Raw genomic sequence first — 113459 nt, forward strand, 5'->3', positions numbered from 1 at the left:
CGCCCTGGAGGTCGGACACGTCGCCGTCGCAGCCCGGCAGGATCGTCACCGACGGCACGTCCGCGACCGGATTCTGGCCGAAGATCGTCGGTCCGATGAGCACGGTGCCGCGTACCTTCCAGCGCACCGGGCCCCGGTAGCCGTCCTGGGCTGCGGGCGGCGGGTAGAGGCTGTCCATGGCGGCCCGGTTCACGCCCTCGCCGCCCCGCGAGTGGCCGACGAGCAGGACGCGGGAGAGGTCCGCCTTCGGGGCCTCGCGTACGACGGCCGGGGCGGTGGACCGGTGGGCGGCCCAGCCGGCCCAGCGGGCGAGGTGTCGGCGCACCAGCGACGAACGTGCCTGCGCGCCGCCGTCGTCGGCGGCCCAGTCCTGGGCGTTGATGCCGTTGGCCGAGATCGACACCGTCACATAGCCCTGGGAGGCCAGGAGCTTCTGGTCACGCAGGTAGCCCTTGTGGCTGGGGATCGGCTTCGTGCCGGCCGGGCAGGGCCATTCACCGGTCACGTCGTCGCCGCCCGGCTTGTAGCAGGTGGAGTGACGGCCGTGCAGGAACAGTGCGAGCGGGCGACTGCCCGTGGCGCCCTTCGGGGCCACCACCTCGGCGCGCATCTCGACGGGGGAGGGGAATCCGGGCAGCTTCACCGGGTCGAGGTCGTACGCACCGGTGACCGTGCGGTACGAGCCGGGCTTGCCGGGATCGACACCGCCGGCCGGCGGCGCGGCCGGCGGCTGCGTGGCGGCCCGGGAATCCCGCTCGCGGGGCGTGTCGGTCGTCGTCGCGTCCAACCGGCGCCCGCTCGCCAGCACCTGGAGGTCGGTCAGTCGCTCCGAGCCGGCCTCGCCGAGGTCCAGCCGGAACGTCCGGCCGTCCTTCCCGGCCTTCGGCACCCCGAGCAGCCGGCCCTCGGCATGGAACTCGACACGCGCGTCGCCCATCGGCACGGGCTTCGGTGCCCGCCAGACCAGCTCGCGCGCGGCACCCTCCCCGCCGAGCCGCCAGCCCGGCGGCAGCCCGCCGTCGGCGTTCGCGCTCGACGGCCCCGTCTCCGGTGGCTGTTGAGCCTGTGCCGGTCCGGGCGATCCCGCCAGGGCCGCCAGCACCGCCACGGCGGTCACACATATTCGCCGGGCACGGATCAATGGTTCCCCTCCTCAAAACCCAAGCGCGGGCACCCCGTTGGTCCCGGGGGCCTCTCGCGTCACACAGGACGGGAGGAATGGGGCTGTGGGTTGTCTGTGCAGAGGAAATGACCGCGGCCGAGCGATGTGATCAAGCCAGGGGGAGGGCGGGCGGAGGGCCGGTCGGGGAGGGGTGGAGGACTGGTCGGGAACGGCGGAGGACTAGTCGGGGACGCGGTGGGGGAAGCGCTTTCCATGAGCCGACCCACCCACCACCGCGCAGCGATCGTCGGTACCGGTCACCGCGCCCAGATGTTCACCCGGGCCCTCGCCGAACGTCCCGGCCACCACGTCGCCGCCCTGTGCGACCCCAGCCCGACCCGGATGGCCTTCCACAACCGGCTGCTCACCGAGGCCGGCGAACCCGCCGCCACCCAGTGGGACCCCGACCGCTTCGCCGACCTGCTCGCCCAGGAGGACATCGACGAGGTCGTCGTCACCACCGTCGACGCCGAACACGACCGCTATATCGTGCCGGCCCTGAAAGCCGGCTGCCGGGTGGTCACCGAGAAACCCATGACCGTCGACGCCGAGCGCTGCGCCCGCATCCTCGACACGGTCCGCGACACCGGCAACACCCTGACCGTCGCCTTCAACTACCGCTTCAACCCCGCCCACGAGAAGGTCCGGTCCCTGCTCGCCGACGGCGCGATCGGCGACATCCTGTCCGTCCACTTCGAGTGGCTGCTCGACGTACGCCACGGCGCCGACTACTTCCGCCGCTGGCACCGCGAGAAGCGGCACAGCGGCGGCCTCATGGTGCACAAGTCCAGCCACCACTTCGACCTGGTCAACTGGTGGCTCGCCGACCGGCCGCGGGAGGTCTTCGGCTACGGGCGGCTCGCCTTCTACGGCCGTGAGGCCGGCGAACGCCACGGCCTGCGCCGCGACTACGACCGCGCCCACGGCGCCGCCCCGGCCGCCGAGGACCCCTTCGCCCTGGATCTCACGGCCGACGACACCCTGCGCGCCCTCTACCTCGACGCCGAGCAGGACGACGGCTACGTCCGCGACCGCAACGTCTTCGACGGCCCCGTCACCATCGAGGACGACATGGCGGTCCTCGTCCGCTACGCCCGCGGCGCGACGATGACGTACCACCTGACGGCCTACTCCCCGTGGGAGGGCTACCGGGTCATGTTCAACGGCAGCGCGGGCCGGCTCGAGCTCGAGGTGGAGGAGAGCCGCTGGCAGCCGCCTCGCATCCGGATCACCTCCGGCAGCGGCGCGCTGCACGGCGACACGGCCGCCGAGCACGCGGGCGGGGCACGGCTCACCCTGCGTCCGCTGTGGCGGCCCCCGGTCGACGTCCCGCTCGCCACCGCTCACGAATCCCACGGCGGAGGCGATCCGCGCATGCTCGACGCGCTCTTCGGGGCCGGGGCCGCAGGGGCGCCCACCGGCCTCGGGGCCCAGGGGCACCCGACGGCCACCGAACGCGACGGCGCTCTCGCGCTGGCCGTCGGACTGGCCGCCAACCGGTGCTTCGAGACGGGACGGCCGGTGAGGGTGGGGGAGGTGGTGCCCGGAGTGTGAGTGCGGTGAGGCGCCGCGTCGGAGAGATCCGGCGGCTCGTGCGGCGGGAGCACCGCGGCGTTGCTTCAGCCGCCGCTTCGCGCCCGGCGGGCGGTTCCCGACGGGGACCGACGCGTGTCAGCTCCAGGCGCGGTAGGGCTCGTCGAGCAGTTGGAAGACCGGCTCGCCCCGGACCGGGTCCTTCGCGGTGGACAGCCGGACCCGGTCACCGCTGTGGATGCCGATGGGCGGGCCCATGACCCGGCCGCGCAGGACGAAGCCCTCGGCCATCTCGATCAGGGACACGTTGCGGGCGGCGGGGGTGTTGCGGTGCACCACCGAGGAGTGGCGGACCGTCCCGGTGCCCTCGCTGCGCTCCGTCCGCAGGTCGCTGCCCTGACACACCGGGCACAGCAGCCGGTGGTACATGGCGGTGCCGCACCAGGTGCAGCGCTGGAAGAGGATGGTGTCCGTGTCCGCGCTCCTGCGATCCGGGGTCTTCGGATCCAGTAGGCCCGTCGCGAAGCCGGCTGACTGACGGACAACGCTTCCTGAGGGGTGGTACACGTTGGTCAACTCCCTGCGCTCGGCCGGAATCCCACGTGCGCGGATCACCGTGCACGCACGTGCCCGGTCGCCGTGCCACCGTGCACGCCCTCAGGGTATGGCACTCAGTGCCACTCGTAAAGGCACTCCGTACCCCTGATCTGAGAAGGTGCGGGCGAGGTACCTGTCCTGGGGGCGACGTCAGTCGCGCGCGAGCGCCGTCTCGATCTCCTGGACGACCCGCCACAGCGGCGCCCCGCGCCGGGAGACGACGACCACCACGTCCTCCGGCTGCTCGCCGGCGAGAGACGCGGCAGGGCTGCCGAAGGCGGACTGCACATAGCCGAGCGCGTGGTCGACCGTCGTGCTCGCGTCACCCTGCCCGTCCGAACGCAGCCAGGAGCGCAGCGCGTTGTTGTGTGCCGCGACCACGGCGGCGGCGATCACGTCGGCCTGCAGGGTCCCGTCGCGGCGGCCGGCGAACCGGCCCCGCAGATACTCGGCCAGGGCCCGCTCGTAGCGCCACACCACGGACAGCTCGTACGCGCGCAGGCCCGGGACCTTCTTGGTCAGGCGGTAGCGCTGCACGGAGAACGTCGGGTTCTCGGCGTACATCCGCAGCACCAGCCGGGCCGCGTCACAGACCCGCCCCACCGGTTCGTCCGCGTCGTCGCCGGCGGCCAGGAACCGCGTCATGTCGGCCAGGCACCGCTCGTGGTCCGGGAAGACCACGTCCTCCTTGGAGGGGAAGTAGCGGAAGAAGGACCGGCGTCCGACCCCGGCCAGCGCCACGATGTCGTCGACCGTGGTCTGCTCGTACCCCCGCTCCAGGAACAGCCGGAAGGCCGCCGCGACCAGCGCGTCCCGCATGGGCGGTTTCGCGGCCGCCGCCTGCGCCTTGTCTCCGCGTCGGGGCGTCGCGCTGCTGGAGCTCATGGACGGGAAAGTAGCACCTGACCGAACGGGATGGCACTCAGTGCAACACCACGAGGGAACTGAGTGCTCTGTGTGCTCACGGTGTTCGCCTTCGCATACGATCGGCTCTCCGCGCTGCCGAGGAGCCCCATATGCCGCCCGCCCGCCCCCGCCTTCTGTACGTCACCGACCTGGCCTACCAGGCAAGCGGGCGGCGCTACTGCGACGAGGACATCTTCCTCACCGCCCGTCTGCGCGAGGACTTCGACCTGGCGCTGTGCGACCCGCGGGACGCGGCCGCTGTGATGGACGCCTTCGACGCCGTCGTCGTCCGCAACAGCGGTCCGGTGCTGACCCACCAGGAGGCGTACGACGGGTTCCGCGAGCGGGCGCTCGCCCGTGGCGCCCGCGTCTACAACCAGCTCTCCGGCCGGGCCGACATGGTCGGCAAGCAGTACCTGCTCGACCTGAGCGCCGCCGGACACCCGGTCATCCCCACCGTCGACCGCCCGGAGGACCTGCACCGGCTGCCCGAGACGCAGCGGTACGTCGTCAAGCCCAAGCTCGGCGCGGACTCCGTGGGTCTGCGGATCGTCCCCGCCGACGGCCTGCGTGACCTGGTGGACGGGCACGTCCTGGTGCAGCCGTGCATCGACTTCGCCTACGAGGTGTCCTTCTACTTCGTCGACCACGACTTCCAGTACGCCCTGTACGCGCCGCACCCGGACCGGCGCTGGCAGCTGGAACCGTACGAACCCACCGCGGACGACCTGGAGTTCGCCCGGCGGTTCATCGACTGGAACACCATCGACCACGGCATCCAGCGGGTCGACGCCTGCCGTGCCCCGGGCGGCGAACTGCTGCTCGTCGAGCTGGAGGACCTCAACCCCTACCTGTCCCTGGACGCCCTGAGCGACAAGGACAGGGACGCGTTCGTCAGCGCGATGAAGGCGTCCCTGCACCGCTTCCTCTCCGCGGAACCGCGCGCGGGCGGCCCGGGCCGACGCTGATCCTCCGCGGGCACTGAACTCCCCGACCGGCGGGCGCGTATCACTCCCCGGGGGATGCCGGAGATCCCTTGCGAAAGGGACGGAGGGAGAGCCGTATGCCGACACCGACCGATCGCGGGCAGCCGCCTGAGCGACCCGGCGGGGAGCCGCTCGAACCGGTCCGCGTGCTGCGTCCTCGCAACACCGACGCCCTCGCGGAGCTCATCAGGGAGTTCCGCGAGCAGACCGGGCAGTACCAGGAACGCGGCGACGGCTATGAGGTCGTCACGCTGCCCCGCCCCGAGGCGGAGACGCAGGAGATGGCCCCGGTCACCGGAAACGGGCCGGTGACCGGGCCCGGCGGCCGTGCGGTGGGGTTCGCCGACCCTCCGGTGCGGGCCGGTGGCCACCCGGTGCGGGCCGGTGGCCACCCGGTGCGGGCCGGTGGCCACCCGGTACGGGGCGGCGGCCCCGTCGGACGCGTGCCCGGCCTGCGTCGCACCACCGTCGTGGCCGCCGTGGTCGCTGCGGCACTGGTCGGCTTCGGCTGCGCGTTCCTGCTGCCCGACCGGAGCGGTGCCGACGCGGCACAGCCCTCACCGCCGACGCCGACCGCGTCCGCTCCCGCCGCGCCCCCGCCCGCCGCCTCGGGCGCGACCGACCCCGACGGCCCGGGCACCCTCCGCGAAGGAGCCGCCGGGCCTGAGGTGACCGACCTCCAGCAACGCCTTCTGCGCATCCCGGACGTCTACGACCAGGGCTCCACCAGCGGCAGTTACGACGCCGACCTGACCGAGGCGGTGGCCCGCTTCCAGGTCTGGTACGGCATCCGCGGCGACGAGACCGGCGTGTACGGCGACGACACCCGGCTCGCACTGGAGTCCCGTACGGGCGGTTGACGCGAGGCCGTCCGCACGGTTCGTCCACGGGTCCGGACGGCATGGGCGGGCCGTGCCGTGCTCACCTGAAACCGGGGTACCCCTCGCACGACACCCACCCGACGGGAGTGATGCGAGCATGGCGGGTATGGACAGGTTCACCGGCCGGCTGGACCCGGACATGTGCGTGGTGACCGCCACGGCCGGCGGGGACCGGTCGGGCTGTCTGGTCGGGTTCGCCTCACAGTGCTCCATCCGGCCGGTGCGGTTCGTGGTGTGGCTGTCCACGGTGAACCGCACCTACCGCGTCGCTCGAAACGCGCCGTTCCTCGCCGTGCATCTGCTCACCCGCGAACAGCGCGCGCTGGCCGAGCTGCTCGGCGGGCGGACCGGCGACTCGACGGACAAGTTCCAGCACGTCGGCTGGCGGGAGGAGCACGGCGGAGCGGCCGTCCTGGACGACGCGGCGGCCTGGTTCGTCGGCGCGGTCGTGCGGGACGTCGACGGAGGCGACCACGTCGGTTTCGTGCTCGACCCAGTGGCCTGGGGCGAGCGCGAGGGGAGCGACGACCGGCCGCTGCTGCGCCTCGGCGACGCCGTCACCATCGCACCCGGTCACCCGGTGGACTGACGTTCCGCCCCGCTGCTCGAACACCGGGCAACGCGTCGGGAAAGTGACGGCGATCACGGAGCGGCTGCCGCCACGATGGGCAGCTCCCTGTGCGAGGGACCTCGCGTCACCCGAACCGAAGGCCACGCCGATGAGCGGCTCCCGTATCCCGGGCCTGGTACTGCCCGCCGTGTTCCTGCTGGCCTTCGTCGTGGGGGCGTTCTGGTACTGGCGGCATCGCGGGGACGAGTGAACGACGCGGCGGACCGCCCCGGCCGCCCCTCACTCCGGCTCGTCGGGCACCCGGATGTCGACCACGCAGACGTCGTCGCGCCGCTCACCCTCCAGCACCGCGGCGAGCAGAGGGCTCAGGGAACCGGGCTCGTCCGTGTGGTGGGTGACGACCGCCTCGGCGAGCCGCGTCAGACCCAGGTCGATGCCCTCCGCGGGCCGCTCGACCAGACCGTCGGTGTACAGGATGAGCCGGTCCCCGGGCTCCAGGAGGCACTCCGCCTCCTCGTAGACCGGCGTGGAGCTCGCCCCGATCAGCATCCCGCGCGGGCGGCCCAGATAGCGCACCTCGCCGTCGCGCAGCAGCAACGGCGGCGGATGGCCCGCCTGCGCCCACACCAGCCGGCGCTCGCCGGGGGTGTAACGGGCCAGGACCATGGTCGCGGTGCCGTGCGAGTCACGGGAGTGCAGCAGCAGCGTGTTGAGGCGGGCGAGCGCACCGGTCAGCGACGATCCGGTGATGACCATGCCCTTCGCGGTGAAGCGCAGCTGCGCCATCGTGGCGACGGCACCGATGCCGTGCCCCGCGACGTCGCCGACCACGAACAGGGCGTCGCCGTCGGGCAGTTCGATGGCGCTGAACCAGTCGCCGCCGACATGGATGCCCGACTGGGCGGGCAGATAGGCCACTTCGACGCGCAGGTCGGCCAGCCGCACCGGCCGGGTGGGCAGCGGCAGCAACGCGTGCTGCAGCCGGGCGGCCAGCGTCCGCTCGGCGCGCAGTACGCCGTGCTGGGTCAGGATCTCCTGCTCGCTCTCCAGCAGGGCGAGTTCGGCGCTGCGCTGCGCCGTGAGGTCCTGCACGAAGCCGTGCACCTCGACGGGTGTGCCGTCGGCGGCAGCCACCGCCTCGGCGACGGCCCGCAGATGCCGGACCCCGTCGGCCGTCCTGATCCGGAACGGGACGTCGAACTGGTACCCGTCGCGCACGATGTCCCGGATGGCACGGATCAGTGCCGGCACGTCCTCGGGCAGCGCAAGGCCCGGGAGGTCGGCGAGCTGGACCGGGCCGCGCGCGGGGTCCCGGTCGAGGATGTCGAAGACCTGGGACGACCAGTTGACCTCGTGCGTGACCAGATTCCAGGTCGCCCAGCCCAGGTTGCCCAGCCGCTGCACGTCGGCCAGCCGCTGCTCCTGCCGGTCCGAGGAGTCCTGCCGGACCCAGGCCAGGACCAGTCCGTCACCGAGCCGGGCGGCCCGCACCGAGTACGTCGACAGCTCGGCGCTGCCGGCCACGACCTGATGATGGGCGAACGGCGGGCCCTCGAACGGCTCCCCGGTCTCCCGTGTGCGCAGACATCCCTCCCACAGCTCTGCGCCCGCCATGCTGGGGAAGCACTCCAGGATCCGATGGCCCACCAGCTCGTGCCCGGTACGGCCGACGATGTCGGCCGCGTCCGGCGTCGCCGCGTCGATGCGGTAGTCCTCCACCTCCCCCGAGGAGGCGGTCAGCGGTGACAGCAGCATCGCCGCACCCGGCAGTGCGTCGAACACCGCCTGGACGGCGCTGTTCGCGGCATGCTCCGGCCGGGCTCCGAAGGCTCGAAGCCGGCCCGCGCACAGCCGGGCGACCGCCCGCAGGAGCCGGCGGGCCGGCGGGGTGAACGGCCCGCCGCGCTCGCGCAGGACGCCGATGCAGACCTCGGCGGTGTCCCCGGCCGGCACCGGCAGCCAGGCGCGGGAGCGCCAGCGCTCCGGCGGGTCCCCTATGAGCAGGTACCGCTCCCGGTCCGTGTCGAAGTCCTCCAGCCAGCGCGGCTCCCGCGCGCGGAGCGCGTCCAGGGCGGCGACCCCGGTCAGCGGGGGCACCTGCCGCCACTGCGTGGCCAGGAGGTCGCCGATCCCGCAGTGCCCGACCAGTTCCAGTCCCCCGGTGGGCAGGTGCTGAAAGATCATGACCGCGTCGGCGTCCAGCTCGGGCCTCAGGTGGTCCAGCAGACACCGGGCGAGGTCCTGCGGGGTGCCGACGCGGGCCAGGGCCTCACCGAGCCGGCCGAGGGCGACGAAAGCGTCGTCCGTATCGTCGGCGTCCTCCGCTTCGAGGGTGTCCCGGGTGGCCGGCACACCGGGCCGGGGGTCGTCGAGGGAAGGAGCCGAGGCGCCGGAGCCGGCGGCGTCCGGCTGCGTTGCGGCGTGCTGTAGAGGAGGCACCAGTTCGCCGAGAGTGATCCAGCACTCCTCCAGCAGCGAGCGGTTCGCGGCCTTGGCACGCTGCTGCAGTTCCTCGCCGGCGGCGTTCGGCGTGCAGCCGGTCAGCGCCATCAGCACACCCTTGGCCCGTTCGAGAACGGCCGACATCGCCGCCTGGTCGCGCAGCCGGTCCAGTTCGGCGCGCTGACGGGCGACAACCTTCGCCAGCGCTGCCATGTCGGGCGCGGCGCCGGGCTCGGGGCTGGCGGGCTCGCTGGTCACGTGTTGAGCATCGCACATCGGAGGTGTGCCGATCACTGACTTGCGCCCGCTGATCGCACGCACCGGTGAAGCCGGCGAGACGGGCCGGGCAACGCGCCCGCCGTCCGCCGCACGGGAGGTGTCTCAGCGATCCGGCGGCGGGTAGAGCCACAGCCGCAGCAGGCGGCTCAGCAGTGGCATGACCAGATACGTCAGTACCGGCAGGAGCACGATCGGGAACACCGCGGCGCGTAACGGCAGGGGCCAGGTCAGGGTGTGCGGAGCCACCAGCCACTGGATCAGGAACGTGAACGGGTAGGCGCCGAGGAAGGTGGTGAGCACCATCTTCCAGCGGCGCGGGGCCTGCACGGTGGTGCCTGGAAGAGCGAACCAGGTCTCCATCCCGGTCGTCGACTGGCGCTCACTGCCGATCTCCGTCGCGACGCCCTCGATCCGTCCGTGCCACGTGGCCCGCTCCTCCGACTCCAGCCAGGCGGCGAGCCGGTGCGGATCGGACCAGCGCAGCACCGCGTGGAAGCGGTGACCGTCCTCGGGCCGCAGCCAGGAGACGCCCTCGTTGCCGGGGAAGCGTCTGGCGCAGCGGGTGATCCCGTGCGTCCACTGCTCGAACTCCTGCTCGTGGCCGGGGCGCACCTGCCAGGTGAGGACCGTGGTGACCGGATCGCCCTGCCGTACGTCGGTGGTGCTCATGCTCACCACGGGTGCCACGCGAGACGCGGCTCATGCCCCCGGGCAGCGGTCACGCACCGGGGCGTGGGCCGGGCGGCCGAGGATCGCGCCGGGTCAGCGTCCGTGTCCGTGCTCGATGAGCGCCTGCGTGACCGCCCGCACGCTGCGGGCGATGTGCTGCAGCTGCAGGACCTCCGCCGCGTACAGCTTGATCGTGTGCTCGATGACCGACTCCGGAAGACCGAGTCCGGGCAGGTCGGCGCGTGCGGTCTGCAGGGCGGTGCGGGCGACCCGCACCTCCTGCTGGACCTGGATCTGGGCATGCCGGGCGAGCAGTACCGGGTGACGGATCAGGGCCGGGTAGCTGGCGTAGCGGGCCGGCACCAGTTCGCGCAGCCACTTGGCGGCCGAGCGCTCCCAGTCGTAGCTGCCGGGGTTCTTTACCTGACACGGCCAGTCCGGGCTGATCCGCTTGGTCGTTCGTGTGGTCGTCAGGGTCATGGTCATCGCTTCCGGGGGTGCGTCGTCGTGCGGGGTGATCCGACGGGGTGGCGCGGCCCCGGTCCAGGGGATGACCGGGGCCGCCACGGGCGCTCGCGCAAGCGATGCCCGACCGAACACCCTGGGCGCCGGCGCGGGTAGGAGCCGGCGGCATCAGATGTCCGTGCAGGAGCCCGCGACGTCGGACGGTGCCCGCGCGGGGTGCGGTGCGGCATGCGCATGGGCGGACCGTCGTCTCTGTGCGGGCGGATGCGGACGGAACGTGTGTCCCGGAATGACCGGGAGTGCGATCCGTGAGCAGTATTTATATATGCCGTCCGCTTTGCAAGAAGCATGAAAACATTCATGCGCGGTATGTGACGGATGTTCCCCGTGTGTCCGATGTAGGGGTGGGTCGTCAGTCCCGCAGGAAGAACTGGTGCTGGTCGGAGATGTGCTCGTAGTCCTCGAGCCGGGCCTGCGTGCGTTCCGGGTCCGCGTCGGTCATGGCCTGGAGCAGCGCGGCGGCCATCACGCCCGGCGCGGCGTACGAGTCGAAGACCAGCCGGGACCCGGTCCCGGTGGCGAAGACGGCGTCCGCCTCGTCGGCCACCGGTCCGAGCGCCAGGTCGGTGATCAGCGCCACCTTGAGTCCGGCGCTGCGCGCGACCCGTACCGCGGTCAGGGTCTCCTGGGCGTGCCGGGGCATCGAGAACGCCAGCACCCAGGTACCGCCCGCCTCGCGCGACTGGAGCAGCGCGTCGTAGGCGACGCTGCCGCCCCGGGTGACCAGCCGCACGTCGGGATGGACCCGGCGGGCCGCGTAGGCGAAGTACTCGGCCAGGGACGCCGAGATGCGCAGGCCCAGGAGGGTCAGCGGGGTCGACCGGGACAGCTCGCGGCCGACGTCGATCACCTGGTCGGGGTCGGCGAAGTCGCGCCGCAGGTTCTCCAGGTTGTCGATCTCGGCGTCGACCGCCGCCTGGAGTTCGTTGCTGCCGTTCTCCTCCGCCGCGGGGGGACCGCCGGCGAGGGTGGCGAGCGCGATCGACTGGAGCCGCTCCCGTAGCGCGGGGTAACCGCTGAAGCCCACCGCCGCGGCGAAACGCGTCACCGACGGCTGGCTCACGCCGACACGCTCCGCGAGATCGGTGATCGAGAGGAAGGCCGCCTCGGTGATGTGCTCGATCAGGTACTGGGCGATGCGGCGCTGCCCAGGGGACAGCCGGGGCCGGTCGAACAGGCCCCTGAGCTGCGAAGTCGGGGAGACCTCCGCCTCCGGTGCGGTCTTCCCCGAGGTGATCGCGGATGCCTGGGCGCGTGCCTGCTGCGGCGATGGCACGGCGCCTCCTTTGTCTCCCACAGTGCCTCAACATAGCTCACGCACCGTGGCGGCCGGCGGCTCGAGCGGCGGCCACGGACGGCCGGCCCGAGAACGAAGGATCGAGCCGCCGAAAGGGCGGATACGGTCGCGCCGGCCGGGCACCCGCCCCGGCGAAGGCCCTTCGACGACGACTTTCGAAGCCGGCATACGCATCAACTCTTCGGCAGGTGAGAGGCGAATGAGCGCACTCAGCGCAGTGGAACAGGCCCTGGAGAACCGGTGGGAGGCGCTGTGGGCGCGGGTCATCGACAAGGAACCCGTCGAGCTCCTGGACGCGTTGCGACGCGAGTGCGACAGCAACGCGGTCGTGTGCAGCGAGACCCGTGTCGTGGTCCCCAACGCCTACGACATCGAACTCGCCGACTCCGTCCACGACGAGCTTTCACGCCGGGGCACCAACGTCGGCCAGGCACTCACCGACTGTCTGATGCGGCACGCCGAACACAAGGGCTACGAGTGGGCCGGCCCGCTCGCCGTGCACATCACCAGGTCGGCGCAGGTGCCCAACGGCCGCTACCGGCTGGCCAGCAGCGTGATGTCGCACGTGAGCGCCGACGGTTTCCAGTACGCGGCTCACTAGGAGGAGCGGACGTCAGCGGCGGTAGATCGTGATCGAGTGACCGACCTGGTCGACCGCACGACTGCTGTCGAGCAATCCGGCCAGCCGACCCTTCGCTTTGGCAACCGAGGAGTCCGACACGGCCAGCAGTCCGCGTACTTCGCGCCGGGGCGCCGTGAGCGGATCGGCTGCGTCGATGCCGTAGTACGACGGCACACCGCTGCCCTTGTACACGAGCCAGACCCGCTCGCCCCGGTACCGCTCCCGCAGCCGGTCGGCGAGCCGGCCGAGGTCCTGGCCCCAGTCGACGTTGGAGTCGTGCAGTCTGAGCCGGGTCTTGGCCGGGCCGCCGAACGCCTCGTTGGAGTACGGCAGATAGCAGGGAAACGTCCGCAGGGAGCTGACCGCGACGAACAGCACCAGCGCCCCCGTCGCCACCGGCGTCCACCGCCACCGCGGGACCAGGACACAGCCGGCCGCCACCGCCAGGAACATCGGCAGGAAGACGGCGTACCGGGTGCCGAGGTCCCTCGCCCCCTCCATGGCCGCCGCCAGCAGCACCGCGGCCGGCAGCAGCAGATAAGGCGCCACGGGCCGCAGCCTGCGTACCGCCACCACCACGACGGCACCGGCCGCCCACAGCGCGAGCATGCCGAGCGGCGTCTTCACCAGCAGTGCCACCGGCAGGTAGTACCACAGGGACCCCTCGTAGACCCGCCCGAACAGGAAGCCCTGCCACGGCCGGTTCTCCAGAGCGAACTGGATCCGCATCCCGTCCCGGAACGCCTCCGGGAACGGCAGCAGTTCCACCAGCAGCCCCCGCCGCCCGTGCACGACGGGCACGTACTGCTGCGGCGACCAGCGCAGCCGTGGATCGACGGCCAGATACGACGCCCAGACGACGGCCACGGCGACCAGCGCCACCACGGCGGCGCCCCCGGCCGCCCGCAGCAGCTTCCCGCGCCGGTCCGCCGAAACCGTGTCCGCGCACCAGACCGACACCGCGGCCAGTACCAGCAGCACCGGGAAGGCCGCCAGCGCGCTCATCTTCGTGGCCAGGGCCGCGCCGAGCGCCGCTCCGGCGAGCGGCAGACACAGCCGGGGCCGCCCGCGCGCCCGCCACAGCAGCCACACCGACGTCAGCAGGAACCCGGCCGTCGGCACGTCGAGCGTGGCCAGCGAGCCGTGGGCGATGACGTCGGGGGAGAAGGAGTACAGGGTGAGGGCCGCCAAGGCGCCCACCGGCCCGGCCAGTTCACGGGCGAAGGCGAAGACGACGAGCCCGAACAGCAGCGTCAGCGCGATCACCGGAAGCCGGGCCCACAGCATCAGCCGCCAGGGGTTGTTGCCCGACTCGTACAACAGGTGCCGCCCGAGGGCGCCCTGGCCGCCGGTGAAGGACGGATCGACGTGCGGGTCGGCCAGGGCCACGCCGACGGCGACGACCAGCTTCCCCAGCGGCGGATGCTCGGGGTTGAAGCGCACGCGGTGCTCGTGCAGGTAGTCGGCGGCCGTCCCCACGTACACCGGCTCGTCGATGGTCGGGGTCTGCTGGACGGCGGTGGTCACCATCGCCGCGGCCATCTGGGCGAGCAGCACGACCACGAGGAGCGGCACCAGCCGGCGTCCGCGGGACCGCGAACGCCCCGGCGGCCGGACGCCGGGCGCCCCGGGGGCCGGGTCGAGGACCGAGGGCCGTTCGCGCGTCATCATCCGCCCCGCGGTGACACCGGGCGGGCGGTGGCGGGAGCGATGTGACGGCGTCTCATGCGCCTACTCTGCATCAGCTCCCGCCACCGGGGGCGCTACCGCTTCAGGAGTCGTACCGACAGACCTTCCGCCGTGTGGACGGGTACGGCCCGCAGCGTGTCGGAGTCCAGCTCGACGCGGTCGAACTGGCCGCGCAGCACCGGGGCGCCGAGCACGCGGACCGTGCTGCCCGCGGCCGGCGGCCGCTTCGCGTCGAGGCGCAGCGACAGCGTGCTGCCCCGGCCGAGCACCGCCCGGCGCGTCACCTCCAGGACCGGCTCCTGACCCGACCGCAGCGTCACCTCCAGGCTGCCGGACTCCTGCGCGTACGTGCCGTGGACCTGCAGCGACTTGCCGAGCTTCAGCGTCCCGCCGGTCACCCGCACACCACCGTGGCCCAGCGCGTGGGCCGAACCGGCGACCAGCACACCCTCCTCCAGCACGGTGCCGCCGGTGTACCGGTTGTGGCCGGTCAGGGCCAGCGTGCCGCTGCCGCGCTTGGTGAGGCCGCCGTCGCCGTCGATGTCGTTGCGCCAGCTGTCGGCAGCCCGGAAGCCGCCGGCCGCCGCGTCGAGCGTGACGGTCACGTCGGAGTCGAAGGCGCCGTATCCGTCCGCCGCGGCGAAAAGGTTCAGCCGGCCCCACTGTTCGAACCCGTCCAGCAGGACGTAACCCGAGGGCAGTGCGGTCGTCCGCAGCACGTCGCGGCGCTGCGCCGCGTCCAGGTACGGCAGTCGCGTCTCCAGCAGCACCTCCGCGCCCTTGGGCACGGTCAGCGGCTCGTTGCGGCCGCGCCGGGTCAGCACGTAGGTCAGCCGGGGTTCCACGGCACGCTCGTTGGCGTCCCGGTCGGCGTACGGGTCGGAGCCGTCCGAGTGGGCGTACGTGTACAGCGTGTCCGCCGTGGTGCCGGTCTTGTCCTGGAAGTACGCCAGGGCCTGGGCGCGCGCCGCGGCCTTGAGACCGGCGTTCGCCGGGTCGGCCAGTGCGGCGGCGGCCAGGGCGGTGGCCATGATCCGGCCGCCGATGACGTCGACCGTGGAGTGCATGCCCGACATGATCCGGGTGTGGCTCAGCTCGAAGGCACGGGTCACCAGTTCCTGGAACCGCTCGGGCACCGCGTAGGCGAAGGCCAGGGCCGCCAGGTGGAAGGCGTTGGTGTGACCGCTGGGGAAGCCGCCGTCATCCGCCGCGTTGGTGCTGCGCTGCCGCAGCAGCTGCGTGACGACGACCACCTTCGAGTCGTAGACCGGGTAGCCGAGCGCGTCCTTCGCGCCGGTGTCGACGACCTCGCTGTCCTCGTTCATGCGCCACGGGCGCGGGTACTGGAACGTGAACTTGGCGGGGTTGCCCGAGGCGAACGGGCCGCGCACGGTGTCGACCAGCTTGGCGACCTGGCCGAGCGCCGAGTCGTAGGAGCCGGCGCCGAGCGCGGATCCCGCGGGGGCGCCGGCCGGGACGGCGTCGCTGATCGTGGTGGCCGGTGTCCCCTCGGGAGCGCTGGTGATCGAGGTGACCGCCTTGGCGCCCGCCTTGTACAGGTCGGCCAGCGGACCGAGGCCCCCGATCATGGCGTAACTCTGGTGCTGGCGGTCGTGGACGAACGCCTCCTTGGCCTGCTCCTCCGTCCGTGCGGACGTGACCCGGGCGCAGTAGCGCATGTTGGCGCGCAGCACCTCGGGCATCAGCGGTGTGCCGGTGTTCCAGGCGTCGCCCGTCTTCCACACCTTGGCGAAGCCGCCGAGGATCCGGACCACGGCGTTGGTCTCGGGCGTCTGGTTCGCGACGACGTTGGTCTTGTAGTCGTCGACGAACGCGGCGAATGCCGTGGCCGCCTTCGCGTCCGTGGCGGCCAGCCAGGTGGCGAGCGTGGGAGCGGCCAGGACCCCGGCCGAGGCGCCCAGGGAGGTCTTGAGGAACCCCCTGCGGTTCACGGCGCGTTCACGGACCGACGAGGGGGAGCTGTGCCCGGCTGCTGACGGCATGCGTCTGCCTCTCTTGAGTTCATCGGCCCTGCGGCCGTGGGTAAGGAGGTGGTGCGATCGACGGCGGCTCGCGGGGCGACGGCCGACCTGAGAGTCGAACGCGCTTTCCCGAGCCGTACGAGCGAAGATCTACGGGCGGGTTGTGTCGGACCGGGGAGGATCCGGCGTCCGCCGCGTGTCATACGAGTGAACGGGCCATCGCCACCGCCCCGTCGACCGGCGCCACCCCGAGGGGCCTCGGCCGGGCCCCCGGCACGCGCTCGGCCAGGGACGACACGAAGGCGTCGTACAGGGCGGGTTGGGCCAGGACGGTGCTGCCGGCGATCACGACGTCGTCGACCGGGACCCCGCGGGCGGCGAGCCGTTCGACGAGCGCGGCCAGCGCGCGGCCGCCCTCGGTGATGACCGTACGGGCGAGCGGCGAGCCCGCCTCGGCGGCGGCGAACACCACGGGTGCGTGCCGGCCCCACTCGGCGGAGACGTCCTCGGCGCTCTCCAGCGCCGCCCCGAGCGCGGGTACCTCGGCGACCCCGAACGCGGCGACCAGGGACTTGGCCAGTGCGTCGGGTTCCTCACCGCGGTCGTGCGCCCCCCACGCGGCCCGCACGGCCTCACGGACGAGTCCGGCCGAGCCGCCCTCGTCGCCGAGCACCGCACCCCAGCCGCCGACCTGGACGGGGCTGCCGTCGTCGAGCCGGCCGACGGCGACCGAACCCGTGCCGGCGACCAGGCCGACACCCCGGTCCAGTCCCGCCGCGGGGACGAGGAGTTCGGCGTCGCCCATGACCAGGGCGGGCGCGTCGAAGTGGAGTTGCAGAGCGGTGCGGATCTGGGCGCACTGCCGGGGTGTCTCGCAGGCGTGCCCGCCCACCGCGACGGCTGACGGGCGTGCGCCCGCCGGCAGCGCCTCGGCGACCAGCGCGGCCAGCCGGCCGGCCGCGGCCACCGGGTCGTGCGGCCGCCAGCCGCTGCTCGGCCGGACGTGATCGGCGACGGACCGCTCGCCCGTGAAGGCGCGCAGGTGCGTCTTGGTGCCGCCCACGTCGATGCCGACCACGAGAGGGCACGAGGGAGAGTCCTGCACGGAACCTCTTTCGTCGTTGCGCTGGGCTGCGACGGTGGGCGAACCGTGCCTGGAACATGGGGAGTCGAAGAACTCGGGAAGCCCCGGGACGGGCCTCTGACGGACCACGGCAGGCGAGTACCGTGACGTTCGTTAGGAAGTTAACTAACGAAGTACAGTGCGTGTCAAGAGGCATCGCGCACTCCACCGGAACGGCCCGTCCGGGCCGCCGAGAGGCGGGGAATCCGCGACGCCAGGGCATCCCATCGCCGCATCCCACCGACCCGTTCGAGCGGGAGCGCGGCCCGTGACCTGTGTGGGAGAACTGTGGAACACGACGTGGCGAAAGCCCCCCGCCTGACCGAGAGCGCGAGCGCGGTGTTCGCCGTGCTGGCCGGGGCGGGCAGGGCCACCCGCCCGCAGCTCGCGAGCCTGGCGGGCCTGTCCAAGCCGACGGTGTCCTCCGCCGTGGCGGAACTGGAGAACGCCCGGCTCGCCGCCTGCTCCGGCACCGCCTCCGGCAGCACGGGCCGCAGCGCCGCCGTATACGGTCTCGGCCCGGCGGCCGGGGCCGTGCTCGCCGTCGACCTCGGCCCCGCCCTCACCCGGGTGCGCGGCTGCGCCCTGGACGGCACCCTGCTCGCCCAGGCCACCGGTTCCCGGCAGGAAGCCGCCGACGTCGTGCGCGAGGCCCTGTTCGCCCTGCCCGCCGCGGCCCCGCTGCGCAGCATCGTCGTCGCCGTCGGTGACGTCACCGCGCCGGAGGAGTCAGGCGCCGGTATGCGACCCGCCACCGCCAAGGCCGGCCCCGTCTTCGACGCCATGGCCGTCGCCCTGCCGGCCGGTGTTCCCGTCCACCTCGAGAACAACGTCAACTGCGCCGCGCTCGCGGAGCTGCACGAGGGCGCCGCCCGAGGCCACCACACCTTCGGCTACCTGCGGATCGGCGTGGGCATCGGCCTCGGCATCGTGGTCGGCGGCCAGGTGCTGCGCGGAGCCAACGGCGCCGCCGGAGAGATGGCCCGGCTGCCCTACCCCTGGGACGACGACCGCGAGCCGCGCAAGGAGGCCCTGGAGGAGTACATCGGCGCACGCTCGCTGCTGCGGCGGGCCGCCGCGGCCTGGCAGGACACCGACGGGCCGCGCCCGCGTACCGCCGAGCGGCTGTTCGCCGCCGCCGGGGAGGGGCTGGCCACGGCTCGCGCCGTCGTGGGCCGTCATGCCGCGGACGTGGGCCGCCTGGCCGCCGCCGTGACCGCCGTACTGGACCCCGGACTGATCGTCCTGGGCGGCAGCACCGGAGCGTACCCGCAGCTCCTGCCCGGTGTGCGGGCCGAACTGGCACGGCTGAGCTGGCCCACCGAGGTGGTCAGCAGCACGGTCGGGGACCTCGGCACGGTCGTGGGTGCCTCCCGGCTCGCCGTCGCCCGGGGAGTCCAAACCGTGACCGAGGCCGTGGGGGAGAAGGATTGACGGCTTCCGACTCGGTCTGCCAATGTCCGGACAAGCGCTTTCTAAGTCGGCCGGGACGCCGGCTTGGGGTGAGCGTCCCGCCCGTACCCGAGGTACGGCAGCCACGCGATGGCGTGCTCGCGTGACGACGGCCATGGCGGCCGGGGATCCCACCCGTCAGGATGGCGCGGCCGGGCGAGGCCGTGCTCCGGAAAGCGATATTCCCAGCAAGATGCACCCGTGCCGCCTCGGCTGGCGCCGTGCTCCGTCCCCTACCGAAAAAAAGGGATCGATGATGACCACTGTGGGTGTGCGGCGCTCTCGCCGACTCGGCCGCGGCGGTATGCGCCGCCTGGCTCCCCTCGCTGCCGTTGCCACGGCAGGTGCCCTGCTGCTTACCGCCTGCGGAGGGGGATCCGACTCGGGCGGGACCTCCAAGTCGCTGACGTTCTGGATCTCCACGGTCCCGGGGCAGGACGCGGGCTGGAAGAAGATGGTGGCGCAGTACGAGAAGGAAACCGGCGTCAAGGTCAAGCTCGTCAACATCCCCTACGACGGCTACGCGGCGAAGCTGCGCAACTCCGCGCAGGCGAACTCGCTGCCCGACGTGGCGGCCGTGCCGGCGCTCGACCCGATCTGGTCGAACAAGCTGATCGACCTCAGCGACATCGCCAACAACAAGACCAACAAGATCAACGCCAACTTCGTGGCCAAGGACTCGTCCGGGAAGGTGCTGTCCATCCCCTCGGACGTCACCGCGTCCGGCATGTTCATCAACAAGTCGCTCTTCGAGAAGGCCGGTGTCGACTACCCGACCTCGCCCGACAAGACCTGGACCTGGGACGAGTTCATCAAGGCGGCGAACGAGGTCCGGGAGAAGACCAAGGCCAAGTACTCCCTGACCTTCGACCAGTCGCCGTCCCGGCTGCGCGCCATGGTGTACGAAATGGGCGGGAAGTACGTCCACGCGGACGACTCCGGCAAGTTCTCGGTGGACGCGGCTACCAAGAAGGCCGTGAACACCTTCGTCGGATGGAACGACGACAAGACCATGCCGAAGTCGGTGTGGACCAGCGGCGCCGACCCGTCGGCCATGTTCCAGAGCGGTGACGTCGTCGCCTACTGGTCCGGTGTGTGGCAGGTCGCCGCCTACGCGGAGAGCATCACGAAGTTCGAGTGGGCGAGCGTCCCGACTCCCGCCCAGCCGGTGCAGGCCAGTGACGTCAACAGCGGCGGCATGACGGTGGGCTTCAACAACAACGCCGACGCGGCCGCCGCCGCGAAGAAGTTCCTGTCCTGGCTTTACGAGCCCGACCACTACAAGGCGCTGTGCGAGGCCTCCGGCTTCCTGCCGGTCGAGACCGGTCTCGACCCGAAGTACCCCTTCAAGTCCGAGGCGGCGCAGGCGGCGTTCAAGCTCTACAACGAGTCCATCCCGCTCTACGACCCGATCTCCGGCTACTTCAACAGCGCGCAGACGAACTGGGTGCTGAAGGGCAAGAGCCTCGCCGACGACCCGACCAAGGCGGAGCTCGGCAAGGCGATCAACGGTGAGCAGTCGGCCGACAAGGCCCTGCAGAACATCGTGGACGGCTACAACCAGCAGGTCGGCGGCTGAGCGTAGGCCGGCGGGCCCGGGCGGCGGGGTCGAGAGACCACCGCCCGGGCCCGCCGGACCCGCATGATGCCCGGGCTCATGGCCTGAGCCCACAGGAACCCATTCCACCAGCACGGAGTCAGGAAGATGACAAAACGCGCCTCGGACGCTTCGGACGTGTCCGTGAGCCCGCCCAGGAGACGCAGCAAGTACACCCTCGCGCCGCTCGTCCTCATCGCGGGCAATGTCGTGCTCTTCTCGCTGTTCTTCGTCTGGCCGGCGGTGATCGGGCTCGTCTACTCCTTCACGAACTACACGGGCGTGGGTGCGTTCCAGTTCGTCGGACTGGACAACTACGAGAAGCTGCTCGGGGACTCGACCTTCTACGCCGCGACAACCCGCACGCTGCTGTACACCGTGCTCTTCGTTCCGCTGAACTTCGTGTTGTCGCTGCTCATCGCCAACGTGCTGGTGAGCAAGAACGCCAAGGGCGCGTCGGTCGCCCGCGTCTTCTTCTTCATCCCGTGGCTGCTGTCGCCCATCATCGTGGGTGTCCTGTGGCGGTGGCTGTTCGGTGAGAACTTCGGACTGGTCAACTACTTCATAGAGAAGGTCGGCGGAAGCGCGGTTCCCTGGCAGTCGAACGCGGACCTGTCACTGCTCGTGGTCGTGGTGGCGGCGGCCTGGAGCTGGACGGGCTTCTCCATGCTGCTGTTCATCGCGGCGATCAAGAACGTCCCGACGTCGTACTACGAGGCGGCCGCGCTCGACGGCGCCGGTCCGTGGCGCCAGTTCTTCAGTATCACCCTGCCGAGCATCGCCCCCACGTCCTTCATCGTCATCCTGCTCAACACGATCCACGCGATGAAGGAATACGCGGTGTTCGCCTCCCTCAACAACGGTGGACCCGGAACGTCGAACAACCTGCTGGTCCAGTACATCTTCCAGACGGGGTTCAGGTCGGGCCAGATCGGCTACGCGAGCGCCGCGTCGTTCGTGCTCATGCTCATCCTGATGGCCGTCGCGATCATTCAGATGATGGTCAACCGGCGGGTGGAGAACCGATGACAACCACAGACACACTGCGCAAGGCCGACGCCGATGCCGTGCCGGCCGTCTCCAGGAAGCGGTCCCGCGGCGCGGCGAGCGGCGGGCTTCGGCGCGCGATTGCCCCGACGACCCTGCTGTGGGTCCTGGCGGCCCTCTACGGGCTGCCGGTGCTGTGGTTCGTCCTCAGCTCCTTCAAACCGGCGGGAGACCTGTTCTCCCTTCCGCTGACGCTGTTCCCGGACGACCCCACCGTGTCGGGTTACAAGGAAGCGTGGGCCAGCGCCAACTTCTCCGGGTACTTCATCAACACGATCATCGTGTGCGTGATCGCGACGATCCTCACGGTGGGAGTCAGCTGCTGCACCGGGTACGCGCTGGCCAAGTACGACAACAAGTGGCTCAAGGCGTTCTTCCTCTGCGTCCTGGCCACCACGATGCTGCCGGCCGAGGTCATGCTCGCCCCGCTGTTCCTGGTGGTCCGCGACCTCGGCCTCTACAACTCGCTCTCCGGCATCATCCTCCCGGCCCTGCTCACCGCGACCGGCTGCTTCATGTTCCGCCAGTTCTTCCTGACGGTCCCCGACGAGCTCATCGAGGCCGCCCGCATCGACGGTGCGCCCGAGCTGAAGATCTTCCTGAGGATCATGGTGCCGATCTCCCGGCCCATCATGCTGACGCTCGCCATCCTGTCGTTCCAGTGGCGGTGGAACGACTACATCTGGCCGCTGCTGATGCTCAACGACCCCGAGAAGTTCACCGTGCAGATCGGCATCCAGAGCCTCGTCGGCGCGCAGAACATCAACTGGTCGGTGCTGCTCGGCGGATCGGTCATCTCCATGGTGCCGCTGATCGTCGTCTTCCTGGTGTTCCAGAAGTACGTCATGAACGCCGACATCAACGCCGGACTGAAGGACTGACCTTGCCCACCCCGCTCGACCACGAGTTCGTCCGGTCGGCGGCCCGCGCCGCCGACCGGACGGCCGCCCCGCTGGCGGCCCGCCCCGACGAGGAACCCGCCGGTGTGCCGCACCGCGGCCTGGCGCGGCGGGTGAAGACCCTCGTCGCGGCATACCGTTCCCCGGACTCGGCACTGCACGGCAGCGGGCGGGCCGTCGCCGCCGCGACGGCCCACCTCCGTGCCCTGCGGGCCGCGCAGACCACCACCGGCCTCTTCGCCGGCGGCGACAACGTGCAGTCACCGCCGGACTCCGCGTTCACCGTCAACGACGTGTGCGACGCGCACGTCCTCGCCGCCGGCGGGGGGCCGGAGCTGCGCGACGTCACGGCCGCGCTCGCCGAGATCGCCGGCGCCGTCTCGGGCAGCCTCCTGACGGGTGGGGTGCACACCCCGAACCACCGCTGGGAGCTGTGCGCGGCGCTGGCCCGGCTGCACCGGTCGTTCCCGGACGACCGGCTGCTCGACCGCGTCGAGGAGTGGCTCGCCGAGGGCGTCGACATCGACGCGGAGGGCCTGTACTCGGAACGGAGCGCCAACTACGCGGCCCACGTGTCCAACCCGTCGCTGCTGCTGCTGGCCGAAGTGCTCGGCCGCGCCGACCTGCTGTACGCCGTCGAACGCAATCTCGCCACGACCCTGGACCTGATCAGGCCGGACGGCACGGTGGAGACCGTCCACTCGCGACGCCAGGACCAGAACGGCCCGTTCCCGCTGGCGCCCTACCTGCCGCACTACCGGCTGCTCGCGATCCGCACCGGCCGGGGCGACTTCGCCCGGGTGGCGCGGCTGGCGGCCGCCGGCGGTATCGACGACCCAGACCTGCTCGCCGAGACCCTCCTCACCCCGGACCTGTGCCGCGCCCTGCCGGCCCCGACCGCGCAGACCCTTCCGCGCGACCGGTACCTCACGACCGCACGCCTCGCCGCCCGCGCCTCGGCCACGGCGCACACGGTGGTGTACGGCGGCTCCGACGTGCCCGAGCACCGGCGCGTCCGCTCGGGCCTCGCCTGCAACCCCACCTTCCTGCGCCTGTTCGCCGGCGACGCCGTCCTCGACGCGGTCCGCCTGACGCGGGGGTTCTTCGACCTGGGCCCGTTCCGCGCCGCCGGCATGGAGCAGCTCGCCGACAACCGGTACCGGCTCACCGAAACCCTCACGGCCGCCTACTACCAGCCGCTCCCGAAGGACGAGAGGCGGGACGACGGCGTCTACCGACTGGTGGACGACGGACGTTTCTCGGCCTCGATGGCCTTCCCGGACCGGCCTCGGGACGAGGTCTCCCAGACGACCCGCGTCGAAGTGGACCTCCGGGAAGACGGTGCCGACCTGCGGATCGACATCAGCGGACCACGGGTCCCCTGGGCCCTCGAACTGACCTTCCGGCCGGGCGGCGTGCCGGAGGGCGCCGTACCGATCGGCGACGGACGCTGGTGCCTGACGACCGGGTCCATGACCTACCGGGTCGGGGACGACGAGATCCTGGTCGAGGCCGACGTCGAGGCGGGCGAACCGCTCGCCGGGCCGGACCGGAGCGACGTACTGCGCTACGACCCGGGTCAGGACTACACCGTGGTGGGCGGCACCGACGCGACGACCGGGAACCGCGTCTACATCGGTGGACTCGGCCCGCACACACTGACCGTCGCCCTGCACGCCCGTCGGCCCGCACCTGTCGTGTGACCCCTACAGCCATGGCCACTCAGGCATGGAGAGTTGACAGGAGTGCCGCCGCGGTCCGCCCATTCGGATGTACGTGCCAAGTATGGTGCCGGCCCTGAACCTGGCCGCATGACGAAGAAGGAGCCCCGCAAAGGGGACAAGGTCACCTGGAAGAGTCACGGGCAGGAGGTCTCCGGGAAGGTCACCAGGAAGATCACGGAGCGCACCGAGGCGGCCGGCCGGACCGTGGACGCCTCGGCCGACGAACCGCAGTACGAGGTGGAGAGCGACAAGACGGGCCGCTCCGCGGTCCACAAGCCCGACGCCCTGCGCAGGAAGGGCGACGACTCCTGATGGCCGGTCAGGGCGACGACCAGGACCGGGACGCGACGCTCGACGCCTTCGCCGAGGCCGTCAACATGACGCCGAGCCGGCTGGAGACGGACGAGTCCAAGAGCGTCGGCCAGAGCAAGGGCGGCGGGGACGGGGAGAGCGTCGGGCACGCCTCCGGGCGGCGGATCGTCGAACTGCTCCGCACCAAGAAGGCCGACCTCGGCGACGACGACGTCGCCCACATGCGCAAAGTGGTCGGGTACGTCCACCGGCACGTCAAGCAGCGCCCGTCAGGCGACGTCACGGACACCCCGTGGCGCCACTCCCTCATGAACCGGGGGCACGACCCGCTCGCTTAGAGCCACTCGGCAGACCGGACCGCTCGCGGTCCGCCGCGCCACGCTGACGGACCGACCCCTGCGGCTGCCGCACCTGCGGCTGCCCCAGGAGGTCCCGCACCACCAGATCCGCCCGCTCCCGCGTCGCGGCGACCAGCTCGGCGTTGTGCTCGTCGGAGCCCAGCACCCAGGCCACCGCCTCCTCGTGCCCCTTGCCGAACTCCTCGTGCCGGGCGACCAGCCGCCGTACCCGCTCCTCCTCGTCGGTCTCGCAGAACCACACCTCGTCCAGCTCGGCCCGGACCCGCGCCCACGCGCCCGTGTCCAGCAGCAGGTAGTTGCCCTCGGTCACGACCAGCCGGGCGGCCGGCGCGACCGGGATCGTGCCCGCGACCGGCTGCTCCAGCACCCGTTCGAAGCCGGGCGCGTACACGGTCTCGCCGTCCGGCTCCTGGACGCGCAGCCGCCGCAGCAGTGCCGCGTACCCCGCCGCGTCGAAGGTGTCGGGCGCGCCCTTGCGGTCGCGTCGGCCGAGGCGGTCGAGTTCGACGTCGGCTAGGTGGAAGCCGTCCATGGGGACGTGCGCCACCCACGGGTCGCCGCCGGCGTTGAGCGCCCGCACCAGGTTCTCGGCGAGCGTCGTCTTGCCGGCGCCCGGACTGCCGGCGATGCCGAGGAGCGCACGGCGGCCGTGGGCGGTGAGGGCGCGGGCGCGGGTGAGGAGGTCGTCGAAGGTCAGGGGCACGCGTCCGAGTCTGTCACCCGGCGTCGAGCCGATGACTTCAGGTGGGCAGGGCACTCTGGTCCGGGGGAGAGGAGGGAGTCACGCCATGTCCGACGACCAGGCGCAGATCCGCACGCTGATCACCGACTGGGCCGAGGCCGTCCACCGGGGCGACCTCGACGGCGTCCTCGCCGGCCACGCCGAGGACCTCGTGATGTTCAACGTGGCGCCGCCCCACGAGGGCATCCACGGCCTGGCCGCCTACGGGGCGGCCTGGCCGCCGTTCTTCGCGTGGCAGGCCCAGGGCGCCTGCTTCGACATCGAGACCCTCGACGTCACGGCCGGCACCGACGTCGCCTACGCCCACGCGCTGCTGCGCTGCGCCTCACCGGAAGAACTCGCCGAGCACCCCGGCGTGCGCCTGAGGCTGACCTTCGGTCTGCGCAAGGAACGGGGCCGCTGGCTGGTCGCCCACGAGCACCACTCGTTCCCGCACGACTGACCCGGCGCACCAAGAGGGGCGTAAGAGTGTGTCGTGAAATGCGCCCTGTGTGGCGTGCGCCACTCACTGGACCCGCCCTCGTGGGGAACCGTGTCTGTATGACGGAGCTCGGTCTTCCCGAAGACATCCTGGCCTGCCTCTTCGACCTCGACGGTGTGGTCACCAAGACGGCCGTCGTGCACGCGGCCGCCTGGAAGGAGATGTTCGACGCGTTCCTGCGCGAACGAGAGGGCGAGCAGTTCCGGCCGTTCGGCGACGCCGACTACGACGAGTACGTCGACGGCCGCCCCCGGGCCGACGGCGTCCGCACCTTCCTCGCCTCCCGCGGCATCGAACTGCCCGAAGGCGCCCCTGACGACCCACCGGACGCCCCGACGGTGCACGGCCTGGGCAACCGCAAGAACGACCTGGTGCTGGAGAAGATCCGCACCGACGGCGTCGAGGCCTACGACGGCACCCTGCGCTATCTCGAAGCGGTCCGCGCGCGCGGCCTGCGCACCGCGATCGTCTCCTCCAGCGCCAACTGCCGCGACGTGCTGCGCGCCATCGACGCCGAGGGCTACTTCGACGTACGCGTCGACGGTGTGGTGGCCGCCGAACGGAAACTGCCGGGCAAGCCGCGCCCCGACACCTTCCTGGCCGCCGCCCGGGACCTGGGCGTCGACCCCTCGCGCTGCGCCGTCTTCGAGGACGCCCTGGCCGGCATGGACGCGGGCCGCTCCGGCCACTTCGGACACGTCGTCGGCGTCGACCGGGTCGGCCAGGCCGACGCCCTGTACGCGCACGGCGCGAACGTCGTCGTGAAGGACCTGGCCGAGCTGGGAGGCAAGGCGTGATCACCGAAAGGGCGTACACCGTCGAACCCTGGGCCGTGCGCGAGAGGGACCTCGACCTCGACGTCCTCGCGCAGAGCGAGTCCGTGTTCGCGCTGTCCAACGGACACGTCGGCTGGCGCGGCAACCTCGACGAGGGCGAACCCCACGGCCTGCCCGGCTCCTACCTCAACGGCGTGTACGAGCTGCACCCGCTGCCCTACGCCGAGGCGGGCTACGGCTACCCGGAGTCCGGCCAGACGGTCATCAACGTCACCAACGGCAAGGTGCTGCGGCTGCTGGTCGACGACGAGCCCTTCGACCTGCGCTACGGCCGGCTCGTGGCCCACGAACGCACCCTGGACCTGCGCAGGGGAGTGCTGGAGCGGACCTGCGAGTGGATCTCCCCGGCCGGCTCCCGCATCCGGGTGCGCTCGACCCGGCTGGTCTCGCTCACGCAGCGGGCGATCGCGGCCGTGGCGTACGAGGTGGAACCCGTCGACAGCCGGACCCGGGTGGTGATGCAGTCGGAACTCGTCGCCAACGAGAGCCTGCCCGAGCCGAACGGCGACCCGCGCGCCGCCCAGGCTTTGAAGTCGCCCCTGGAGCCCGAGGAGGACTTCGCCTCCGGGTCGCGGCTGCGCCTGGTGCACCGCACCCGCCGCAGCGGATTCCGGGTCGCCGTGGCCGCCGACCACGTCATCGACGGGCCCGAGCGGACCACGACCGACAGCGAGAGCAACGTGGACGTGTCCCGGCTGACGGTCACCTCCGTCCTGGAACCGGGGCAACGCCTGCGGGTCGAGAAGCTCGTCGCCCACGGCTGGTCCGGTGCCCGCTCCCGGCCCGCGATGAGCGACCAGGTCGAGGCGGCGCTGGCGGCGGCCGCACACAGCGGCTGGCAGGGCCTCCTCGACGAACAGCGGGCCTTCCTGGACGACTTCTGGGCGCGTGCCGACGTCGAGGTGGACGGCGACGAGGAGATCCAGCAGGCCGTCCGCTTCGCCCTCTTCCACGTGTTGCAAGCCGGTGCCCGCGCCGAACAGCGGGCCATCCCCGCCAAGGGACTGACCGGCTCCGGCTACGACGGGCACGCCTTCTGGGACACCGAGACCTTCGTCCTGCCCCTGCTCACCTACACCGCACCCGACTCCGTCGCCGAGGCGCTGCGCTGGCGGCAGAACACCCTGCCGGCCGCCCGCGAGCGAGCCCAGCAACTCGGCCTCGGGGGCGCCGCGTTCCCCTGGCGGACCATCGAGGGCTCGGAAGGGTCCGCGTACTGGCCCGCCGGCACGGCCGCCTTCCATGTGAACGCCGCCATAGCCGACGCCGTGGTGCGCTACACGGCGGCCACCGGCGACACCCACTTCGAACGGGACACCGGCGTCGAACTCCTGGTGGAGACCGCCCGCCTGTGGCGCTCGCTCGGCCATCACGACCACCACGGCGTCTTCCACATCGACGGCGTCACCGGCCCCGACGAGTACAGCGCGGTCGCCGACGACAACCTGTACACGAACCTCATGGCCAGGGCGAACCTCCTGTCCGCCGCCGACGCCTGCGAACGCCACCCGGAGCAGGCGGCCCGGCTCGGCGTCGACGAGGAGGAGAGCGCCGGCTGGCGGGACGCCGCCGAGGCCGTCCACATCCCCTACAACGACGAACTCGGCGTCCACGAACAGCACGCCGGCTTCACCCGCTACCAGCGCTGGGACTTCGCCGGTACGAGCGCCGACCAGTACCCGCTGCTGCTGCACTTCCCCTACTTCGACCTCTACCGCAAGCAGGTCGTCAAGCAGGCCGACCTGGTCCTGGCGATGTACACGTGCAGCGGCTGGTTCGAGGAGTTCCACGACGAGGAGCAGATCGCCCGCAACTTCGCCTACTACGAGCCCCTGACGGTACGGGACTCCTCACTCTCGGCGTGCTGCCAGGCGGTCGTCGCCGCCCAGGCCGGCCACCTCGGCCTCGCCTACGACTACACCGCCGAGGCGGCCCTGATGGACCTCGCCGACCTGGAGCAGAACACCCGCGACGGACTCCACATCGCCTCGCTGGCCGGCACCTGGACCGCTCTGGTCGCCGGCTTCGGCGGCCTGCGCCGCGACGGCGACTCGCTCCGCTTCGCCCCGCGCCTGCCCGACAGGTTCAGCCGGCTCGCCTTCACCCTCCAGCTCCTCGGCCGTCGCCTGCGCGTGGAGATCGGCCCGGACAAGGCCACGTACACGCTGGTCGCGGGCGACCCGCTGACCATCCGCCACCACGGCACCCCGCTGACCGTGAACGGCGACGGCCCCGTCGTCCGAGGGATCCCGGCGCAGGAGTCCCGCCCGGCCCCGGAACAACCGCCGCACCGCATCCCCAACCCGCGCTGACTGCACGAAGTCCAGTCGCGACCAGGTCCTGCAGGCCCGAGAACCGGGCCTGCAGGACCTGGTCGCGTACGTGGCCGTCCGCCGAGGGCTTCAGGCACCTGGCCGATTCCGACCCTGCACACCAGTCCGAAGCGAGTTAGTTTGTCCATGTTTTTCTGCATTCCTGCATTCCTGCATTCTCTGCACTCACCTGCCAGGGGGAGGGGTGGACGATGGCCCACGGTACGCACGCCATGCTCGTCGGTCTGCGACGCGGCGAACCGGCGCCCGGGCCCGGCACGTCCTGGCGCACGCGGGACGAGTGGCTGCTCGCGGCCGTGGCCGGCGCCTTCACGCTCGCCCAACTGCTCCTCGTGCGCCCCGGTATCGGTCTCGGCTGGGACGAGACGGTGTACGTCAGCCAGGTCGGCACCCAGGCTCCGGCGGCCTTCTTCAGCGCCCCGCGCGCCCGGGGCGTCTCCCTGCTGGTGGCGCCGATCGTGTCCTGGTCGACCTCCACCGAACTGCTGCGCGTCTACCTCGCCGTCCTCTCGGGCCTCGGCCTCTACCTGGCCCTGCGGGTATGGCGCGCCCTGTTCCCCGCCCGGGTCCTGGCCCTGGGCGGCGCGCTCTACGCCACCTTGTGGATCACGCTCTTCTACGGCCCGCAGGCCATGCCCAACCACTGGGTCGCGATCGGTGCCCTGGCGTGCGTCGGCTGCTTCCTGCGCGCCCGCGCCGACCGCCCGGACCGGGCCGCCCTGTGGGGTGTGGCGGCGGGCGCCGCGCTCATGGCGTGGATGCGGCCCACCGACGCCGTGTGGGTCGCGCTGCCCCTGCTCGTTCTGGTGGTGGCGGCGCCGGCCCGCAGGTGGCGGCTCGCCGCCGCCCTCGTGGGCGGGCTCGTCGCGGGTGCGGCGCAGTGGGTGGTCGAGGCGTACGCCGGCTACGGCGGCCTGGGCCGGCGACTGTCCGAGGCCTCCGACATCCAGGGCGGACTCGGGTGGCACCTCGCCGTCGACGACCAACTGCGCAGTCTGGTCGGACGGACCCTGTGCCGCCCGTGCACCGGACCGATGCCCAACCCGGCGGTGACGGCCTGGTGGTTCGTCCTGCCGCTGCTCGCCGTCGTCGCCCTGGTGGTCGCGGTGCGGACCCGGCGCACCGCGCCCACGCTGCTGCCGATCGCCTGCGCCACGACGGCCGCCGTGCCGTACCTGTTCATGATCGGGTACGCGGCCCCCCGCTTCCTACAGCCCGCCTACGCGCTGCTCGCGATCCCGGTAGCGGCCGCTCTGCTCCATCTGGTCACCACGCCGGCCGGCCGGTGGCGGCCGGTGGCGGCGGCCCTGGTCGGGATCGGGCTCGCCGGGCACCTGGCGGTGCAGTACGCCGTCCTGGACCGCACCGTGGACCGCACCACGGCCGACCGCCGCGACTGGGCCCGCACCGCCGACCACCTGCACCGCCTCGGCGTCCGCCCGCCGTGTCTGCTCACCGGCCACGAGGCCATCCCCGTCGCCTACTACACCGGCTGCTCCTCGGCGGCGACCGGCGGCCCGAACGCCAACAGCACCCGGGCGGACATCCTGCGCACCACCCGCCGCATGCCGACCGCCGCCCTCACCCGGCCCGGCGCCGCGCCCCCCTCGTACGCCCCCGACTGGCAGATCCACCGGTCCGCGGGACGGGACCTGCACATCGCGCCTGCGCCGGCCCGCCGGGACGGGCCCGGATGACCTCCGGGCAGATCACCGTCGCGCCCACCCGCAGACGTGCCTGCTGGCACACCGTCCTCGCCGTCGCCCTACTGGTGGCCGCCGGCTGTCTGGCCCGGCGGCACTGGCCCGTGCTGGAGACCGGCGCCCTCCGCCTGGCCGTGGCCGACCAGGGCTGGCTGCTGGCCGGTGCCGCGGCGACAGGCGCGACCTGGCTGTGCCCGGCGCTCGCCCAACAGGGCGCCGTGCCCCGGCCGCTGCCGCCGGGTCGGCTCGTGGCCACCCAGTTCGCCGCCTCCGCCGCCAACCACGTCCTGCCCGCCGGGCTCGGCGCGAGCGCCGTGAACCTGCGCTTCCTCATGCGCTGCGGGATGCCGGCCGGCCGCTCGGCGACCGCGGTCGCGGTGAAGGCCGCGGCCGGCGCGGTCGCGCGGGGCGCCCTGATCGCCGTACTCGCCACCGCCTGCCCGGGCGTCCTGCGGCTGCCGCCCGGCTGGGGCGGATGGGCGGCCCTCACCGGAGCGGCTCTCGGCGGTGCCGTCCTGCTGGGCGTCCGGCTGTGGCCGCGCTGCCGACGCGCCCTCGGCGCGGTGCTGGCCGACGTCCGGGCCGTCCACGCGCGACCGCGCCGGGCGGCGGCGCTGTGGGGCGGCTCGCTGGCGTTCGCCCTGCTGCACGCCCTCGTCCTGATCGCCGTCACCCGGGCCGTCGCGCTGCCGCTGGCCCCGGCCCGCGTGGCCCTGCTCTACCTCGCCGCGAGCTGCGCCGCCGCCCTGCTGCCCACCCCGGGCGGCCTCGGCTCCCTCGACGCCACGCTCGGCCTCGCACTCGCCGCCGCCGGAGCGCCCCCGGCCGCAGCCGCCTCCGCCGTGCTCGGCTACCGCCTCCTGACCGTCTGGATCCCGTTGCTGCCGGGCCTGTTGGTGCTCGGGATCCTCGTCCGGCGCAGAGCGCTGTGACCGCGCCCGAGCGTTTCCCGGCCGCCCGCTTCTGGTAGGAGTCCGGTTGTCGGTCCACGGACGAGGGGGGAATGCCATGACAGGGAACGATCACGGCGGGCGCTTGGGGGAGGAGTTCTTCACCCCGGGATCGTCGTCCTTCACCGAGTTCCTGGCCGCGCACCGCCCCGAACTGCTCAGCACCCGCCGGGTCCTGCCGGACGGCGCGGTCGCCGCCCCCGACCAGGTACCGCACGGCACCACCGTCCTCGCCCTCACCTTCCGCGACGGGGTGCTGATCGCCGGCGACCGCAGAGCCACCATGGGCAACCTCATCGCCCAGCGCGACCTGGAGAAGGTGCACCCCGCGGACGACTACTCGGCGGTCGCCTTCGCCGGCACCGTCGGACTCGCGGTCGACATGGTGAAGCTGTACCAGGTCGAGCTGACGCACTTCGAGAAGATCGAGGGCACGGCGATGACCCTCAACGCGAAGGCGCGCCGCCTGGCCGGCATGATCCGGCAGAACCTCGGCCAGGCCATGCAGGGTCTCGCCGTCGTACCGCTCCTGACCGGCTACGACCCCTTGGCTCCCGAGGGTGAGCGGGGCCGCATCTTCAGCTTCGACGTCGTCGGCGGGCTGTACGAGAAGACCGACTTCCACGCCGAGGGGTCCGGATCGCCGTACGCCCGGGGCGCGTTGAAGAAGCTGTTCCACAAGGGCATGGACCGGCGCGAGGCCTCCCTGGCCGCGCTCCACGCGCTGTACGACGCGGCCGACGACGACTCCGCGACCGGCGGCCCCGACATTCATCGCCGGATCTTCCCCATCGTCTCGGTCATCACCGAGGACGGCTTCGAGCGGTTGTCCGAACCGGAGACGGAACAGCTGAGCCGCGAGATGGTCGAGCAGCGCCGCGACAGGCCGGACGGACCGAACGCGACAGCGTGACCGGTGACTTCCTGACCGGGCACTTTTCCCACCCGTGGTGAAGACCTGTCACGGGCTTTACTGCACATGACTTGCAGCTGCCGGAGGATGGCACAAGGCTGCTCGACGCGGCCGTACGCACAACAGGAAGATCCTCCCCCCGATGACGGCCGGCCCTGATTCCGCTCCGCCCCTCCTCCCCGCCACCGCCCCCGAGAGGGGCTCGGCCCGGCACCGCGTCCTCGGCTCCATGACGCGTCAGGAGTGGATCAGGGTCGGGGGGATGGCCGCCGTGGTCGTGGCCCTGCACGTGATCGGCTGGTTCACGCTGGTCGTGCTCGTCGCGCCGCACCACTACGGCATCGGCGAGAAGTCCTACGGCATCGGGATCGGCGTCACCGCGTACACGCTCGGCATGCGGCACGCCTTCGACGCCGACCACATCGCGGCGATCGACAACACCACCCGCAAGCTGATGGGCGAGGGCCGGCGACCGCTGTCGGTCGGCTTCTGGTTCTCGCTCGGCCACTCCAGTGTCGTCTTCGTCCTGGCACTGCTGCTCTCGTTCGGCGTAAAGGCCCTCGCCGGGCCCGTCCGGGACGACGACTCACGGCTGCACGACGTCACCGACCTGATCGGCACGACCGTCTCCGGGGCCTTCCTCTACGTCATCGCGGCCGTCAACCTGGTCGTCCTGGCCGGAATCTGGAAGGTGTTCCGGCAGATGCGCTCGGGGCACTACGACGAGGCCGCCCTGGAGGAGCAGCTGAACAACCGCGGCTTCATGAACCGCCTCCTCGGCCGCGTCATGAAGTCGGTCACCAGCCCCTGGCAGATGTACCCGCTCGGCGTGCTCTTCGGCCTCGGCTTCGACACCGCCACCGAGATCGCGCTGCTCGTCCTGGCCGGCTCGGGCGCCGCCTCCGGCCTGCCCTGGTACGCCATCCTGTGCCTGCCCGTCCTGTTCGCCGCCGGCATGTCCCTCCTCGACACCATCGACGGCACGTTCATGAACTTCGCCTACGGCTGGGCCTTCTCCAAGCCGGTCCGCAAGGTCTACTACAACCTCACCATCACCGGCCTGTCCGTCGCCGTCGCCCTGCTCATCGGCACCGCCGAACTCCTCGGCCTGCTCGCGCGGAAGCTCGGCCTGCACGGCACCTTCTGGAACTGGGTGACCGGCCTCGACCTGAACGTCCTCGGCTTCGTCATCGTCGGCCTGTTCTTCGCCACGTGGGTCGTCGCCCTGGTGGTGTGGAAGACCGCCCGCATCGAGGAGAAGTGGACAGCGGGCCTGGCGGCAGCCGCGGAGCGCGGAGCCGAGTGAGCAAGGAGGGCCTTCGCGCTTGCCGAGAACCGGCCGGGATCACTCCAGTGGCGTAGCGACAGAACGATTCGCCAGGTGAACGGCCACGGCAAATGATCATTCGCCGGGGCGCACCGGCCATCCTGGGTTGGCAGTTGTACCCCCCACCGACCAGGGAGATTCCCTTGCGTGTTCGTCGTATCGTGACCGGCGCCCTCGGTTCCGCCGCCCTCGTACTCACCTCCATGGGCGCGGTTACCACCACCGCGAGCCCCGCGGCGGCCGACCCGTGCGGGTTCTACGAAACCGGCTCGGACGCCTTCTACAACCACTGCACCTCCGACGGTTCACGGGTCGTCATCAAGGTGGAGGTCCCCCTGGCACCCGACTACGAGCGATGTGTCGGCCCGGGCAAGTCCTGGCTGGGCTCCGCGAGCAAGATCAGCGGCGCCTACTACGTCGGCCGCACCTGCTGACGAGCAGTCTCCCTCGGCAGTGCTCCGTACCGCCCTCGGCCGGGTGGTACGGAGCACTCCGTGTTTTCCCGCCCGTTCAGGTACGCAGCCTGAACTCCTTGCGCCCCTTGGCGAGCTGCCTCTCCGGGTCGCCGGTGTACGACCACGGGGTGCGCGTGGCACGCGGCCCCAGCATCCGCAGCAGCGACCCGGCGACGTCCTGGAGGCCCGCACAACAGGCCGCGTGCGCAAGGTAGTTGACGTCACGCAGCTCGCCCGGCGGCACCGCGTCCTCCGTCCGGCCCATGATCCAGCGCTGCCAGGTGCGCCGTACGTCGCTGATCGCGCCGTCGTTGTTCCAGTGCTGACCGAGGCCCACGGAGGCCCGGCTGTCCTGCGCGGCGTCCAGCGAGTGCCGGTACTCCTCGACTCGGGCGTACTGCACCAGCACCGGCAGCGCGCAGCCCGGCGGTGCCACGCCGGCCGCGTCCCGGGCGAAGTCGTACATCAGGCCGTGCGAGCCGTGCCAGCGGGACGAGTAGTAGTGCAGCACCTGGAGGTGGCCCTCCACGTTGTACTGGTCCCGCCCCTGCAGTTCGTCCCACCAGCGGGCCAGTTCCTGCCGGCGCACCCCCGCCGGGTACAGCCGCGCCACGGAGATCAGCGAGATCCACGGCGTGGGATCGTCCGGGTACGCCTCGGCGGCGTGCAGGCACGCCAGCACCGCGCTGTCGACGCGGTGCCGGCCGATCGGCACGCCCCGGCCCGCGGCGATGGCCAGGTTGAACGCCCGGGCCGTCTCGGTCGCCGCGTAGAGCACCAGGGCGTCGGCGCCGCGCGGTTCGGCCGCGAGCCACGTCTCCGCCGTCGAACTGCTCGCACAGGCCTGGGCGAGCAGCCGGACCCGGTGGCCCCGGGCGAGCCAGTCGGGGCCGGTGGCGTGCAGGAGTTCGCGCAGCCCCTGCCAGCGGCCGATGACGATGTCGTGCCGGGCCGAGCTGAGGGCGGTGTCCCCGCAGTCGGGGTGGAAGTCGGGAGCGAAACGGTCTCGCGCCATCGGAGTCTCCCTCAGAAGTCGGTGGGCAGACCCTCGTGGACGGGGGCGTGCGCGTCCGTATGGTCGTCGGGGACGTAGTCCGTCGCGACGGTCCGGGTGGCGTCGAGCTTCGCCGGCCGGTAGTAGTCGCTGCCCTGCCGCCAGTACCAGAGCATCGGGATCAGGCCGACGGCCAGGCCGCCGACGCCGATCGTGACCGAGGCGGTGCTCAGCTCGCTCAGTGACTCGACGAACACCCAGAACATGAACAGGGCGCCGAACAGCGGCCACAGCCCGCCGAACACGAAGTTCGCCACCGACTTCAGCAGCATCCTGCGGTAGGCGACGACCACCGCGACCCCGGCCAGCCCGTAGTAGACGGCGATCTGCAGACCGATCGCCGAGATCGCGTCGGAGAGGATGTCACCGACCGTGCCCAGGGCGTTGGAGGCGATCAGCATCACCAGTGCCACCGTGCCGACGACGACGATCGCGACCCACGGGGTGTTCCAGCGGGGGTGGACCCGGCCGAGCGCGGACGGCATCGTACGGTCGCGGCCCATCGCGAACAGCGAGCGCGTGACCTGGATGAGCGTGGTCTCCAGGGTGGCGATGGTGGACAGCATCACCGCGACGATCAGCAGCTTGCCGCCCCAGCCCGGCCAGACCTCCTCACCGAGCACGGCCAGCACGTTGGCGTTGTTCTCCTCGATCTGCCGGGAGGAGAGGATCACGTTCACCGCGATGGTGAACGCCTCGAACAGCAGGAAGACGATGCCGATGCCGATGAGGCCGGCGAGCCCCGTCGTACGGCGGCTGTTGCGGGTCTCCTCGCTCAGGTTGCTGGTGACGTCCCAGCCCCAGTAGTAGAACGCGGCGATGAGCGCGCCGGACGCGAAGCCCGACACACCGTCGAAGTGGCTGAAGCCGAGCCACGACCAGTCGAAGGCGCGGGCGCTGCCGGTGTGCACGACGGCGAGGACCGCGAACAGGGCCAGAATGGCCAGCTCCACCCCGGACATGACGAGCTGTGCGCGGACGGTGAGCCGGGCGCCGCCGAGGACGACCAGCAGCATGGCCACGAACCAGGCCGCGCCGACCAGCGTGGACAGCGCGGTGTTCTCCGCGAGCTGCTCGTCGAAGAGGGCGAGCGTCATCGACCCGGCAGGCAGCGAGCCCGCCACCATGAAGATGGTCGCCGAGATCACCAGCGCCCAGCCGCTGATGAACCCGAGAAAGGGATGGAGCGTACGCCCCACCCATGAGTAACTGGCGCCCGCGTTCACGTCGATCCGGCCGAGATAGCTGAACGCCAGTGCGATGCCGAGCATGGGTATCGCGCAGTACAACAGGGCCGCGGGGCTCGCCAGTCCCACCGTGCCGACCAGGACCGCGGTGGTGGCGGCCAGCGAGTAGGCCGGGGCACTGCCGGCGACGGCCATCACGACCGTGTCGAACGTGCCGAGGGCATTGGCCTGCAGCCCTCTGCCCCTGAAGTTGCTCATGGATGCGCTGCTTTCGGTCGTGCACGACGCGGGGAGGACAAGGCCCCGACGGCGTAAGGGGAGTGGGGGGTGGACCCGTCCCGGACGTGTGAGGGATGGCCTCGGATCAGGGGCGGTGAAGGGAAAAGGGGGGTGGCGGATACCGCGCGGTCGCTGCGTGGACAGTCGGTCACACCGTGTGTGCGTGTGATGATAGCGGGACTCATTGAGCTTTCAAGATTGACCGGGAAGTAACCTCCCAAGGTCATCGAAAGCCCCACTCCCGTACTTCTTTTGGGGTTGGAGATCCCGTAGCGGGAAACGCGGATCAGGACACCCGAGACAGACGAGCGCGACGCGCGAGGGAGGCGACGATGGACACGGAGCGGACGAACCCCGAACCGATGGGGGACGACGCGTACCAGCCCACCGGAACCAACGAGGAGCAGGAGGACGCGGCCCCGCTCGACCTGCAGGACGCCGTCGACGAGCGGACGTACGACGAGACCCTCGCGGAGGGCTACTCGCCGCCGGAGAAGCCGCTCGGTGTCACCAAGTACGGCACCACGGCCTCCGAACAGCACGACGGCGAGAGCCTCGACCAGCGCCTCGCCCAGGAGGTGCCCGACGTCACCGGACCCGCCGGCGACGGCATCGGCGACGCCCCCGGAGGTGAGGGCGAGCCGATCGACCCGGAGGCGGGCACGGACCGCGCCGGCCGTCTCGTGGCCCCCGACGAGGGCGCCCACCCCGACACCACGAAGGAGGCCGTCGCCTCCGACGTGGGCATCGACGCGGGAGCCGCCGGCGCGGAGGAGGCCGCCGTCCATGTCGTCGAGGACGACGCGGTCCTTCCCGAAGGACCGCAGGACGAACTCGCGGACGTGCTTCCGGACGACGAGGAGAGCTGAGCGGGACGCTCAGTCCCCGATCCGGTCGATCAGGCGGAGCTTGTTGGTGGCGTCCAGGGCGGCGACCTTGTAGGACTCGGCGAGTGTCGGGTAGTTGAACACGGCGTCGACCAGGTAGTCGACGGTGCCGCCGCAGCCCATCACGGACTGTCCGATGTGGATGAGTTCCGTGGCGCCGGTACCGAAGCAGTGCACCCCGAGCAGGGTGCGGTCCTCGGAGGAGACCAGCAGTTTCAGCATGCCGTGCGAGTCGCCCATGATCTGACCGCGGGCCAGCTCCCGGTAGCGGGAGATGCCGACCTCGAACGGCACCCGGTCCTCGGTGAGCTGGTCCTCGGTGCGGCCCACGAAACTGATCTCGGGGATGGTGTAGATGCCGATCGGCTGGAGGTTGTGCATCCGGGCGACGGGCTCCCCGCACGCGTGGTACGCCGCCGCCCGTCCCTGCTCCATCGAGGTCGCCGCCAGCGCGGGGAACCCGATCACGTCACCGACGGCGTAGATGTGCGGCACCTCCGTGCGGTAGTGCTCGTCCACGGTGATGCGGCCCCGCGCGTCCGCCGACAGGCCCGCCTCGTCGAGGTGCAGGTCGTCGGTGAGGCCCTGCCGGCCCGCCGAGTACATCACCGCGTCGGCCGGGATCTTCTTGCCGCTCTCCAGGATCGTGAGCGTTCCCCGGGGGTGGCGTTCGACGGCGGCCACCGTCTCCCCGAAACGGAACGTCACCGCCAGGTCCCGCAGGTGGTACTTGAGCGACTCGATCACCTCGACGTCGCACATGTCGAGCATCCCGGCCCGCTTCTCGACCACGGTGATCTTGCTGCCGAGCGCCGCGAACATGGACGCGTACTCCATGCCGATGACACCGGCACCGACGATGACCATGGAACGCGGCACCCGTTCCAGGGCGAACACGTTGTCCGAGTCCAGGATCGTCAGGCCGTCGAACTCGACACTGTCCGGCCGGGCCGGCCGGGTGCCGGTGGCGATCACGAAGTGCTCGGCGCCCACCAGCCGTTCCTGGCCGGTGACCTCACGCACGGCGACGGTGTGGTCGTCGACGAAACGGGCGGTCCCGGAGTAGAGGGTGATGTGGTTGCGGGACAGCTGACTGCGGACGACGTCCACCTCGCGGCTGACCACGTGCTGGGTGCGAGCGGTCAGGTCGCCGACGGTGATGTCCTCCTTCAGCCGGTAGCTCTGGCCGTACAGATCGCGCTGGCTGAGACCGGTGAGGTACAGCACCGCCTCGCGCAGGGTCTTGGAGGGGATGGTGCCGGTGTGGAGGGAGACCCCGCCGACCATGTCGGGGCGGTCGACGACGGCCACCCGGCGGCCCAGCTTGGCCGCGGCGATGGCGGCCTTCTGGCCGCCCGGACCGGATCCGATGACGAGCATGTCGAAGTCGGGCACCTCAGGAGTCTGGCAGTCCGGGTGCCCGCTTCGATAGAGCGACGGCCGACTGTGCTGCGGCCCGGGGCCCACGCAGACGTGGGTGGACTCCCGGCTACGGCAGCAGCTTGTCCAGTGCGGCCGGGCCCTCCGCCTCCAGTTTCCGCTTCGCCCATGCGAGGTTGCGCGGGGTGAGGTCCTTGCCCGAGGCGAGTACCACGTCCTCGGGTGACACCTCCGTGCCGGTGCGGGTGTGGAGCAGGGCGTCCGGTGTGGCACGGTCCTCGGACGGCCCGGTCGCGTCGGGTGGTGACGTCGGCATGATGTCTGCTCCTCGGATCCGGACAGTTCCTCGGTCCCGGTTTCCCTCACCGGGCCCGCTATCACCATTCAACGCCCAGGCTCACCCTGCATCCCGAGGGACCGGAAAACGTCCCGGGCGGCGCGGAGCGCCCCCCGCCCGACTCGGGATGCCCTGACGATCACCCCGGCGTCTAATGGCGGTGTCGGACGATTCGGCCCACCGGAAGACGAGGCCCATGCCAGCTACACCTACAGCCGCCCGGACCGGGGACGAGGAAGGGGAAACCGCGGCTCCGGGGGCACTGCGGCGACTGGGGGAGTGGTGCGCACGGCACTTCGTGATCGTCATCGTTGCCTGGCTCGTGGCGCTGGCGGCACTGCAGGTCCTGAACCGCTCCCACGGCGGCACCTACTCCGACGACTTCTCCCTGCCCGGCGTGCAGTCCCAGCAGGGCCTGGACGTCCTGAAGCAGCACGACCCCGCGGCAGGCGGCTACGGCAGCCAGATCGTCCTGCATGACGGGCAGAAAGCCCTGACCTCGCTCAGCTCGCAGATGTCGACGACCGTCGGCGACCTGCAGAAACTGCCGCACGTCCTGGCCGTCCAGAATCCGCTGTCCGGCCAGGCGTCGAAGGTCGGCCCGATCACGTCGGACGGCAAGACGGCGTACATCACGGTCCGTTTCGACGTGCAGCCCTCCACCCTCGGCGACGACTACCTGGACGGCGTCGACGACGCCGTCCAGCCGCTTCGCGCGGCCGGCGCCGAGGTCGAGTACGGCGGACCGCTCGGCGAACTGGCCCGGCCGGCCGCCGACGACCGGGTGAGTGAACTGATCGGCTTCGCGGTGGCGATCGTCGTCCTGCTGGTCGGCTTCGGCAGCGTCCTCGCGGCAGGACTGCCCCTGCTGACCGCGCTGATCAGCGTCATCGGCGGGCTGGCCTGCCTCGGCCTGCTGGCCGCGGCCTTCAGCTTCGCCACCGTCTCGCCGACCCTGGCCACGATGATCGGGCTCGGCGTCGGCATCGACTACGCCCTGTTCCTGATCACCCGTCACCGGCAGAACCTCATGGACGGCAAGGACCCCGTCCGGTCGGCGGGGCAGGCCGCCGCCACCAGTGGACGCGCCGTCCTGGTCTCCGGCTGCACGGTGATCGTCGCCCTCGCCGGCCTGTCCGCCTCCGGCGTGTCCTTCATCGGCAAACTCGGCCTCGCCGCCGCCGTCACGGTCGTCTCGGCCGTCCTCGGCGCGCTGACCGTGGTCCCGGCCCTGCTGGGCCTGATCGGCACCCACATCGACCGCTACCGGGTGCGGCGCCCCGTCGCCGAGACCGACGCCGCCGGCGGCGCCGTGTCCGAGGGCACCTGGCACCGTTACGCCCAGCGGGTGGCACGGCGGCCGTGGCGCTTCCTGGCCGCGGGAGTCACGACCGTCGTGATCCTCGCCATCCCCGTCCTGTCCATCCAGCTCGGCCACATCGGCGACGGCGCCGACCCCACGTCCGACACCGACCGGCGGGCCTACGACCTGATGACCGACGCCTTCGGGCCCGGCTCCAACGGCCCCCTCACCGTCGTCATCGACCAGACCTCCGTACCGTCGTCACAACGCGACACCCTCACCTCGACGGCGCAGAAGACCCTCAACGCCGTCGCCGGGGCCTCGACCGTGACCTCGCTGACGCCCACCCAGGACGGCGACGTCCTCATCGCCACCGTCTACTCGGAGAAATCCCCGCAGAGCGCGGACACCACCGACCTGACCAACCGTCTCGTCGACGACACCCTTCCCGCCGCCGTCTCCGGCACGGACGCCAAGGGCTACGTCACCGGAACGACAGCGGCCCAGGTCGACTTCCGGGACATCGTCGCGAGCCGGCTGCCCCTCATCATCGGCGTCGTCGTCGCGCTGTCCTTCCTGATCATCCTGATCGTCTTCCGCGGCCTGCTCGTGGCGCTCAAGGCGGCCGTCCTCAACGTCCTCTCGATCACCGCCTCCTACGGCGTCGTCGTCGCCGTCTTCCAGTGGGGGTGGGGCGGACCCGCGCTCGGCGTCTCCGGCAAGGTGCCCATCGAGAGCTACGTACCGATGATGATGTTCGCCATCATCTTCGGACTGAGCATGGACTACGAGATCTTCCTGCTGTCCCGCGTCCACGAGGCCTGGCTGCGCACCGGCGACGCCAAGGCCTCGGTCGCCCACGCCCTGGAGATCACCGCGCGGGTCATCTCCTGCGCCGCGCTGATCATGGTGAGCGTCTTCGCGGCCTTCATCGTCAGCGACAACATCGTCGTCAAGATGCTGGGGCTGGGCCTGGCGGTGAGCGTGCTCATCGACGCCACCGTCGTACGGCTGCTGATGGTCCCCGCGGTGATGACCCTGCTGGGACGCCACGCCTGGTGGACACCCCGCCCGCTCGACCGGATCCTCCCGCACATCGACACCGAGGGGGAGCGCGAGCGGACCTGAGGCCTCAGGGACGCTGCGGCCGCCCCGGTGCCAGGACGAGCATCGTGACGTCGTCGTGCAGGGCCCTGCTGTAGCCGACGAGGTCCGCCCACACGTGCACCGCCAGGGCGGCCGGGTCGTCGTCGGTCAAGCCCGTGAGCCGCTCGGTCAGGGGATAGAACACGCCGGCCGCGTCCCTGGCCTCGGTGACCCCGTCGGAGGCGAGGAAGAGCCGGTCCCCGGGCCGCAGCGGCACCGTCCGGCCGGCCGGCGGCACGGAGTCGGCCAGTCCGAGACCGAGCGGGCTGCCCGCCGGGACGTCCAGCTCGACGACCTGCCCGTCCCGCAGCAGCACGGGGGCGGGATGCCCGCACGCCACGATCCGCACCGCCCGCCCGTCCGCGGCGAACTCCAGCAGCACGGCCGTCGCGAACAGCTCGGAGTGCCGTTCGCCCGCCGAGTCCAGCTCCAGCCTGCGGTCCAGCCGGGCGGCCACCGCCTCCGGGTCCGGCTGGTCGAGCACCGCCTCCCGGAAGGCCCCCAGCAGCGCGGCGACCGTCGCGACGGCCGACAGCCCGTGCCCCTGCACGTCACCCATGACCGCCCGGACCCCGAAAGGCCCCTCCCGCACGTCGAAGAAGTCGCCCCCGACCAGCGTCCCGCGCTGCGCCGCCCGGTACAGGCCCGCACACCGCACGGCCCCCACGCACGGCGGCAACGGCGGCATCACGGCATTTTGCGCGGCCTGGGCGACCGCCCGCTCGGTGACCAGCTGGGCGTCGCGGCGGCTGCGCACGAACGACACGAACACGCTCAGCGCGGCCACGAAGCACACGGTGAGCAGGTCGGTGCTGCCGGGATCGTCCAGGTGGAAGGCAGGCACGAACAGCACCGCCACCACCGAGGCGCCGAGCACCGCGGTCGCCGCCGGACCGTAGGACAGGACGGCCAGCGGAGGGATGGCGCCGAGCACGAACCCGATGTCGAGCGGTGCGGAGCTGATCAGGGTCGCCGCACACACGCCTGCCAGCAGAGCGGCCGGCAGCACCCGCACCCAGCCCGGCGGCGGGGCGCCCCGCAGCCAGCCACGCCGGTCCCGTTCGGGGCGCGACCACCGGCCGCGCAGAGTGCTCACATCCCTACGCTGCTACGCCGGCCCCCGTCCCGCATGCCGGGGCCGTGTCCGCGCCATGGGGCTGCGTGCGGACAAATAGCCTTCACGGGCCACTCGAACGGTGTACCGTGAGGCGCCACGCCCTGAGACCGACGGAAGGAGGCGAGTGCCGTGCAGATCACGACAACCACCCAGCGCTCCCTTTCCGTTGCTCCGGCGTGCTTCGTCTGACCGGGAGCGCTCCACGCAGCATGCTTCTCGGAGGACACACCCATGACCGACCCGGTCATCCGCGCGCTCGACGAGCGCGACGCCCATCTCTTCGACACCCTGCCCGACCCGCTCGGCGCACGTGAGGGACACCGGACCACCCGGCACCGCCCCGACTGGAAGCGGGTCGCCCTGCGCGACGGCGCGGTCGTGGCACGCGGCGCCTGGTGGGGCGGACCCGACGACGCCGAACCCCTCAACATCAACTGGTTCGACGTGGCCGAGGGCGAGGAGGAGGCCGGCGCCGAACTCCTGCGCAGCGTCCCCTGGCAGGTCGAACTCGAACTGAACCTGCCCGGAGGCTGGCGCGAGGACCCCGCCCTGCGTGCTGCCGCCGAGTCCCGTTTCACGGCCGCACGCAAGGCCGGGTACGAGCTCCTGGTGGAACGCTTCCTGTACCGCTGGACACCGGAGTGCGGCCTGCCCGAACGGCCCGGCCGGCTGGTCTTCCGCCCGGAGCCGGACGACGAGGTCTTCCTCGACGCGTTGCGCCGCATCCACTCGGTGACCCTGGACGCCCACGCCCTGCGGTCCATCGAGGAGGGCGGAGTGGACCAGGCGGCCCAGGAGGAGATCGACTTCTTCCACTGGTGCCCGTCGCCGCGGGAATGGTGGCAGGTGGCCCACACCCCGCAGGGAGAACCGGTCGGGATCCACATCCCGGCGCACAATCCGTCTGGCCCCTGCGTCGGCTTCATCGGAGTCCTGCCGCAGCAGCGAGGACACGGCTACGCCTACGACCTCCTGGCGGAGTGCACCCACTTCCTGGTCGAGCAGGGCGCGGAGTTCGTCTCCGCCGCCACGGACCAGGGCAACTTCCCGATGGCCGCCAACTTCACCAAGGCGGGCTTCCCCGTCGTACGGGAGCGCATCAACTTCCAGCCGCGCACCGGCTGAGGTGAGCGGGCCTTCCCGGCACCGTCAGACGGCTCCGGCCGTCTGCCGGTGCCGGGTGGCATCCTGATCGTCGGATGGATCGGCGGCGGGCGACGGAGGCGGGAGCGGTGGGGTTCGACGGCGAGGTCTGGCGGGTGCGCAGCGGCGAGGAGGCGGTCGGGGAGATCGTGATCGACGACGTCGACTTCCCCTGGCTCGCGGGGAGGTTCACGGCCGGTCCGGCGTACGGCGCGGTCCGGGAACTGTTCGTCCGCGAGCTCGCCCTGGCGGAGCGGGACGACGAGGCGCACCGGCAGGAGTGGGAGGCGGCCTACGACGAGATCCGGCACCGCGTGTCGCTGTCCTCGCCGGACGGTCCCGTGCCCGAGTTCCTGCTGCACATCGAGCAGGACCGGGCCTGGTTCCGGTGGAGCGACGAGCCGTTCGCCGACTAGCGGTTCGCCCGGCGGGCCGAGCGGCCGGCCGGGCGAGGAAGCCGTCGCCGGATCCCGCCGTCAGTCGCCGTCCAGCACGTCCTGCGCCGCCGCGAGGATCTCGGTGACCCGCAGTCCGAAGCGGGCGTCGCACGGGTGCGGCTGGTCGGTGCGGGCGGCGTCGAGCAGGACGTCCACCGCCCGGGACAGGGCGGTGAGGACCCCCTCGGGGCTCTCCGGAAGCAGCGTCACCCCGGACTCGCCCCTCAGCTCAAGGACAGCTCCCGCCGCGGCGGCCGGGGCCGTGAGGCTCAGCGTCATCGTGCTCGACGCGCCGCCCGCGTGGTCGAGGACCACGTGCACGGTGTCGCCCGGGCCGTGCGCGGCCGCCGCCACCCGCCGGACGTCGCCGAGCACCGGCAGCAGCACGGACAGCGCGTGCGGGCCCACGTCCCACAGGGCGCCCTTCTCCCGCCGCCACGGCGAGTCCGCGAAGGGGCTGTCACTGGTGAACACCGAGCCCAGCCACTCGGCCCGCCCGGTGAACCAGCCCTGCGCCCCCGCCTGTTCGGCGATCCACGTGCCGGTCTCCGACTGGAAGCGGGTGGTGAAGAAGACGACGGAGGCGACGCCGGCCGCCTCGACGGCCTCGACCACCGCCCGCCCCTCCGCCACGGTCGCGGCGAGGGGCTTGTCCAGCAGCAGATGGCACCCCGCCCGCGCGGCCCGCACCGCGAGGTCCGCCTGCACGGCCGGCGGCAGGGCCACGGCCACCGCGTCCACATCGGCGAACAGCGTGTCCACGTCGTCGTAGGCGCGCGTGCCGTGCAGGTCGGCCAGTTCCTTGGCCGCGTCCGAGCGACGGCCCCACACCCCGACGAAGTCCAGTTGCTCGTGTGCGCTCAGGGCCGGGGCGTGGGCCATCCGGGCCCAGGGTCCGGTTCCGAGCAGTCCGATGCGCATGCCGCCGCCTCTCCACGCCCTACGACCTGGTGACGACCGGCTCAGCGGGCGCCGAGGGTGAGCGTGTCACACCGGCCGGGCGGACGCGCAAGCCCCCTGGGGCGGCCGAGGGCGGGACGGGGCGGCGGCACGAGACCGGTGACATTGCCGGTCCCCGCGCCGGGGGCGCCCGCCGACAGTGGCACGACCAGCAGTCCGCGGCGCCCGCCGACGCGGCACACCCGTGGTGTGCCGGCCCACCGCCGGGCGGCCCGCCACGACAGAACAGGACGACTCGTCGTGCACCAGCACCCGCAGAACACCGCACTTCCCGGGGCCTTCCGCCCGTCCCCGCACCGCGTCGGCCGTCCCGGAGCCCACCGGTTCACCGGTGCCCTGGCGGCGATCGCCGCGACCGTGGCGCTCGGCACCCTCGCCGTCCCCGGCGCCCAGGCGGCCGACAACCCGTACGAGCGCGGCCCGGCACCCACCAACGCCTCCATCGAGGCACTGCGCGGTCCCTACGCCGTCTCCGAGACGACCGTGTCCCGCGCGGCCGTCACCGGGTTCGGCGGCGGCACGGTCTACTACCCCACGCGCACCGCTGACGGAACCTTCGGAGCCGTCGTCGTCTCGCCCGGCTACACCGGGACCCAGTCCTCCATCGCCTGGCTGGGACCGCGCCTGGCGTCCCAGGGCTTCGTCGTCTTCACGATCGACACCCTCAGCACCCTGGACCAGCCGGACTCCCGGGGCCGCCAGCTGCTCGCCGCCCTCGACCACCTCACCGAACGCAGCCCGGTGCGCGCCCGCATCGACAGCAGCCGGCTCGGCGTCATGGGGCACTCGATGGGCGGCGGCGGCAGTCTCGAGGCCGCGAAGTCCCGGCCCGCTCTCCGGGCGGCGATCCCCCTGACGCCCTGGAACACCGACAAGTCCTGGCCCGAGATCAGCACACCCACCCTGATCGTCGGTGCCGACGGCGACAGCGTGGCATCGGTCGCGAGCCACGCCGAGCCCTTCTACAACAGCCTGCCCTCCTCCCTCGACCGCGCCTACCTGGAGCTGAACAACGCCACCCACTTCGCACCGATCACGTCGAACACGACGATCGCGAAGTACAGCGTTTCCTGGCTCAAGCGGTTCATCGACAACGACACCCGCTACGAGCAGTTCCTGTGCCCGCTGCCGCGGCCGAGCCTGACGATCGAGGAGTACCGGGGCAACTGCCCGCACGGCTCCTGACGGCGCCGACGGCGTTGTGCCGGTGCACGGCCGCCCCTCGGAGAGGCTGGGCGCCGGCACAAGCCGTCCACCCGTTCGGACGTGCGGCTTCCGCCTCTCGTTACGGGTCAGTAGCGTCGCGGGAATGACCGGACCCAGGACCGTGCCGACGACGGACGGACCGAACCGGGCGGAGAGGTACACGGCAGCGGCCGAGCAGGCGCTGCTCGCCGGACGCCCGCACCGGGCGCTGCGGCTGCTCGCCGCGACGGGTGGCGGGGCGGCACCGGCCGCGGTGCGCGGCCGCGCCGAACTGGTACGGGGGCTGGCGGAGCTGCGCGACGGACCCGTGGGCGACGCCCACGAGTCCCTGATGCTCGCCGCGGCCCTGCTCGGTCCCGACGCCCCCGGACAGCGCGTCCGTGCCGTTCTCGCCGCCGCGGTCGCGGCGTGGGCGGCGGGCGACCGGGCGGCCTGCCTCAGGGCGCTCGGATGCGAAACCGCCGGCGGCGACCCCCGCCACACCACCCGGCTCCTCCCGCCGTCGAGCGCCGGGACGGACCGGGAACGCGGCGGGTACGACCCGGTGCGCGACCATGCGCTCGGGATGCGTGCCGTACTGGAGGCGCGCTTCGACCGGGCGGCCGTACCGCTGCGGCGCGTGGTGGAGTACGCCCGCACCGGTGAGAAACCGGAGGGCCTGCTGCGGTCGGCGGCCGCCGCCCTCCTGCTCGGGGACCTGGGCGCGGCCCGCCGGGCCGGTGCGCGGGCCCTGGCGGCGGCCCGTCACCGGGGAGCCGCGGCGCTCGTACCGCAGGCACTTGAGTACCTGGCGTACGCCGAGTTGCGCGCGGGCCGCCACGCGCAGGCCCGTACCCATGCCGGCCAGGGCCTGCGCGCCGCCCTGCGAGCGGGACAGCGCAACACGGCGGCCCACCACCACGCCGTGCTCGCCCTGGCCGCGTCCATCGAAGGGGACACGACCTCGGTCGCCGGGCATGCCGCGGCCGCGCTGACGATCGCCCGCCGGCACGGGCTGGCCCAGGCGGCCACGCTCGCGCAGTGGGCGGCCGCCCGCGCCGATCTCGGACGCGGCCGCCCCCTCGACGCCGCCGACCGGCTCGGCCCGCTGGTGCACCCCGGCCCCCGGCGCGGGCACTTCGCGGTGTGGATGCTCGCCGTGCCCTGCTATGTGGAGGCCGCCGTGCTCGCCGGGTGCCCCGACGACAGCCGGACGGTCATGGAGGAGTTCGCCCGGTGGGCGGCCTTCGGTGCCGATCCGCAGGCCCCCGCCCAGCTGGCCCGCTGCCGTGCCCTGCTCGCGGGCCCGGACGAGGCCGACGCGTTCTACCGCCGGGCCCTGGCCCTGCACGACGAGGCGGGCGGCGACTTCGAACGGGCCCGTACCGAACTCCTGTACGGGAGGTGGCTGCGCCGTCGGCGCAGGCTGCGGGAGGCACGCGACCGCCTCGGAGCCGCGCTCGTCGGATTCGACCGCTGCGGCGCCCGGGTGTGGGCACAGCAGACCGGCGCGGAGCTGCGGGCGCACGGGAGCGCTCCCTGCCCGGCCGGGTCGGACGCGCTGTCCCGCCTCACCCCGCAGCAACTGCGCATCGCACGGTACGTGGCCGAGGGTGCCACCAACCGGGAGGTGGCGCTGCGGCTGGCCGTGAGTACCCGCACGGTCGACTACCACCTGCGGAACGTCTTCGCCGCCCTCGGCCTGCGCTCCCGGGTCGAACTGGCGCGCATGGTCGAACAGGAGGAACAGACCGGTGCACGACCCTAGGGACCGACCGGACGGTATGCCATCCTTCGGGGCAGGACGACTCGGGTGGCAGGCGCCGCGGGAAGGACCGTGGACCGGCAGGGAGTCCGCCGCGAACGCCGTGCCGCGCCGCCGAACGTGGGGGAGGACCGTGATGCACCACGCCGTACGGCCACGAACAGCGCTGCGCCCGGGACCGGTGCCCGGTCCCCAGCCGCGGACCAGGCGCATGCGGTCGCTGATCGACGCCGACGCCCTGCACGTCCTGCACCGCGCCGCCCGGGTGCTGCTGGACGACCTGCCCGACCTGACCGACCGGCTGCTGGCCGTCCTCCAGGAGCAGGAGCCGGCCTACCGGGCGGCGCTGGAGAGCGACCGCGTCGGGACCTGGCAGGAAGTGCACCGGTCGCTGCGGCACAGCGTGACCTCACTGATCGATCCCCGCAGCGCCCGGGACGCGGCCCGCCGCTGCTCGTGGAAGATCGGAGCCACCCGTGCCGAACAAGGGCTGCCGCTGGACGCCCTGCTGCACGCCTTCCGCCTCGGCGGGTCGCTGGTGTGGCAGGGACTGGTGGAGGAGACCTCCCGGACCGCCCCCGAGGACGTACGCCTCCTCGTCCACGTGGCGTCCGACGTCTGGAACTTCGTCGACGAGCACTGCACGCTCGTCGCGGACGCCTACCGGCAGGTCGAGCGCCAGTTGACCTGGCGGCGCGAGAACCGGGTGCGACTGCTGGCCGCCGCCCTGCTCGACGGCACCAGCCGCATCGCCGACCTGCCCGAGACCGCCCAGGCGCTGGACCTGCCCGAACACGGGCGGTACGCCGTCGTCGCGGTCGCCGGCCCGGACCCCGCCGGCTGCGCCGCCGCCCGAGCCGCAGCCGTCCCCGAGGGCCTGCGCGTCCACTGGCACACCGGCGTGGAAGCGGACTACGGGATCGTCCTGGTCGGCAGCGGCGACCCGCCGGAACCGGCGCCCCGGCCCGAGGGTCCCGCGGCGGACGCGAGGATCGGCGTCGGCGGCGTCGTCGAAGGGCTGGCCGGCATCGGCGACGCCCGCAGGCAGGCCGACACCGCGCTCGGCATCTGCCCCGTCGGCGGCGGTGCGGTCCGGCTGACCGAACACCTCCCCGCCGCCCTCGTCGTCACCAGTCCGGAACTCGGCAGGGCCCTCGCCGACCGGGTGCTCGGCCCGCTGCTGCGCCTGGAGCCGGCGGACCGGGACGTGCTGCTGGAGACCCTGGCCACCTGGCTCGCCTGCGACGGCTCCGCGCAGCGGGCCGGCGAGCGGCTCTACTGCCACCGCAACACCGTGCTGAACCGGCTGCGGCGCTGTGAGCACCTGACGGGCCGTTCCCTGGCCCGCCCCACGGACGTGGTGGAGATCAGCCTCGCCCTCACCGCCCGCCGACTGCTGCGCGACTGACGGTGACCGCCGTGCCGGAACCCTTTGGGCGGCTGCCGGGCAGGGCCATGGGCCGGTCGGCGGCCTGCCCCGCGGATGTGGTGGAGATCAGCTTGGCCTTCACGGCACGTCGGCTGCTGCTCGGCTGACGGTGACCGCCGTGCCGGAACCCTTTGGGCGGCTGCCGGGCAGGGCCATGGGCCGGTCGGCGGCCTGCCCCGCGGATGTGGTGGAGATCAGCTTGGCCTTCACGGCACGTCGGCTGCTGCTCGGCTGACGGTGACCGCCGTGCCGGAACCCTTTGGGCGGCTGCCGGGCAGGGCCATGGGCCGGTCGGCGGCCCGTCCCACGGACGTGGTGGAGATCAGCCTCGCCCTCACCGCCCGCCGACTGCTGCGCGACTGACGACGACCGCCGTCCCGTACCCCCTGGGCAGCCGCACAAGGCCACCGGGCGGGCACTGGGACGGCGCAGCGACCGAGCCTCAAGTCCTGTACCGGCGGTCGGCCCCCGTGCTGTCGTGAGCTCCCCTTCCCCCGCAGCCCGTGCCGCCCGGCACGGATACGAGGAGCCGCGATGCCCGCACGTCCACCGGACGAGGAAGCCGCCCTGCACGTCGAGAACCTCGACGTCGCCTACGGCCGTGCCCTGTCCGCCCTCCGCTCGGTGTCACTGACCGTCCCGCACGGCGGCGTCGTCACCCTGCTCGGCGCCAACGGCGCCGGAAAGACGACCCTGCTGCGCGCCGTGTCGGGCACCCTCAGGCTGCATCGCGGGACGATCACGGGCGGCCGCATCCGCTACGGCGACACGGAGCTCGACGGCCGGGACCCGGTAGCCGCGGTACGCGCCGGAGTCGTCCAGGTGCCCGAGGGCAGGCGCGTGTTCGCCGGGCTCAGCGTCGACGAGAACCTGCGCAGCGGGGGCCTCGGCCTCGGCCGGCGCAGCCCGGCACTCGTCCGCGACGGCCGGGACCGGGTGTTCACCCTCTTCCCCCGGCTCGCCGAACGCACCCAGCAGGCCGCCGGCCTGCTCTCCGGCGGAGAACAGCAGATGCTGGCCATCGGCCGCGCCCTGATGGCGGCGCCCCGCCTGCTCCTGCTCGACGAACCCTCGCTCGGCCTGGCCCCGCAGATGGTGCACCGGATCGCCGAGGTCGTCCGCGAGATCAACGCCCAGGGCACCGCCGTCCTGCTGGTCGAACAGAACGCGGGCATGGCGCTCTCGCTCGCGGACCACGCCCATGTCCTGGAGGTGGGCGAGGTCCGGCTGTCCGGGCCCGCCGACGAACTCGCCCGCACCGACGCGGTGCGCCGCCTGTACCTCGGCGAGCAGACAGGCACCGACCACCCCTCCGACACCGGCCGGGGGGCCGCGTGAGCACCTCCGCACAGCACCCGCGAGCCACCGAGCCCCCCGAGCTGCGAGTCCGGGACGTCACCGTGCGATTCGCCGGACTCACCGCGCTCGACGAGGTGTCCTTCACCGTCGCCCCGGGGTCGGTGCACGCCCTCATCGGACCCAACGGGGCCGGCAAGTCCACCTGCTTCAACGTCCTGTCCGGCCTGTGCCGGCCCGCCTCCGGCACCGTGGTGCTCGGCGACGCGGAACTGACCCGGCTTGCGCCGCACCGGATCGCCGCCCTGGGCGTGGCACGAACCTTCCAGAACATCGTCACCACCGAGGGAACCGTCGCGGACAACCTCATGCTCGGCCGGCACGTGCTGTCCCGCGCGGGTTTCGCGGCCAGCGCCCTGCGCCTGCCGTGGGCCGCCCGCGAACAGCGCGAACACCTCGCCAGGGCTCGCGAGATCGCCGAACTCACCGGCCTGGGAGGCCACTTCGACACACCGGTCGCGCTGCTGCCGTACGGCGACCGCAAGCGGGTGGAGTTCGCCCGCGCCCTGTGCCTGGAACCGAGCGTGCTGCTCCTCGACGAGCCCGTGGCCGGCATGAACGCCGCCGAACGCGCCCGCGCCGCCGAGGCCGTCCGCAACGTCCGTACCGAACTCGGCCTGTCCGTCGTCCTCGTGGAGCACGACATGGGCCTGGTCATGCGCCTCGCCGACGAGGTCACCGTCCTCGACTTCGGCCGCCGCATCGCCGGCGGAACGCCCGACGAGGTCCGGCGCGACCCCGAGGTGCTGCGCGCCTACCTCGGCACCGAAACCCCGCAGGAGGACGTGGCATGACCGGACTCCTCGACAACCTCCTGAACGGCCTCGCCCTCGGCTCGGTCTACGCCCTCGTCGCCCTCGGCTTCGTCGTCATCTTCAAGGCGTCGGGCGTACTGAACTTCGCCCACGGCTCCCTGCTCCTGCTCGGCGGCTACCTCACCGCGGTCCTGCACGACGACCTCGGCTTCGCCGGCGCCCTCGCCCTCGCCGTGGTGGTGACGGCGACCGTGGCCGGAGCGCTCGACCGCCTCCTGCTCCAGCGCGGCGAGCCGGATGCGCACGCCGCCCATGTGCAGACCATCGTGACCATCGGCATCGACATCGTCCTGGTGACCGACCTGTCCCGGCGCATCGGCGGCGATCTGCTGTCCCTGGGAGACCCCTGGGGCGACTCGGTGCGCGATCTCGGACCGGTGACCGTCGCCGACAGCAGGCTCGCCGCGATCGTCGTGTCGGCCGTGGTCATCGGAGCGGTCTTCGCCCTCTTCCGGTACACCGCCTGGGGGCTGTCCCTGCGGGCCGCGGCCGAGGACAGGGAGGCCGCCGCCCTGATGGGCGTGAGGCTGGCACGGGTACGCACCCTCGCCTGGTGCCTGGCAGGCGCTCTGGCCGCACTGGCCGCGGTCTTCCTCGTCGCCTTCCCGGCCCCCGGACTGGAGCGAACCACCGGCCAGATCGCCCTCAAGGCCTCCCCGGCCGCGATTCTCGGCGGCATGACCTCACCGGCCGGTGCCCTCGCCGGCAGCATGCTGATCGGCCTGACCGAAGCCCTCGTCGCCGGATACCAGTCGGAACTGCACGTCCTGGGCGAGGGATTCGGCGACGTCGCCCCGTACGCCGTGATGGTGCTGGTGCTCCTCGTGCGGCCCACCGGGCTGTTCGGCGCGAAGGGAGCGGCACGTGTCTGACTCCACGACCGCAGCCCGGGCCCTGCACTGGGGGAAAAGAGCCCTCCCCCTCGTCCTCCTGTGCGTACTGCCCTTCTACCTGGACGCCTTCTGGCTGCGCATCGGCCTGTTCTCGCTGGCGGCGGCCATCGGTGCGGTCGGCCTCGGCCTGCTGACCGGGACCGCGGGACAACTCTCCCTCGGCCACGCCTTCTTCCTCGCCGTGGGAGCGTACGGCTACGTGTGGCTGGCGGGAGAGCCCGGACCGGGGCTCCCGCCCGTCCTCGCCCTCGTCCTGGCGGTGCTCCTCGCCGGAGCGGCGGGCGGACTGTTCAGTCCTGTCGCCGGCCGGGTGCGCGGCATCTACCTGGGTGTCGCCACGCTCGCGCTGGTGTTCCTCGGCCATCACGTCCTGCTGACCGCGGACTCCGTCACCGGCGGATTCAATGGCCGCTCGGTCCCGCCGCTGCCGGGCTTCACCGACAGCGATCCCCAACTGGTGCTGCTGGGCGTGCCCTTCGGCGCCGCGGAACGGCTGTGGTACCTCGGCCTGGCACTGTTCGCCCTCACCTGGTTCACGGCGCGCGGCCTGCTGCGCGGGCGCCCCGGCCGGGCCCTGGCGGCGCTGCGCGACAGCGAGACGGCGGCCGCGGTGATGGGCGTACACGTGGCCCGGTACCGCTCGGCGGCCTTCGTCGTGTCCTCGATGTACGCCGGACTGGCCGGAGTGCTGCTGGCACTCGCCTTCCGCCGTGTCGTGCCGGACTACTTCGTCCTGGCGCTCTCCGTCGACTACCTCGCCATGATCGTCATCGGCGGCCTGGGCTCCGTGGCCGGAGCCACCGCGGGAGCCGTCTTCGTCACCGCGCTTCCCCTGCTGATGACGCGCTACGCCGACCAGTTGCCGCTGGTGACGGCGCCGGGAGCGTCCGACGGCGTCGTCGGCCCGACCGAGGCGGCCCGCTACCTCTACGGCGCGGCGATCGTCCTGGTGCTGCTGTACACGCCCGGCGGACTGCACGGGCTGATCCGACGACTGCGCACCGGACGCTCCCGCGGACACCCACCGACGCCCGCGCCCCCCTCCCAGGGATCCACCCCAGCCGTACGAGCCAAGGAGCACACCCCGTGAACGTCACGCACCACAGGAACCGCCTCACCGCCGTCGCCACCGCCGCGGCCGTCGCCCTGCTGATGGCGGGCTGCAGCTCCAAAGCCGGCGACCAGAGCACCGGCGACGGCGCCGACGGCGTGAAGACGGGCCCCGGCGTCACCGACAAGACCGTCAGGCTCGGCGCGCTGACCGACCTGACCGGCCCCTACGCCACCCTCGGCAAGAGCATCGTCCAGGCGCAGAAGATGTGGGCCGACGAGACCAACGCCAAGGGCGGCGTGTGCGGCCGCAAGGTCGAGATCGTCGTCAAGGACCACGGCTACGACGTGCAGAAGGCCGTCACCGCGTACGCCGACATCTCGACGGACGTGGTGGCACTGCCCCAGGTCATCGGGTCACCCGTCGTCGCCGCGCTCCTGGACGACATCGAGCGCGACCGGTTGCTGACCTTCCCGCAGGCATGGGCGGCCTCCCTCCTCGGCAAGGACTCCGTCCAGGTCCTCGGCACCACGTACGACGTCGACATGATCGCCGCCGTCGACTTTCTCACCCGGACGAAGGGACTCGGCAAGGGCGACACGATCGGCCACGTGTACTTCGAGGGCGACTACGGCGCCAACGCGCTGGAAGGCTCCCGCTGGGCGGCGAAGCAGGCGGGGCTGAAGGTCGCCGGCCAGAAGATCAAGGCCACCGACACGGACCTGTCCGCACAGGTGTCCGCGCTGCGCAAGGCGGGCGTCAAGGCTGTCCTCATCAGCGCGGGACCCGCCCAGACGGCCTCCCTGACCGGAGTCGCGGCCTCCCGAGGACTGCGCGTGCCGATCGTCAGCAGCGCCCCGGGCTTCGCGCCCCAGCTCATGAAGACGCCCGCGGCGGCCGCGCTGGAAGGCATGCTGCACGTGGTGAGCGCCGCACCCGCCGTGAGCTCCGACCTGCCCGGGGTGCGCCGCATGGTCGCCGCGTACGGGAAGAAGTACCCCGGCTCCCCGGTCGACTCCGGCGTGCTGTCCGGATACAACGCCGCCCAGCTCCTGGGCGCCGACCTGGAGAAGGCCTGCGAGGCGGGCAGCCTGGCCAGGGAGGACGTGGTCAAGGCGCACCGCGCGCAGAAGAACGCCGACACCGGCCTCGGCTCACCGCAGGACTTCTCCGACGTGGCCCGGCCCGCGAGCCTGTCCACCTACGTGCTGCGGCCCGACCGGAAGGCGGTCGGCGGGCTGGTGGGCGCGGAGGAGGCGCACCGCGCCCCCGGAGTCGAGAAGTACCTCACGTCGCGCCGGCCCTGAGATCGCGGAGTTCCTGAGGTCACGCGGTCCGACGGCGCGCAGGTACCGCCGCGCAGTCTGAACGAGAACGGATTCAGCGCCCTGGCTGCTGAATCCGTTCTCGTTCTTCTATTGGACCTCCGGCACCCGGCCAGCGACGCTGGAGTGTGTTCGGCGTTGCCGCCCACCCGAGTCCGGCGCGCCGGACGCCGACGGGGACCGCGCGACACCCGAAAGAGGTCACGAGCCCATGCACACTCGCCGTATCGGTGACGTCGAAGTCAGCGCGATCGGCCTGGGCGCCATGCCCATGTCGCTCGAAGGCCGGCCGGACGAGGCCCGCTCCCTCGCCACGATCCACGCGGCCCTCGACGCCGGCGTGACGCTGATCGACACCGCGGACGCCTATCACCGCGACGCCGACGACGTCGGACACAACGAGACCCTGATCGCCAAGGCCCTCGCCTCCCACGACCGGGGCGGCGACGTCCTGGTCGCCACCAAGGGCGGGCATCTGCGCCCCGGCGACGGGAGCTGGACCCTGGACGGCAGCCCCAGGCACCTCAAGGACGCCTGTGAGGCCTCGCTGCGCCGCCTCGGCGTGGAGGCCATCGGGCTCTACCAGTTCCACCGCCCCGACCCGCGGGTGCCCTACGCGGAGTCCATGGGCGCGATCCGCGACCTCCTCGACGAGGGGAAGATCCGCATGGCGGGGATCTCCAACGCCGACCCGGAACAGATCGGGCTGGCCAACGAGATCCTCGGCGGCCGGCTGGTCTCCGTACAGAACCAGTTCTCCCCGGCCTTCCGCTCCAGTGAGCCGGAACTGCGCCTGTGCGACGAACTCGGCATCGCCTTCCTGCCCTGGAGCCCGCTCGGCGGCATCTCCCGGGCCGGTGAACTGGGCTCCTCCCACGCGTCCTTCGCGCGGATCGCCGAGGCCCGCGGAGTGAGCCCGCAGCGCGTGTGCCTGGCCTGGATGCTCGCCAAGTCGCCGGTGGTCGTACCGATCCCGGGCGCGAGCCGCCCCGGGACGATCCGCGACTCGGCCGCCGCCACGGACCTCGTGCTGACCGCGGACGAACGTACGGCACTGGACGCCGCCTGAGACCGGGAACGGGCCCGGACTGGCATCCGCAAACCTCAGGTCTCTAGGATGGACTCCCTGTCCTGCCAGGCCAGTTGGCACGGCATGAAGCTGGGGGAAAGATGGAGACCGGTAACAAGCTGTCCACGTCGATCGACGCCACGGTGCCCACGGCCGCGCGCATGTACGACCACTACCTGGGCGGCAAGGACAACTACGCGGCCGACCGGGCGGCGTGTGAAGAACTCGACAAGGTCGTTCCCAGCACGCGCCGGCTGGCCGTCAACAACAGGCGCTTCCTCCAGCGGGTCGTCAAGACGCTGGCGGCGGAACACGGCATCCGCCAGTTCCTGGACCACGGCTCAGGCCTGCCCACCCAGGACAACGTCCACCAGGTCGCCCAGCGCATCGACCCGGAAACGCACGTGGTCTACGTCGACAACGACCCGATGGTGCTGGTCCACGGCCGCGCCCTGCTGGAGCAGGACGAGCGCACCGCCGTGATCCACGCGGACATGCGGGAGACGGACACGATCTTCTCGCACCCCGAGACGCAGCGTCTGATCGACTTCGACCAGCCGGTCGCCGTGCTCTTCAACTCGGTGATGCACTGCATCCCCGACAGCGAGACGAACGGACCCCAGGCGGTGGCCCGGCGCGTGGCCGAACGCCTGGCGCCCGGCAGCTTCCTGGTGATGTGCCAGCTGGTCAGCGAGGACCCCGAGGTCCGTGAGTTCGTCACCAACTTCATGGACCAGGCGACCCAGGGCCACTGGGGCCGGGTGCGTCAGGAGAAGGACGTCGCCGAGTGGTTCGAGGGCCTGGACGTCCTCGACCCGGGCCTGGTCGAGGTCTCCACCTGGCGCCCGGACACGGAGGTCGCGCCCCGTCAGCTCACCCACGAGTGGATCGAGTTCGGCGGCGTGGGCCGCCTGCGGTAGTCGGACGGCACACAGGAACGCCCCTCACGAGATCTCTTCTTGAGGGGCGTTGTCATGGGCCGTGCCCCGTCTCATCCGCCGTAGCGCTGCTTCATCGTCTGTCGCAGCAGCTCCAGCGAATCCCGCGGTTCCAGCGCCTCGTCGGCCAGCCGGTCCAGCGCCAGCCGGTACTCCTCCGTCTCGTCACGGTCCTCGAGGAAGTTCGCGCTCTTGATGTGCTCGAGGTAGACCACGTCGGGCAGGTCCAGTCCGCCGAAGCGGAGATACGTGATCGGGATCGACGGCGCCGAGGCGTTCGTGACGTCCAACGGCACGATCTGCACGGTCACGTTCCGTCGCTCGGCCATCTCGACGAGGTGTTCGAGCTGTTCGCGCATCACGTCCTTACTGCCCAGGACGCGCAGCAGGACCGACTCGTCGATGATCGCCCACAGCTGAGGAGCGTCGGCCCGCAGCAGCAACTCGGCCCGGCGGGTGCGCAGTTCCACACGGCGCCGCACCTCGGCCGCGGCCGCGGCGGGCAGGCCGCGCTCGACCACCGCCCGCGTGTAGTCCGGGGTCTGCAACAGGCCGGGAACGTACTGGATCTCGAAGGTACGGATCGCGGCGGCCGCCTCCTGCAGGCCGACCAGCCGGTCGAACCACTCGGGCATCAGCCGCTTGTCGTAACGCTGCCACCATCCCGGCTCACCGGCACGCTCGAGCAGTTTGAGCAGCACGGAGGCCTCGTAGTCCTCGGTGCCGTACAACTCCAGCAGTGCGCGGACGTCGCTCTCGGCCGGGGGCCGGCGGCCCTTGCCCGACTCGATGCGGGACAGCTTGGCCGCGCTGAACCCGAGGGCCCGCGCCGCCTGCTCCTGAGCGTACCCGGCGTCCTCGCGGAAACCGGCCAACTGCACGCCGACCAGCATCTTCAGTAGTGTCGGAGCCGGCTCGGACCGGTCCAGATACGGCTGCAGTCGGGAGATGCGCTGCGACTCGGCGGACATCCAAACTCCCAGGGAACCGACATAGAGACGACCCACATTATCGCACTCCGCCGTGTCGCAGCGCATCCACCCGAACACAGAAGGGAGTTGACCCCGGCCGGGCAGAAGCCCTCACAGCAGGTGGTCGAACTCGCCCTCCTTCGCGCCCGCGACGAACGCCGCCACCTCCGCCGGGGTGTAGACGAGGGCCGGCCCGTCGGGGTGACGGGAGTTGCGCACGGCGACGCCGCCGTCGCCCAGAGTGGCCACTTCGACACAGTTGCCCTCGGCGTTGCTGTGCCGGCTCTTGATCCAACGGGCGTCCAACGAGCTCGCCCGCACTCCGTTCTGCACTGGTGGCACCACACTCTCCTTGCTGCTCACGTTCCTCGCCGGGCGCTGCGCCCGGCTGCCCCGGAAGGCCGGGTCGGGTGTGTCATCGACCCCTCCCGCCCCACACATTCTTTACGTGCAATTTCTCGTGCAATTGCATGCGGGCGCTTTCAGCGTGGATAATAGCTGCGGCGTCAACCCCCAGGGAGACGCCCCGTCTTGACGTCGCATCAGGGAGATGCCGTGTCGTCACCTGCGAACCACATGATCCGGGAGCCGGGCCGGGCTGCGCCGGGAGCGGGTGGAGCGGCCGTCACCGCCGGGCCTCCGTCTCTGCCTCGGCAGGCGCCCCCGAGCGAGCAAGCCACGCCGGGGGCCACGCCCCCGAGCGAGGCCGCGGACTTCGCCGCGTTGCGCATCAGATGCAGCGGGGAAGGCTTCGCCCTGGCCCGCGCCTTCACCCGCGACACCCTGCACTGCTGGTCACTCGGCCACCGCAGCGACGACGCCGTCCTGGTGATCACCGAACTGGCCGCCAACGCCGTGGCGCACGCGGTGCCGCGCGCCGCGGCGGGCGAGCCGGAGGTGTGGCTGGGACTCCTGCTCGACCCCGGCCATGTCCTGCTCACCGTCTCGGACTCGGGTGACAACACGCCCGAGTTCACCGACGGCGACGCCACCGACCTGCGGGAGCACGGCCGTGGGCTGTGCATCGTCGACGCCCTGGCCGAGGAGTGGGGCTGGACCCTCAAGCCTCCGGCCGGCAAGACCGTCTGGGCCAGGCTGTCGGCCTGCCCTCCCCCCTGAGACGACCGTCCCTTGACCGCCGCGGAAAGGCCCCACGCCATGCGCACCGCTCCGACGCACCCATCGAGCACCGAGCGCACCGACCACCACGTGCCGCCGACCGGGGTGGCCAGGACCGCACCCCTCATGGCACTCGAACGGGTGCCGTGGCGAGACATCCAGGACTCCACCGGCTGCGCGGCGGCCATCCCCCTGCTCCTGGGCAGCGTCGCCTGGGGCGACCCCGAGACCGCCCGGGCCGCTCTCGCCGACCTGCGGACCCGCATCTGCCAGTACGGCTTCGTGGTGGAGCAGGCCACCGCCGCAACGGTCCCCTTCCTGTGGGAACTCGCCCAGCTCCCGCACGTGACCTGCCGGGCCGAGATCATCCAGCTGCTCAAGAGCATCGCCGACGCCCGGCAGTGGGAGAGCACGGCCGCCGTCTATCCCAAGCTGCTCAACCACCGTGAGAACCCCGTCGTGTGGGAGCGCGAGGCGCGCCAGGCCGTTCGCGAGCGCCGCGGTGTCCTGCGGCGGCTGATGGACGAGGACGACACCGAGCTCGCCCGGGCGACCACCGAACTCGCCCGCGCGCTCGGGGAGTGACGACAGGCCCGCCACGCTCGCTCGGCGAGTGACGCGCTCGAGTTCGTCGACCGGCTGCCGCAGGGACCGGAACGTAACGAAATCGAGCCAAATGAGGCCTCAAGGGTGGCGGATGTGAATGGTCCGTCGGGGTTCGGGCATACGCAGCGAAAATCGAGAGAGGGGCGCTACGTGCTCGTTCCGGACCCGAAGGTCGTCAGGAAGCTGCTGACTCGCTACGCATCGCTGCGGATCGCTCAGGCGGAAAGGGAAAGGGAAGCCACGGCACGTGAACTGGAGGACGTCAGCTACACGCTGTGCGTGATGATGGGGACCGCCGACATCCACGACGCGGTCGCCAAGGCGGACGTCCTGCTGGCCGACGCCGGGCGCACGCCGGCCACCACCGCCGACCCGGACGGGGAGAGCGGTCTGCGGCTGGCGGTCTGACACCGTGCCGTCCCGGCCGCCGACGGGCTAGGAGTGTGCTGCCGGGACGGCATCCGTCTTTCCGTGGAATGCGGAGCGATAGGCCTGCGGGGTGGTGCCGACCACTCGGCGGAACCGTTCGCGGAAGGCGGTGGGCGAGCCGAACCCCGCCTGCCGCGCGATCCGTTCCACCGGGTGGTCGCTGTTCTCCAGCAGGTACTGGGCCCGCCGGACCCGTGCCCGCAGCAGCCACTGCAGTGGGCGACCGTCACCGTCCTCATGATCGTCCGGCCCGGATCCACGACCGGGGCCTGACCCGAACGGCAACCGGCGTTGACGTCAAGCCCCGCGCCGGAATGTGTGTGTCCGTGTGCGGAGGCGCCTACACTCGACATTCGTGCCCAACTGCATGGGCAGTGACACGAAAGGCGCGTTGACGGGTGTTCCAGGATTCCCCCATCTACGACCGGCTCGTCGCGGAGCGCGGCGACATTCCCCTTCAGACTCGCAGGGAGGCCGAGCGGGTGACCAGGGAACTGGAGTACGTCATGCGACCGCTGCAGTCCTCCCTCGGCTCCCCCCTCCCCACCGACCGCCAGGCCGCCCCGGGCGCGGGCTGGCAGCGGGCGGCCCTGCCCGGCCCGCGGCCCTACTGACCGGGACTCAGCGCACCGCCGAGTCGGCGCCGTTGACGTGGGCCCGTGGCCGCGGGCCCGGTCGGGCGAGCCACTCGGCGACGCTGTGCGCGATCGGCTGGCCCGTCTCCACCTCGACGAAGCCGAACTGCCCCGACTGATTGCACTCCAGGAACCACCACATCCCGTCCGCGTCCTCGGCGAAGTCGAAGGCTCCATAGGCCAGTTCGGCGTCCCGGACGTAAGCCCGCGCCGCCGCGGCGACGCGCGGCGGCACCTCGACGGGACGCCAGGGCTCGGTGTTCGACGCGAACCGGACGTCCACCTCGTCGGGTTCCGCGTCGTCGGCGACGGCCTTGCGGGCGGCCAGCAGCCCCTCGCCCACGACGGTCAGGCGGATGTCGGCCCGCTTGGCGACCCGCCGTTGCAGCAGCGTCGGCCCGAACGCGACGGCGGAGAAGTCGGCGTCCGGGGCGACCCGGCTGGTCGGCACCGCCCGGGGCGGGTCCTGCGGATGGGCACCGGAGACCGGCTTGACCACCAGATCCGGATAGCGTTCCGAGAACTCGCGGGCGGCCTGCGGAAACGTCGTGATGAGGGTGGCCGGCACCGGCAGACCGCACAGCTGGGCGAGCCGCAACTGCCAGGGCTTGTGGCGGGCCCGGCGCGCCGCGTCGGGATGGTTCATCCAGCGCGTGCCGCAGCCGCGGAGCATCCCGTAGAGCGCCTGTGAGGCCTCCTCGGTCAGCCAGGCGGAGGGCGCCGCCGCCCGCGCGGCCGGGATCCCCGGCCTGCGCACCCACACGGACCGCAGCCCCTCGAGGCTCACCAGGCGCCCCCCGGACGACAGATGGCCCCGGAACCTGCCGTGCACGAACTCGCCGGACAGCGCCACCCCGCCGGTCAGGTCGGCGGGGTCGAGCCGGACCACCGGAACCCCCGTCGCGTGGAGGTGCACGACCACCATGTCGGCGGTCACGTCCTCTTCGCAGGTAAGAATCAACACGGTCATTTCGGCCGCGCCGTGTTCAGTCGTCGAAGTGCGTCTTGGAGCCCGCGGTGGAGGTCGTGGTCCCCAGTTCCCTCATCAGGCCGTGGTCGCGGGCGGCGATCCGCCCGTCGAAGAGCACGTTCAACTGCAGTCCGGAGTCATAGACGAACGGAGTGGTGGCCTCCAACTCCGCTGCCGGACGTGCGTAGTTGAGCGCGAACGGTTGCATCGTCTCTCCCTCGCCGGTGCTGCTCGATCAAACGACGGTCACCCCGCGGCCTCGCTCGGTCCGCCGACTTCCTCGGGCTTCCAGAGACTTATACGAATCGAACGGGTGATTGGTTTCCTTACGGTGCGTAGTCAGGTCCCGTTCGGTGCGCCGCGCTCGGGCGTCGCGGGCGAGGCGCGCAGTGTGCGCAGCGCCAGGAGCAGTACGCCGATGTCGTCCAAATACACCGGATCGGGCAGCAGGTCGGTCGGCAGCACGAAGTACAGCAGGGCGCCCCAGAAGACCCAGCGTGGCCCGGTCGGCAGCCCCGCCCGCCGCAGACTGCGCCGGGCCCGCACCAGCCGGACCAGCAGCACCACGGCCACGGCCAGTACCACTGCCGCGAGTACCGCGGCGACGACGATCACCGTTGTGGTCGAGTCCACGGCCCGCCCCCCTTTTCGTCCGGCGGGCGGCACCGCGCGCCCGTCCCTTGTCGGATTCCCGGATACGGCCCCGGTATGGCCTGCCGGACGCGGCGCTCATACCAGTGGGTCACCCAAGTGGCACGCCGCGGCAGGGACGCCTAGTAATGGTCACCGTAACGTCGCATGTCGCACGTCGGTGACGCAGGAGCGACCGCACCCTTCCCCTGGAGCCGAGGATGACGACCCGTCCACCAGAAGCCCACTCGAACGGAGCCGGCATAACCCCCGCCGAACCGGCCGGCCCCACCGTCGCGTCGTCGTACGGCGATCCGGTCGGCGAACTCGTCCGTGCCGTCGTGGCCGACCGGTCCCTGGAGGACGTCGTCCACCTCGTCACCCTGCTGGAACGATCGCCGGAGTACGCACAGGCCACCGTCGCCGCACTGCGCGCGGTCGGCGTCGGCCGGTCCGTGGAGGACGTCACCCGGCTGGCCGCCCTGCTGACCCGGCCGCCGCGCGACGCCGACAGCGCGGACGAGGCGATGCGCGCCGCGGCCGAGTGCCGTCCGCTGGAGGACGTGAGCCGGCTGGTGGCCCTGCTGCACCGGAGCCCGCTGGAACCGCACTGCGGCCACGAGGCGGTACATGCGGCAGCGACCGGCCGGCCCGTCGAGGAACTCGTCGACCTCATCGGCCGGCTCGCCGCGGAGCGGCCGGTGGAACCCTCCTCGCCGGCGGAGGCGGAGGAGGAGGAACGGCCGAGCTCGCGGTCCGCCGACGAGGACGGCGGACCCGCCGCCGACGGTCCCCGGCCGGACCCCGTTTCCGGCCCGCGGCCCCGCCGCACCCCGGCACGGGCGGCACGGCCGGCGTTCTGGCCCGGCCGGCTCGCCGCCCTCGCCCTCGCCGTCTGCGCGCTGCTCTGCTTCCCACCGCACCGCGACGGCGCGTCCCTGCGCGTCTACGGGTTCGCCCTCGGCGTGTCCGCCCTGTGCCTGCTCCTGGCCCTCCTGCTGAGCGCGCGGCCGGCCGTGCCGCTGCTCGCGGTGGCCGTGCTGGTCCCGGCGGGGCCGGCCGCGGCCCAGTTGTTCGAGAGCCGCTTCCACTCGCCGGGACTCTCCCGGGCCCTGGACCTCTCCCTCGCCCCGGACTGGCTCGTCGGTACGGCGGCCGTGTGCGCGTCCCTGGCCGCGCTGACGGCCCTGCTGGCCCGCCTGACGTCGCCGCGGTCGCCGAGAAACGCCCCGGCGCAGCGCCCGATGGCCGAGGCGAGCCGCATCACCGACTGAAAACGTCGCCGCGTGCCCCGCGCCGCCTGCCCAGGCTGCCGTCATGACTGCGCATCACGTGAACCGCGACCACCCGGCCGAGGTTCTGCGAGCCGCCTACGAGGCCTTCGCCGCCGTGGTCCGTCCCCTCGGGGACGAGGAGTCCCGGCTGCCCACGGACTGCGCGGGCTGGGCGGTCCGCGATCTGGTGTTCCACTGTGTCGCGGACGCCCAGCGCGCACTGGTGGCCCTGCACACGCCCGCCAGCGGGCCGGCCGACCGCGATGCCGTCACCTACTGGCGCCAGTGGGCACCGGATCCGGCCGGCGCGGCCGACGGGCGGCGCCGGAACCGGGTGGCTGCCAGCATGTTCACCGACTTCCGGCAGCTGAAGGAGCTGTACCTGGAGACCACGGCGGCCACCGTGACCGCCGCGGCGGCGGCCCGGCCGGACGACCGCGTCACCACGCAGGGCCATGTCCTGACCGCCGGGGACCTGATGGTCACGCTCGCCGTCGAGGCGAGCATCCACCACCTCGACCTGGTGGCCCGGCTGCCCGCGGCCCCGGGGCCGGCGCCGACCGGCCTGGCCGCCGTCCGCGCCACACTGGACGGCCTGCTGGGACGGCCCGTCCCGCTGGGGTGGAGCGACGAGCAGTACGCCCGCGCGGCCACCGGCCGCGCATCCCTCACGGAGGCGGAACGGGGCGCCCTGGGACCGGACGCCGACCGCTTCCCGCTCTTCAGCTGACCTCGCGCCCGGACGTGTCCGGCGGAACCTCACCGTCGCCTTCCGCCCGGGTGGGGCGCAGGGCCTTGCTGGAGCCCTTGAGGCGTTCGAACGTCCGGGTCAGCTGCTGGAGGGCGGATCCGGCGGGCGCACCGGCCGAGCCGTCGGGCGCCGGGCCCGGCACCGCCTCGCGGTAGGCGGCCAGCGCCTCGTTGGCCCGCTCGGCGGCCTCCCGGTACAGGTCCCGCGACCTGGTCATGGCCTCCAGCGCCTCGGCGTACCTGGCCACCAGAGCGCGCTCGTGGGCGAGTTCCTCCTCCAGAGTCAGCAACTGCCACTGCTCCCGCAGCGCGGTGAGCGCCTCGTCGGCACCCTCCGGCAGGGGCCTGGGCAGCTCGGTGTAGCGGGTCACGGTCTCGATCAGCTCGGTAGGCTCCGACCCGTCGAGGAAGACGCTGCGGACGGCGAAGTCACCGTCGTGGTAGCCGGGCGGCACCGGTTGTCCGGGCAGGATCACGGCCCCGCCGCGCGGCACCTCCACCTTGAGGCCGCGCAGGGCCCAGTTCACGACCCGCAGCTGGTCCGGGGCCGCCCGGTGCTCGACCACGCGGTGCCGCAGGCTCGGCGGCAGCAGCCGGGACAGCGGACGGCGACCGCGTTCGTCGGGGGTCATGGCCTCGTGGACGACGACGTGGACGGCCCAGCCGCGTACGGCGTCCTTGAACAGCCGCCGTATGGCCTTGTCGTCCGACGGCAGCGGGGTGAGGTCGCGGAACGGCAGGCCGGTGACGGCCTCGTGGTCCCAGGCGGCGTCCGGTGTGTCGGGCCAGAACATGGTGGCGGGCGAGGGCCAGGACTGGTCCCAGCGCTGTTCGGCCTCCGCCACCAGCGTCCACCGGGACGCGTCGTCGGCTTCGGGTACGAGGGTCAGCCGGGCGCGCACGGTCACCTCGCCCGGCGCCCGCCATCGGGCCTCGAAGATCCGCTCCGGGGCGTCCTCGGCCGCGGGCAGTTCCGCGAAGTCGTCGAGGACCTCGTCGTCCTTGAGACTCCGCAGGCGGTGGCGGAGCACGTCGGCCGCGCCGGGGCCGACATGGCGACCGCGGGCCGGCCACAGGGTGGGGGGAGTGGTGGGGCGGTCGGTGGGGGAACTTGGCATGGATCCATCTGTGAGTGGGGGCGGGTGCGAGTGCCAGTATCGTCGCCGCGGGTGGGTGGAGATCAACCGGGGGTCCGGCCCGTGGACACGCGCGGGCGGTGTCCCGCGGTGGTGTTCCCGCCTGCGGTGACGTGGATCGTCGGCGATCGTGGGCAGGAGCACGGCGGCCGACCGTACCGCGGGAGAGGGAGTGACGTCATGAAACTCGACCTGACCGGGCGCACCACACTGGTGACGGGTTCCTCCCAGGGCATCGGCACGGCGATCGCCGCGGGCCTCGCCCGCGCCGGGGCGCGTGTCGGCGTCAACGGCCGCCGCGCCGACCGGCTGGACAAGAGCGTCGACGCACTGCGGTCGCGGCTACCTGACGGGGAGTTCGTGCCGGTCGCGGCGGACCTGGGCACCGAGGAGGGCGCCGCCGCGGCCGTGGACGCGCTCCCCGACGTGGACATCCTGGTCAACAACCTCGGCATCTTCGGGCCCGAACCCGCTCTGGAGATCAGCGACGACGAATGGCGCCGCTACTTCGAGATCAACGTTCTGGCGGGCGTCCGGCTGATCCGGGCGTATCTCCCCCGGATGAGGGACCGGGGCTGGGGCCGGATCCTCTCCATCGCGAGCGACTCGGCCGTCGCCGTCCCGGCCGAGATGATCCACTACGGCATGTCGAAGACCGCGCTGCTCGCGGTCAGCCGCGGTTGCGCCAAGGAGGCGGCCGGCAGCGGTGTCACCGTCAACTCCGTGATCGCCGGGCCCACCCACACGGAGGGCGTGGAGGACTTCGTGTACGAACTCGTCGACCGCGACCTGCCCTGGGAGGACGCCCAGCGCGTGTTCATGCGCGACCACCGTCCCCAGTCGCTGCTCCAACGCCTCATCGAGCCCGAGGAGATCGCCAACCTCGTGGTCTACCTGAGCTCCGAGCAGGCCTCCGCCACGACCGGTGGCGCGCTGCGGGTGGACGGCGGATACGTCGACTCGATCCTCCCGTAGCCCGCGCGCACTCGGGGCGCGAACGTTCCGCACCCGTCAGGAGCGGTTCACTCCTGCCCCGCCCGCGGTGGCCCCGCCACAATGACTTCTCGAACGGGGCCCGCTCACCATCCGCATTGGGGCGGGCCCTGTTCACCACGGCTCACGGCTCCTCGCGGGTGAACGTGCCGAGTCCGTTCTCGTCGAAGGCCTCGATGGTCACCCGGGTCGCCTTCCCGTCCCCGACGTCGCGGAAGGTGACGCCGGACGGGCCGGTGGCGTTCTCGCCGGTCGTCTGGAAGCTGAACGTGTCGCCGTCGTAGTGGGTCAGGCGGAACGTCTTCGGCTGGGGGCCGAGCCGCATGGTGAGAGTGCCGTTCGCCGCGGTGACGGTCAGGGGGCCGTAGTAGTCGTTGGCGTAGGTGCCGGTGTAGGCGCTGTCTGCGCGGGCCTCGGACGCGTCCGCGGGCGGCTTGGCGTAGTCGGTGGGGGAGCGGCCCTCCTGTTCCTGCTGCTCGTAGAGACCGGCGGCCAGGTCGAGCCAGTCCGCGGTCGGTTTGCCGTGCTGGGCGGTGTCGAAGAAGTTCAGGGCGATGGAGTCGGCGAGACCGACCGGCTCGCCGTTGGTGAGCACGGCGATCCCGAGCTGTTCGCCCGGCAGCATGGTCACGTTGGTGTTCGCGCCCAGGGCGAAGGCGCCGGAGTGGCTCAGACGCAGGCGGCCGAGATCGTCGTAGCTGACGTTCCAGCCCAGGCCGTAGAAGCCGGTGCGGCCGGCCGGCGCGGGCGGCGGCTGGGAGACGACCGCGGGGACGTGGGTCTGTTCCAGCGGTTCGGCCGGGATGATCCGCTTGCCGCCGAGTTCGCCGTTCGCCAGTTGCAGCCGGAGCCAGGTGGACAGGTCGCGGGCGGTGGAACTCGCGCCGCCCGCCGGTGCCTGGGCGTCCGCGTCACGCACGTACCTCGCCTGCCAGGTGCCGTCGGCGGCCCGGACGTGGGTGACGGCCTTGTCGCCGGCCTTGTCGTAGTCGGCGAAGCGGGAGCTGGTGGTGTTCATGCCGGCCGGATCGTAGAGGGTGTCCTCGGAGAGCTTCTCCCACGTCGTGCCCTTGGCGTTCGCGACCGCCTGGCCGGCCGCCGTCACCCCGAAGTTGGTGTACGCGTAGCTCGCGCGGAACGGTGTCAGCGGCTCGTGGCGGAGGTGGCCGAGGATGTACGACCGGTCGTAGCCGAGGTCTTCGAGGAGGTCACCGGCGTGGTCCGGCAGTCCGCTGCGGTGCGCGAACAGGTCGGCCACGGTGACGTGCCCGGTCACCCACCTGTCCTTGAGGGCGAAGCCCGGCAGGTGTCCGGCGACGGGGTCGTCCCAGTCGATCACCTTGTCGCCGACGGCACCGGCCACGACAGTCGACGCCAACGGCTTGGACAGCGAGGCGAGTTGGAACACCGTGTCGGGCCCGACCGCCGCGGACAGCCCGGCCTGCCGCTTCCCGAAGCCCGTCACATGGACGACCCGGTCCTTGTACACGACCGCCACCGCGACGCCCGGCACGCCGGTCTTTTCCATCCCGTCCCGCACGATGCCGTCCAGCTTGCCGACGGCGTCGTCCACGTCCTGCTGCGTGAGCTGCGGGGGCGGCTGCGGCGGGGGAGCGGCGGTGGCGGGGGCCGCGAGGAGGAGCGGGGCCAGGGCCACTGCGGCGGCTGCCGTCCTGACGTGGTGTGTTGTCCTGCACCGAACACCCATGCTTCCCATTGAAGGCCCCGCTGGGCGCGTTGTCCTGCGGAGCCCGGCCGGCGGCCGGTGACGGAGAACCCGACCCGGGCGCATCGAGGGCATCGGGGGCATCGGGGGCAACGAAAAAACGGCCTCGACGGGTCCGGAGGCAATGCATCCGGCACCGTCGAGGCCGTTGTCGTCGTCCTACGCGCCGCTCGCCTTGAGCATGTCCTCACGCTCGACGAGCTTCACGCGCGCGCGGCCCTGGGGTTCGCCCAGCGCCTTCTCGGCGGCGTCCAGCTTGTACCAGCCCTCCCAGGTGGTGAAACGGACGTCCCGCTCGGCGAGGAACGCGTCCACCGCCTCCGGCTCGGGCGAACCCGGCGTCTGCAGACGGCCGTTGGTGTAGTCGGCCAGCAGGTTCGACACCGTCTCGTTGGCGTCGCCCTTGGTGTGGCCGATGAGGCCCACCGGGCCGCGCCGGATCCAGCCCGTGACGTACGTGGACTGCAGGGGTTCGCCGCTCTCCTGGAGGACCCGGCCGCCCGCGTCCGGAACCGTGCCCGAGTCGAGGTCCCAGGGCAGCTTGGGCAGCTTGTCGGAGAGGTAGCCGACCGCGCGGTAGACCGCGGTGACGTCCCAGTCCTTGAACTCGCCGGTGCCCTTGACGTTGCCCGTGCCGTCCAGGGCGGTGCGCTCGGTGCGCAGGCCGACGACCTTGCCGTCCTCGCCGAGGATCTCCGTGGGAGACTCGAAGAAGTGCAGGAAGAGCTTGTGCGGCCGGTCGCCGACGTCGCGGATCGCCCAGTTCTCCAGGGTCTTGGCGACCATGTCGGCCTGCTTGTTGCCGCGCCGGGTCTCGATCGAGCCCGCGTCGTAGTCGATGTCCTCGGGGTCGACGATGACCTCGATGTTGGGGGAGTGGTCCAGCTCCCTCAGCTCCATCGGGCTGAACTTCGCCTGCGCCGGGCCACGGCGGCCGAACACGTGGACCTCCAGGGCCTTGTTGGCCTTGAGCCCGTCGTGGACGTTCGGCGGGATCTCCGTCGGCAGCAGTTCGTCCGCGGTCTTGGCGAGGATGCGCGCCACGTCGAGCGCCACGTTGCCGACGCCGAGCACGGCGACCTTCTCGGCCTCCAGCGGCCAGGTGCGCGGCACGTCCGGGTGGCCGTCGTACCAGGACACGAAGTCCGCGGCGCCGTACGAGCCGTCGAGCTCGATGCCGGGGACGGACAGCTCGCGGTCGGCCGTCGCGCCCGTGGAGAAGATCACGGCGTCGTAGAACGCCCGCAGGTCGTCCAGGCTGATGTCGGTCGGGTAGTCGACGTTGCCGAAGAGGCGGATCTGCGGCTTGTCGAGCACCTGGTGGAGGGCCGTGATGATGCCCTTGATGCGGGGGTGGTCGGGGGCGACGCCGTAACGGATCAGGCCGAACGGGGCCGGCATCCGCTCGAAGAGGTCGATGGACACGCCGGGTTCGGCGGCCACGTCGGACTTGAGCAGGGCGTCGGCGGCGTAGATCCCGGCGGGGCCGGCTCCGACGATTGCTACCCGCAGGGGGCGGGGCATGGTCAGGTTCCCTTCGAGCGGTGACAAGGCGTCTCGTCGGGAAGCCTAAGCTAAGGCAAGCCTTAGTTGGTACGCGGGTCCGGTCTATGAGCTCATAAGGTCACTTTATGAGTAGTGCCTCGTGGATCAAGGGAGGGGCTGCTCTGCCCAGATGACCTTGCCCTGGGGCGTGTAGCGGGTGCCCCAGCGCTCGGAGAGCTGCGCGACGAGGAACAGGCCACGGCCGCCCTCGTCGGTCATGGCCGCGTACCGCAGATGCGGCGAGGTGCTGCTGCTGTCGAAGACCTCGCAGATCAGGGTCCGGTCGTGCAGCACGCGGACGTGGATGGGGTCGCCGCCGTAACGGATCGCGTTGGTGACGAGCTCGCTCAGGATCAGCTCGGTCGTGAACGTCAGCTCGTCCAGCCCCCACCGGGCGAGCTGACGGCTGACCGAGGCGCGTACCTCACCGACCGCCGCCGGGTCGCCCGGCACCTGCCATTCCGCGATCCGGTCGGCGGCCAGCGACCGGGTGCCCGCCACGATCAGAGCGATGTCGTCGCCGGCCCGGGCCGTGAGCCGGGAGTCGAGGACGCCCCGGCAGGTCTCCTCGGGTGACCGGCCGGCCCCCTCCAGCGCGGTGCGCAGCAGTTCCAGGCCCACGTCGATGTCCCGCTCCCGGTCCTCGACGAGCCCGTCGGTGTAGAGCACGAGGCGGCTGCCCTCGGCCAGTTCGAGGTCGGCCGTCTCGAAGGGCAGGCCCCCGAGCCCGAGCGGGGGACCGGCCGGCACCTCCGGGAACTCCACGCTGCCGTCGGGGTGGATCAGGGCGGGCGGCGGGTGGCCGGCCCTGGCGATCGTGCACAGCCGGGAGACCGGGTCGTAGATCGCGTACAGGCAGGTCGCCCCGGTGACGGGGGCGTTGGCGCCCTCCGCGGCCTCGTCCTGGTCGATGCGCCCGACCAGCTCGTCCAGGAGCGCGAGGAGTTCGTCCGGCGGAAGGTCCAGGGCGGAGAAGTTGTGCACCGCCGTCCGCAGGCGTCCCATGGTGGCCGCGGCGTGCAGCCCGTGCCCGACGACGTCACCCACCACGAGCGCCACGCGGGCACCGGACAGCGGCAGCACGTCGAACCAGTCGCCGCCGACACCCTCCTGCGCGGGCAGATACCGGTAGGCGATCTCCAGGGCGTCCTGCTCGGGCAGGTTGCGGGGCAGCAGGCTGCGCTGCAGTGTCACCGCCATGGTGTGCTCGCGCGTGTAGCGGCGCGCGTTGTCGATGGAGACCGCGGCCCGGGCGACCAGTTCCTCGGCGAGGGCCACCTCGTCCACGTCGAACGGCTCGGGCTTCTCGGACCGCCAGAAGCTGACCACCCCCAGCACCAGACTGCCCGCGCGCAGCGGCACCGCGACCAGTGAGTGGATGCCGTACGCCACCACCTGGGCGGAACGCTCCAGGTCCTGCGCCTGCCAGCCCGCGGCCTCGCTCAGCCGCGGCTCGACGACGGCCTGCCCCGTGGCGAGGGCGCGCGCCTGGGGCGAGGTGTCGACGAGCCGGATCCGCTCGTCGACCGGATACAGCGGGGCGTCCTTGCGGATCCCGTTCACGGCTGTCCGGCTCAGCGCGGTCGTCGCCTGCGGCTGGCCGCCGCTCAGCACCGCGTCGAACAGGTCCACCGTGACGAAGTCCGCGAACCGGGGCACGGCCAGCTCCGCCAGTTCCTCGGCGGTACGGGTCACGTCCAGGCTCGTCCCGATGGCCACTCCGGCGTCGTACAGCATGTTCAGGCGCTCTCGGGCCGTCTCGGCCCGGCCGGACAGGGCGCGCAGCTCGGTCGAGTCGCGCAGGGTGGCGACGGTGCCGGGCGGGCCGCCCTTGGTGTCGGTGGTCCGCTGGTTGATCGCCAGCAGCCGGTCCTTGACCAGGTGCACCTCGTCCGTGGCGACCCGTCCCGAGGCCAGCAGACCGGCCGTGTCGGGGGCGAGCCCGAGGTGGAGCACATGCCGGCCCTCGGCGTCGTCGGGCAGGTCGAGCAGTCGCTGCGCCTCGTCGTTGGCGAGCAGCAGGGTGCCCTCGTCGCCGACGATGAGCACGCCCTCGCGCACCGAGTGCAGCACCGCGTCGTGGTGCTCGTACATCCGTGTCATCTCGTGCGGGCCCAGACCGTGCGTCTGCCGCAGCAGCCGCCGGCTCACCAGCGCCGTGCCCGCCGTGGCCAGGGCGAGCCCGGCCGCGGCGGCGACCAGCACCAGCGGAAGCTGCTGGTCGGCGGCACCGCCCACGCTCTCGGTCGTGATCCCGGCCGACACCAGACCGACCACCGTGCCGTCGTCGGCCTTCACGGGAACGACGGCCTGCACCAGCGGGCCGATCGTTCCGGTGATCTCCTCGGTCACGGTCTTCCCGGCCAGTGCCGGGGCGATCGTCCCGACGAACTTCTTGCCTATGCGGTCCGGCTTGGGATGGCTGTAGCGGACGCCGTCGGTGTTCATGACGACGATGAAGTCCACCTTCGTCGCCTCGCGGGCCGCCTCGGCGCGGGGCTGGAGCACCGCCGACGGGTCGGGGGAGCGCAGCGCCTCGCGGGTGCCCGGCGCGTTGGCGAACGCCTCGGCGACGGCGACCGAACGGTTGCGGGCCTCCTTGGTGCTGTCGTGTCGTACCTGGAGCACCAGGGCCACCACCGCGGCCACGACCAGCAGCAGCACGATGACCACTTGCAGGACGAACACCTGTCCGGCGACGCTGCGCCCGCCGAGAGCCGACGGCAGCCCCGGCCGGCCCCCGCCGTGTTGCCGTCGGGGAGGCGGACCGCCCGGCTGTCGCCGGGTTCGCCGCGGATGCCCGTCGGGCGCTCCGGGAGCGCGGTCGGGCGCGGGTGAGGGGTGCGGACCGCTGGGGCGACGGGTCGACGCCCCGGATCGACCCAAGGGCCGGACCATGTGCCCATGTCTACACTGCCGGGCCCACAGGAGGCGAGGGGGCCCAGGGCATGACAGCCCCAACTCCCGACGCCCGGGGGTGTGACCCGCCCCGGACACCTGTCGGTTTCACCGCGCGGGACGGCGTGCGGCGAGCAGGAGGGCGATGTCGTCGGGGCGGTCGACGGCGTGACGGGCCGTCGTGGTGAGGCGGTCGGCCACGCCCGCCAGCGCGCGGCCGCCCGGACGGACGGCGGGGGCGCCGAACCTGGCCAGGGCCACGCGAAGGGCGCTGATGCCGTCGTCGATGTCGCCGCCTGGCTTCTCGACCAGGCCGTCGGTGTAGAGGGCGAGGATGGCTCCGGGGTCCATGCGCAGCTCCGTCACCGGGTAGCGGGCGCGCGGGTCCACGCCGAGCACCACCCCGCCGGGCAGGTCAAGGACGTGGGTGCGGCCGTCCGGGCGGCGCAGCAGAGGGGGCGGGTGCCCGGCACGGGCCGCCCGGGCCATGCCGGTGGCGGGGTCCAGGCGGATGTAGCAGCAGCTCGCGAACAGCCCGGGGTCGAGGTCGATGAGGAGGTGGTTGGTGCCGCTCATGACCTCGTCGGGCGGCCGGTCGCCGAGTGCGAACGCCCGTACGGCGCTGCGCAGTTGCCCCATGGTCGCCGCCGCCTGCACCCCGTGCCCCTGCACGTCCCCGATGACCAGCGCGAGGCCGTCGCCGGACTCCACGACGTCGTACCAGTCCCCGCCCACCTCCATGCCCTGGGTACCGGGCAGATAGCGCCCCGCCGTCTCCACCCGCGGGTGCGAGGACAGCCGCCGGGGCAGGAGGGCCTGCTGGAGTCCGCGGGCGAGGGCGGCCTCGGTCTCGTAGCGCTGCGCCTTGTCCATGGCGTGGGCGATGAGCCCGGCGAGCGCGGTGAGGACCGTACGTTCCTCGGTGCTGAAGCTGCGGGACCGGTCGAAGCCCAGGATGCAGGAGCCGACCGGGCGGCCGGAGGCGATCAGCGGCAGGAAGGCGCGGGCGCCCTCCTCGGCATCCAGCTGGATGCCGGGATAGGCGGCGGCCAGCTGTTGCATGGAGTCGAAGAAGAGCGGACGGCCGGTGGTGAGCGTCTCGACGCCGGGCAGCCGCGCGTCGAGCGCCACCCCGTCGAACGGGGCGAGGAACCCGGAGGGGAAGCCGCTCTCCCAGGCCAGATACAGGTGCCGTTCCTGGAGCAGGTAGATGGCGAGCCGGCGGCCGCCGAACGCGGGCAGCAGCTCCCGCATCACCACGGCGGACACCTGGCGGGCGGTGACCGCCTCCGTCAGCGCGATCGCGAGGACGATCGGGCGGTACACGGGCGCCGGCGGGGCGAGACCGTCCCCGGTGGTGAGGGCGGCCGGGGCGGTGTCCGCCACCCGGCTCGCCGGACGGATCGTGCAGGTCAGGCGGTCCGGGCCGGGATGCACGGAGAAGGCGAGCCAGTCTCCCTCGGAGGGCCGCGGCGCAAACTCGGCGGTGTCCGCGGCGGGTCGCTCGACATGGAAGTGCACCGGGTCCGGCGACAGCAGGGCCCCGCGCAGATGGTCCTCGACGTCCGGCAGGCCGATCCACGGCACGGCGTCCCACAGGGCCCGGCCCAGCAGCTCGGTCCGCGGCCGGTGCAGCAGCTGTGCGGCGCGCGGGTTGGCGTAGACGACCAGGCCCTCCCGGTCCATGCAGAACACACCGTCCGGCAGCAGGTCGGCCGCCGCGTCGGCGGTGGCGCCGAGACCCGGGTCGAGCACGATGCCCCGCACCGGACGCGCCTGCGGCGGTACGGCGGCCGGGATGGTCGCCTCGTTGGGGGAGCGGCCGGTCGCCTCGTACGGGCTCCACAGGTCCATCAGCCGCAGTCCGCCGTCCGCGGCCCGCAGGTACAGCGGCAGGATCGGAGGTCTGCCGACGGCCGTGTCCCGCAAGGCGAGCAGGATCCGGTTCGTCTCGGAGGGGGCCACGGCGTCCGCGAACGCCTGCGCGGTCCCGGCGAACTGCGTCGGCGGTACGCCCAGCAGCACGTGCAGGTCCGTGTCCCCGGTCACGAGGCCCGTCTCCGGCGTCCACAGGAAACGCCCGATGCGCGCGAGCGGCGGACGCCGGACCGGCGTCCGCGCGCACAGCGGCTCCCGGTCCCAGCGGAGCGGGGCCGCCTCGTCCTCGTCCAGACTCCGCAGGGCCGCGCCCAGATCCTGGGCCAGCCGAACCAGGCGGTCGCACTCGGGCAGCAGCTCGGCGGCGTCGTGGACGGAGGGGCGCAGCACGGTGAGGACGCCGTACGCGTGGGAACCGGCCACGACCGGCGCGTAGAGGGAGCCGAACTGGAACGGCAGGCCGGCCGAGAACTGGGGGTATCGGCGCATCGTCTCGGTGGCGTTCGGCAGGACCACGTGGACGCCCAGCCGATGGGCGTCCGCGACGGGGAACGGACTGTCCATGTGCAGCCGCCACCAGGGACGGAACAGCGGGCCTGGCAGCCCGGTGAGCACTGCCAGGCGCAGCAGTCCGGGCGTGGAAGAGCGCAGATAGACGCCTCCCGCATGGCCGCCGGCCGCGCTGATCGCCTCCGTCGAGGCGTCGATCAGCAGCGCCGCCAGCCGTCCGGGCTTCGGCTGTGCGTCCTGGGAGCTCCCAGTCATCGGCCCTACCTCGTCCGTGCGCCAGTCACGCGGGCGACACTGCAAGAATGCGCCATGACCGGCCCGGACCGCACCTGGGCAGGCGGTGGTGAGCTCGTGCTCTCCGGGGGAGCGGGCGGGTCAGCGGTTGCCGGTCCAGTTGTGGGCGACGTCCACCACGACCCGGTCGGCGAGGTGCTGTACCCGGAACGGCAGCCGGGTGCGCACTCCCAGCCCGATCTGCGTCTCGCCCTCGAAGCTGCCCGCGAACCGGGTGTCCCGGAAGGTGCGGTAGCCCGTGAGGTTCACGCCGGGCAGCGGGCGGGCCACCCGTCCGGGATACGTGGGTGCCCCGGTCGCGGGGTCGTAGGCGGGTGCTGCCACCCGTACCTCGAGGACGGCCCCGCCCGCGACGGGGACGGGACGGCCCGACCCGTCCTGACGGAGGCGGTCGACGTAGCGCACCCAGTAGCCGAGGCCCCCGGCGCCGCCGGGGACGTCGATGACCATCCGGTCGTAGCAGGGGTGGCTTCCGGTCCTGATGTTCTTCACCGGCGCCGTCGTGCCGGCGGCGCGGGACTTGGCCAGGCTGCCCCAGCCGGTGGGGCATGTCGTGGCCGCCGGGGCGGCGTCCGCCGGCATCGTGCTCGCCGTCAGTGCCGCGCCCATGAGTACCGCTGCGGCCCAGGCTGTTCTGCTTCGTCTCATGATGTCCCTCGAGACGTTGATGTGAGTGGTAATGGGTGAGACATCCGACCTGGCTGAAAGGTTGCACTCTTTCGCACGTCAGAAGGCCGCCTGCACCGCCGTGCTCACCGCGCCGGGCGGGTCCCGCACCGCGCCCCGACCGCGTCCGCGCCCGTTCCCGACAGAGCCCGGGCCTCCCCGGCCGATGTGGCCGAAGCCACGTCACCGGGGAGGCCCGGGCCATGTCGTACGGCGGGACCGGCGGGCTACCGTTTCGCGCAGTCCCCCCCTCTCATCACCAGCATCGGGCGGCCCGGCAGTGCAAGCAGATCTCTCCCCGGTCATAGCGGCGACCGCCCAGTGGCTGACCTGCGCCTATCCCTCGGGCGGCGGCGCGCTGGCCTCCGCCCTGTGCGAGGTGCAGGCGCGCCAGGCCGTGACCGTGGCGGCCTGGCTGAGATATCCGACCCTGATGGACGCCGCACTGGTCGGCATGGCCGGACCCGGTGGTTCGGCCCGGCTCGACTGGGTCACGGGCGCGGACGGGGCCGGCGCCCGGGACGCCGACGAGGCCGCCTGGCGCAGCTGGGTCGACGAGGTCGTCGCGAGCTGGGCGGCCTGCCTGCTCACCGATCCGGAACTGGCCGTCAGGGCCGTGGCCGCACTCGCGGGGGGCAGCCACACGAACGGGGTGCCGGCCGAGTTCCGCCGCCTGCTCGCCCCCGACGAGGAGGACCGCCGAGCGGCGGTCCTCCTGCGTCACCCCGACCTGCTGGCCCCCGTGGCCGAACTCCATCACTCCCAGCTCGTGGAACGCCTCGAACCGGGACAGGCACTCATCGCCTGAGGCCGCCGACCGGTCAGTCGTGCTTGCCGCGCCCGGTCAGCACGTCCCGCATCCGGTCGACCAGTCCGGCACCCGGTGCCAGCAGCTTGTTGGCCGGAGGCGTGTCCGGGGCGGACGGGTGCGGCCGGGTCGGCGCCATCTTCTTGGCCGTGCGGACCTTGTCGCCCAGGGTGTCGAGTGCCTCCGGCGGGCACGCCACCCGCAGCTGCGGGAAGAGGTTCTCCTCCTCGTCGGCGATGTGGGAGCGGATCTCGCTCATCAGCATGCCGACGAGCCGGTCGAACTCGGGATCCTCCGCCTCGCAGCCCTCCAGATCCTTCATGATCTGCTCGGCCTTCGCATGGTCCTCGATCTCCCGGTCCGCCAGGGCGTTCCCGTTCACCAGATGCTCGCGCACGGCCGGATACAGGTACTCCTCCTCGGCCACCGAGTGCCTCACCAGCTCCATCGTGGCCTGCTCGGCGTACACCTTGCGGTCCTTGTCACCGGACGGCAGGGCCTCGATGCGGCCGAAGAAGTCCTCGACCTCCCGGTGATCGGCCATCAGCTCGTCGATGACGTTTCCTCCGTGTCCCATGCTCTCCACCTCCAGCCAGGGGGGTGGCGGCCCCGGGGCGGACCCGCCAACGCCCCCGAGTGCCCCACGCGGCCCGCCCTACGCCCGGCCAAAGCCGCGCCGGACGGGTGTGGGCGGGGCACATCGAAGGAACCCGCACCGGGACACACGCCTGTGACGCCCCCGGGAGGCCGACGTGACCGACGCTCTGGACGAGGTGCTCGCGCGAGTACGCGGGGAAGTGGCCGCGAGGGCCGAGCGGCTGTGGGACATCGCGCTCACCCTGCACACCGAGCCCGAGTACGCCTTCGAGGAGCACCGGGCGGCGGCACTGCTCTGCGGCGAACTCGCGTGGGAGGGCTTCACCGTCGAGAGAGGCGTCGCCGGACTCCCCACCGCCTTCTCCGCCCGGTGGGGCGCACGGCCCCGGCCCGCGGTGGCCCTCCTCCTGGAGTACGACGCCCTGCCCGGCCTCGGGCACGCGTGCGGCCACAACCTGATCGCCGCGGCCGGCCTGGGTGCCGCGCTCGCGGCGCGGGCCGTTCTGCCCACCGACGCGGGAACCGTCCTGGCCGTGGGCACGCCCGCCGAGGAGGGCGGCGGCGGCAAGGTCACCGAGGTCGAGGCAGGGCTGTTCGACGACGTCGACGCCGCACTGATGTTCCATCCCGGCGTGTACAACTGGCGGTGGGCGCCACTGACCGCGCAGGCCCAGTACCGGGTCGCCTTCCACGGCCGCGCCGCACACCCCACCGGCAACCCCACCGAGGGCATCGACGCGCTCGCCGCGCTGATCCAGCTGTTCAACACCCTCGCCGTGGTCGGGCGGCGGCTGCCCGAGGGCTCCCACGTCCAGGGCATCGTCACCCACGGCGGCCGGGCGACGAACATCGTCCCCGAGTACGCGGAGGGCCTGTTCGGGCTGCGCGCCGCGACGACCGCCGCCCTGGAGGACCTCGCGGGAGAGCTCCTGACCTGCGCGCAGGGCGTGGCCCGGGCGACGGGAACGACGGTCACCGTCGAACGCGCCACACCGCGCTACGAGCACTTCCGTGACAGCGGGGTGATCTCCGCACGGTTCGCCCGGCACCTGGCCGGCACGGGCATCGGCATCACGGCCCCCGAGCCGGGCGTGTATCTGGGCTCCTCGGACATCGGCAACGTCAGCGGGCGCGTCCCCGCCATCCATCCCTTCGTGGCGATCATGGATCCGGACGGCTCCGACCACACCGCCGAGTTCGCCGCCGCCGCGGCGTCCGAACGCGGCCGGGCGGCGATGCTGGCGTCGGCGGAGGCACTGGCGTGCACGGCGGTCGAGGTGCTGCTCCGCCCGGAGGTGCGAGACCAGGCGTGGCAGGACCACACGGCCGCCGCGCCGTGAGTGCGGAAACCGTCAGCCGGAGTGCAGCTGGTACACGTTGAACGCCCGCCGGATCACCGGCTGGGCCACGTTCCGCACCCGCACGCCACCGGCCGTCATCCCGTGCTCGGTGCCCGCGTGGGCGTGGCCGTGGACGGAGAGGTCTGCACCGGCCGTGTCGATCGCCTCCGCCAGCAGGTAGCTGCCGAGGAACGGGTAGATCTCGGGCGGCTCGCCGGCGAGGGTGTCGGCGACGGGGGAGAAGTGGGTCAGCGCCACCCGCAGCTCGCAGCCCTCTTCCTCCAGCTCCTTGAGCGCGGTGTGCAACGAGTCCGCGCAGCGCCGCGTGTAGCGCACGAACTCCTTCATCAGCGGCTCGCCGAACTCGCCGGCGCTGCGCCCGACGAACCCGCCGCCGAAGCCCTTCGTACCGGCGACACCGACGCGCGAGCCGCCGCACTCGACGACCGTGCCCCTGCCCTCCAGGACCGTGACGTCCGCCTCCTGGAGGATGGCGGTGACCTTCTCGGGCTGCTCGTCGTGATGGTCGTGGTTGCCGAGCACCGCGACCACCGGCACCGGCAGCCCCCGTACCTCCTGGGCCACCACCCGGGCCTCCTCGGGCGTGCCGTGCCGGGTCAGGTCGCCCGCCAGCAGCAGCAGGTCGGCACACTCGTCCAGGGTGTCGAAGGCGGGGCGCAGCAGGCCCTGGCTCTCGGGGCCCATGTGGATGTCCCCTACGGCGGCGACGCGGATCATGGCAGGTCCTCCGCATGGTCGGGGGAGGCGGTCTCCGCCACCACGACGTCCGTGTGCACGGCGATCCCGGCCAGCTCCTCGTGGACGGTCCGCAGCAACGTCTCACGGCACTGCGCGGAGGGCACCGTACCGGTCACCACGACCGATCCGGCCCGCACCTCGATGCGTACGCCCAGCTCACCGAGCTCCTCCGCGACCAGCCGGTCGCGCAGGTGGGCGACGCGGTACTCGACGTTCTCCGCGGCAGGGGCGTGGCCGGCTCCGTGGGCCTGCCCCGCGCCGGTCTCGCTCATCGCCGTTCCTCCTTCGGCCTCGGACCGATGACCTCCAGCCGCTCCAGGAAGTAGAAGAACGCGTCGGGCATCGGATCGTCCCCACAGGCGTGGCGCACCGCCTCCCAGTCCACCCTTTCCCGCAGCGTGCGCGCGATCGGGAGCACCGCACCGAAGTCGCAGTGGTGCTCGGAGAAGGCGGCCACCAGGCTGTGCACCAGGTCGGTCGGCGCCAGCACCGGCATGAAGACCGAGTCGACCGACAACTCCTGCGCCCGCTCCAGCAGTTCCGTGGTGACCGGCTGGTGAGCCAGCTCGAAGATCAGGTCGACCTGCTGTCCCAGGCAACTGGACTTCAGCAGCCAGTCCTCCGGCGGCACGTACACCGGCAGCCCGGCTTCGCGCAGGGTCTCGGCGACGGCGTCCGCGTCCTCGGGACGGAAGCAGAAGTCGACGTCGTGCTGCAGGTTCTGAGCGCTTCCGTGCGCGTACACCGCGACGCTGCCCGCGAGGGCGAACGCGTGCCCCTTCCGCTTCAGGATCGAGCCCACCTGCTTGGCGGCCTGCAGGATCGCCTGATTGCGGTCGAGGGGCAGGTCCTCGCCGAGCGCCCCGTTCTGCGGTACGAGCTGCGGATCTCCCGATGCCAGACGCAGCTCCGCGACGCCTGCTCGCTGATCCACAGCGTCGTCCTCCGCATGCCGCGTCATCGCTGCCCCCTTTCCTGGTCGACGGCTCAGGCCCGGGTACCCGGCGCGCCGGGGTCGACACGAACGTCATCCGCCGACGTGCGCGCGTCACACTTCCGCGTTCGCGGGAACCCGGCCTTCATGAACAGCAAGGACACACCCCGGCAGACCTCGCCCGAGGAGCGCCGGATCGTCGAGCGACTGGTGCCGGCCTGGCTGGAGGAGACCGAGCGGCACGACGACGCCGCGGCCCGCGAGGCCCGCCGGGGCTGGGATCGGGGCTCGCTGTCGGACCGGTCCGCTCAGGATCTGGCCCACTGGGTCACCGCCCGGGTCACCGACACGGGTTTCCACGAGGACGAGGGCCCGCACGTGGAGGGCCCCGTCCGGATCACCCCCGCGGACAAGGAAGCCGTCCACCGCTGGCTCGCGGCGCAGGGCCACGGCATCTGACGAGGTGCCCCGCTCAGCCCTCGGTCTTCTCCTCGGTCCAGGTCCACGCGTACTGCAGCCAGTCCGCCACCGTCACGGCACTCAGCCCCGCACAGACCAGACGGGCGGCCCGCGGAGCGGCGGAGTAGCCGGCGACCAGGCCTCCGGCCACCCATGCGGAGGTGCAGAACGGGCAGGTCACCAGTTCTCCGACGGCTCGGCGGAGACCGCCCCCGCGGGGCGCGTCGTTCACCTCACCGCCCGCCCCCTCCTCTTCCCGGCGGGTGAACGGCGCCCGCACGAAGCTGGTGATCCGGTCCTTGGACAGCAGCCTGGACGCCTTGAACGTCGCGGTGCCGAGCAGCGCGACGTCCCAGGGCGGAACACGGTCCGGCAGCTGCACGCCACGACGCCGTGCCGCCACGGAGAACAGCACCGCACCCGCGGTGAACGCCGTGGTCAGCGTGGCATAGCCCGCCAGGGGCGCCTCGTCCTGATCGTCGTAGCGTCGGTCGTCAGTGGTCATGGCGCACGAGTGCCCGGTCCGCTCACCGGCACACGTGGCGCACCCGCGTGCACGGGCAACCGCACCGCAGAAGAAACACCGGCCGGTGTGACGGACCAGACGGGCCGGGTACCCGGCCCGTCTGCACGGCTGTGACCGTCGTCGGCGGCTGCCCCGCGGCCCGGTCCACGCGTCACAGCAGCCACGAGTCGAAGGAGCCCACGAAGATGACCGACGTGTCGAGCATGGGGCCCGGTCCGGACGACGACCGGAAGGTGCTCACCAACCGACAGGGCCACCCCGTCCACGACAACCAGAACCAGCGCACGGTCGGCGCGCGCGGTCCGGCGACCCTGGAGAACTACCAGTTCCTGGAGAAGATCAGCCACTTCGACCGGGAGCGGATCCCGGAGCGGGTCGTCCACGCCCGGGGCGTGACGGCGTACGGCTACTTCGAGGCCTACGGCGCCTGGGGCGACGAGCCGATCAGCCGCTTCACCCGGGCCAAACTCTTCCAGGAACGCGGCAAGCGGACCGACCTGGCCGTCCGCTTCTCCACCGTCATCGGAGGCCGCGACTCCTCCGAGGCCGCTCGCGATCCACGCGGCTTCGCGGTGAAGTTCTACACGGAGGACGGCAACTGGGACCTGGTCGGCAACAACCTCGGCGTCTTCTTCATCCGGGACGCGATCAAGTTCCCGGACGTCATCCACGCCCTCAAACCCGACCCCGTGACCTTCGAGCAGCAGCCCCGGCGCATCTTCGACTTCATGTCGCAGACGCCCGAGTCCATGCACATGCTGGTCAACCTGTTCAGCCCGCGTGGCATCCCGGCGGACTACCGCCACATGCAGGGCTTCGGCGTCAACACCTACAAGTGGGTCAACGACGAGGGCCGGACCGTCCTGGTCAAGTACCACTGGATGCCCAAGCAGGGCGTGCGCAGCATGACCGAGGAGGACGCCGCGAACGTCCAGGCGCAGGGACTCGGCCACGCCACCAAGGACCTGTACGAGGCCGTGGGCCGCGGCGACTTCCCGGAGTGGGAGCTCCTCGTCCAGATGATGGACGACCACGACCACCCCGAGCTGGACTTCGACCCGCTGGACGACACCAAGACCTGGCCCGAGCAGGAGTTCCCGCCCAAGCCGGTCGGCAGGATGGTGCTCGACCGGATGCCGGAGAACTTCTTCGCCGAGAACGAGCAGATCTCGTTCGGCACCGGCGTCCTCGTCGACGGTCTGGACTTCTCCGACGACAAGATGCTCGTCGGCCGCACCTTCTCCTACAGCGACACCCAGCGCCACCGCGTCGGCCCCAACTACCTGCAGCTGCCGGTGAACCACGCGAAGAACGCCGACGTGCGCACCAACCAGCGCGACGGCGCGATGACGTATCACGTCGACGGTGCCGGCGAGAACGCCGACGTCAACTACGAACCCTCGATCCGGGGCGGTCTGCGCGAAGCCGAGTACCCCACGCACGACGAGCAGGGACCGGAGATCACCGGGCGGCTCACCCGCAAACGCATCCCCCGCACCAACGACTATCTGCAGGCCGGCCAGCGCTACCTGCTGCTGGAGGAGTGGGAACGCGAGGACCTGGTCAAGAACTTCACCGACCTCCTCGCCCAGTGCGACCGGCCGGTGCAGGAACGCATGGTCTGGCACTTCCTGCTGGTGGAGAACGACCTCGGTCTGCGGGTCGGCGACGCCCTGGGCATCAGCCCCGACGACGTCTCGGGTCTGCAGCCGCTGGCCTCCCAGGACCTGACCGACGGGGACCGGGAGCGTCTGGCCAATCTCGGCAAGAACCCGCCGCGTGATGTCGAGGGCCTGACCATGACCCACTGTGTCCCGGACGAGCGGCACGTCGTGACCCGGTGACCGGGTGACCGGCCGTGTGCCGGGCGCGGCCGACGACCCGCCCGGCACATGGTCGCGCGGGGCTCACCCCGCCCGTTCTCCGGCTTCTTCGCCGGCCGCGGCTGCCGCGGAGTTCCCCGCGGCGCGGGAGTAGGCGTCGGTGTCCAGGTCCCGGTGCCCGCCCCGGAGTTCGTACCGTATGCGCAGTACGGCGGCGGCCTGTTCGCGGGTGGCCGAGGTGAGAGCGAAGTGCTGGCGGGCGTACTCCAGCACGTCGTCGACGTTCACCCGGCCTCGCAGCAGCCGTTCGCCCGCCCCGTCGGCACCGACGGCCTCCAGTCGGGCCGCCAGCGTCTTGCGCTGCGCGGCGATCGCGATGTCCGCCGCCACCCCGAGCTGTGCGCGCAGGTGGCGTGCGCGTCGCGCGGCCACCTCCCGCGAGGTACGGCCGCGCCAGTGCACCAAGCGCCTCATTCCCAACCCCCTGACGGATCGGCGCCGCCCGAGAGGTCCCGGACGGCGCATGCCAAGTCGTGACCCGTCCGACTACCCGGAGTACCGGCATCCAGACGCGACGATTCCCGTCGGAGCGCGGGTCGGCGGGGCGAGGGCCGCGGCCGGTCAGGCGGGCATCTTGGCCCGCAGACGGCCGGCCGCCGCGGCCGGACCGGCGGTGGCACGGACCGAACGGCGGACCAGATGCGCCTCCCGGCGCAGGTCGTGAGCGCTGTGGCGGCCGCGCCACCACAGCGACGGATGCCCGGCGGTGTCGTCCGCCGCGATGAGCAGCCCGCCGAGCATCGAAAGGTTCTTCAGGAAGTGGATGCGCTGCTGGGCGCGGTCCGCGGGATCCTCGGCCTCCCAGAAGCGGTGCCCGGCCAGCGTCGTGGGCACGAGCGTGCCGGCGATGGCCAGGGCCGCGACCCGCGGGACACGGCCCATGCCGAGCAGAACCCCCGCCGCCACCTGCACGGCACCGCTGAGCCGTACGACCTGTTCGGTGCGGTCGGGCAGCGCCTCGACGCGCTCGGTGAGCGGCTGGACGACCGGCTCGGCCACCGGGGCCACCGACTTGGGATCACGCACTGAGTTCAGGCCGCCGGCGATGAACATGGAAGCGAGCATCGGGCGGCCGGCCATACGCAGAAGACTCATGTCCTTCTCCAGGGGTGTGGGTGCCGGCGGTGTGGATGCCGGCGGTGGGTGCACGCTGCGCTCCCCGGGTTCCCGACCGGTGCGGGCTCATTCGATGCCGGCCGTCCCACTCCGGAGCGCCCGGTTCAGCTCCGGCAGGCCGGGAACGCGGTCCGTCGTACGAGCAGGATCCGAGGCAGGAAGAAACGGTGTCCCGATGACCGAGTACGAGCGTTCCCGCACGATGCCGGCCCAGCCGGAGCACGTCTTCGACCAGGCCGCCCAGGTCGAGCAGCTGGACGCCTGGCTGCCCGAGGCCCTGCACGTGCACGCCGACGACCCGCCCGCCGTCACCGTGCACGAGGACCACGCCGGCCATGACACCCGGGCGCTGCTCCAGTCCCGTCGCGACCAGCTGCGGCTCGAGTGGGGAACGGGCGACCAGGGCAGCTACGCCGGCTGGCTCCAGGTCGCCGGGCTCGACAGCGGTGCCAGCGAGGTGACCGTGCACCTGTCGTTCTTCGACGACAGCCACGACCCCGGCCGGCAGACCGTCCACGACGCCCTGGACAGCAGCCTGCGCCGCCTGGAGGAACAGGTCCGGCTGCGCGTCGACAACGCGGCGGGCTGATGACCGCCGCGTAAGAGATTTCTGTGAATTTCCGGGGCGCTTGAACACCCGGGGCTTCGCCTGCGTATAGGGCTGGGGGATTTCCATGCCCGTACGGACGACACGCGCAGGAGTTACTTCCGTGGGACACAACAGGCGCAGACGCCCAACAGGCGCACGACGTGCGACCGTTGCCGCCGTGGCACTGATGCTGGGCGGTGGTGGGCTGATGGCGGTCAACGTGTACGCCTCGGCGACCGACGGCGGCGGCTCGGACGGCCAGGGGTACGGCGGGGCCCGGGTTCTGGGAGCGGCGACGGTCTCCTGCCCGGACGTCGGCGCCCGGTTGACCACCGTGCCCGACGAGGCGCGGGCCGACGTCGACAAGGAACTCGCCTTCCTGGACCAGCAGGTGGCCGAGGCCTACCGGCAACTCCAGGACCCGGCACGGAACGCGCAGCCGGACAGCGGGATCATGGACCCCCTCAAGGAGGACCGGGCCGCGGCGATCGAGCGGATAGCCGCCGCCATCGACCGTACGGGGGAGCGTCCGCAGGGACTCGACGCCATGGCCGACTGCACGCTGCGTGAGAGCGACAACCAGACCGACGAGCAGAGCGGCGGCGAGGAGCAGCAACAGGGCGAGGAACAGCAGGGCGACGGTCAGGACCAGGGCGACGGCGCCCAGCAGCAGGGCAACGGCGGCCAGGCCGGCAACGGTCCCGTCGCCGCCGACTTCGCCGACATCACCAGCGTCCAGCCCGCACCGGCCGCCCCGGGCGCCGAGGCGGACGCCTCGCGCGGCACTTTCGTCACCAGCTGCGGCGTGAACGAGAACGGCCTGTTCAACTCGGACAACGTCATCGTCGCCCCGGGTGTCTCCAACGGAGCCCACCACTTCCACGACTACGTCGGCAACCAGGCCAACGACGCCTTCGCCAGTGACGAAGACCTCGCGAACGGCGACACGAGCTGCGAGGACCAGGGCGACAAGTCGTCGTACTTCTGGCCCGTCCTGCGTCTGCAGAACGGCACGCAGGAGCAGGACGCGGCCGCCCCGGGCGGCGGCATCGAGGGCAACGCCGGTGAGATCGTCACGCCCCGGCAGGTCACTCTCACGTTCGTGGGCAGCCCGCGCGGCGAGGTCACGGCCATGCCGAGGCTCCTGCGCATCATCACCGGCGACGCCAAGGCGTTCGTCAACGGAACGGCCAACGCCAACGCGTCCTGGAGCTGCACCGGGTTCGAGGACCGGCAGCTGAAGGACAAGTACCCGCTGTGCCCGCAGGGCAGCGACGTGGTCCGCACCTTCAAGTTCCAGAGCTGCTGGGACGGACGCAACATCGACAGCGCCAACCACCGTACCCACGTGGCGTTCGCGCAGGCCGACGGCGCCTGTCCCGCCGGGTTCCAGGCCATCCCGCAGCTCGTGCAGCGCATCGTGTACGACGTGGACGCGCCGAGCCTTCAGGACGGCGGCCGTACGACCCCGCTGTTCGCCGTGGACTCGTTCCCCGAGCAGCTGCACAAGCCGGTCACCGACCACGGTGACTTCATCAACGTCTTCGACGAAGACCTCATGCGGAACGTGGTCGACTGCATCAACGACGGGCGCCAGTGCGGTCCCGGCTCGGACCAGGGCCCCGGCAACGGAGAAGACCCCGGCAACGGCGAGGACCCGCAGGACGAGCCGAGCGACCAGCCGTCCGAAGAGCCGCAGGAGCAGCCGACCGAGCAGCCGTCCGGGGAGCCGCAGGAGCAGCCGACGGTGACTCCCGCCCCCTCCGCCGGCGGGAACGACGAGCAGGGCGGGAACGGCCAGGCGAAGCCCGACGCCTCACCCACCGCGCCGGCCGACGACGAACCCAAGGTCGCCACGCCCACCCCCGCCCGGAGCGCCACCGCCCTCCCCGAGGCCTGGTCGAACGACCTGGTCGAGAGCGGGACGGACGGCACCGCCGCCGCCACTCCGACGATCGGAGCGGCCGCGCAGTCCCCTGCCGGCGCTCAGACCGAAACCCAGACGGCCGGTGGCTCGCTGGCCGAGACCGGCAGCCAGCTGTGGCCGGCCGCGGCAGGTGCGGTGCTCCTCGTCTGCGGCTTCGTGCTGCTGCGTCGTACCAGGCGCGGTTCCGTGTAGACGGATGGACGGATGGACGGACGGCCGGGCGGGCCCCGCGGGTTCCGCCCGGCTCGACGCGCGGAAAGGCGGCATCCTGCCTACGATCACTTGAGTGGGACACACATTCGAAGAGCTCGTGGAGAAGCAGCGCGCGGCGGAGCAGGCGCACGAGCGGGTCGAAGACCTGAGCCGCGCCTACGGGCCGCCCGCCGAGCACAAGTGGTCCAAGAAGCAGACCGTCACCTACGAGACCGCGTTCCGGGCCTGGCGTGATCTGGACCGCGACATCCGCTCCGCTGTGGCGGAGTTCGCGAAGGAGCAGGGCCGGGCGCGCCGACGGGTGGAGGCGGACGTGCGGACGGCCGTGGCCCGTACCGAGTCGGAGTAGCGAACCGGCACGGCGGAACCAGGTTTTGCCGTACCGGCAACACTCTTTGCCTGTTGTCCGGGCGCGTCGCAGGCTTGGGCACCATGACGCACACGCACCCGAACCCGAACCCGAACCCGCACATCGCTCCGACCCAGCCCGCCGAGTTCTGGGAAGCCCGCTACCGGGACAGCGAACGAGTCTGGAGCGGCCGCCCCAATCCGCTCCTCGTACAGGAGGCGAGCCACCTCCCACCGGGCACCGCTCTGGACCTCGGCTGCGGCGAGGGGGCCGACGCGGTGTGGCTCGCGGCGCGCGGCTGGCAGGTCACCGGCATCGACATCTCCCACACGGCCCTCGAACGCGCCGCCTCGCACGCCGCCGAGGCGGGGGTGGCCGACCGGACGACGTGGGAACGGCACGAGCTGGGCACGACGTTTCCCGAGGGCGCCTTCGATCTGGTCAACGCCCAGTTCCTGCAGTCCCCGGTACGCCTCGACCGGGAGGGAATCCTGCGGCAGGCCGCCACGGCGGTCGCTGAGGGAGGCACGCTCCTGATCGTCATGCACGGCGGATGGCCGTCGTGGCAGAGTGAGGCACCCTTCGAGATGGAATTCCCCACGCTTGAGGGCACTCTTTCCGCACTCGCGCTGCCCAAGGAGAGCTGGAGCGTGGAAACCATGTCCGCCATGCGCAGGGAATGCGTCTCCCCCGAGGGAGTCGAGGGATTCCGTGAGGACAACGTGTGGCGGATCCGACGCGTGCGACAGCCGGAATCCGGGTCCGCGTTTGGATGAAGCGGTGAGGGCTACCCGGCACGAGAACCTACCCGCAAGTCAAACGCGGCTTGGAGTGATGGAACGTGGCCGGAGACCAGAAGGCCAGGGCGAAGAAGGAACAGGCCAAGGGAAAGGCCAAGGAGGCGATCGGCCGTACCGCGGGCAATGAGCGGATGGAGGCCGAGGGCCGGGGCGGGCAGTCGAAGGGCGACGCCCGACAGGCCAAGGAGAAGATGAAGGACGTCTTCAAGCACTGACGCAACGGCACACGACGAAAACACTCAGCGGGGCCCCCGTTCCATACCCGGGGGTCCCGCTGACCGCTGTTACCTGATGACAAAGGAAACGCAAGCCGCTGCGTTCCCGTGAGCACCGCCTGAGCGCACCGTGCTCACGGTCCTACCGTCCGGCTATGAACCTGAGTCGCAGCGAAAAGAGAACATGGCGGAGCGCCGCGGCGGCCGTGCTGCTGATCGCGGGAGTGCTCACGGCCGCCACCCCGAGTGACGCACAGGCGCGCACCGAGCGGACCGAGACGCCGGTGGCGTCGACGTCGCCGGTCACCGGGGTGACCGAGTCGGTGGTGCGGGTGAAGGTGCCGCTGCCCGCGTCCGTGGGGGCCCGGCCGGCGGCGTGCGACTGGCTGTCGTACCTGCGCTACCGCTCCTTTGCCGGACCGGCCGCCTCGGCCGACGCCGACCGGATCCTCGTGGCCCAGCCGGGCATCCTGGAAGGGGCCGGGGCGTTCGACAGCGTCGCCCGCAACACCGTGGCCCGGGCCGCCGAGCAGGGCAGCCACATCGAGTTCTGGGCACTGGACCGCCGCTCCAACTGCCTGGAGGACCGCACCGGCATCGCCTCCGGCGACCAGCACACGGCCGTCGACTACTACTACCGGGGCAAGCAGGTCGAAGGGCGGACCTTCGGCGGGTACGTCGACAACGCCCGGCTCGGCTGGATGGCGAAGCTCGGCATCGAGCAGACCGTCCGCGACCAGTACGACCTGCTCGCCGCCGAACTGCCCGACCCGTCACTGCGGGGGCACAAGGTGCTGTGCGGCGGCCACTCCCTGGGCGGAGTGATCACCGGCTACTTCGCGGCCGCCGACTTCGACGGCGACCGCACCACCACCGCGGATGCCGGCTTCAACCAGTGCGCCGGCTACTTCGCCCTCGACACCACCGTCTCCACCTCACTGGCCGACCTCAGCGGCAGCATCCCGGACGACACCAACCTGCCCGACATCGGCCTCGGCTACGGCGCTGTGCAGGCCGGGCTGGACAGCGGGGTGCTGCCCCGCTCCCTGTCGGCGCCGGTGCTGCTCAACCCCGAGACCATGACCGTGCTCGCCATCGCCGGCCTGGGTGCGCTCAGGGACCCCGGCGGCGAGGCGGACCTGCCCCGCTACCTGCCGTCGAACGTCAACATCGAGACCACCAACCGGTTCCTGTTCTCCGAGGACACCGCCACCTTCCTCAAGGGCTCACCCACGGTGGAGGACTTCCGGCTCACCAACGCGGCGATGCTCGGGGCACTGATGGACGACAACTCCGTACCGCTCGCGTTCCTGCAGAGCAGCGTGGGCTTCTTCGACGGCGGGCCGGTCGTCGACAAGAACTTCCCCGTCGCCAACGGCGGCGACCAGCAGGCGGGCCTGTTCGGCACCGACTACAAGGCCATCCCCGACCAGCCGAACGGCCCGCTGTACACATGGCGTGATCACGACCGTGTCGGCGACCCCGACGATCCCGGACACCGGTCCGCCGACGGCACACCGTTCACCTCGGCCGCCAAGGAGGTCACCGACATCCAGGAGCTCGCCCGCAGCATGGCCGAACAGCCGCTGGACTTCACCGAGCAGTACTTCCCGACCAAGCTGGTCACCGACATCCAGCTCGCGACCTCGCCCCAGGTGAAGCGGCTCGTCGTCCACCCCGAGGGGCTCACCGCCAACCCGACGCTCACCGTGCTCGCGGGCGACGGGCTGCTGGCGGGCCGCGCACCGGCCGACCTGCACCCGGTGATCGCCGAGGGCTACCAGCACCTCGACGTGCTGACCGCGGCGCCCGTACAGAACAACGGACTGCCCGAGCCCGTCTCCACCCACCTCACGCGCTTCGCGCGCTCGCCCGAATAGAGCCACAAGAGTGGGCCCGGGAGGTGATCACCTCCCGGGCCCACCGGCTTGTGCGGCTCAGACCTGTGCGGCTCAGACCTTGCCGGCGGCGAACGTGGCCGCCTCGTCGGCGTCGTCGCGGTAGCTGAGGTGGGCTCCGGTGTCGCCTCCTCCGGACTGGCAGACGGGGTCGCCCTCTGCGCAGATGTCGAAGGTGCGGCTCTGGTAGGTGCCGGTGACGCTCTTGCCGATGGCCCGGATCGGGTTGCCGAACAGCAGCACGGCGGAGACCTTCGGTTCGAGGGCGGCGGGAATCGTGGCGACGATGGGGCTGCCGACCACCGCACCCGCGCTGCTGATGCCGATCGAGTTGTCGACGACATTCGCGCCCTGCGAATATCCCACCAGAATGAAGCGCTGGTTGGGACACGCCGCTGCTTGGCTTGTGACGTGGTTGACGAGATCCCTGTTGCCCTGCGCGGCCGACGTCAGGGAAAGGTTCGCCGGATAGTCCACACTGTAGCTGGACAGGGTTTTGCCGGCGATTTTCTTCCGGAGTTCCGAATACACCGGGTCTCCGACGATGAAGCCGAGTGTGCCCGGCTCGAAGGTGCCTCGGGCCGATACGACATAGACGTCCGTGCAGGCGGCGGCTGTGGCGGTGGGTGCCGAGACAGTCGCCAGTCCTGCCCCGCCGGCCAATGAGAGCGCGGCGAGGCACAAGCGGATACGCATGGGGAATCCTCCGCGTGTGGGGCGCGGGATGCGCCTGGGAAGTGGAACGCCCCGAACGTATTCGCTTTCCCAGCGGAGTGTTATGCAGAGGATTATGGAATTGTCGCGCCGTTTTGAGCTCTCGTGAGCATCGTTCCCGACGGCTATCTCACCGGCTATCTCACCGGCTATCTCACCGGCTGTCGGGAGCCTGCTCCCGTAATGCCTCGGCGCGCAATGCCAGCACGAGGTCCAGGCGGCTGTCCGGCTCGTGCAGGGCCTCCCCGAAGAGCTTCTCCAGCTGCCTGAGGCGGTAGCGGACCGTCTGCGGGTGGATGTGGAGCCGGGCGGCGACGTCGGGGACGTTGCTGCCGCTGAGGAGCCAGGCGAGCAGGGTCTCGGCGAGCCGGGGGCGCTGCCCGGCCGAGACCGTGTCGAGCGGGGCCAGGACCCGTGCCTGCAAGTGCGCGAGCAGGGGCTCGTCGCCGTGCAGCAGCAGCGTCGACAGGTGGTCGGCGCAGCGCACCACGCCCTGCCGGGGCAGAATCCCGCGGCCCATCAGCGCGAGGGCCCGGCCGGCCCAGCGCAGCGACCGCGCCGCCTCGGTGACGCCGACCGACGGGCCGATCGCGGCCGGTCGTCCGCGCAGCGCGAGGGCGAACGCCCGGCCGCCGAAGCGGCCGGACCCGTCCGGGTCGGGCACCAGCATGCGCGGCGGCCGCGACTCCATGTCCACCAGCGCGCCGGCGGCGGCCAGCGGACGTTCCTCCTCACGCTGGTCGGGCCCGGCCGCGAGCGCCACGACCGCGACCTGCCGCGGCACCGGCCACCGCGCGCCGTGCGCGAGGTCCTGCACGGTCTCCAGGAACACCGGCCCTTCGCCCAGCAACAGGTCGAGCAGGCGCCTGCGACGCCGTTCCAGCTCGTCCGTGCTGTGCGACCGGGCCTCCGCGTAACCGGCCGCGGCCGCCTCCGCGACCTCGTGCACGGTCTGGAACGCGAGCTCCCCGAGCGCCGACACGGTCGCCGAGTCCAGCCCGAGCTGTTCCGCCGTGCGGCCCATCAGCCGCCAGGCGTGCAGGCCCCCCACGCGCAGCGCCGACTGCAGCGCGTCCAGACTGCGGCCCTCCAGGGCCTCGCCGCGCCCGAGTTCGTAGTACGTCGCGGCGATCGCGTCACCCCGGCCGCGCGGGTCGGCGATGTGGTCGACGAACAGCGTCAACGCCTGCACCACACCGGCTCTGAGATTGCGCCGGTCGTCCCCGTCGGCCAGGCGGAGGTACTCGGGAACCTGTCTGCGCACCTCCTCCTCCACCTCGTCGGCGACGGATTCCAGCTGGGCACGCAGCAGTTGGGCCAGATCGGACGGCACCGGCGGGGCTGTGGGACCGGTCGGCACGCCGTGCGGGACGGGAACGGCCACGGCGGACACTCCTTTCACCCGGAAGCGGCTCACCCACGGGTTGTTTCCCATGGGGCGAGTGGGACGTCCCGTGTTGGACGGACGATCCCTGCGCTCCGTTCCGTGCCCCGCCGGCTCCGGCCTCACTCGGGCAGACCCAGCGCACGGGCGAGCATCGGCCACGACGCGGCGAACTCCCCCTTCCAGTAGGCCCAGCTGTGTCCTCCTCCCGGATAGAAGTGCGTGGTGACCGGGACGCGGTGGCGCGCGAGCGTGTCCGTGAAACTGTGCGCGGAGGGCCACAGCGCGCTCTCCAGCGCCGCGGGCAGCGGATCACCGCTCCCGCCGGCCAGTCCGCTGCCGTTGGAGACGTACAGGGCGGTGCCGCGCAGCCCTTGTGCGCGGGCGCGCGGGTTGAAGTCGCGCCAGGTCAGGAGGTTCAGGATCGGGTTGCCCCACAGGGAGTGGACGACCAGGTTCTCGCGGGCCACGATGGCGTCCATGATGTTCGGCACACCGGGCGCCGTGGTGTCGAGGATGCCGCTGTAGGAGGCCGCGGCGGTGAACGCGCCGGGATGCCGGGCCGCGTGCGCCATGGCCCCGTACCCGCCGGTGGACACCCCGGCCACGGCCCGTACGCCGGAGGCCCGGTAGGCGCTGCGGAGCAGGGCCGGCACCTCCCGCACCTGGAAGGTCTCGTAGTCGGGTCCGCTGCGCCAGGCGGTGGGAATCCCGGTGGGGCCCGCGTCCGGCATCGCGACGATCAGGTTCCGGCCCTCGGTGAAGGCCTCGATGTCCGTCTCCCGGGTCCAGGAGGTGTAGTCGTCGTGGGCGCCGTGCAGCAGGTACAGCACGGGGTACGTCCGGGCCGGCTGCGTGTGGAAATCCGACGGCAGGATCAGCCGCACCGCCGCGCTGCGGCCCAGCGCGGCGGAGTGGACGGACACGTCCAGGGTGCGCGGCCCGAGCCGGGTGGCGGCCCTGGCCTGCCCGGTGGCCGCCCCGGCTCCGAACAGGACGGCCAGTCCCGTGGCGGCGGCCCCCTTGGTGACGGCGCGCCGGGACATGTGGGTGGTGCGGTGGGGCATGGCGGCTCCTCGGCTCTCGGTTCAGTTGGTCTGCTCGGCTCCTTCGGCGGCGTACGCAGGTGCGCCGAGCAGCCGCCGAAGATGTACGGCGATCACGTCGACGTGCGGCGGATCGAGCAGCGACAGATGGTGCCCGCCCACGGGGACGGCCTCCAGGCGCGAGCACAGCTCGTCCCAGCCCAGCGCCTCGTCGTCCCGTTCGTACGCCGGGTCGCGCACGGTGTGCGGCGCGGGCTCGGTGGCCCGGTACAGGACCACCCGCCCGTCGTAGGCGCCCGGCTGGTGCGCCTCGCCGATCGTCAGGTCCAGGTACGAGGACCGCTGATGCTCCAGCGCCGCCGGGGGCACGTCCACGGCCTCGCGCAGCGCCCGCAGCACGGCGTCGATCCGTTCCCCGTCGTCGTCCGTCGCCACGAGTTCGTCGTACGGCAGCTCCAGCCGGGCACCGTAGGTCTCGGCGACATGCCGGGCGAAGCCCGTGAAGTGGTCGCGGATCCGGTCGGCCCGGGTGCGCCCCGGCTGGGGCAGGGGCCGGACGGAGTCGATGAGCACCACCAGGTCGACGTCCCGCCCGGCGGCGGTCAGTTGCCGAGCGGTCTCCTGGGCGACGAACCCGCCGAAGGACCAACCACCCAGCAGACAGGGCCCGTCGGGGTGGGCGGTGGCGATGGCCTCCGCATAGCGGCGGGCCTTCTCGGTCACCGTGCGCGCCGTTTCCACCCGCTCCAGCCCGTACACCGGCCGGTCGTCCCCGAGCCGTTCGGCCAGCGCCCGGTAGACGTCGGTCGGACCGCCGGCGGCATGCACGAGGAAGAGCGGAGGCGCGGAACCGGAGTCCCGCAGAACCCGCAACGGCGAGCCCTCGCCCACCGCCCGCCGGACGCGCCCGGCCGCCTCCTCGACGGTCGCGGTGCCGAGCAGGTCGCGCAGCGGCAGCTCGATCCCGAACTCACGCTCCACGGCCGTACGGATGCGGACCGCCATCAGCGAGTCCAGCCCGAGGTCCGCCCAGGCGGCGTCCGGCGTGATCCGGGCCGTGGGGTGCCCGGTGACGGCGGCGACGTGGTGCCGGAGCCGGGCGAGCACGGACGTGGACCCGGCGTGCGGAGCGGCGACCGGCACATCGGCCGCCCCGTTCCCGGCGGCCGGCGCCTGCGCCGACCTGTTCCCGGCGGCCACGGGTGCCTGCGCCGGCCTCTTGCCGGTGGCTACCGGCGCCTGCGCCGGCCCGTTCCCGCGGCTACGAGCGCCGTCCGTCCACCAGTGCCGCACATGCCGCCAGCGCGGTGCGGGCAGGTCGATGACACGGCCGGGCGGCAGGGGCAGAGAGACCCCCGCGGCGTACAGGGCACCGAGCTGCCGCACGAACCCCGCCGAGCCGTCCGCGTCGCGGCGCAGCGTGCCCACGGTGAGGGCGTCGGGCACGGTGTCGACGACGGCCCCCGTCAGCACGGGGTGCGGCGAGATCTCCACGAAGGTGGTGTGGCCGTCTGCGGCGGCGGCCGCCAGCGCCCGGTCCAGACGCACGGGCCGTCGCAGGTTGGCCGCCCAGTGCGCGGCGTCGAACGCGCTCTCCCCGCGCGGGTCGGCCAGCACGGTGGAGTACACCGGAACCCGCGGCCGCCGCCCCTGCACACCGGCCAACGCCTCGGTCAGCTCCGGCAGCAACGGGTCCACCTGCGGTGAGTGTCCGGCACCCACCACCCGCATGGCCCGCGCCGCCCGGCCTTCCCGCTCCAGCCGGCGGACGAGCCGGGCCACCTCCGCCTCGTCACCGGTGACGACCTTGTGACGCGGCGAGGAGTGCACGGCCACCTGGACCCCGGGCAACTCCTTCGCCAGCGCCTCCAGTTCACCGTCTGCCAAGTCGACGACCGCCATGGCGCCGCCGCTCAGCCGGCTGAGCAGCCGGGCCCGTACGGCGATCACCCGGGCGGCGTCCGCCACGTCCAGGGCGCCCGCGCACACCGCGGCGGCCACCTCGCCCATGGAGTGGCCGATCACGGCGGCGGGTTCGACCCCGTAGGAACGCCACAGCTCGGCGAGCGCCACCTGAAGCCCGAACAGGACGGGCTGCGCGACCTCCAGGCGGTCCAGGCCGTCACCCGAGGCCAGCCGGTCGTACAGGGACAGGCCGCACTCCGCGGCCAGTTGGGGATCGAGCTTCTCCACGGCGGCCGCGAAGGCCGGTTCCTCCTCCAGCAGCCGCCGGCCCATGCCGGCCCACTGGCTGCCGTACCCGGAGAAGACCCACACCGGCCCGCGCCCGACGAGGCCACGTTCGCTCGTGACGGCCCGCGCATCGCTCCGTCCTGCCGCCAACGCGGCCAGGCCCTCGGCGAGTTCGTCCCGGTCGCGGGCGGCGACGGCGGCCCGTACGGGCCCGCGGCCGGTGCGCCCGGCGAGAGTGCGCGCCACGTCGGCGAGGTGCGCGGCGCGGCCCTCGCCGGTGCGGAGCCAGCCGGCCAGCCGGGAAGCGGTGTCGTGAAGGCGCTCGGTGTCGACGTCGGAGAGCGGGTACAGGCGGGCGGCGGGCTCCTGTACGGCGCCGGGCAGCAGGGCTCCGGGCCGCCATTCCTCCAGTACGGCATGGGCGTTGGTGCCGCTGAACCCGAAGCCGGAGACGCCGGCGACGGCCGTGCCGCCGTAGCGGGGCCACGGCTCGGGCTCGGTCACCACCCGCAGGCGTGCGTCGCCGAGGGCGCCCTCGGCGCAGTGCAGGGAGGACGGGATGCGGTCGTGGTGCAGGGCGAGGACCGTCTTCACCAGGCCGGCGATGCCCGCGGCGGACTCCAGGTGGCCGAGGTTGCCCTTGACGGAACCGAGCAGCAGCGGCTGGTCGGGGTCGCGGCCGGCGCCGAGCACGGCATCGAGCGCACCGGCCTCGATCGGGTCGCCGAGGGAGGTGCCGGTTCCGTGCGCCTCGACGTAGTCGACGCACGCCGGGTCGAGCCCGGCCCGGGCGTACGCGCTCTGCAGCACGGCCTGCTGGGCGGCGGGGTTGGGTGCCATCAGGCCGCCCGAGCGGCCGTCGGAGTTGACGGCGGTGGCTCGGATCACCGCCAGCACCCGGTCGCCGTCCCGTTCGGCGTCGGACAGCCGCTTCAGGAGCACCGCCGCGCAGCCCTCGCCGCGGCCGATCCCGTCCGCCGCCGCCGAGAACGGCTTGCACCGGCCGTCCGGCGCCAGCGCACCGGCCCGCCGGAACGCGACACCGACGGTGGGGGAGAGCAGCAGGTTGACCCCGGCGGCGATCGCCGCGTCGCTCTCGCCGGTCCGCAGGCTGACGCAGGCCTGGTGCAGGGCGACCAGCGAGGAGGAACAGGCCGTGTCGACGGCCACGCTCGGCCCGTGGGTGTCCAGGACGTACGCCAGGCGTCCCGCGGCGACACTCAGGGCCGCCCCGGCCGGCGCCCACGGATCGACGGCGGCCGGGTCGGCACCGGTGAGCTGCCCGTACTCCGGGGCGGAGATGCCGACGAAGACGCCGGTGGCGGTGCCCGCCAGGGACGCGGCCGGGACGGCGGCGTGGTCGAGCGCCTCGTGGACGACCTCCAGCAGGATGCGCTGCTGAGGGTCCATCACCGCCGCCTCACGCGGGGTGATGTGGAAGAAGTCCGCGTCGAACCCCGCGATGTCCTCGAGGTAGCCGCCGTACGGGGACGCGTCGGCGGGCGGAAACGCGGTGAAGTCGCGCCACCGGTCCTCAGGCACCCGGCGGATCGCGTCGACGCCCTCGCCCAGCAGCCGCCAGTAGTCGGCCGGCCCGTGCACCCCGCCGGGCAGCCGGCACCCGACCCCGATGACCGCGACGGGCTCACCCGGCGCCACCGTGGGAGCCACCGCGAGCGGGGTGGTCTCCTCCGCCCAGCCGCACAGACGGGACACCAGCGCCTCGCCGGTCGGCGTCTCCCACAGCAGGGTGGAGGGCAGTTCGCGACCGAGCGCGTGCGACAGCTCCCCGGCCAGGGCGACCGCGTCCCTGGAGGACATGCCGAGGTCGGCGAGCGGCCGGTCCATGGGGACGTTCTCGGGAGCCATGTCGTTCCATACGGCCACCCGCTCGGCGATCAGCCGGCGCAGCGCGGCCTCGTCGACGGCCGTCATCGCGCGCCCCCCGCCGCCCCGACGGGCCGCCCGTAGGCGCCCTCCAGGTAGCGCGCCCGCGTGAGCGCCCGCGACACCTTGCCGCTCGACGTTCGCGGCACGGTGCCCGGCGCCACGAGCACCACGTCCGCGGGCCGCAGCCCGTGCCGTACGGAGACCGCGGCGCGCACCGCGCGCACCAGAGCCGGTACGTCGAGCGCGTCGAGGTGCGCGGTGCGCGCGTGCTCGGCCACGACCACGACCCGCTCGCCCTCGGGACCGGGCACGGGGAAGGCGGCGAGCCGGTCCCGGCGCACCGCCGGATGCGCCTCCTGGGCGGTGGCCTCCACGTCCTGCGGGTAGTGGTTGCGCCCGTCGACGACGATGAGGTCCTTCAACCGTCCGGTGACCACCAGCTGTCCGTCCAGTACCGTCCCCAGATCGCCGGTGCGCAGCCAGCGGCCGCCGGCCCCGGGACCGGCCGTCTCGCCGCCGAAGACGTCCAGGGACTCCGCGGCCCGGTTGCGGTAGCCGCGTCCGACGTTGGGTCCCTGCACCCGGATCTCGCCGACCTCGCCCTCCGGCAGGACGGCATCCGTCGCGGGGTCGGTGATCCGCACCCGCTGCCCCGCCGGGGTTCCGCAGCCGGCCAGCAGCACGGCTCTGGGATCGTCCGGCCGTGCGGGCAGGGCCTTCCCGGCGGCGAGGGCGTCCCGGTCCAGAGCGAACCGCCGCAGCGGCTCACCGGGCCGGGCGGCGCTGACGAACACCGTCGCCTCGGCAAGCCCGTACGAGGGACAGTGCCGGTCCGGCGGCAGCCCCCGCTCGGCGAACGCGGCGTGGAAGCGGTCGACGGTGCCGGGGCGCACCGGCTCGCTCCCGTTGATCAGCGCGGCCACGCCGTCCAGCCGCAGATCGGCCTTCTGTTCGGCCGTGACGGCGGCGGCACAGTAGTCGTAGGCGAAGTTGGGCGCGGCGGTCAGCGCCCGGGGATGCGCGGCCAGCAGGCGCAGCCAGCGCACCGGCTGGTGCAGGAAGGCCGCCGGGTCCATGAGCACCGACAGCAGTCCCCGCACGACGGGAGCGGCCACACTCAGCACCAGCCCCATGTCGTGGTACAGCGGCAGCCAGCCGACACAGGTCACCGGGTGCGCGTCGGCACGGTAGGCGGTCAGCGCCTGCCGCGCGTTGGCGACGACGTTGGCGTGCGTGATCTCCACGCCCGCCGGCGCCCGCGTCGACCCGGAGGTGTACTGCAGATAGGCGACCGCCTCCGGGTCGACGGCGACCGGCCTGAAGTGCTCGGCGGCGGCGTCGGCGACCTGGTCCGCGCCGACGACGCGCAGGGACCGGTCCGCGCAGAACTCCCGTACGGCCTCCACTTCGCGCCGGGTGGTCACCACGACCGTGGGGGAGGCGTCGGCCAGCACGCCCGCGAGCCGGTCGGCGTGCCCCGGCAGACCGGGCGGATACAGCGGTACGGCGACCATCCCGGCGGCCAGGGCCGCCAGGAACCCCGTGACGTACTCGACGCCCTGCGGGCACAGCAGCGCCACCCGCGCCCCCGGTTCGGCCTCCTCGGCGAGCCGGGCGGCGAGTGCCCGTACCCGCAGGTCCAGGCGTCGCCAGGTCAGGGTGCGGTGCACGCCGCGCGAGTGCGGGGCGGGATGTTCGACGAAGGTGAAGGCCCGTCGGTCGGGGGCGGCTTCGGCCCAGTGCCGCACGTACTCCGGCAGGGTCCGGCACGCGGGCGTGAGCGGGGGGCGGCTGTCCATCAGGGGAGTGGCTCCTCACGTCGCGGAAGCGTCTTGCGGGGCGGAGGCGTTGCGCGGTGGAACGGGCCGGGAAGCTCAGAGCGGGATGTTGCCGTGCCGTCGCTGCGGCATCGGTGCCCGTTTGCCCCGCAGGGCGCGCAGGGCGCGGCAGATGTGGGCGCGGGTCTCGCGCGGCGCGATGACGGCGTCGACGTATCCGCGTTCGGCGGCCAGATAGGGGGTGCCGTAGGTGCTCTCGTACGTGGCGACGAGCCGGGCGCGCAGCGCCTCGGGATCGTCCGCGGCGGCGAGTTCACGCCGGTGCAGCACCCCCACCGCCCCCTCCGCGCCCATGACGGCGATCCGCGCGGTGGGCCAGGCGAGGTTGACGTCGGCGCCCAGATGTTTGGAGCCCATGACCGCGTAGCCGCCCCCGTACGCCTTGCGGACGACCACGGTCACCTTGGGAACGGTCGCCTCGGCATAGGCGTACAACAGCTTGGCGCCCCGCCGGATGATCCCGCCCCGCTCCTGCCGCACACCGGACAGATAGCCCGGCACGTCGGCGAAGGTCAGCAGCGGGATGCCGAACGCGTCGCAGAACCGCACGAAGCGCGCGGCCTTCTCGGAGGCGTCGATGTCGAGCACCCCGGCCGAGTGCAGCGGCTGGTTGGCGACGACCCCGACCGAACGGCCCTCGACCCGGGCCAGCGCACAGATGATGTTCGGCGCGAACAGCTCCTGCACGTGGAGGAGTTCACCGTCGTCCACGACCGCCCGCAGGATGTCCCGCATGTCGTAGACCTGCCCGAGCCGGTCGGGGACGACCTCGTCGAGCCAGTCCGCGGCGGGCGCGGACCCGGGTGCGTACTCGGGGGGCCGTTCGAGGTTGTTGGCGGGCAGGTACGACAGCAGTTCCCGTACGGTCTCCAGGGCGTCGCCCTCGTCGGCGGCGAGGAAGTGCGCGTTGCCGTTGACGGCGTTGCTGGCGCGGGCGCCGCCCAGGTCCTCGGCGGTGGTGCGCTCGCCGGTCACGGCCTCGATGACGTCGGGCCCGGTGACGAACATGTGGGAGGCGCTGTCCACCATCACCGTGAAGTCGGTGATGGCCGGCGAGTACGCGGCCCCGCCCGCGCACGGCCCCAGCACGACCGAGAGCTGCGGGATCACCCCGGACGCCTGCACGTTGCGGCGCACCAGCTCGGCGTAGAGGGCGAGCGAGGCGACGCCCTCCTGGATGCGGGCGCCGCCGGAGTCGTTGAGCCCGACGACCGGACAGCCGGTCTTCAGGGCCAGGTCCATCAGGGCGACGGTCTTCTCGCCGAAGGCCTCGCCCATGCTGCCGCCGAAGACGGTGGAGTCCTGGGCGAACACGCACACCGGTCGGCCGTCGACCGTGCCGTGCCCGGTGACGACGCCGTCACCGTAGGGGCGGTGTCCCCCGCCCTCGGTGAGGCGGGCGCGGACGAACTGTCCCGTCTCGGTGAAGGAGCCCGCGTCGAGCAGCCGGTCGATCCGCTCCCGGGCCCCGAACTCCCCGCGTCTTCTCGGGCCCCCCGGCGCGAGGGCCGTCGCTCGACGGCGTTCCAGGTCGGCGACCCGGTCGACGGTTCGGTCGGGTGTGCACGCCGTCTGCGCTGCCTGGGGTGTCGTCACCTCTGTCGTCACAGCCACCTCCGAAGTCGCCTCCGAATATGGCAGCGACCTAAGGGAGGTCCGGGCGGATCGGCGGTGCGTTTGCCTGAGGTGAGTGCGGCGCGCCGCCGCTTAGTCCCGGAGTGACAAGCGGTCGCGGGCGAGGCCGCCACCCGGCGCACGAGTGGCGGCCTCGGCCGGTATCGCGTCGGGCACGGGTCAGGCCGTGTTCCCGGCGGTCCTGGTGCGGCGCGCCGCGTACAGACCGCCACCGGCGATGGCCAGGACGGCCAGCCCACCGGCGGTCACACCCGGCGAGGCAAGCGCGCCGCCTCCGGTGTGCATCCCACCGTGGGGCTTGTCGTGGCCGCCCTTGGAGTGGCCGCCGCTGTACGAGTCCTTGTAGGTCTCCGGGTCGTGCTTGGTGTTCTTGTACGCCTCCGTGCCGTCCTTGCCGCTCCGGTAGGTCTCAGGGTCGTGCTTGGGGTCCCGTGCCGTGCCCCACTCCTCGTCGTCCGCCACGGTCAGCGCGCCGCCACCGGTGTGCATGCCGCCGCGTGGCGCGTCGTGCCTGCCGTCCTTGCCGTGCTCCTTGTTGTATGAAGAGCTTTCATGACTGTCCGAGGACTTCTCGTGGCCCCAGTCACCCCCGTCCGCGTGGGCGCCGGGTGCGGCGATCCCGACGACCGCCGCGGCCGCCGCCGCGGCCAGGAGCATGCGTGTAGAGCGCATCTGTATTCCTTCCGCCTCGGCCGGGACAGCTGCCACTTCGTCAGCCGACGTGACCCGACCTCGACGTGATCCACCGTCAGTCAGCCCCGCGGATCCCACCACTCCAGAGGCTCACTCGGGCGAACGGCGCGGTCACCCGCACCGGTGCCCGCCTCACGTGAGGGTCACTTCCCAGGTGTCGACGGCGTAGTGCACGCTCATCCCGTTGCGCGCGTACAACTCGGGCGCTCCGGTCGCGTTGGCGGTGTCCACGCCGAGTCCCACGGCGTCCCGTCCCCGCCCGGCGAAGGCGGCGAACGCGTGCCGCAGCAGGAACCCGCCCAGCCCTCGCCCCCGGGCCTCGCGCGACACGCCGATGCTGCGGATCCAGCCCATGGCCTCGCGGTCGTCACGGGCGATCAGGAACCCGACATCCCCGAGGTCGTCGGTGCTGACGATGAACACCAGCGACCAGTCGAGCCTCTCGCCGTCGACGTCGTGCAGCCACGGGCCGTACGCCCGCGGCTGGAAGTCGAAGTGCCCGGCGAACGAGGCCTGGTACAGCCCGTGCACGCGCACCCGGTCCGACTCGGCCTCGCAGGACCGCACCCGCACCCCGTCGGGCGCCGTCGGCGGCGGCGCCTGGCCAGGACCGAGGGCCCGCCGCAGCACGTGATACCGCCGTACGACCGTCCACCCCCGTGCGCGCAGCAGCCCGGTGTCGACCGTGGGCGCCACGTTGAGATGCAGATGCACCACGGCCCGCTCGGCACCGTTCGCACGCGCCTTGTGCAGCGCCCTGACCTGCATCGCGTCCAGGATCCGCGCCCCGGCCGGCTGGTGATCGGGCAGCACGTAGTGGTCGGCGTCGATGCGCTCGCCCTTGGACTCGTCCCACAGCAGCCCGTACGCCACCAGCCGCTCCCCGTCGAAGGCCAGCCAGGAGTCGCGCCCGAGATCGGTCTCCGGATGCCTGAGATCGGCTTCGACCGTGTGCAGGTCGGTCTCCGCCCGGCCGATCTCCAGCACGTCGACGGCGTTGAGCAGACCGGTGATGACCGGGGGCGTCGGCGAGTGAGGCGGGGCGCAGCGGAGAGGACATGGGGTCAGGGTCCGGGGGAGGAGGGGCCGCCGCAACGGATTTTCGGGGGCGGCGTGCCACAGCGCCGTCTGGCGCGAAAAGGGTGGGTGGACGCCCAGGGGCGGACCCCGCGCAGCGCCTCGCACCCGGCGTTCACGGCGCGCGGACCGTGAGGCCCGCGCGCCGGCGTGTGGTGGTCAGACGATGTGGTGGACGACCTGGTTGGTCAGTTCGTAGCGGGCGCCGACGATGGCCAGCTGACCGGTGTTCACCTTGGCGGCGAGGTCCGGCTCGGCGGCGAGCCGGGTGCGGACGGCCCGGATGTTGGCGTCGATGGTGGAGTCGACGCGGGCGTCGCCGTCCTTGGTGCGGTCGATGTTCGGCGCTATCTGGTCGGCCAGATACTGGATGTGGGCGGGCAGTTCCTCGCCGGAGGTGTCCGCCTGGACGGCGGCCTTGACGGCGCCGCACGACTGGTGGCCCAGCACCAGGACCAGCGGAATCTGCAGTTCGAGGACGCCGTACGCGACGCTGCCGAGCACGGCCTCGTCCAGGACCTCCCCGGCGGTGCGCACGGTGAGCAGATCACCGAGGCCCTGGTCGAAGACGAGCTCCGGCGGCACCCGGGAGTCGACGCACCCGAGGATGACGGCGAAGGGGTGCTGACCCGAGGTCACGCTCTGCCGGACGGTGGGGGTCTCGTCCGGGTGCTTCTCCCGGTAGGTGCTCCAGCGGGCGTTGCCCGCCGCCAGTGCGCGCAGGGCTTCGTCGGGAGTGCTGGGACGACGGCTCGTGCCGCGGCTCGCCGCGGAGGCGGGGATCGCGGCCAGGGTGACGCCGGTCCCGAGGGCCGCGGCCCCGGACAGCCCGGCGCGCAGGAAGCCGCGACGGGACGCGGCGAACCGTGCGCGGGCAGAGGTGGCCATTTGCCGGCCGGAGGTTCTGAGGGGGGTGTCTTCGGTCTTCACGGAGAGGAACGTACGTCCGAGTCGGAGGTTGATCCCTCGCGTTGCCCAACCATGGCCGGACGGGGGGAAATCATCAGCGGATCTTGGTCTCCTCTTGGCGCTACCCAGCGCATCCCTTGACCTGCCGGCCGGCCGGTGATTCGGAGCAGGCGTTTCCCGTGTGCCGCACGCGAACTCGGGCAGCAGCGGTGACGTGCGCCGGACGATCGGCGCGGTACAGGTCATGTCGCGAGAAAGGCGCACCGTGGTCGAGGCGAGGCCCGAGGGGCAGTCCCATCCGCCGGGCGGGGGAAACATCCCGAAGTCCGTCGCGAACCTGCCACGGCAGGTCCGCGACGAGCTGACCCGACGACTCCGCCGGAACAAGGGTGCCTTCCGCGAAGAGGACGTCCAGGTCGTCGAACGGCCGCTGCTCAAGCGTGCGGTCGGTGCCTCCGCGCTCGGCAACTGCATGGAGTGGTTCGACTTCGGCGTCTACAGCTACCTCGCCGCCACCATCGGCAAGGTGTTCTTCCCGGACGCCTCACCGGCCGCCCAGGTGGTCTCGTCCTTCGCGACCTTCGCCGCCGCGTTCGTCGTCCGGCCTCTCGGCGGCCTCGTCTTCGGCCCGCTGGGCGACCGGATCGGCCGGCAGAAGGTGCTCGCCACCACCATGATCATGATGGCGGCCGGCACCTTCGCCATCGGCCTGATCCCCAGTTACGACACCATCGGCATCGCGGCCCCGGTGCTCCTGCTGCTCGCCCGCATGGTCCAGGGATTCTCCACCGGCGGCGAGTACGGCGGCGCCACCACCTTCGTCGCCGAGTACTCCCCGGACCGTCGCCGCGGCTTCCTCTCCAGCTGGCTCGACTTCGGCACCTTCACCGGCTACGCCCTCGGCTCCGCCCTGGTCACGGTGCTGAACCTGCTGCTCAGCGATGCCGAGATGGTCTCCTGGGGCTGGCGCCTACCGTTCCTGATCGCCGGGCCGCTCGGCGTCATCGGTCTCTACATGCGGCTCAAGCTGGAGGAGTCCCCGGCGTTCCAGCAGCAGTTGGACGAACACGAGAAGAACCTCGCTCAGGAGTCGGCGGGCGGCGAGCTGCGCACCATCGTCAAGGACCACTGGCGGCCGCTGCTGATCTGCATGGGCCTCGTGCTGCTCTACAACGTGACCAACTACATGGTCACCGGGTTCCTGCCCACCTATCAGACCGAGACGCTGCACCGCTCCAGCGGCTCCGCCGACGTCCTGGTGCTGATCGGCATGGTGTGGATCGTGCTGCTGATCACCTTCATCGGGCGGTTCAGCGACCGCGTCGGCCGGCGGCCCGTCTACGCCGTCGCGGCCGCCGCGATGATCGTCCTCGCCGTCCCGTCCTTCCTCCTCGTCAAGGCGGACGGAACCTGGCCGCCGATCCTCGGCGTACTGATCCTCTCCACCCTGCTGGCCTGCTTCGCCGCTCCGAGCGCCGCCACCCTGCCCGCCCTGTTCCCGACAGCCGTCCGCTACGCCGCCATGGGCATCGGCTTCAACTTCGCCGTCGCCGCCTTCGGCGGAACCACCCCGCTGGTGACCGAGGCGCTGGTCAGCGTCACCGGCAATGACCTCGTCCCGGCCTACTACCTGATGCTGGCCGGTGTCATCGGCCTGGTGACGGTGAAGTTCCTGCCGGAGAGCGCCCAGGTCCCCCTCGACGGCTCACAGCCGATGGTCGGTTCCCGGGAGGAACAGCGGGAACTGATCAGCACCTCCACGGACCTGTACCGCGTCGAACACCGGCACACCGGGGTCCGCTGACGACGCCGTGGGTGCGGGGCCGTCCGGGGCGGCACGTTGTGCACTGCATTCGAGACAACCTGACATGGGAAGAGATGCAGACTTCATCCGGGTCGGTCGCAGAATGCGAATACCGGGACATTCACGAAGACTTCGAGGTCCGCACCTCGTAGGAGCGGACCAGAGGTTTTCGAGACGTTTGGACCGAGAAGTCGTGGAAGAGTGGGCCGACGTGCGATCGGCTCATTCCCTTCCGTTTCTTTGCGGCCTGATGGTGAATGTGTGGAGTTTTCGTTCGCCGGACATGCCGAGAAGGTGCGCAGATGGTGCGGTAAGGCTCCGAAAGGCTCCGGCGCTCGATGCGGGCTTGCGACAACATCCCTTGTGCAGTACTTAGGTGAATCATGAATTTGTTCAGCCGTGGCACCTCGTTCCGCCGCCCGGAGTCCGCTGCCACTCCCCAGCACTCCACCGCGTCACAGGCCGCCGCCTCCGCGGTTCTTCCGGATCCCGCCCTGGCGCATCTCACCGGGGAATGGGTCATCGACCCCGCGCACAGCAGGATCGGCTTCTCCGTCCGGCATGCCATGGTGACCACGGTGCGCGGAGCCTTCACGGAATACCAGAGCCGCCTGTACTTCGACGGCCGAGACCCGGCCCGCTCGCAGGCCGAAATCATCCTGAACACCGCCAGCGTCGACACGGGCGTGGAACAACGGGACGCCCACCTGGTCGGTCGCGACTTCCTGGACGCCAGGAACCATCCGCGCATGCGCTTCACCAGTACCGCCGTGCACCTCGCGGGTTCCGACGTCTACCGCATGACCGGCGACCTCACCATCAAGAACAGCACCCGCCCCGTCGTCCTGGAACTCACCTACATAGGCCACGTCATCGACCCCTTCGGATACGAGCGGGTCGGCTTCGACGGCACCACCACCATCAACCGCTCCGAATGGGGCCTGACCTACAGCACGAAACTGGCCGAAGGCGGGGCGATGGTGAGTGAGAAGGTGCGTCTCCAGTTCGACATCGCCGCAATCCGTACGCCCCCTGTCGGCTGACGCACCCGTTGCGCCGTCCGGTCACCAGCACAGCGGGAGGCCGGCGAGGTGGTCGTCGAGCAGACCGGAGACGGTCCGGTGGTCCGCGACGGAGGGGTGCCAGTCGCAGCCGAGGAAGTCCAGGCCGGGATCGTCGTAGTACCAGTGGCGGACCCGGTCGTCGCCCCGCCGGTTGCGTTCCTGGACGATGTGCCGGGTGGCCTGCGCGAACGCGGTGGTGCGGGAGAGGCGGGTGGCGCTGACCACGATGAAGGTCCTGGGGCCGTACCGGGCGCGCAGCTTGTCGAGGAAGCCCTGGTAGGCGGCTTCGTAGGCGGCGACCAGACCGTCCTCCGTGGTCCAGCGCTCGCCCGGGTTGAGGGGCGTGGAGAAGTCGTTGATGCCCAGACCGACCACCACGACCTGGGGCCGCCAGGTGCCGGGGGGCGACCAGACGTCGCCGGCGACGTTCAGCAGAGCCCGGTCGTAGTACGTGCGGAAGTCGGAGTCGGGGCTGCTGCCGTTGTAGTTGCGGACCATGCCTCGGCCGGAGAACGCGTTGATCTGGTAGTCGGCGTCGAGGCCTCGGGCGGTGAGGGCGCCGAAGGCGAGGTCGGCGTTGCTGTTCCGGTTCACTCCTCCGTTGCCCGAACAGTCGCGCGTGCCCGAGACGTTGCCGTAGCCGGCGGTGAAGGAGTCACCGATGAACTCGATCTGTCGGCTGCGCGCCCGGGGTCTGGGGAGGATCGCGCCTCCGGAAGCGGCGACGAATCCGCCGAACCGGCCCACGGCCCACGGGCTTTCGGTGCGCTTGACGAGCCGCACCCTGTGATCGGTGTCCGAGAGGCCGTCGACCCAGGAGACGGTCCGGCCCGGGGTCACCAGTGTGCCGTGGGTGCGTCCGTCGATCTGGACGTCGTAGTCGTTGTCCGAGTCGTCCAGGACGATGCCGACGCCGGTACCGCGGAACCGGCCCTCGAAGGAGATGCCGGGCCAGGTGTACTGCACGAATCCGTCGGCGGCGCTTTTGACCCGGCCCACCGTGTGGTACCGGGTCCGCGCGCCGGATGCCCGCGCGGGAGCGGCGACGGCGGTGACGACGCCCGCGGCGGCGGCCGTGACCAACGTCCTCCGGGACAAGCGACCAGGCGTGTGCATGGGGCCTCCTTGACCGAGTCGAGACGATCCGCGCTTCATGGGAGCGCTCCCACCTTCGGGTGCTATCGAAGGTGGCCGCCACACACGCCACCGTCAACCCCTCGCGAAGACATCTTCACCGTCCCGGGTGAGCGGCCCGGAGCCCGGCGGCCGGCGGCCCCCGTGAGATCGTTGGCCCGCCGACCGAGGCGATGCCGGCCCACCCGCTCGCGCGGACGCCGGCGTCGCTGTGCCGGGATGCGGCGCCGGTCGGCCGTGACGACCATGGAGGGAGAGCCAGGGCAGGGCCACGAAGCAGGCAGGGAGACCGATGACACCGCGCACGCGGGAGACGGGAACCCGAGGGCCCGCCCGACGCATCATGAACGCGACCCGAACGACGAGCGAGGCGGAGCCGGACGGCTCCGACAGACATGAGGGGCCGGCGCGAGCCCTGGCCCGGCTCGCCCTGCTGTGCGTTGCCGGCGCCGTCGCGGCCGTGGTGGCCGGCGCCGGCCAGTGGCTGATCCTGCTGGTCGGCCTGGCCGGACTCGCCTTGGCCGGCGCCGGCGTGTGGTGGGCCCTCGCCCACCGCGGAGTCGCGCGCCTGCTCGGCGCCCTGCTGGCCCTGGCCGCACCACTGGGCGTCCTGGTCCTGTACGCCGTATCCGGCCTGTGGGTGGTGGCGGTGGCCGCCCTCTGCTCGTGGGTGGCGGCGCTGGCCTGCGCGAGGAGTGCGCTGCGCCGCCTGCGGACGCCGCACGGCATGCGCTCCCGTTCCGCCCGGCCGCCCCGGCGACCCGTACTGATCATGAACCCGCGGTCCGGGGGCGGGAAGGTCGGACAGTACGGGCTGGTGGAGCGGGCCGAGGCACTGGGCGCCCGGGTGATCCTGCTCGACCTCGAGGCCGACCCGGATCCGGTGGCTCTGGCCCGACGGGCCGTGGCCGAGGGCGCGGATCTGCTCGGCGTGGCCGGCGGTGACGGTACGCAGGCCCTGGTGGCGGAAGTGGCGGCCGAGCACGGGCTGCCGTTCGTGGTCCTGGCCGCCGGCACCCGCAACCACTTCGCCATGGACCTGGGCCTGGACCGCGAGGATCCGGCGAGCGGCCTGTACGCCCTCTCGGACGGCGTGGAACTCAGCGTCGACCTGGGTGACGTGGCCGGGCGGCCGTTCGTCAACACGGTCTCGTTCGGCGCGTACGCGGAGATCGTGCAGAGCCCCGACTACCGGGACGCCAAGACGGCCACCGCACTCGACCAGTTGCCGGACCTGCTGGTCGGCGACGCCGGCACGACCCTGGAGGTCCAGGCCGACGACGCCCGTCTGCACGCCCCGCAGACCCTGCTGGTGAGCAACAACGCCTACGCACGGGCCGATCCCCTCGGCGGCGGACGAAGACCGCGGCTCGACGGCGGCACGCTGGGCGTCATCGCGATCCGGGTGGACAGCGCCGCGCAGGCCGCCGAACTGGCGCTGCGCGGCGAACGGGCCAGCAGCATCACAGCGCTGACGTCGTGTCGCGTGGTCGTCCAGGCCGACGAGGACCTCATCCCCGTGGCCGTCGACGGTGAAGCGCTCACCCTGCGCCCTCCCGTGGTCTGCACGGTGCGTCCCGGCGCACTGCGCGTGCGCGTGCCCAGACAGCGTCCCGGCGCCGCGTACGTCGCCCCGTCCGTCGACTGGCGGCGCGTGGTCCACCTCGCGCTCGGCCACACCCCCCTTCCGTCCCGCAAGAACCAGGAGCAGAGCGATGCTTGACCGCCCGCTGCCGGAACGTCGCGCCCAGCGAGGCCTGATGCGTGATCTCGCCGCCCTCGACCAGGCGCTCTACGAGGCCGTGACGGTCACCCGGACGCCCACGCTCGACTCCGCCCTGCGACGGCTGTCCGCGGCGGCGGACCACTCCAAGATCTCCTTCGTGGTCGCCGGGTTCCTCGCGCTGCGTCCCGGCCGGCCGCGCCGCGCAGCCGCCCTCGGCCTCGCGGCCGTCGGCGTCGCCTCGACGACCGCCAACCTGCTCGGCAAGCGTCTGGTCCGCCGGCCACGGCCCCACCGCGCCGAGGACTCGCCGTTTCCCGGCAGGCACGTGCCCATGCCGGAGTCCGCGTCCTTCCCCTCGGGCCACACGGCCTCGGCCGTCGCCTTCGCGGCGGCCGTCGGGCCCGCGTTCCCGGCCGCCGCGGTTCCCCTCGGCCTGCTGGCCTGCGCGGTCGGCTACTCGCGGATCCACACCGGCGTGCACTACCCGGGCGACGTCGTCGCCGGCGCCGTACTGGGAACCGGGGCTGCGGCCGCGGTCCTCGCCGCCGCCCGCTGGGACGATTGAGCCAAGACGCGCCGCAGGCCACTGTGCCGAGGGGCGGACCGCTCGACGGCCCGAGGGCGAGGCAGTGAGCGCGCCCTTCACATGGCCGCACGGATGCCGAGGGTGCGGAGCGCAACCTCCGGGCGGTTCGTGAGTCTTCCCTTCCGGGGGTTGCCATGCGGGCTGAGCACCAGATCGCGTATTTTCTCCGCGAGTTGGCGACGGAGGAAGCGGACCCGCAGCGGCGCGCCGCGGCGGCCAAGGGGTTGGGCAGGATCGGCCGGACCGAGCACGCCGTCCACCTCGCCCGGGCCGCCGGGGACCGGGAGCCCGCGGTGCGGGCCGCCGCGGCCCAGGCACTCGGTCGGCTCGGGGCGGGGGAGACCGGCGCCGAGATGCTGCCGGGGCTGCTGGCCGACGAGGACCCGGACGTACGGCGCAGGGCGTCGCTCGCGGCGATCCGGCTGGGGCTGCGCGGCCCCGCCCTGACCGAGGCGTTCACACGGCTGTTGCGGGACCCGGACCGCCACGTACGGATCAACGCCCTGGCAGGGCTGGACGCGTCGGACGTCCCGTACGACGTTCCGGCTCTGGTCGGACTGCTCGGTGATCCCGACGAGGCGGTGTGGGGACGCGCCCGGACCCTGGTGTACCGCTGGGCCGGTGATCCCGCTGTCAGGGCGCAGGTGGTCCGAACGGCGAGGGACGGCGTGGGCGCCGCCCGTGCCCGGGCCCTGGACATGCTGCCGGCGCGCTGCACCGAACCGCTTCTCGACTCCCTCCTCGCGGGGCTGCGCGACACGTCCCCGCAGGTACGGACCGCGGTGGCGAGGCGGCTGGTGAACGCCGATTCCGGCGCGGCGGGCGACGCCCTGGCCGCCGCCGTCGAGGACGAGCGGGAGCCGGAGGTGGCGGCGCTGCTGCTCCAAGGCCTCGCCCGGAGGGGCGACGAGCGGGCGACCGGCCCTGCGGTGCGATGGCTGCGCGATCCGCTGGCCGGCCCGGCGGCCGCGCGCGCCCTGGGCGACCTCGACACCCCGGACGCCGCCGAACACCTGCGCACGGCCCTCGACGACCCGGCCTTGCCCGGCGCCGGCCGGGCGGCAGCCGCCGTGGCCATCGGGGAATCGGGGGCGTGGGACGCCGTTTGGCAGCTGCTCCCGCTCCTGGACGATCCCGACGCCACCGTGCGCGCCGGTGTCGTCGACGGCCTGGGCGCGTCGGTCGACGGCGGGCTGCGGCTGTGGGAGCGCCACCCGGTGGCCTGGGCGCTCGCCGATCACCTGACGTCCGACGGAGCCGACATCTGGCGGACACGCAACGCGCTCGACGGCCTGGCCCAGGCCCTGCCCTCGCTACGGCGCCTGGCCGACGACGCCCCCTCCGGCGAGGTCCGGGCCGCCGCGCTGTCGCTCCTGGACCCGGACGACGCCACCGACGCCAACTCCCGCAAGGACGTACGCCGCTTCGTGCGGGGTCTCGACGACCCGCACGAAGCCGTCCGCTACCACGCCGCGCTCGGCCTCACGCGCTGGACGGCGGCCACGGGGACGCCGCCACCGGACACCGGGAGGCTGCGCGAGCGCCTGCACGCCCTCACCGCGGACACCTCCCCTCGGCTCCGCAGGGCCGCCGCCGACGCGCTCGCGGCCCTGGCCCCGGACCCGGGCGAGTGACCCGCGACGAGAGCCGACACGCCGACGCTGACGGCCAGGGGCGGGCCGGTCCTGGGCGGTCATGAGCAACCGGGGCGTGGCCGGAACGACCGCCCGTACGGCTGTCCCTGTCGTCCGGGAGCGCCTGCCGACGGCCCTGCCACCCGCGGCTGCCGGTGGTACTAGCTCCGCGTGACGTCCTTGAGGAACACGAGGCCGTCGCTGTCCGCCAGGTGGGCCGGGTCCAGCGGGGCGTAGCCGAACCAGGGGGACACACGGGGCGCGGGCCGCCTGTCGCCGAGGGCGGTGGCCAACCGCTGGGCGTCGATGACGTGGCGGTCGTCCGGGAGCTCGTACAGGAGTCCTTCGACGGTGTCCGGCGGCGGCGTGTCCACTCCCCGGTGCCGGATCGTGCCGAGCGCCGTGGCCACGAAGGCGTACTGCTCGCCGAGCCGGGCGCTCACCAGCGCACCGGCGCTCCACCACTCCAGCGGCATCCCGCCCATCCGCATCGTGCTCTTCTCCCTTTGGAGATGGCCGTTGTGGGCGTGGACCAGTGCCGGGCCCCGTTCGGCGAGGGCGAGGAGGTTGTGGGCCATCATCTGGTCCCGCACGCCCACCAGCCGGGTCAGGCGGGCCGGTGAGGCGTCGGCCATCCAGTGGTGGTAGCGCAGCAGGCCGGTGACGGTACGTCCGTACACGCGCGCCCGGTCCCAGTCGTCCCGCGAGGTCGCGGTGATCAGGTGCGGCGTCTGCGCCTCGAGCAGTTCCACCAAGTCGTCGGCGAGCAGCCTGAGTTCCCGGGCCGCGTCCGACTGCCCCACGGATTCGGCCGGGTCCGTCATCGCGGCGGGGTTCGTCCACCGGTCGTCGGCGCCGAGCAGGCGGTCGAGCGTGTCCGAGCCGCAGGGGAGCAGGTCCGCGTCCACGTGGGCCGAGAGGTGGCCGTGGAGTGCGGTGAGGGCCTGGCGCGGGCTCGCGGCGCCGGTGATCTCCAGCGGGCCGTCGACACCGGCGAAGCGGAGCCGCTCGGAGGCGGGCCGGCCCTCGTTGAACTCCCGCATCCAGCGCACGAGTTCGCGATTGGCCGCGGACGCCCCCCACCCGTGGCTGAATCCGCGCTCCATGGCCTCGTCGAGGGTGCCCGTGCCCGAGGTGACGTAGTCGTCGACGACCAGGCCCATCATGCAGTCGCTCTCGATCGCGATCGTCCGGTAGCCCTCATGCTCGACGAGCTGCCGGAAGAGACCGTTGCGCAGG

The 113459-nt window shown here is 72.3% G+C and carries 101 protein-coding genes and 2 pseudogenes (2 of these 103 only partly in view); 56 read left to right on the forward strand and 47 right to left on the reverse strand.

The features are described from left to right. A protein-coding gene (locus tag ACZ5XS_RS08175; protein ID WP_468648938.1) for an alpha/beta hydrolase crosses the window boundary here: on the reverse strand, window positions 1-1117 show its beginning. It extends 1631 nt beyond the left edge of the window; the window shows 1117 of its 2748 coding nt (coding positions 1-1117); its start codon is at window positions 1115-1117; its stop codon lies beyond the left edge, outside the window. 258 nt (window positions 1118-1375) lie between these two features. On the opposite strand from ACZ5XS_RS08175, the gene ACZ5XS_RS08180 reads away from it, so the two are divergent. Beyond that, window positions 1376-2716 carry a Gfo/Idh/MocA family protein gene (locus tag ACZ5XS_RS08180; protein ID WP_468648939.1) on the forward strand — a complete coding sequence of 447 codons (1341 nt, stop codon included), beginning with the start codon at window positions 1376-1378 and terminating at the stop codon, window positions 2714-2716. Window positions 2717-2833: 117 nt separating this feature from the next. Here the strand turns inward: ACZ5XS_RS08180 and ACZ5XS_RS08185 are convergent, their stop codons facing one another. Together ACZ5XS_RS08185 and ACZ5XS_RS08190 are read right to left on the reverse strand one after the other, a co-directional pair. Next, window positions 2834-3262, reverse strand: a complete 429-nt coding sequence (locus ACZ5XS_RS08185) for a Zn-ribbon domain-containing OB-fold protein (RefSeq protein WP_468649140.1) — start codon at window positions 3260-3262, stop codon at window positions 2834-2836. Between the two features lie 180 nt (window positions 3263-3442). Further along, a complete protein-coding gene (locus ACZ5XS_RS08190) occupies window positions 3443-4177 on the reverse strand; it encodes a TetR family transcriptional regulator (protein ID WP_468648941.1) in 735 nt (244 codons plus the stop codon). Between the two features lie 131 nt (window positions 4178-4308). Between ACZ5XS_RS08190 and ACZ5XS_RS08195 the strand changes: the two genes are divergently transcribed. The 3 genes from ACZ5XS_RS08195 to ACZ5XS_RS08205 all read left to right on the forward strand — a co-directional run bounded on the left by ACZ5XS_RS08195 (window position 4309) and on the right by ACZ5XS_RS08205 (window position 6654). Continuing rightward, entirely contained in the window at window positions 4309-5166 is an 858-nt protein-coding gene (locus ACZ5XS_RS08195; RefSeq protein ID WP_468648942.1) for an ATP-grasp domain-containing protein, read from the forward strand. Window positions 5167-5261: 95 nt separating this feature from the next. Continuing rightward, window positions 5262-6044, forward strand: a complete 783-nt coding sequence (locus ACZ5XS_RS08200) for a peptidoglycan-binding protein (protein WP_468648944.1) — start codon at window positions 5262-5264, stop codon at window positions 6042-6044. A 118-nt stretch (window positions 6045-6162) separates the two neighbouring features. Then, complete coding sequence (locus tag ACZ5XS_RS08205; protein ID WP_468648946.1) at window positions 6163-6654, forward strand: flavin reductase family protein; 492 nt, start codon at window positions 6163-6165, stop codon at window positions 6652-6654. A 261-nt stretch (window positions 6655-6915) separates the two neighbouring features. Here ACZ5XS_RS08205 and ACZ5XS_RS08210 read toward each other — a convergent pair whose 3' ends face one another. From ACZ5XS_RS08210 to ACZ5XS_RS08225, 4 genes are all read right to left on the reverse strand, one after another. Next, entirely contained in the window at window positions 6916-9291 is a 2376-nt protein-coding gene (locus ACZ5XS_RS08210) for a SpoIIE family protein phosphatase (protein WP_468649142.1), read from the reverse strand. A 168-nt stretch (window positions 9292-9459) separates the two neighbouring features. Further along, a complete protein-coding gene (locus ACZ5XS_RS08215) occupies window positions 9460-10026 on the reverse strand; it encodes an antibiotic biosynthesis monooxygenase (protein ID WP_217237911.1) in 567 nt (188 codons plus the stop codon). 93 nt (window positions 10027-10119) lie between these two features. Further along, the gene (locus tag ACZ5XS_RS08220) at window positions 10120-10512 is read right to left on the reverse strand and encodes a hypothetical protein (protein WP_217237912.1); all 393 of its coding nucleotides are present in this window, start codon (window positions 10510-10512) and stop codon (window positions 10120-10122) included. Between the two features lie 391 nt (window positions 10513-10903). After that, on the reverse strand, window positions 10904-11827 hold the full coding sequence (locus ACZ5XS_RS08225) for a MurR/RpiR family transcriptional regulator (protein WP_217237913.1): 924 nt from the start codon (window positions 11825-11827) through the stop codon (window positions 10904-10906). A gap of 220 nt (window positions 11828-12047) precedes the next feature. On the opposite strand from ACZ5XS_RS08225, the gene ACZ5XS_RS08230 reads away from it, so the two are divergent. Further along, window positions 12048-12449, forward strand: coding sequence for a DUF3662 domain-containing protein (locus tag ACZ5XS_RS08230; protein WP_217237914.1), 402 nt, complete (start codon window positions 12048-12050; stop codon window positions 12447-12449). A 12-nt stretch (window positions 12450-12461) separates the two neighbouring features. Here the strand turns inward: ACZ5XS_RS08230 and ACZ5XS_RS08235 are convergent, their stop codons facing one another. The 3 genes from ACZ5XS_RS08235 to ACZ5XS_RS08245 form a co-directional block, all read right to left on the reverse strand. Continuing rightward, on the reverse strand, window positions 12462-14141 hold the full coding sequence (locus ACZ5XS_RS08235) for a phospholipid carrier-dependent glycosyltransferase (protein WP_468648949.1): 1680 nt from the start codon (window positions 14139-14141) through the stop codon (window positions 12462-12464). Between the two features lie 92 nt (window positions 14142-14233). Further along, window positions 14234-16162: a phosphatase PAP2 family protein gene (locus ACZ5XS_RS08240; protein WP_468648951.1), complete on the reverse strand. Its 1929-nt coding sequence runs from the start codon at window positions 16160-16162 to the stop codon at window positions 14234-14236. A gap of 178 nt (window positions 16163-16340) precedes the next feature. After that, on the reverse strand, window positions 16341-17246 hold the full coding sequence (locus tag ACZ5XS_RS08245) for an N-acetylglucosamine kinase (RefSeq protein WP_468648953.1): 906 nt from the start codon (window positions 17244-17246) through the stop codon (window positions 16341-16343). A gap of 318 nt (window positions 17247-17564) precedes the next feature. On the opposite strand from ACZ5XS_RS08245, the gene ACZ5XS_RS08250 reads away from it, so the two are divergent. The 7 genes from ACZ5XS_RS08250 to ACZ5XS_RS08280 all read left to right on the forward strand — a co-directional run bounded on the left by ACZ5XS_RS08250 (window position 17565) and on the right by ACZ5XS_RS08280 (window position 24633). Then, the gene (locus ACZ5XS_RS08250) at window positions 17565-18698 is read left to right on the forward strand and encodes an ROK family transcriptional regulator (RefSeq protein ID WP_468648955.1); all 1134 of its coding nucleotides are present in this window, start codon (window positions 17565-17567) and stop codon (window positions 18696-18698) included. A gap of 274 nt (window positions 18699-18972) precedes the next feature. Beyond that, window positions 18973-20295, forward strand: coding sequence for an ABC transporter substrate-binding protein (locus ACZ5XS_RS08255; RefSeq protein WP_468649144.1), 1323 nt, complete (start codon window positions 18973-18975; stop codon window positions 20293-20295). Window positions 20296-20421: 126 nt separating this feature from the next. Continuing rightward, a complete protein-coding gene (locus ACZ5XS_RS08260) occupies window positions 20422-21342 on the forward strand; it encodes a carbohydrate ABC transporter permease (RefSeq protein ID WP_468648957.1) in 921 nt (306 codons plus the stop codon). Further along, window positions 21339-22241, forward strand: coding sequence for a carbohydrate ABC transporter permease (locus ACZ5XS_RS08265; RefSeq protein ID WP_468648959.1), 903 nt, complete (start codon window positions 21339-21341; stop codon window positions 22239-22241). Before ACZ5XS_RS08260 ends, ACZ5XS_RS08265 begins: the two co-directional genes overlap by 4 nt. A gap of 2 nt (window positions 22242-22243) precedes the next feature. Beyond that, window positions 22244-23962: a hypothetical protein gene (locus tag ACZ5XS_RS08270; RefSeq protein WP_468648961.1), complete on the forward strand. Its 1719-nt coding sequence runs from the start codon at window positions 22244-22246 to the stop codon at window positions 23960-23962. A gap of 108 nt (window positions 23963-24070) precedes the next feature. Beyond that, window positions 24071-24295: a hypervirulence associated TUDOR domain-containing protein gene (locus tag ACZ5XS_RS08275; RefSeq protein ID WP_468648963.1), complete on the forward strand. Its 225-nt coding sequence runs from the start codon at window positions 24071-24073 to the stop codon at window positions 24293-24295. After that, a complete protein-coding gene (locus ACZ5XS_RS08280) occupies window positions 24295-24633 on the forward strand; it encodes a DUF3140 domain-containing protein (protein WP_468648965.1) in 339 nt (112 codons plus the stop codon). Before ACZ5XS_RS08275 ends, ACZ5XS_RS08280 begins: the two co-directional genes overlap by 1 nt. Here ACZ5XS_RS08280 and ACZ5XS_RS08285 read toward each other — a convergent pair. Further along, window positions 24602-25357, reverse strand: a complete 756-nt coding sequence (locus ACZ5XS_RS08285; RefSeq protein WP_468648967.1) for a nucleoside/nucleotide kinase family protein — start codon at window positions 25355-25357, stop codon at window positions 24602-24604. The two genes, ACZ5XS_RS08280 and ACZ5XS_RS08285, sit on opposite strands and share 32 nt — an antisense overlap. Before the next feature lie 85 nt (window positions 25358-25442). Here ACZ5XS_RS08285 and ACZ5XS_RS08290 point away from each other — a divergent pair, with 85 nt between their 5' ends. The 8 genes from ACZ5XS_RS08290 (at window position 25443) to ACZ5XS_RS08325 (ending at window position 34373) form a co-directional block, all read left to right on the forward strand. Further along, window positions 25443-25838: a YybH family protein gene (locus tag ACZ5XS_RS08290; RefSeq protein WP_468648969.1), complete on the forward strand. Its 396-nt coding sequence runs from the start codon at window positions 25443-25445 to the stop codon at window positions 25836-25838. A 98-nt stretch (window positions 25839-25936) separates the two neighbouring features. Further along, window positions 25937-26674 carry a beta-phosphoglucomutase family hydrolase gene (locus ACZ5XS_RS08295; protein WP_468648971.1) on the forward strand — a complete coding sequence of 246 codons (738 nt, stop codon included), beginning with the start codon at window positions 25937-25939 and terminating at the stop codon, window positions 26672-26674. After that, window positions 26671-29025, forward strand: coding sequence for a glycoside hydrolase family 65 protein (locus ACZ5XS_RS08300; RefSeq protein ID WP_468648973.1), 2355 nt, complete (start codon window positions 26671-26673; stop codon window positions 29023-29025). The genes ACZ5XS_RS08295 and ACZ5XS_RS08300 overlap by 4 nt, the downstream gene beginning before the upstream one ends. 212 nt (window positions 29026-29237) lie before the next feature. Further along, window positions 29238-30743, forward strand: coding sequence for a hypothetical protein (locus ACZ5XS_RS08305; RefSeq protein ID WP_468648974.1), 1506 nt, complete (start codon window positions 29238-29240; stop codon window positions 30741-30743). Continuing rightward, window positions 30740-31681, forward strand: coding sequence for a lysylphosphatidylglycerol synthase domain-containing protein (locus ACZ5XS_RS08310; protein ID WP_468648976.1), 942 nt, complete (start codon window positions 30740-30742; stop codon window positions 31679-31681). The genes ACZ5XS_RS08305 and ACZ5XS_RS08310 overlap by 4 nt, the downstream gene beginning before the upstream one ends. Before the next feature lie 76 nt (window positions 31682-31757). Next, entirely contained in the window at window positions 31758-32612 is an 855-nt protein-coding gene (gene prcB / locus ACZ5XS_RS08315; RefSeq protein ID WP_468648978.1) for a proteasome subunit beta, read from the forward strand. A gap of 142 nt (window positions 32613-32754) precedes the next feature. Beyond that, window positions 32755-33918 carry a Nickel transporter NicT gene (gene nicT / locus ACZ5XS_RS08320; RefSeq protein ID WP_468648980.1) on the forward strand — a complete coding sequence of 388 codons (1164 nt, stop codon included), beginning with the start codon at window positions 32755-32757 and terminating at the stop codon, window positions 33916-33918. Between the two features lie 182 nt (window positions 33919-34100). After that, window positions 34101-34373: a DUF6355 family natural product biosynthesis protein gene (locus ACZ5XS_RS08325; RefSeq protein ID WP_468649146.1), complete on the forward strand. Its 273-nt coding sequence runs from the start codon at window positions 34101-34103 to the stop codon at window positions 34371-34373. Between the two features lie 76 nt (window positions 34374-34449). Here ACZ5XS_RS08325 and ACZ5XS_RS08330 read toward each other — a convergent pair whose 3' ends face one another. Together ACZ5XS_RS08330 and ACZ5XS_RS08335 are read right to left on the reverse strand one after the other, a co-directional pair. Further along, window positions 34450-35409, reverse strand: coding sequence for a hypothetical protein (locus ACZ5XS_RS08330; protein ID WP_468648982.1), 960 nt, complete (start codon window positions 35407-35409; stop codon window positions 34450-34452). Between the two features lie 11 nt (window positions 35410-35420). Then, entirely contained in the window at window positions 35421-36893 is a 1473-nt protein-coding gene (locus ACZ5XS_RS08335; RefSeq protein ID WP_468648984.1) for an APC family permease, read from the reverse strand. Between the two features lie 353 nt (window positions 36894-37246). Between ACZ5XS_RS08335 and ACZ5XS_RS08340 the strand changes: the two genes are divergently transcribed. Continuing rightward, entirely contained in the window at window positions 37247-37783 is a 537-nt protein-coding gene (locus ACZ5XS_RS08340) for a DUF5709 domain-containing protein (protein ID WP_468648986.1), read from the forward strand. A 9-nt stretch (window positions 37784-37792) separates the two neighbouring features. On the opposite strand, the gene sthA is transcribed toward ACZ5XS_RS08340, so the two are convergent. Beyond that, window positions 37793-39196 (reverse strand): Si-specific NAD(P)(+) transhydrogenase, encoded by a 1404-nt coding sequence (gene sthA, locus ACZ5XS_RS08345; RefSeq protein ID WP_468648987.1) that lies wholly within the window; start codon window positions 39194-39196, stop codon window positions 37793-37795. Window positions 39197-39290: 94 nt separating this feature from the next. Beyond that, window positions 39291-39497: a hypothetical protein gene (locus tag ACZ5XS_RS08350; protein ID WP_217237937.1), complete on the reverse strand. Its 207-nt coding sequence runs from the start codon at window positions 39495-39497 to the stop codon at window positions 39291-39293. Between the two features lie 217 nt (window positions 39498-39714). On the opposite strand from ACZ5XS_RS08350, the gene ACZ5XS_RS08355 reads away from it, so the two are divergent. Continuing rightward, window positions 39715-41949, forward strand: a complete 2235-nt coding sequence (locus ACZ5XS_RS08355; protein WP_468648989.1) for an MMPL family transporter — start codon at window positions 39715-39717, stop codon at window positions 41947-41949. A 4-nt stretch (window positions 41950-41953) separates the two neighbouring features. On the opposite strand, the gene ACZ5XS_RS08360 is transcribed toward ACZ5XS_RS08355, so the two are convergent. Beyond that, window positions 41954-43054 (reverse strand): PP2C family protein-serine/threonine phosphatase, encoded by a 1101-nt coding sequence (locus ACZ5XS_RS08360; RefSeq protein WP_468649148.1) that lies wholly within the window; start codon window positions 43052-43054, stop codon window positions 41954-41956. 261 nt (window positions 43055-43315) lie between these two features. Here ACZ5XS_RS08360 and ACZ5XS_RS08365 point away from each other — a divergent pair, with 261 nt between their 5' ends. Together ACZ5XS_RS08365 and ACZ5XS_RS08370 are read left to right on the forward strand one after the other, a co-directional pair. Beyond that, window positions 43316-44209, forward strand: coding sequence for a GNAT family N-acetyltransferase (locus ACZ5XS_RS08365; RefSeq protein ID WP_468648991.1), 894 nt, complete (start codon window positions 43316-43318; stop codon window positions 44207-44209). Window positions 44210-44316: 107 nt separating this feature from the next. Further along, window positions 44317-44643: a hypothetical protein gene (locus ACZ5XS_RS08370; protein ID WP_468649150.1), complete on the forward strand. Its 327-nt coding sequence runs from the start codon at window positions 44317-44319 to the stop codon at window positions 44641-44643. 60 nt (window positions 44644-44703) lie between these two features. Here the strand turns inward: ACZ5XS_RS08370 and ACZ5XS_RS08375 are convergent, their stop codons facing one another. Further along, window positions 44704-45585: a Gfo/Idh/MocA family protein gene (locus ACZ5XS_RS08375; protein WP_468648993.1), complete on the reverse strand. Its 882-nt coding sequence runs from the start codon at window positions 45583-45585 to the stop codon at window positions 44704-44706. Window positions 45586-45864: 279 nt separating this feature from the next. On the opposite strand from ACZ5XS_RS08375, the gene bdeA reads away from it, so the two are divergent. From bdeA to ACZ5XS_RS08425, 10 genes and pseudogenes are all read left to right on the forward strand, one after another. Beyond that, on the forward strand, window positions 45865-46809 hold the full coding sequence (gene bdeA, locus ACZ5XS_RS08380) for a bis(hydroxyethyl) terephthalate hydrolase (protein ID WP_468648995.1): 945 nt from the start codon (window positions 45865-45867) through the stop codon (window positions 46807-46809). Between the two features lie 148 nt (window positions 46810-46957). Continuing rightward, window positions 46958-48577 (forward strand): annotated as a pseudogene (locus ACZ5XS_RS08385) (helix-turn-helix transcriptional regulator); the annotation flags it as partial. Between the two features lie 133 nt (window positions 48578-48710). Beyond that, on the forward strand, window positions 48711-49982 hold the full coding sequence (locus tag ACZ5XS_RS08390) for a PucR family transcriptional regulator (RefSeq protein WP_468648997.1): 1272 nt from the start codon (window positions 48711-48713) through the stop codon (window positions 49980-49982). Window positions 49983-50537: 555 nt separating this feature from the next. After that, window positions 50538-51341: an ABC transporter ATP-binding protein gene (locus tag ACZ5XS_RS08395; RefSeq protein ID WP_468648999.1), complete on the forward strand. Its 804-nt coding sequence runs from the start codon at window positions 50538-50540 to the stop codon at window positions 51339-51341. Beyond that, window positions 51338-52153, forward strand: coding sequence for an ABC transporter ATP-binding protein (locus ACZ5XS_RS08400; protein WP_468649001.1), 816 nt, complete (start codon window positions 51338-51340; stop codon window positions 52151-52153). Before ACZ5XS_RS08395 ends, ACZ5XS_RS08400 begins: the two co-directional genes overlap by 4 nt. Beyond that, window positions 52150-53046, forward strand: a complete 897-nt coding sequence (locus tag ACZ5XS_RS08405) for a branched-chain amino acid ABC transporter permease (RefSeq protein WP_468649003.1) — start codon at window positions 52150-52152, stop codon at window positions 53044-53046. Before ACZ5XS_RS08400 ends, ACZ5XS_RS08405 begins: the two co-directional genes overlap by 4 nt. Further along, window positions 53039-54157: a branched-chain amino acid ABC transporter permease gene (locus ACZ5XS_RS08410; RefSeq protein ID WP_468649005.1), complete on the forward strand. Its 1119-nt coding sequence runs from the start codon at window positions 53039-53041 to the stop codon at window positions 54155-54157. Before ACZ5XS_RS08405 ends, ACZ5XS_RS08410 begins: the two co-directional genes overlap by 8 nt. Next, window positions 54154-55425 (forward strand): ABC transporter substrate-binding protein, encoded by a 1272-nt coding sequence (locus ACZ5XS_RS08415; protein WP_468649007.1) that lies wholly within the window; start codon window positions 54154-54156, stop codon window positions 55423-55425. Before ACZ5XS_RS08410 ends, ACZ5XS_RS08415 begins: the two co-directional genes overlap by 4 nt. Before the next feature lie 229 nt (window positions 55426-55654). Further along, window positions 55655-56512 carry an aldo/keto reductase gene (locus ACZ5XS_RS08420; protein ID WP_468649009.1) on the forward strand — a complete coding sequence of 286 codons (858 nt, stop codon included), beginning with the start codon at window positions 55655-55657 and terminating at the stop codon, window positions 56510-56512. 101 nt (window positions 56513-56613) lie between these two features. Continuing rightward, on the forward strand, window positions 56614-57432 hold the full coding sequence (locus ACZ5XS_RS08425; protein WP_468649011.1) for an SAM-dependent methyltransferase: 819 nt from the start codon (window positions 56614-56616) through the stop codon (window positions 57430-57432). Between the two features lie 71 nt (window positions 57433-57503). Here the strand turns inward: ACZ5XS_RS08425 and ACZ5XS_RS08430 are convergent, their stop codons facing one another. Both ACZ5XS_RS08430 and ACZ5XS_RS08435 read right to left on the reverse strand, forming a co-directional pair. After that, window positions 57504-58421, reverse strand: a complete 918-nt coding sequence (locus ACZ5XS_RS08430; RefSeq protein ID WP_468649013.1) for a helix-turn-helix domain-containing protein — start codon at window positions 58419-58421, stop codon at window positions 57504-57506. A gap of 111 nt (window positions 58422-58532) precedes the next feature. Further along, window positions 58533-58763: a DUF397 domain-containing protein gene (locus tag ACZ5XS_RS08435; protein ID WP_217237951.1), complete on the reverse strand. Its 231-nt coding sequence runs from the start codon at window positions 58761-58763 to the stop codon at window positions 58533-58535. A gap of 234 nt (window positions 58764-58997) precedes the next feature. On the opposite strand from ACZ5XS_RS08435, the gene ACZ5XS_RS08440 reads away from it, so the two are divergent. The 3 genes from ACZ5XS_RS08440 to ACZ5XS_RS08450 all read left to right on the forward strand — a co-directional run bounded on the left by ACZ5XS_RS08440 (window position 58998) and on the right by ACZ5XS_RS08450 (window position 60554). Next, window positions 58998-59540, forward strand: coding sequence for an ATP-binding protein (locus ACZ5XS_RS08440; RefSeq protein WP_468649152.1), 543 nt, complete (start codon window positions 58998-59000; stop codon window positions 59538-59540). 39 nt (window positions 59541-59579) lie between these two features. Continuing rightward, window positions 59580-60125, forward strand: coding sequence for a hypothetical protein (locus ACZ5XS_RS08445; protein ID WP_468649015.1), 546 nt, complete (start codon window positions 59580-59582; stop codon window positions 60123-60125). Window positions 60126-60296: 171 nt separating this feature from the next. Next, the gene (locus ACZ5XS_RS08450) at window positions 60297-60554 is read left to right on the forward strand and encodes a DUF5133 domain-containing protein (protein WP_468649017.1); all 258 of its coding nucleotides are present in this window, start codon (window positions 60297-60299) and stop codon (window positions 60552-60554) included. A gap of 27 nt (window positions 60555-60581) precedes the next feature. Here ACZ5XS_RS08450 and ACZ5XS_RS08455 read toward each other — a convergent pair. Then, window positions 60582-60794, reverse strand: a pseudogene (locus tag ACZ5XS_RS08455) (helix-turn-helix domain-containing protein); the annotation flags it as partial. A gap of 179 nt (window positions 60795-60973) precedes the next feature. On the opposite strand from ACZ5XS_RS08455, the gene ACZ5XS_RS08460 reads away from it, so the two are divergent. Next, the gene (locus ACZ5XS_RS08460; RefSeq protein ID WP_468649019.1) at window positions 60974-61189 is read left to right on the forward strand and encodes a hypothetical protein; all 216 of its coding nucleotides are present in this window, start codon (window positions 60974-60976) and stop codon (window positions 61187-61189) included. A 7-nt stretch (window positions 61190-61196) separates the two neighbouring features. On the opposite strand, the gene tgmB is transcribed toward ACZ5XS_RS08460, so the two are convergent. From tgmB to ACZ5XS_RS08475, 3 genes are all read right to left on the reverse strand, one after another. Further along, complete coding sequence (gene tgmB / locus ACZ5XS_RS08465) at window positions 61197-62180, reverse strand: ATP-grasp ribosomal peptide maturase (RefSeq protein ID WP_468649021.1); 984 nt, start codon at window positions 62178-62180, stop codon at window positions 61197-61199. Between the two features lie 16 nt (window positions 62181-62196). After that, window positions 62197-62388: a putative ATP-grasp-modified RiPP gene (tgmA, locus tag ACZ5XS_RS08470; protein ID WP_217237956.1), complete on the reverse strand. Its 192-nt coding sequence runs from the start codon at window positions 62386-62388 to the stop codon at window positions 62197-62199. A gap of 131 nt (window positions 62389-62519) precedes the next feature. After that, complete coding sequence (locus tag ACZ5XS_RS08475; protein WP_468649023.1) at window positions 62520-62813, reverse strand: DUF1232 domain-containing protein; 294 nt, start codon at window positions 62811-62813, stop codon at window positions 62520-62522. 218 nt (window positions 62814-63031) lie between these two features. Between ACZ5XS_RS08475 and ACZ5XS_RS08480 the strand changes: the two genes are divergently transcribed. Together ACZ5XS_RS08480 and ACZ5XS_RS08485 are read left to right on the forward strand one after the other, a co-directional pair. Beyond that, a complete protein-coding gene (locus ACZ5XS_RS08480; RefSeq protein WP_468649025.1) occupies window positions 63032-64084 on the forward strand; it encodes a hypothetical protein in 1053 nt (350 codons plus the stop codon). A gap of 43 nt (window positions 64085-64127) precedes the next feature. Next, a complete protein-coding gene (locus tag ACZ5XS_RS08485; protein ID WP_468649027.1) occupies window positions 64128-64814 on the forward strand; it encodes a maleylpyruvate isomerase N-terminal domain-containing protein in 687 nt (228 codons plus the stop codon). On the opposite strand, the gene ACZ5XS_RS08490 is transcribed toward ACZ5XS_RS08485, so the two are convergent. Then, entirely contained in the window at window positions 64807-65952 is a 1146-nt protein-coding gene (locus tag ACZ5XS_RS08490) for a hypothetical protein (RefSeq protein WP_468649029.1), read from the reverse strand. The genes ACZ5XS_RS08485 and ACZ5XS_RS08490 overlap by 8 nt on opposite strands. A 198-nt stretch (window positions 65953-66150) precedes the next feature. Between ACZ5XS_RS08490 and ACZ5XS_RS08495 the strand changes: the two genes are divergently transcribed. After that, window positions 66151-66945 (forward strand): SDR family NAD(P)-dependent oxidoreductase, encoded by a 795-nt coding sequence (locus tag ACZ5XS_RS08495; RefSeq protein WP_468649030.1) that lies wholly within the window; start codon window positions 66151-66153, stop codon window positions 66943-66945. A gap of 142 nt (window positions 66946-67087) precedes the next feature. Here the strand turns inward: ACZ5XS_RS08495 and ACZ5XS_RS08500 are convergent, their stop codons facing one another. The 5 genes from ACZ5XS_RS08500 to ACZ5XS_RS08520 form a co-directional block, all read right to left on the reverse strand. Further along, window positions 67088-68680 carry a serine hydrolase gene (locus ACZ5XS_RS08500; RefSeq protein WP_468649032.1) on the reverse strand — a complete coding sequence of 531 codons (1593 nt, stop codon included), beginning with the start codon at window positions 68678-68680 and terminating at the stop codon, window positions 67088-67090. A 168-nt stretch (window positions 68681-68848) separates the two neighbouring features. Continuing rightward, a complete protein-coding gene (locus ACZ5XS_RS08505; protein WP_468649034.1) occupies window positions 68849-70213 on the reverse strand; it encodes an FAD-dependent oxidoreductase in 1365 nt (454 codons plus the stop codon). Between the two features lie 126 nt (window positions 70214-70339). Next, on the reverse strand, window positions 70340-73132 hold the full coding sequence (locus tag ACZ5XS_RS08510) for a SpoIIE family protein phosphatase (protein WP_468649036.1): 2793 nt from the start codon (window positions 73130-73132) through the stop codon (window positions 70340-70342). A 108-nt stretch (window positions 73133-73240) separates the two neighbouring features. Next, window positions 73241-75775 carry a SpoIIE family protein phosphatase gene (locus tag ACZ5XS_RS08515; RefSeq protein WP_468649038.1) on the reverse strand — a complete coding sequence of 845 codons (2535 nt, stop codon included), beginning with the start codon at window positions 75773-75775 and terminating at the stop codon, window positions 73241-73243. A gap of 120 nt (window positions 75776-75895) precedes the next feature. Continuing rightward, window positions 75896-76462, reverse strand: a complete 567-nt coding sequence (locus ACZ5XS_RS08520; protein ID WP_468649040.1) for an AMIN-like domain-containing (lipo)protein — start codon at window positions 76460-76462, stop codon at window positions 75896-75898. A 298-nt stretch (window positions 76463-76760) separates the two neighbouring features. Between ACZ5XS_RS08520 and ACZ5XS_RS08525 the strand changes: the two genes are divergently transcribed. Then, complete coding sequence (locus ACZ5XS_RS08525; protein ID WP_468649042.1) at window positions 76761-77288, forward strand: hypothetical protein; 528 nt, start codon at window positions 76761-76763, stop codon at window positions 77286-77288. Window positions 77289-77301: 13 nt separating this feature from the next. On the opposite strand, the gene ACZ5XS_RS08530 is transcribed toward ACZ5XS_RS08525, so the two are convergent. Next, entirely contained in the window at window positions 77302-77865 is a 564-nt protein-coding gene (locus ACZ5XS_RS08530) for a hemerythrin domain-containing protein (RefSeq protein WP_468649044.1), read from the reverse strand. Window positions 77866-78040: 175 nt separating this feature from the next. On the opposite strand from ACZ5XS_RS08530, the gene ACZ5XS_RS08535 reads away from it, so the two are divergent. Beyond that, window positions 78041-79225 carry an amidohydrolase gene (locus ACZ5XS_RS08535; protein ID WP_468649046.1) on the forward strand — a complete coding sequence of 395 codons (1185 nt, stop codon included), beginning with the start codon at window positions 78041-78043 and terminating at the stop codon, window positions 79223-79225. Window positions 79226-79237: 12 nt separating this feature from the next. Here the strand turns inward: ACZ5XS_RS08535 and ACZ5XS_RS08540 are convergent, their stop codons facing one another. The 3 genes from ACZ5XS_RS08540 to ACZ5XS_RS08550 are packed head-to-tail and all read right to left on the reverse strand — an operon-like array spanning window position 79238 to window position 80945. Continuing rightward, the gene (locus ACZ5XS_RS08540) at window positions 79238-79963 is read right to left on the reverse strand and encodes a metallophosphoesterase family protein (RefSeq protein ID WP_468649048.1); all 726 of its coding nucleotides are present in this window, start codon (window positions 79961-79963) and stop codon (window positions 79238-79240) included. Continuing rightward, window positions 79960-80256 (reverse strand): BON domain-containing protein, encoded by a 297-nt coding sequence (locus ACZ5XS_RS08545; RefSeq protein WP_468649050.1) that lies wholly within the window; start codon window positions 80254-80256, stop codon window positions 79960-79962. Before ACZ5XS_RS08545 ends, ACZ5XS_RS08540 begins: the two co-directional genes overlap by 4 nt. After that, the gene (locus ACZ5XS_RS08550) at window positions 80253-80945 is read right to left on the reverse strand and encodes a nucleotidyltransferase family protein (protein ID WP_468649052.1); all 693 of its coding nucleotides are present in this window, start codon (window positions 80943-80945) and stop codon (window positions 80253-80255) included. Before ACZ5XS_RS08550 ends, ACZ5XS_RS08545 begins: the two co-directional genes overlap by 4 nt. Window positions 80946-81065: 120 nt before the next feature. Between ACZ5XS_RS08550 and ACZ5XS_RS08555 the strand changes: the two genes are divergently transcribed. After that, on the forward strand, window positions 81066-81377 hold the full coding sequence (locus ACZ5XS_RS08555; RefSeq protein WP_468649054.1) for a hypothetical protein: 312 nt from the start codon (window positions 81066-81068) through the stop codon (window positions 81375-81377). A gap of 13 nt (window positions 81378-81390) precedes the next feature. On the opposite strand, the gene ACZ5XS_RS08560 is transcribed toward ACZ5XS_RS08555, so the two are convergent. Continuing rightward, window positions 81391-81882 (reverse strand): DUF1360 domain-containing protein, encoded by a 492-nt coding sequence (locus ACZ5XS_RS08560; RefSeq protein ID WP_468649056.1) that lies wholly within the window; start codon window positions 81880-81882, stop codon window positions 81391-81393. Window positions 81883-82088: 206 nt separating this feature from the next. Here ACZ5XS_RS08560 and ACZ5XS_RS08565 point away from each other — a divergent pair, with 206 nt between their 5' ends. Next, window positions 82089-83747: a catalase gene (locus tag ACZ5XS_RS08565; protein ID WP_468649058.1), complete on the forward strand. Its 1659-nt coding sequence runs from the start codon at window positions 82089-82091 to the stop codon at window positions 83745-83747. Window positions 83748-83810: 63 nt separating this feature from the next. Here the strand turns inward: ACZ5XS_RS08565 and ACZ5XS_RS08570 are convergent, their stop codons facing one another. Then, window positions 83811-84200, reverse strand: a complete 390-nt coding sequence (locus ACZ5XS_RS08570; protein ID WP_468649060.1) for a hypothetical protein — start codon at window positions 84198-84200, stop codon at window positions 83811-83813. A gap of 147 nt (window positions 84201-84347) precedes the next feature. Then, the gene (locus ACZ5XS_RS08575) at window positions 84348-84881 is read right to left on the reverse strand and encodes a DoxX family protein (protein ID WP_468649062.1); all 534 of its coding nucleotides are present in this window, start codon (window positions 84879-84881) and stop codon (window positions 84348-84350) included. Window positions 84882-85077: 196 nt separating this feature from the next. On the opposite strand from ACZ5XS_RS08575, the gene ACZ5XS_RS08580 reads away from it, so the two are divergent. The 6 genes from ACZ5XS_RS08580 (at window position 85078) to ACZ5XS_RS08605 (ending at window position 90875) form a co-directional block, all read left to right on the forward strand. After that, window positions 85078-85491, forward strand: coding sequence for an SRPBCC family protein (locus ACZ5XS_RS08580; RefSeq protein ID WP_468649064.1), 414 nt, complete (start codon window positions 85078-85080; stop codon window positions 85489-85491). Between the two features lie 187 nt (window positions 85492-85678). Beyond that, complete coding sequence (locus ACZ5XS_RS08585) at window positions 85679-87610, forward strand: DUF1996 domain-containing protein (RefSeq protein WP_468649154.1); 1932 nt, start codon at window positions 85679-85681, stop codon at window positions 87608-87610. A 94-nt stretch (window positions 87611-87704) separates the two neighbouring features. Then, a complete protein-coding gene (locus tag ACZ5XS_RS08590; protein WP_468649066.1) occupies window positions 87705-87980 on the forward strand; it encodes a hypothetical protein in 276 nt (91 codons plus the stop codon). An 83-nt stretch (window positions 87981-88063) separates the two neighbouring features. Continuing rightward, on the forward strand, window positions 88064-88756 hold the full coding sequence (locus ACZ5XS_RS08595; RefSeq protein WP_468649068.1) for a class I SAM-dependent methyltransferase: 693 nt from the start codon (window positions 88064-88066) through the stop codon (window positions 88754-88756). A gap of 65 nt (window positions 88757-88821) precedes the next feature. After that, window positions 88822-88995, forward strand: coding sequence for a CsbD family protein (locus ACZ5XS_RS08600; RefSeq protein ID WP_217237978.1), 174 nt, complete (start codon window positions 88822-88824; stop codon window positions 88993-88995). Between the two features lie 155 nt (window positions 88996-89150). After that, on the forward strand, window positions 89151-90875 hold the full coding sequence (locus ACZ5XS_RS08605) for a hypothetical protein (RefSeq protein WP_468649070.1): 1725 nt from the start codon (window positions 89151-89153) through the stop codon (window positions 90873-90875). Window positions 90876-90947: 72 nt separating this feature from the next. Here the strand turns inward: ACZ5XS_RS08605 and ACZ5XS_RS08610 are convergent, their stop codons facing one another. The 9 genes from ACZ5XS_RS08610 to ACZ5XS_RS08650 form a co-directional block, all read right to left on the reverse strand. Further along, window positions 90948-91589 (reverse strand): cutinase family protein, encoded by a 642-nt coding sequence (locus ACZ5XS_RS08610; protein WP_468649072.1) that lies wholly within the window; start codon window positions 91587-91589, stop codon window positions 90948-90950. A 172-nt stretch (window positions 91590-91761) separates the two neighbouring features. Beyond that, the gene (locus tag ACZ5XS_RS08615) at window positions 91762-92991 is read right to left on the reverse strand and encodes a PucR family transcriptional regulator (RefSeq protein WP_468649074.1); all 1230 of its coding nucleotides are present in this window, start codon (window positions 92989-92991) and stop codon (window positions 91762-91764) included. Between the two features lie 122 nt (window positions 92992-93113). Beyond that, on the reverse strand, window positions 93114-94058 hold the full coding sequence (locus tag ACZ5XS_RS08620) for an alpha/beta hydrolase (RefSeq protein WP_468649076.1): 945 nt from the start codon (window positions 94056-94058) through the stop codon (window positions 93114-93116). A 21-nt stretch (window positions 94059-94079) separates the two neighbouring features. Then, a complete protein-coding gene (locus ACZ5XS_RS08625; protein ID WP_468649078.1) occupies window positions 94080-98165 on the reverse strand; it encodes an acyltransferase domain-containing protein in 4086 nt (1361 codons plus the stop codon). Then, window positions 98162-99919 (reverse strand): fatty acyl-AMP ligase, encoded by a 1758-nt coding sequence (locus tag ACZ5XS_RS08630; RefSeq protein ID WP_468649080.1) that lies wholly within the window; start codon window positions 99917-99919, stop codon window positions 98162-98164. Before ACZ5XS_RS08630 ends, ACZ5XS_RS08625 begins: the two co-directional genes overlap by 4 nt. A gap of 75 nt (window positions 99920-99994) precedes the next feature. Further along, a complete protein-coding gene (locus ACZ5XS_RS08635) occupies window positions 99995-101566 on the reverse strand; it encodes an acyl-CoA carboxylase subunit beta (protein ID WP_468649082.1) in 1572 nt (523 codons plus the stop codon). Between the two features lie 186 nt (window positions 101567-101752). Next, window positions 101753-102265, reverse strand: a complete 513-nt coding sequence (locus tag ACZ5XS_RS08640) for a hypothetical protein (RefSeq protein WP_468649084.1) — start codon at window positions 102263-102265, stop codon at window positions 101753-101755. 153 nt (window positions 102266-102418) lie between these two features. After that, window positions 102419-103273, reverse strand: a complete 855-nt coding sequence (locus ACZ5XS_RS08645) for a GNAT family N-acetyltransferase (RefSeq protein ID WP_468649086.1) — start codon at window positions 103271-103273, stop codon at window positions 102419-102421. 249 nt (window positions 103274-103522) lie between these two features. Further along, window positions 103523-104251, reverse strand: a complete 729-nt coding sequence (locus tag ACZ5XS_RS08650) for a carbonic anhydrase (RefSeq protein ID WP_468649156.1) — start codon at window positions 104249-104251, stop codon at window positions 103523-103525. 265 nt (window positions 104252-104516) lie between these two features. Between ACZ5XS_RS08650 and ACZ5XS_RS08655 the strand changes: the two genes are divergently transcribed. Further along, on the forward strand, window positions 104517-106076 hold the full coding sequence (locus ACZ5XS_RS08655) for an MFS transporter (RefSeq protein ID WP_468649088.1): 1560 nt from the start codon (window positions 104517-104519) through the stop codon (window positions 106074-106076). Between the two features lie 383 nt (window positions 106077-106459). Next, window positions 106460-107119, forward strand: a complete 660-nt coding sequence (locus ACZ5XS_RS08660) for a YceI family protein (RefSeq protein WP_468649090.1) — start codon at window positions 106460-106462, stop codon at window positions 107117-107119. Window positions 107120-107140: 21 nt separating this feature from the next. On the opposite strand, the gene ACZ5XS_RS08665 is transcribed toward ACZ5XS_RS08660, so the two are convergent. Further along, window positions 107141-108256, reverse strand: coding sequence for an SGNH/GDSL hydrolase family protein (locus tag ACZ5XS_RS08665; protein ID WP_468649092.1), 1116 nt, complete (start codon window positions 108254-108256; stop codon window positions 107141-107143). 361 nt (window positions 108257-108617) lie between these two features. Between ACZ5XS_RS08665 and ACZ5XS_RS08670 the strand changes: the two genes are divergently transcribed. From ACZ5XS_RS08670 to ACZ5XS_RS08680, 3 genes are all read left to right on the forward strand, one after another. Further along, window positions 108618-109997, forward strand: a complete 1380-nt coding sequence (locus ACZ5XS_RS08670) for a diacylglycerol/lipid kinase family protein (RefSeq protein WP_468649094.1) — start codon at window positions 108618-108620, stop codon at window positions 109995-109997. Next, entirely contained in the window at window positions 109990-110565 is a 576-nt protein-coding gene (locus ACZ5XS_RS08675; RefSeq protein WP_468649096.1) for a phosphatase PAP2 family protein, read from the forward strand. Before ACZ5XS_RS08670 ends, ACZ5XS_RS08675 begins: the two co-directional genes overlap by 8 nt. A 155-nt stretch (window positions 110566-110720) precedes the next feature. Beyond that, the gene (locus tag ACZ5XS_RS08680; RefSeq protein ID WP_468649098.1) at window positions 110721-112220 is read left to right on the forward strand and encodes a HEAT repeat domain-containing protein; all 1500 of its coding nucleotides are present in this window, start codon (window positions 110721-110723) and stop codon (window positions 112218-112220) included. A 161-nt stretch (window positions 112221-112381) separates the two neighbouring features. On the opposite strand, the gene ACZ5XS_RS08685 is transcribed toward ACZ5XS_RS08680, so the two are convergent. After that, window positions 112382-113459: the 3' portion of an erythromycin esterase family protein gene (locus ACZ5XS_RS08685; protein WP_468649099.1), read on the reverse strand. It continues 125 nt past the right edge of the window; 1078 of the gene's 1203 nt are visible here — the last part of the coding sequence; the start codon falls outside the window, past its right edge; the stop codon is at window positions 112382-112384.

The sequence above is a fragment of the Streptomyces sp. NPDC033131 genome, from assembly GCF_055578365.1.

What these genes read in the sequence shown, in the direction of transcription:
- ACZ5XS_RS08495 (WP_468649030.1), top strand. Translation starts at nt 66,151, where the DNA reads ATGAAACTCGACCTGACCGGGCGCACCACACTGGTGACGGGTTCCTCC.
- ACZ5XS_RS08180 (WP_468648939.1), top strand. Translation starts at nt 1,376, where the DNA reads ATGAGCCGACCCACCCACCACCGCGCAGCGATCGTCGGTACCGGTCAC.
- ACZ5XS_RS08275 (WP_468648963.1), top strand. Translation starts at nt 24,071, where the DNA reads ATGACGAAGAAGGAGCCCCGCAAAGGGGACAAGGTCACCTGGAAGAGT.
- ACZ5XS_RS08240 (WP_468648951.1), bottom strand. Translation starts at nt 16,162, where the DNA reads ATGCCGTCAGCAGCCGGGCACAGCTCCCCCTCGTCGGTCCGTGAACGC.
- ACZ5XS_RS08425 (WP_468649011.1), top strand. Translation starts at nt 56,614, where the DNA reads ATGGAGACCGGTAACAAGCTGTCCACGTCGATCGACGCCACGGTGCCC.
- ACZ5XS_RS08330 (WP_468648982.1), bottom strand. Translation starts at nt 35,409, where the DNA reads ATGGCGCGAGACCGTTTCGCTCCCGACTTCCACCCCGACTGCGGGGAC.
- ACZ5XS_RS08200 (WP_468648944.1), top strand. Translation starts at nt 5,262, where the DNA reads ATGCCGACACCGACCGATCGCGGGCAGCCGCCTGAGCGACCCGGCGGG.
- tgmA (WP_217237956.1), bottom strand. Translation starts at nt 62,388, where the DNA reads ATGCAACCGTTCGCGCTCAACTACGCACGTCCGGCAGCGGAGTTGGAG.
- ACZ5XS_RS08555 (WP_468649054.1), top strand. Translation starts at nt 81,066, where the DNA reads ATGAACAGCAAGGACACACCCCGGCAGACCTCGCCCGAGGAGCGCCGG.
- ACZ5XS_RS08420 (WP_468649009.1), top strand. Translation starts at nt 55,655, where the DNA reads ATGCACACTCGCCGTATCGGTGACGTCGAAGTCAGCGCGATCGGCCTG.
- ACZ5XS_RS08610 (WP_468649072.1), bottom strand. Translation starts at nt 91,589, where the DNA reads ATGCGTATCCGCTTGTGCCTCGCCGCGCTCTCATTGGCCGGCGGGGCA.
- ACZ5XS_RS08205 (WP_468648946.1), top strand. Translation starts at nt 6,163, where the DNA reads ATGGCGGGTATGGACAGGTTCACCGGCCGGCTGGACCCGGACATGTGC.
- ACZ5XS_RS08640 (WP_468649084.1), bottom strand. Translation starts at nt 102,265, where the DNA reads ATGCGCTCTACACGCATGCTCCTGGCCGCGGCGGCGGCCGCGGCGGTC.
- ACZ5XS_RS08580 (WP_468649064.1), top strand. Translation starts at nt 85,078, where the DNA reads ATGACCGAGTACGAGCGTTCCCGCACGATGCCGGCCCAGCCGGAGCAC.
- ACZ5XS_RS08510 (WP_468649036.1), bottom strand. Translation starts at nt 73,132, where the DNA reads ATGGTCCGGCCCTTGGGTCGATCCGGGGCGTCGACCCGTCGCCCCAGC.
- ACZ5XS_RS08585 (WP_468649154.1), top strand. Translation starts at nt 85,679, where the DNA reads ATGCTGGGCGGTGGTGGGCTGATGGCGGTCAACGTGTACGCCTCGGCG.
- ACZ5XS_RS08480 (WP_468649025.1), top strand. Translation starts at nt 63,032, where the DNA reads ATGACGACCCGTCCACCAGAAGCCCACTCGAACGGAGCCGGCATAACC.
- ACZ5XS_RS08565 (WP_468649058.1), top strand. Translation starts at nt 82,089, where the DNA reads ATGACCGACGTGTCGAGCATGGGGCCCGGTCCGGACGACGACCGGAAG.
- ACZ5XS_RS08545 (WP_468649050.1), bottom strand. Translation starts at nt 80,256, where the DNA reads ATGAGCGAGACCGGCGCGGGGCAGGCCCACGGAGCCGGCCACGCCCCT.
- ACZ5XS_RS08215 (WP_217237911.1), bottom strand. Translation starts at nt 10,026, where the DNA reads ATGAGCACCACCGACGTACGGCAGGGCGATCCGGTCACCACGGTCCTC.
- ACZ5XS_RS08630 (WP_468649080.1), bottom strand. Translation starts at nt 99,919, where the DNA reads ATGGACAGCCGCCCCCCGCTCACGCCCGCGTGCCGGACCCTGCCGGAG.
- ACZ5XS_RS08520 (WP_468649040.1), bottom strand. Translation starts at nt 76,462, where the DNA reads ATGAGACGAAGCAGAACAGCCTGGGCCGCAGCGGTACTCATGGGCGCG.
- ACZ5XS_RS08560 (WP_468649056.1), bottom strand. Translation starts at nt 81,882, where the DNA reads ATGACCACTGACGACCGACGCTACGACGATCAGGACGAGGCGCCCCTG.
- ACZ5XS_RS08515 (WP_468649038.1), bottom strand. Translation starts at nt 75,775, where the DNA reads ATGACTGGGAGCTCCCAGGACGCACAGCCGAAGCCCGGACGGCTGGCG.
- ACZ5XS_RS08375 (WP_468648993.1), bottom strand. Translation starts at nt 45,585, where the DNA reads ATGCGCATCGGACTGCTCGGAACCGGACCCTGGGCCCGGATGGCCCAC.
- ACZ5XS_RS08280 (WP_468648965.1), top strand. Translation starts at nt 24,295, where the DNA reads ATGGCCGGTCAGGGCGACGACCAGGACCGGGACGCGACGCTCGACGCC.
- ACZ5XS_RS08620 (WP_468649076.1), bottom strand. Translation starts at nt 94,058, where the DNA reads ATGCCCCACCGCACCACCCACATGTCCCGGCGCGCCGTCACCAAGGGG.
- ACZ5XS_RS08570 (WP_468649060.1), bottom strand. Translation starts at nt 84,200, where the DNA reads ATGAGGCGCTTGGTGCACTGGCGCGGCCGTACCTCGCGGGAGGTGGCC.
- tgmB (WP_468649021.1), bottom strand. Translation starts at nt 62,180, where the DNA reads ATGACCGTGTTGATTCTTACCTGCGAAGAGGACGTGACCGCCGACATG.
- ACZ5XS_RS08295 (WP_468648971.1), top strand. Translation starts at nt 25,937, where the DNA reads ATGACGGAGCTCGGTCTTCCCGAAGACATCCTGGCCTGCCTCTTCGAC.
- ACZ5XS_RS08655 (WP_468649088.1), top strand. Translation starts at nt 104,517, where the DNA reads ATGTCGCGAGAAAGGCGCACCGTGGTCGAGGCGAGGCCCGAGGGGCAG.
- ACZ5XS_RS08680 (WP_468649098.1), top strand. Translation starts at nt 110,721, where the DNA reads ATGCGGGCTGAGCACCAGATCGCGTATTTTCTCCGCGAGTTGGCGACG.
- ACZ5XS_RS08650 (WP_468649156.1), bottom strand. Translation starts at nt 104,251, where the DNA reads ATGGCCACCTCTGCCCGCGCACGGTTCGCCGCGTCCCGTCGCGGCTTC.
- ACZ5XS_RS08305 (WP_468648974.1), top strand. Translation starts at nt 29,238, where the DNA reads ATGGCCCACGGTACGCACGCCATGCTCGTCGGTCTGCGACGCGGCGAA.
- ACZ5XS_RS08395 (WP_468648999.1), top strand. Translation starts at nt 50,538, where the DNA reads ATGCCCGCACGTCCACCGGACGAGGAAGCCGCCCTGCACGTCGAGAAC.
- ACZ5XS_RS08670 (WP_468649094.1), top strand. Translation starts at nt 108,618, where the DNA reads ATGAACGCGACCCGAACGACGAGCGAGGCGGAGCCGGACGGCTCCGAC.
- ACZ5XS_RS08235 (WP_468648949.1), bottom strand. Translation starts at nt 14,141, where the DNA reads ATGATGACGCGCGAACGGCCCTCGGTCCTCGACCCGGCCCCCGGGGCG.
- ACZ5XS_RS08340 (WP_468648986.1), top strand. Translation starts at nt 37,247, where the DNA reads ATGGACACGGAGCGGACGAACCCCGAACCGATGGGGGACGACGCGTAC.
- ACZ5XS_RS08335 (WP_468648984.1), bottom strand. Translation starts at nt 36,893, where the DNA reads ATGAGCAACTTCAGGGGCAGAGGGCTGCAGGCCAATGCCCTCGGCACG.
- ACZ5XS_RS08675 (WP_468649096.1), top strand. Translation starts at nt 109,990, where the DNA reads ATGCTTGACCGCCCGCTGCCGGAACGTCGCGCCCAGCGAGGCCTGATG.
- ACZ5XS_RS08550 (WP_468649052.1), bottom strand. Translation starts at nt 80,945, where the DNA reads ATGACGCGGCATGCGGAGGACGACGCTGTGGATCAGCGAGCAGGCGTC.
- ACZ5XS_RS08575 (WP_468649062.1), bottom strand. Translation starts at nt 84,881, where the DNA reads ATGAGTCTTCTGCGTATGGCCGGCCGCCCGATGCTCGCTTCCATGTTC.
- ACZ5XS_RS08390 (WP_468648997.1), top strand. Translation starts at nt 48,711, where the DNA reads ATGCACCACGCCGTACGGCCACGAACAGCGCTGCGCCCGGGACCGGTG.
- ACZ5XS_RS08500 (WP_468649032.1), bottom strand. Translation starts at nt 68,680, where the DNA reads ATGGGAAGCATGGGTGTTCGGTGCAGGACAACACACCACGTCAGGACG.
- ACZ5XS_RS08195 (WP_468648942.1), top strand. Translation starts at nt 4,309, where the DNA reads ATGCCGCCCGCCCGCCCCCGCCTTCTGTACGTCACCGACCTGGCCTAC.
- ACZ5XS_RS08310 (WP_468648976.1), top strand. Translation starts at nt 30,740, where the DNA reads ATGACCTCCGGGCAGATCACCGTCGCGCCCACCCGCAGACGTGCCTGC.
- ACZ5XS_RS08255 (WP_468649144.1), top strand. Translation starts at nt 18,973, where the DNA reads ATGACCACTGTGGGTGTGCGGCGCTCTCGCCGACTCGGCCGCGGCGGT.
- ACZ5XS_RS08405 (WP_468649003.1), top strand. Translation starts at nt 52,150, where the DNA reads ATGACCGGACTCCTCGACAACCTCCTGAACGGCCTCGCCCTCGGCTCG.
- ACZ5XS_RS08260 (WP_468648957.1), top strand. Translation starts at nt 20,422, where the DNA reads ATGACAAAACGCGCCTCGGACGCTTCGGACGTGTCCGTGAGCCCGCCC.
- ACZ5XS_RS08190 (WP_468648941.1), bottom strand. Translation starts at nt 4,177, where the DNA reads ATGAGCTCCAGCAGCGCGACGCCCCGACGCGGAGACAAGGCGCAGGCG.
- ACZ5XS_RS08540 (WP_468649048.1), bottom strand. Translation starts at nt 79,963, where the DNA reads ATGATCCGCGTCGCCGCCGTAGGGGACATCCACATGGGCCCCGAGAGC.
- ACZ5XS_RS08660 (WP_468649090.1), top strand. Translation starts at nt 106,460, where the DNA reads ATGAATTTGTTCAGCCGTGGCACCTCGTTCCGCCGCCCGGAGTCCGCT.
- ACZ5XS_RS08490 (WP_468649029.1), bottom strand. Translation starts at nt 65,952, where the DNA reads ATGCCAAGTTCCCCCACCGACCGCCCCACCACTCCCCCCACCCTGTGG.
- ACZ5XS_RS08430 (WP_468649013.1), bottom strand. Translation starts at nt 58,421, where the DNA reads ATGTCCGCCGAGTCGCAGCGCATCTCCCGACTGCAGCCGTATCTGGAC.
- ACZ5XS_RS08605 (WP_468649070.1), top strand. Translation starts at nt 89,151, where the DNA reads ATGAACCTGAGTCGCAGCGAAAAGAGAACATGGCGGAGCGCCGCGGCG.
- ACZ5XS_RS08290 (WP_468648969.1), top strand. Translation starts at nt 25,443, where the DNA reads ATGTCCGACGACCAGGCGCAGATCCGCACGCTGATCACCGACTGGGCC.
- ACZ5XS_RS08625 (WP_468649078.1), bottom strand. Translation starts at nt 98,165, where the DNA reads ATGACGGCCGTCGACGAGGCCGCGCTGCGCCGGCTGATCGCCGAGCGG.
- ACZ5XS_RS08265 (WP_468648959.1), top strand. Translation starts at nt 21,339, where the DNA reads ATGACAACCACAGACACACTGCGCAAGGCCGACGCCGATGCCGTGCCG.
- prcB (WP_468648978.1), top strand. Translation starts at nt 31,758, where the DNA reads ATGACAGGGAACGATCACGGCGGGCGCTTGGGGGAGGAGTTCTTCACC.
- ACZ5XS_RS08365 (WP_468648991.1), top strand. Translation starts at nt 43,316, where the DNA reads ATGACCGACCCGGTCATCCGCGCGCTCGACGAGCGCGACGCCCATCTC.
- ACZ5XS_RS08355 (WP_468648989.1), top strand. Translation starts at nt 39,715, where the DNA reads ATGCCAGCTACACCTACAGCCGCCCGGACCGGGGACGAGGAAGGGGAA.
- ACZ5XS_RS08220 (WP_217237912.1), bottom strand. Translation starts at nt 10,512, where the DNA reads ATGACCATGACCCTGACGACCACACGAACGACCAAGCGGATCAGCCCG.
- ACZ5XS_RS08350 (WP_217237937.1), bottom strand. Translation starts at nt 39,497, where the DNA reads ATGCCGACGTCACCACCCGACGCGACCGGGCCGTCCGAGGACCGTGCC.
- ACZ5XS_RS08595 (WP_468649068.1), top strand. Translation starts at nt 88,064, where the DNA reads ATGACGCACACGCACCCGAACCCGAACCCGAACCCGCACATCGCTCCG.
- ACZ5XS_RS08440 (WP_468649152.1), top strand. Translation starts at nt 58,998, where the DNA reads ATGATCCGGGAGCCGGGCCGGGCTGCGCCGGGAGCGGGTGGAGCGGCC.
- ACZ5XS_RS08445 (WP_468649015.1), top strand. Translation starts at nt 59,580, where the DNA reads ATGCGCACCGCTCCGACGCACCCATCGAGCACCGAGCGCACCGACCAC.
- ACZ5XS_RS08505 (WP_468649034.1), bottom strand. Translation starts at nt 70,213, where the DNA reads ATGCCCCGCCCCCTGCGGGTAGCAATCGTCGGAGCCGGCCCCGCCGGG.
- ACZ5XS_RS08210 (WP_468649142.1), bottom strand. Translation starts at nt 9,291, where the DNA reads ATGGCAGCGCTGGCGAAGGTTGTCGCCCGTCAGCGCGCCGAACTGGAC.
- ACZ5XS_RS08485 (WP_468649027.1), top strand. Translation starts at nt 64,128, where the DNA reads ATGACTGCGCATCACGTGAACCGCGACCACCCGGCCGAGGTTCTGCGA.
- ACZ5XS_RS08665 (WP_468649092.1), bottom strand. Translation starts at nt 108,256, where the DNA reads ATGCACACGCCTGGTCGCTTGTCCCGGAGGACGTTGGTCACGGCCGCC.
- ACZ5XS_RS08230 (WP_217237914.1), top strand. Translation starts at nt 12,048, where the DNA reads ATGAGCGCACTCAGCGCAGTGGAACAGGCCCTGGAGAACCGGTGGGAG.
- nicT (WP_468648980.1), top strand. Translation starts at nt 32,755, where the DNA reads ATGACGGCCGGCCCTGATTCCGCTCCGCCCCTCCTCCCCGCCACCGCC.
- ACZ5XS_RS08530 (WP_468649044.1), bottom strand. Translation starts at nt 77,865, where the DNA reads ATGGGACACGGAGGAAACGTCATCGACGAGCTGATGGCCGATCACCGG.